Annotated in this window: 94 protein-coding genes; 28 read left to right on the top strand and 66 right to left on the bottom strand. The window is 52.3% G+C overall.

Annotated elements, in window-relative coordinates:
- Nucleotides 1-1,259 precede the first annotated feature (1,259 nt).
- Nucleotides 1,260-2,231, top strand: coding sequence for an integron integrase (locus ACFO3I_RS15960; protein WP_377335652.1), 972 nt, complete (start codon nt 1,260-1,262; stop codon nt 2,229-2,231).
- An 88-nt stretch (nt 2,232-2,319) separates the two neighbouring features.
- Here the strand turns inward: ACFO3I_RS15960 and sucD are convergent, their stop codons facing one another.
- The 8 genes from sucD to sdhC all read right to left on the bottom strand — a co-directional run bounded on the left by sucD (nt 2,320) and on the right by sdhC (nt 11,978).
- On the bottom strand, nt 2,320-3,192 hold the full coding sequence (sucD, locus tag ACFO3I_RS15955; RefSeq protein WP_377335651.1) for a succinate--CoA ligase subunit alpha: 873 nt from the start codon (nt 3,190-3,192) through the stop codon (nt 2,320-2,322).
- A 10-nt stretch (nt 3,193-3,202) separates the two neighbouring features.
- Entirely contained in the window at nt 3,203-4,369 is a 1,167-nt protein-coding gene (gene sucC, locus ACFO3I_RS15950) for an ADP-forming succinate--CoA ligase subunit beta (protein WP_377335650.1), read from the bottom strand.
- Between the two features lie 145 nt (nt 4,370-4,514).
- Complete coding sequence (odhB, locus tag ACFO3I_RS15945) at nt 4,515-5,708, bottom strand: 2-oxoglutarate dehydrogenase complex dihydrolipoyllysine-residue succinyltransferase (protein WP_377335648.1); 1,194 nt, start codon at nt 5,706-5,708, stop codon at nt 4,515-4,517.
- Nucleotides 5,709-5,846: 138 nt separating this feature from the next.
- Nucleotides 5,847-8,654, bottom strand: a complete 2,808-nt coding sequence (locus ACFO3I_RS15940; RefSeq protein WP_377335646.1) for a 2-oxoglutarate dehydrogenase E1 component — start codon at nt 8,652-8,654, stop codon at nt 5,847-5,849.
- A 103-nt stretch (nt 8,655-8,757) separates the two neighbouring features.
- Nucleotides 8,758-9,477, bottom strand: a complete 720-nt coding sequence (locus ACFO3I_RS15935; RefSeq protein WP_377335644.1) for a succinate dehydrogenase iron-sulfur subunit — start codon at nt 9,475-9,477, stop codon at nt 8,758-8,760.
- A gap of 12 nt (nt 9,478-9,489) precedes the next feature.
- The gene (sdhA, locus tag ACFO3I_RS15930; RefSeq protein ID WP_377335642.1) at nt 9,490-11,262 is read right to left on the bottom strand and encodes a succinate dehydrogenase flavoprotein subunit; all 1,773 of its coding nucleotides are present in this window, start codon (nt 11,260-11,262) and stop codon (nt 9,490-9,492) included.
- The gene (gene sdhD, locus ACFO3I_RS15925) at nt 11,263-11,610 is read right to left on the bottom strand and encodes a succinate dehydrogenase, hydrophobic membrane anchor protein (protein WP_377335640.1); all 348 of its coding nucleotides are present in this window, start codon (nt 11,608-11,610) and stop codon (nt 11,263-11,265) included.
- A complete protein-coding gene (sdhC, locus tag ACFO3I_RS15920; RefSeq protein ID WP_337880576.1) occupies nt 11,601-11,978 on the bottom strand; it encodes a succinate dehydrogenase, cytochrome b556 subunit in 378 nt (125 codons plus the stop codon). The genes sdhD and sdhC overlap by 10 nt, the downstream gene beginning before the upstream one ends.
- A gap of 433 nt (nt 11,979-12,411) precedes the next feature.
- Between sdhC and gltA the strand changes: the two genes are divergently transcribed.
- The 3 genes from gltA (at nt 12,412) to ACFO3I_RS15905 (ending at nt 15,419) form a co-directional block, all read left to right on the top strand.
- On the top strand, nt 12,412-13,692 hold the full coding sequence (gene gltA, locus ACFO3I_RS15915; protein WP_377335635.1) for a citrate synthase: 1,281 nt from the start codon (nt 12,412-12,414) through the stop codon (nt 13,690-13,692).
- A gap of 71 nt (nt 13,693-13,763) precedes the next feature.
- On the top strand, nt 13,764-14,972 hold the full coding sequence (locus ACFO3I_RS15910; protein ID WP_377335633.1) for an aminotransferase class V-fold PLP-dependent enzyme: 1,209 nt from the start codon (nt 13,764-13,766) through the stop codon (nt 14,970-14,972).
- Complete coding sequence (locus tag ACFO3I_RS15905; RefSeq protein WP_377335631.1) at nt 14,973-15,419, top strand: SufE family protein; 447 nt, start codon at nt 14,973-14,975, stop codon at nt 15,417-15,419.
- A 33-nt stretch (nt 15,420-15,452) separates the two neighbouring features.
- Here the strand turns inward: ACFO3I_RS15905 and ACFO3I_RS15900 are convergent, their stop codons facing one another.
- On the bottom strand, nt 15,453-16,457 hold the full coding sequence (locus tag ACFO3I_RS15900; protein ID WP_377335629.1) for an NAD(P)H-quinone oxidoreductase: 1,005 nt from the start codon (nt 16,455-16,457) through the stop codon (nt 15,453-15,455).
- Nucleotides 16,458-16,557: 100 nt separating this feature from the next.
- On the opposite strand from ACFO3I_RS15900, the gene ACFO3I_RS15895 reads away from it, so the two are divergent.
- Nucleotides 16,558-17,748 (top strand): class I SAM-dependent rRNA methyltransferase, encoded by a 1,191-nt coding sequence (locus tag ACFO3I_RS15895; RefSeq protein WP_377335627.1) that lies wholly within the window; start codon nt 16,558-16,560, stop codon nt 17,746-17,748.
- Between the two features lie 37 nt (nt 17,749-17,785).
- The gene (locus tag ACFO3I_RS15890; protein WP_377335625.1) at nt 17,786-18,355 is read left to right on the top strand and encodes a YceI family protein; all 570 of its coding nucleotides are present in this window, start codon (nt 17,786-17,788) and stop codon (nt 18,353-18,355) included.
- Between the two features lie 40 nt (nt 18,356-18,395).
- On the opposite strand, the gene ACFO3I_RS15885 is transcribed toward ACFO3I_RS15890, so the two are convergent.
- From ACFO3I_RS15885 to ACFO3I_RS15850, 8 genes are all read right to left on the bottom strand, one after another.
- Complete coding sequence (locus ACFO3I_RS15885; RefSeq protein WP_377335623.1) at nt 18,396-18,695, bottom strand: PilZ domain-containing protein; 300 nt, start codon at nt 18,693-18,695, stop codon at nt 18,396-18,398.
- A gap of 98 nt (nt 18,696-18,793) precedes the next feature.
- Nucleotides 18,794-19,183 (bottom strand): response regulator, encoded by a 390-nt coding sequence (locus ACFO3I_RS15880; RefSeq protein ID WP_377335621.1) that lies wholly within the window; start codon nt 19,181-19,183, stop codon nt 18,794-18,796.
- Between the two features lie 67 nt (nt 19,184-19,250).
- Entirely contained in the window at nt 19,251-23,132 is a 3,882-nt protein-coding gene (gene hrpA / locus ACFO3I_RS15875; protein WP_377335619.1) for an ATP-dependent RNA helicase HrpA, read from the bottom strand.
- A gap of 106 nt (nt 23,133-23,238) precedes the next feature.
- Nucleotides 23,239-23,658 (bottom strand): CBS domain-containing protein, encoded by a 420-nt coding sequence (locus tag ACFO3I_RS15870; RefSeq protein WP_377335617.1) that lies wholly within the window; start codon nt 23,656-23,658, stop codon nt 23,239-23,241.
- A gap of 44 nt (nt 23,659-23,702) precedes the next feature.
- Nucleotides 23,703-24,722: an isoaspartyl peptidase/L-asparaginase family protein gene (locus ACFO3I_RS15865; protein WP_377335615.1), complete on the bottom strand. Its 1,020-nt coding sequence runs from the start codon at nt 24,720-24,722 to the stop codon at nt 23,703-23,705.
- 114 nt (nt 24,723-24,836) lie between these two features.
- The gene (locus ACFO3I_RS15860; protein ID WP_377335613.1) at nt 24,837-25,781 is read right to left on the bottom strand and encodes an endonuclease; all 945 of its coding nucleotides are present in this window, start codon (nt 25,779-25,781) and stop codon (nt 24,837-24,839) included.
- Nucleotides 25,782-26,138: 357 nt separating this feature from the next.
- A complete protein-coding gene (locus ACFO3I_RS15855; RefSeq protein WP_377335611.1) occupies nt 26,139-26,633 on the bottom strand; it encodes a DUF1543 domain-containing protein in 495 nt (164 codons plus the stop codon).
- The gene (locus ACFO3I_RS15850) at nt 26,633-27,229 is read right to left on the bottom strand and encodes a nucleoside deaminase (protein WP_377335609.1); all 597 of its coding nucleotides are present in this window, start codon (nt 27,227-27,229) and stop codon (nt 26,633-26,635) included. The genes ACFO3I_RS15855 and ACFO3I_RS15850 overlap by 1 nt, the downstream gene beginning before the upstream one ends.
- A 124-nt stretch (nt 27,230-27,353) precedes the next feature.
- Between ACFO3I_RS15850 and sbcB the strand changes: the two genes are divergently transcribed.
- Both sbcB and ACFO3I_RS15840 read left to right on the top strand, forming a co-directional pair.
- Complete coding sequence (gene sbcB / locus ACFO3I_RS15845; protein WP_377335607.1) at nt 27,354-28,823, top strand: exodeoxyribonuclease I; 1,470 nt, start codon at nt 27,354-27,356, stop codon at nt 28,821-28,823.
- 122 nt (nt 28,824-28,945) lie between these two features.
- Nucleotides 28,946-29,962 carry a hypothetical protein gene (locus tag ACFO3I_RS15840; RefSeq protein WP_377335605.1) on the top strand — a complete coding sequence of 339 codons (1,017 nt, stop codon included), beginning with the start codon at nt 28,946-28,948 and terminating at the stop codon, nt 29,960-29,962.
- A 42-nt stretch (nt 29,963-30,004) separates the two neighbouring features.
- On the opposite strand, the gene ACFO3I_RS15835 is transcribed toward ACFO3I_RS15840, so the two are convergent.
- Together ACFO3I_RS15835 and ACFO3I_RS15830 are read right to left on the bottom strand one after the other, a co-directional pair.
- Nucleotides 30,005-30,841, bottom strand: a complete 837-nt coding sequence (locus ACFO3I_RS15835; protein ID WP_377335603.1) for a hypothetical protein — start codon at nt 30,839-30,841, stop codon at nt 30,005-30,007.
- 332 nt (nt 30,842-31,173) lie between these two features.
- Entirely contained in the window at nt 31,174-31,812 is a 639-nt protein-coding gene (locus ACFO3I_RS15830) for an NAD(P)-dependent oxidoreductase (protein WP_377335601.1), read from the bottom strand.
- A gap of 108 nt (nt 31,813-31,920) precedes the next feature.
- On the opposite strand from ACFO3I_RS15830, the gene ACFO3I_RS15825 reads away from it, so the two are divergent.
- Nucleotides 31,921-32,817 carry a LysR family transcriptional regulator gene (locus ACFO3I_RS15825; protein WP_377335599.1) on the top strand — a complete coding sequence of 299 codons (897 nt, stop codon included), beginning with the start codon at nt 31,921-31,923 and terminating at the stop codon, nt 32,815-32,817.
- Nucleotides 32,818-32,902: 85 nt separating this feature from the next.
- On the opposite strand, the gene ACFO3I_RS15820 is transcribed toward ACFO3I_RS15825, so the two are convergent.
- Nucleotides 32,903-33,055 (bottom strand): hypothetical protein, encoded by a 153-nt coding sequence (locus ACFO3I_RS15820; RefSeq protein ID WP_377335597.1) that lies wholly within the window; start codon nt 33,053-33,055, stop codon nt 32,903-32,905.
- 349 nt (nt 33,056-33,404) lie between these two features.
- Entirely contained in the window at nt 33,405-33,737 is a 333-nt protein-coding gene (locus tag ACFO3I_RS15815; protein WP_377335595.1) for a YebG family protein, read from the bottom strand.
- A gap of 136 nt (nt 33,738-33,873) precedes the next feature.
- Here ACFO3I_RS15815 and ACFO3I_RS15810 point away from each other — a divergent pair, with 136 nt between their 5' ends.
- Nucleotides 33,874-35,148, top strand: a complete 1,275-nt coding sequence (locus ACFO3I_RS15810; RefSeq protein ID WP_377335593.1) for an anti-phage deoxyguanosine triphosphatase — start codon at nt 33,874-33,876, stop codon at nt 35,146-35,148.
- Nucleotides 35,149-35,187: 39 nt separating this feature from the next.
- Nucleotides 35,188-36,225 carry a patatin-like phospholipase family protein gene (locus ACFO3I_RS15805; protein ID WP_377335591.1) on the top strand — a complete coding sequence of 346 codons (1,038 nt, stop codon included), beginning with the start codon at nt 35,188-35,190 and terminating at the stop codon, nt 36,223-36,225.
- A gap of 16 nt (nt 36,226-36,241) precedes the next feature.
- Here the strand turns inward: ACFO3I_RS15805 and ACFO3I_RS15800 are convergent, their stop codons facing one another.
- Nucleotides 36,242-37,012 carry a DeoR/GlpR family DNA-binding transcription regulator gene (locus tag ACFO3I_RS15800; protein WP_377335589.1) on the bottom strand — a complete coding sequence of 257 codons (771 nt, stop codon included), beginning with the start codon at nt 37,010-37,012 and terminating at the stop codon, nt 36,242-36,244.
- Between the two features lie 91 nt (nt 37,013-37,103).
- Here ACFO3I_RS15800 and hisN point away from each other — a divergent pair, with 91 nt between their 5' ends.
- Both hisN and ACFO3I_RS15790 read left to right on the top strand, forming a co-directional pair.
- The gene (hisN, locus tag ACFO3I_RS15795; protein ID WP_377335587.1) at nt 37,104-37,907 is read left to right on the top strand and encodes a histidinol-phosphatase; all 804 of its coding nucleotides are present in this window, start codon (nt 37,104-37,106) and stop codon (nt 37,905-37,907) included.
- Between the two features lie 53 nt (nt 37,908-37,960).
- Nucleotides 37,961-39,109 (top strand): MFS transporter, encoded by a 1,149-nt coding sequence (locus tag ACFO3I_RS15790; RefSeq protein WP_377335585.1) that lies wholly within the window; start codon nt 37,961-37,963, stop codon nt 39,107-39,109.
- Between the two features lie 23 nt (nt 39,110-39,132).
- Here the strand turns inward: ACFO3I_RS15790 and ACFO3I_RS15785 are convergent, their stop codons facing one another.
- The 28 genes from ACFO3I_RS15785 to yceD all read right to left on the bottom strand — a co-directional run bounded on the left by ACFO3I_RS15785 (nt 39,133) and on the right by yceD (nt 68,540).
- Nucleotides 39,133-40,194, bottom strand: a complete 1,062-nt coding sequence (locus ACFO3I_RS15785) for an alpha/beta hydrolase (protein ID WP_377335583.1) — start codon at nt 40,192-40,194, stop codon at nt 39,133-39,135.
- 66 nt (nt 40,195-40,260) lie between these two features.
- Nucleotides 40,261-40,701 (bottom strand): hypothetical protein, encoded by a 441-nt coding sequence (locus tag ACFO3I_RS15780; protein WP_377335581.1) that lies wholly within the window; start codon nt 40,699-40,701, stop codon nt 40,261-40,263.
- A 92-nt stretch (nt 40,702-40,793) separates the two neighbouring features.
- On the bottom strand, nt 40,794-41,081 hold the full coding sequence (locus ACFO3I_RS15775) for a Rho-binding antiterminator (RefSeq protein ID WP_377335579.1): 288 nt from the start codon (nt 41,079-41,081) through the stop codon (nt 40,794-40,796).
- A gap of 55 nt (nt 41,082-41,136) precedes the next feature.
- Nucleotides 41,137-43,140 (bottom strand): metallophosphoesterase, encoded by a 2,004-nt coding sequence (locus ACFO3I_RS15770; RefSeq protein ID WP_377335577.1) that lies wholly within the window; start codon nt 43,138-43,140, stop codon nt 41,137-41,139.
- Nucleotides 43,141-43,220: 80 nt separating this feature from the next.
- Entirely contained in the window at nt 43,221-46,001 is a 2,781-nt protein-coding gene (locus ACFO3I_RS15765; RefSeq protein WP_377335575.1) for a TonB-dependent receptor, read from the bottom strand.
- 341 nt (nt 46,002-46,342) lie between these two features.
- Nucleotides 46,343-46,843 (bottom strand): GNAT family N-acetyltransferase, encoded by a 501-nt coding sequence (locus ACFO3I_RS15760; protein ID WP_377335573.1) that lies wholly within the window; start codon nt 46,841-46,843, stop codon nt 46,343-46,345.
- Between the two features lie 59 nt (nt 46,844-46,902).
- Nucleotides 46,903-47,283 (bottom strand): hypothetical protein, encoded by a 381-nt coding sequence (locus ACFO3I_RS15755; RefSeq protein ID WP_377335571.1) that lies wholly within the window; start codon nt 47,281-47,283, stop codon nt 46,903-46,905.
- 108 nt (nt 47,284-47,391) lie between these two features.
- Complete coding sequence (gene prpF, locus ACFO3I_RS15750) at nt 47,392-48,579, bottom strand: 2-methylaconitate cis-trans isomerase PrpF (RefSeq protein ID WP_377335569.1); 1,188 nt, start codon at nt 48,577-48,579, stop codon at nt 47,392-47,394.
- Between the two features lie 191 nt (nt 48,580-48,770).
- Nucleotides 48,771-51,356 carry a Fe/S-dependent 2-methylisocitrate dehydratase AcnD gene (gene acnD / locus ACFO3I_RS15745; RefSeq protein ID WP_377335567.1) on the bottom strand — a complete coding sequence of 862 codons (2,586 nt, stop codon included), beginning with the start codon at nt 51,354-51,356 and terminating at the stop codon, nt 48,771-48,773.
- Nucleotides 51,357-51,420: 64 nt separating this feature from the next.
- Entirely contained in the window at nt 51,421-52,551 is a 1,131-nt protein-coding gene (gene prpC, locus ACFO3I_RS15740; protein ID WP_377335565.1) for a bifunctional 2-methylcitrate synthase/citrate synthase, read from the bottom strand.
- A gap of 37 nt (nt 52,552-52,588) precedes the next feature.
- Nucleotides 52,589-53,479: a methylisocitrate lyase gene (gene prpB / locus ACFO3I_RS15735; protein ID WP_377335563.1), complete on the bottom strand. Its 891-nt coding sequence runs from the start codon at nt 53,477-53,479 to the stop codon at nt 52,589-52,591.
- Nucleotides 53,472-54,158, bottom strand: coding sequence for a GntR family transcriptional regulator (locus tag ACFO3I_RS15730; protein ID WP_377335561.1), 687 nt, complete (start codon nt 54,156-54,158; stop codon nt 53,472-53,474). The genes prpB and ACFO3I_RS15730 overlap by 8 nt, the downstream gene beginning before the upstream one ends.
- Before the next feature lie 543 nt (nt 54,159-54,701).
- Nucleotides 54,702-55,484 (bottom strand): TatD family hydrolase, encoded by a 783-nt coding sequence (locus ACFO3I_RS15725; RefSeq protein WP_377335559.1) that lies wholly within the window; start codon nt 55,482-55,484, stop codon nt 54,702-54,704.
- Between the two features lie 15 nt (nt 55,485-55,499).
- Entirely contained in the window at nt 55,500-55,826 is a 327-nt protein-coding gene (locus tag ACFO3I_RS15720) for a PilZ domain-containing protein (protein WP_377335557.1), read from the bottom strand.
- Between the two features lie 10 nt (nt 55,827-55,836).
- A complete protein-coding gene (gene holB, locus ACFO3I_RS15715) occupies nt 55,837-56,736 on the bottom strand; it encodes a DNA polymerase III subunit delta' (RefSeq protein ID WP_377335555.1) in 900 nt (299 codons plus the stop codon).
- Nucleotides 56,737-56,739: 3 nt separating this feature from the next.
- Nucleotides 56,740-57,372, bottom strand: a complete 633-nt coding sequence (gene tmk / locus ACFO3I_RS15710; protein ID WP_377335553.1) for a dTMP kinase — start codon at nt 57,370-57,372, stop codon at nt 56,740-56,742.
- The gene (gene mltG, locus ACFO3I_RS15705; protein ID WP_377335551.1) at nt 57,372-58,382 is read right to left on the bottom strand and encodes an endolytic transglycosylase MltG; all 1,011 of its coding nucleotides are present in this window, start codon (nt 58,380-58,382) and stop codon (nt 57,372-57,374) included. The genes tmk and mltG overlap by 1 nt, the downstream gene beginning before the upstream one ends.
- The gene (gene pabC, locus ACFO3I_RS15700; RefSeq protein WP_377335549.1) at nt 58,379-59,143 is read right to left on the bottom strand and encodes an aminodeoxychorismate lyase; all 765 of its coding nucleotides are present in this window, start codon (nt 59,141-59,143) and stop codon (nt 58,379-58,381) included. The genes mltG and pabC overlap by 4 nt, the downstream gene beginning before the upstream one ends.
- A gap of 109 nt (nt 59,144-59,252) precedes the next feature.
- Entirely contained in the window at nt 59,253-59,771 is a 519-nt protein-coding gene (locus ACFO3I_RS15695; protein WP_377335547.1) for a DUF6702 family protein, read from the bottom strand.
- On the bottom strand, nt 59,771-62,182 hold the full coding sequence (locus tag ACFO3I_RS15690) for a M1 family metallopeptidase (RefSeq protein WP_377335545.1): 2,412 nt from the start codon (nt 62,180-62,182) through the stop codon (nt 59,771-59,773). Before ACFO3I_RS15690 ends, ACFO3I_RS15695 begins: the two co-directional genes overlap by 1 nt.
- Nucleotides 62,183-62,322: 140 nt before the next feature.
- On the bottom strand, nt 62,323-63,558 hold the full coding sequence (fabF, locus tag ACFO3I_RS15685) for a beta-ketoacyl-ACP synthase II (protein WP_377335543.1): 1,236 nt from the start codon (nt 63,556-63,558) through the stop codon (nt 62,323-62,325).
- Nucleotides 63,559-63,748: 190 nt separating this feature from the next.
- Nucleotides 63,749-63,985, bottom strand: coding sequence for an acyl carrier protein (gene acpP, locus ACFO3I_RS15680; protein ID WP_008898948.1), 237 nt, complete (start codon nt 63,983-63,985; stop codon nt 63,749-63,751).
- Between the two features lie 127 nt (nt 63,986-64,112).
- Nucleotides 64,113-64,859 carry a 3-oxoacyl-ACP reductase FabG gene (fabG, locus tag ACFO3I_RS15675; protein WP_377335540.1) on the bottom strand — a complete coding sequence of 249 codons (747 nt, stop codon included), beginning with the start codon at nt 64,857-64,859 and terminating at the stop codon, nt 64,113-64,115.
- 8 nt (nt 64,860-64,867) lie between these two features.
- Entirely contained in the window at nt 64,868-65,803 is a 936-nt protein-coding gene (gene fabD, locus ACFO3I_RS15670; RefSeq protein WP_377335538.1) for an ACP S-malonyltransferase, read from the bottom strand.
- A gap of 15 nt (nt 65,804-65,818) precedes the next feature.
- A complete protein-coding gene (locus ACFO3I_RS15665) occupies nt 65,819-66,778 on the bottom strand; it encodes a beta-ketoacyl-ACP synthase III (protein WP_377335536.1) in 960 nt (319 codons plus the stop codon).
- A gap of 6 nt (nt 66,779-66,784) precedes the next feature.
- On the bottom strand, nt 66,785-67,825 hold the full coding sequence (plsX, locus tag ACFO3I_RS15660; RefSeq protein WP_377335534.1) for a phosphate acyltransferase PlsX: 1,041 nt from the start codon (nt 67,823-67,825) through the stop codon (nt 66,785-66,787).
- 6 nt (nt 67,826-67,831) lie between these two features.
- Nucleotides 67,832-67,996 carry a 50S ribosomal protein L32 gene (gene rpmF, locus ACFO3I_RS15655; RefSeq protein ID WP_337842121.1) on the bottom strand — a complete coding sequence of 55 codons (165 nt, stop codon included), beginning with the start codon at nt 67,994-67,996 and terminating at the stop codon, nt 67,832-67,834.
- Nucleotides 67,997-68,012: 16 nt separating this feature from the next.
- Nucleotides 68,013-68,540 carry a 23S rRNA accumulation protein YceD gene (gene yceD, locus ACFO3I_RS15650; RefSeq protein ID WP_377335531.1) on the bottom strand — a complete coding sequence of 176 codons (528 nt, stop codon included), beginning with the start codon at nt 68,538-68,540 and terminating at the stop codon, nt 68,013-68,015.
- Nucleotides 68,541-68,668: 128 nt separating this feature from the next.
- Here yceD and ACFO3I_RS15645 point away from each other — a divergent pair, with 128 nt between their 5' ends.
- Nucleotides 68,669-69,262, top strand: a complete 594-nt coding sequence (locus tag ACFO3I_RS15645; protein ID WP_377335529.1) for a Maf family protein — start codon at nt 68,669-68,671, stop codon at nt 69,260-69,262.
- Here the strand turns inward: ACFO3I_RS15645 and ACFO3I_RS15640 are convergent.
- Both ACFO3I_RS15640 and rluC read right to left on the bottom strand, forming a co-directional pair.
- Entirely contained in the window at nt 69,259-69,912 is a 654-nt protein-coding gene (locus ACFO3I_RS15640) for an HAD-IA family hydrolase (protein ID WP_377335527.1), read from the bottom strand. The two genes, ACFO3I_RS15645 and ACFO3I_RS15640, sit on opposite strands and share 4 nt — an antisense overlap.
- Nucleotide 69,913: 1 nt before the next feature.
- Nucleotides 69,914-70,873, bottom strand: a complete 960-nt coding sequence (gene rluC / locus ACFO3I_RS15635; protein WP_377335525.1) for a 23S rRNA pseudouridine(955/2504/2580) synthase RluC — start codon at nt 70,871-70,873, stop codon at nt 69,914-69,916.
- Nucleotides 70,874-71,369: 496 nt separating this feature from the next.
- Here rluC and rne point away from each other — a divergent pair, with 496 nt between their 5' ends.
- Nucleotides 71,370-74,459, top strand: a complete 3,090-nt coding sequence (gene rne / locus ACFO3I_RS15630) for a ribonuclease E (RefSeq protein ID WP_377335523.1) — start codon at nt 71,370-71,372, stop codon at nt 74,457-74,459.
- A gap of 90 nt (nt 74,460-74,549) precedes the next feature.
- Here rne and ACFO3I_RS15625 read toward each other — a convergent pair whose 3' ends face one another.
- Nucleotides 74,550-75,593, bottom strand: coding sequence for an alpha/beta fold hydrolase (locus tag ACFO3I_RS15625; RefSeq protein ID WP_377335521.1), 1,044 nt, complete (start codon nt 75,591-75,593; stop codon nt 74,550-74,552).
- Between the two features lie 129 nt (nt 75,594-75,722).
- Between ACFO3I_RS15625 and ACFO3I_RS15620 the strand changes: the two genes are divergently transcribed.
- Nucleotides 75,723-77,267: a hypothetical protein gene (locus tag ACFO3I_RS15620; protein WP_377335519.1), complete on the top strand. Its 1,545-nt coding sequence runs from the start codon at nt 75,723-75,725 to the stop codon at nt 77,265-77,267.
- A 73-nt stretch (nt 77,268-77,340) separates the two neighbouring features.
- On the opposite strand, the gene ACFO3I_RS15615 is transcribed toward ACFO3I_RS15620, so the two are convergent.
- Nucleotides 77,341-78,363, bottom strand: coding sequence for a phospholipase A (locus ACFO3I_RS15615; protein ID WP_377335517.1), 1,023 nt, complete (start codon nt 78,361-78,363; stop codon nt 77,341-77,343).
- 107 nt (nt 78,364-78,470) lie between these two features.
- Here ACFO3I_RS15615 and ACFO3I_RS15610 point away from each other — a divergent pair, with 107 nt between their 5' ends.
- Nucleotides 78,471-78,809 carry a zinc ribbon domain-containing protein YjdM gene (locus tag ACFO3I_RS15610; RefSeq protein WP_377335515.1) on the top strand — a complete coding sequence of 113 codons (339 nt, stop codon included), beginning with the start codon at nt 78,471-78,473 and terminating at the stop codon, nt 78,807-78,809.
- A gap of 29 nt (nt 78,810-78,838) precedes the next feature.
- Here ACFO3I_RS15610 and ACFO3I_RS15605 read toward each other — a convergent pair whose 3' ends face one another.
- The 9 genes from ACFO3I_RS15605 to ACFO3I_RS15565 all read right to left on the bottom strand — a co-directional run bounded on the left by ACFO3I_RS15605 (nt 78,839) and on the right by ACFO3I_RS15565 (nt 87,459).
- Nucleotides 78,839-79,183, bottom strand: coding sequence for a GFA family protein (locus ACFO3I_RS15605; RefSeq protein WP_377335513.1), 345 nt, complete (start codon nt 79,181-79,183; stop codon nt 78,839-78,841).
- A 54-nt stretch (nt 79,184-79,237) separates the two neighbouring features.
- Nucleotides 79,238-79,642 (bottom strand): hypothetical protein, encoded by a 405-nt coding sequence (locus tag ACFO3I_RS15600; protein ID WP_377335511.1) that lies wholly within the window; start codon nt 79,640-79,642, stop codon nt 79,238-79,240.
- Between the two features lie 53 nt (nt 79,643-79,695).
- The gene (locus ACFO3I_RS15595; RefSeq protein ID WP_377335509.1) at nt 79,696-80,454 is read right to left on the bottom strand and encodes an SDR family oxidoreductase; all 759 of its coding nucleotides are present in this window, start codon (nt 80,452-80,454) and stop codon (nt 79,696-79,698) included.
- Nucleotides 80,455-80,478: 24 nt separating this feature from the next.
- Nucleotides 80,479-81,369: a 3-hydroxyisobutyrate dehydrogenase gene (gene mmsB / locus ACFO3I_RS15590; RefSeq protein WP_377335507.1), complete on the bottom strand. Its 891-nt coding sequence runs from the start codon at nt 81,367-81,369 to the stop codon at nt 80,479-80,481.
- A 1-nt stretch (nt 81,370) separates the two neighbouring features.
- Nucleotides 81,371-82,510, bottom strand: a complete 1,140-nt coding sequence (locus tag ACFO3I_RS15585; protein ID WP_377335505.1) for an enoyl-CoA hydratase/isomerase family protein — start codon at nt 82,508-82,510, stop codon at nt 81,371-81,373.
- 9 nt (nt 82,511-82,519) lie between these two features.
- Nucleotides 82,520-83,293: an enoyl-CoA hydratase gene (locus ACFO3I_RS15580; protein ID WP_377335503.1), complete on the bottom strand. Its 774-nt coding sequence runs from the start codon at nt 83,291-83,293 to the stop codon at nt 82,520-82,522.
- Between the two features lie 10 nt (nt 83,294-83,303).
- Nucleotides 83,304-84,461, bottom strand: a complete 1,158-nt coding sequence (locus tag ACFO3I_RS15575) for an acyl-CoA dehydrogenase family protein (RefSeq protein WP_377335501.1) — start codon at nt 84,459-84,461, stop codon at nt 83,304-83,306.
- Nucleotides 84,462-84,672: 211 nt separating this feature from the next.
- Entirely contained in the window at nt 84,673-86,169 is a 1,497-nt protein-coding gene (locus ACFO3I_RS15570; RefSeq protein ID WP_377335499.1) for a CoA-acylating methylmalonate-semialdehyde dehydrogenase, read from the bottom strand.
- Nucleotides 86,170-86,274: 105 nt separating this feature from the next.
- Nucleotides 86,275-87,459 carry a thiolase family protein gene (locus tag ACFO3I_RS15565; RefSeq protein ID WP_377335497.1) on the bottom strand — a complete coding sequence of 395 codons (1,185 nt, stop codon included), beginning with the start codon at nt 87,457-87,459 and terminating at the stop codon, nt 86,275-86,277.
- Nucleotides 87,460-87,727: 268 nt separating this feature from the next.
- Between ACFO3I_RS15565 and ACFO3I_RS15560 the strand changes: the two genes are divergently transcribed.
- The 8 genes from ACFO3I_RS15560 to ACFO3I_RS15525 all read left to right on the top strand — a co-directional run bounded on the left by ACFO3I_RS15560 (nt 87,728) and on the right by ACFO3I_RS15525 (nt 96,463).
- Nucleotides 87,728-88,132 carry a MerR family transcriptional regulator gene (locus ACFO3I_RS15560; protein ID WP_337843657.1) on the top strand — a complete coding sequence of 135 codons (405 nt, stop codon included), beginning with the start codon at nt 87,728-87,730 and terminating at the stop codon, nt 88,130-88,132.
- Nucleotides 88,133-88,307: 175 nt separating this feature from the next.
- A complete protein-coding gene (locus tag ACFO3I_RS15555; RefSeq protein WP_377335495.1) occupies nt 88,308-89,477 on the top strand; it encodes an isovaleryl-CoA dehydrogenase in 1,170 nt (389 codons plus the stop codon).
- 223 nt (nt 89,478-89,700) lie between these two features.
- Entirely contained in the window at nt 89,701-91,308 is a 1,608-nt protein-coding gene (locus tag ACFO3I_RS15550) for a carboxyl transferase domain-containing protein (protein WP_377335493.1), read from the top strand.
- Nucleotides 91,309-91,318: 10 nt separating this feature from the next.
- Nucleotides 91,319-92,122 (top strand): enoyl-CoA hydratase/isomerase family protein, encoded by an 804-nt coding sequence (locus ACFO3I_RS15545; RefSeq protein ID WP_377335491.1) that lies wholly within the window; start codon nt 91,319-91,321, stop codon nt 92,120-92,122.
- A gap of 1 nt (nt 92,123) precedes the next feature.
- Complete coding sequence (locus ACFO3I_RS15540) at nt 92,124-94,103, top strand: acetyl-CoA carboxylase biotin carboxylase subunit (protein ID WP_377335489.1); 1,980 nt, start codon at nt 92,124-92,126, stop codon at nt 94,101-94,103.
- A 3-nt stretch (nt 94,104-94,106) separates the two neighbouring features.
- The gene (locus tag ACFO3I_RS15535; RefSeq protein WP_377335487.1) at nt 94,107-95,057 is read left to right on the top strand and encodes a hydroxymethylglutaryl-CoA lyase; all 951 of its coding nucleotides are present in this window, start codon (nt 94,107-94,109) and stop codon (nt 95,055-95,057) included.
- Nucleotides 95,058-95,094: 37 nt separating this feature from the next.
- Nucleotides 95,095-95,796: a CoA transferase subunit A gene (locus tag ACFO3I_RS15530; protein WP_377335485.1), complete on the top strand. Its 702-nt coding sequence runs from the start codon at nt 95,095-95,097 to the stop codon at nt 95,794-95,796.
- Nucleotides 95,797-95,806: 10 nt separating this feature from the next.
- Nucleotides 95,807-96,463 carry a CoA transferase subunit B gene (locus ACFO3I_RS15525; protein ID WP_377335483.1) on the top strand — a complete coding sequence of 219 codons (657 nt, stop codon included), beginning with the start codon at nt 95,807-95,809 and terminating at the stop codon, nt 96,461-96,463.
- Nucleotides 96,464-96,505: 42 nt separating this feature from the next.
- Here the strand turns inward: ACFO3I_RS15525 and ACFO3I_RS15520 are convergent, their stop codons facing one another.
- Nucleotides 96,506-97,024 (bottom strand): hypothetical protein, encoded by a 519-nt coding sequence (locus ACFO3I_RS15520; RefSeq protein WP_377335481.1) that lies wholly within the window; start codon nt 97,022-97,024, stop codon nt 96,506-96,508.
- 104 nt (nt 97,025-97,128) lie between these two features.
- The gene (locus tag ACFO3I_RS15515) at nt 97,129-98,130 is read right to left on the bottom strand and encodes a GlxA family transcriptional regulator (protein ID WP_377335479.1); all 1,002 of its coding nucleotides are present in this window, start codon (nt 98,128-98,130) and stop codon (nt 97,129-97,131) included.
- 91 nt (nt 98,131-98,221) lie between these two features.
- On the opposite strand from ACFO3I_RS15515, the gene ACFO3I_RS15510 reads away from it, so the two are divergent.
- Nucleotides 98,222-98,389, top strand: coding sequence for a hypothetical protein (locus ACFO3I_RS15510; RefSeq protein ID WP_377335477.1), 168 nt, complete (start codon nt 98,222-98,224; stop codon nt 98,387-98,389).
- A 6-nt stretch (nt 98,390-98,395) separates the two neighbouring features.
- Here the strand turns inward: ACFO3I_RS15510 and ACFO3I_RS15505 are convergent, their stop codons facing one another.
- Nucleotides 98,396-99,295, bottom strand: a complete 900-nt coding sequence (locus ACFO3I_RS15505) for an NAD(P)-dependent oxidoreductase (protein ID WP_377335475.1) — start codon at nt 99,293-99,295, stop codon at nt 98,396-98,398.
- Between the two features lie 95 nt (nt 99,296-99,390).
- Between ACFO3I_RS15505 and ACFO3I_RS15500 the strand changes: the two genes are divergently transcribed.
- Together ACFO3I_RS15500 and ACFO3I_RS15495 are read left to right on the top strand one after the other, a co-directional pair.
- The gene (locus tag ACFO3I_RS15500; protein WP_377335473.1) at nt 99,391-99,876 is read left to right on the top strand and encodes a glutathione peroxidase; all 486 of its coding nucleotides are present in this window, start codon (nt 99,391-99,393) and stop codon (nt 99,874-99,876) included.
- 64 nt (nt 99,877-99,940) lie between these two features.
- On the top strand, nt 99,941-100,924 hold the full coding sequence (locus tag ACFO3I_RS15495) for a 2-hydroxyacid dehydrogenase (RefSeq protein ID WP_377335471.1): 984 nt from the start codon (nt 99,941-99,943) through the stop codon (nt 100,922-100,924).
- Nucleotides 100,925-101,057: the final 133 nt, after the last annotated feature.

Raw genomic sequence — 101,057 nt, 5'->3', positions numbered from 1 at the left:
CGGCCAAACAAAGCCTTGGGTGGCATACCACCGAAGTACAAAGACAATTTAATAACACAGGCTTCTACTTCAAGCGTCCATTAAAAATGGGATGATTACCGGAGCAAGTCAAACTCTTTGCTTATATGTTGTATTTTATAGCCCACATAAAAATCATTGTAAATGTTGACAAATGACAACAGAGATAACATCTCGCTTATCAATACTTTTATATCACCCAACTCTGCATCATCAATATCTATTTCATAGTGCTCTCTGAATGACTTGTACTCATCAGGAGCTAATGACTCATGAGCCTGAGAAAGAGATAATAAGTTAATACTTTTCATAAAATTTAATAAATTTCCAACACCGAATATAGATATTTGAACTCTCAGAACCCTGTGAGCTAGTGAGATAGCTTGCCTTAGCAACTAACGATATAGCTCAACGGCGCGTTTAGCGTCCGTTGCAGCGTCTTGTTCTGTCTTTGGTTTGCGGTGGACCACCATTCCCTTGGCTCCTTATGACTCAAGCAGTAAAACAATTCCCGACGCAAAACCTCGCCGGTGCTGGGGTTTGTGGCTTTACTCGAAGCTTGTGCGCGCCATCCGTCTGCATGCTCGCATCAGCGGTGACGCGAACGCTTCGAGCGTTGCAGAAAAACACAAACTTTTCAAGATTAGTTTGTTCTCTAAATCTGGACATTATGCCCCACCGATCTAAAGCCCTTAATCCGGCGAGACAGAACGATATAGCTCAACGGCGCGTTTAGCGTCCGTTGCAGCGTCTTGTTCTGTCTTTGGTTTGCGGTGGACCACCATTCCCTTGGCTCCTTATGACTCAAGCAGTAAAACAATTCCCGACGCAAAACCTCGCCGGTGCTGGGGTTTGTGGCTTTACTCGAAGCTTGTGCGCGCCATCCGTCTGCATGCTCGCATCAGCGGTGACGCGAACGCTTCGAGCGTTGCAGAAAAACACAAACTTTTCAAGATTAGTTTGTTCTCTAAATCTGGACATTATGCCCCACCGATCTAAAGCCCTTAATCCGGCGAGACAGAACATATTAATCAAATGCACAGCCCACGCTTTTAACTTGGCCCGGTGCAAGTTGATTTTTTTAGATTCATTCCACACTACCGAAAAAATCTATCTTTCTCAAGCCTTTACCAGCATTACACGCTTTGCAAAATACGAAAGAGTGCGTAGCCCACCCTAGAAAATATGAAACATTATTTTTACATTCTATAGTTAAATTTTGCTCTGCAGAGGGAACTGCCATGGCATCACAATTTTTGCAACAAGTAGCTGACTTTATGCGCACCCGGCGGTATGCCAAACGCACCATTGAAACTTACCTGCATTGGATCCGCTTCTTTATTTTGTATCACAATAAACAACACCCATCTGAGCTTGGTAATGCGCAGGTAGAGCAGTTTTTAACCTGGCTGGCGGTGGAGCGGCATGTTGCGTTTAAAACCCAAAGTTCGGCGCTGAACGCGTTGGTGTTTTTGTACCGCGAGTTTTTGCAGCAGCCATTGTCGTTACAACTGAACTTTAACACTGCCAACACGCCACCAAAGCTGCCGGTGGTACTGACGCGCGCTGAAGTTGCAGCCTTACTGCGCTGGATAGACCCCAAATATAAGCTGGTGGCTCAACTTTTATATGGCAGTGGCTTACGGCTGATGGAAGCGGTTCGTCTGCGGGTCAAGGACATTGATTTCGATTATTTGTCGGTGATGGTGTGGCAAGGCAAAGGCAATAAAAACCGGCGTGTCACTTTAGCCGCTGAGTTAATCCCGCCCCTGCAACAGCAAATAGCCATGGCTGAACGCTGGTTTGATGCTGACTTGCTCAACCCGGTTTACAGCGGCGTCTGGCTACCTTATGCGCTGGCACTGAAATACCCTGCGGCACCACGCCAACTAGGCTGGCACTATTTGTTTCCTTCAGCTCAATTGAGTCAGGATCCAGAGTCAAAACAAATCCGCCGCCATCATATCGATGAAACCTGTGTGCGCAGAGCCATTAAAGCAGCAGCCTTTCAGGCAAAGATCCAAAAGAATGTCACCTGCCATGCGCTCAGGCATAGTTTCGCAACCCATCTCTTAGAATCGGGGGCCGATATTCGCACGGTACAAGAACAGCTTGGCCACAGCGATGTAAAAACCACACAAATTTACACCCATGTACTAAGCCGGGGTGGCAATGCTGTGAAAAGCCCGTTGTCATTACTGCTGAATCAATAACAAGTTCTAATGCTTAAACAAAAAATAAGGGCGGGTTAAACCCCGCCCTTATGGCAATTTACCGGATGAGCCTTAGCTCAATGGCAACTTACCAGCCAGTGATTTCTTTCAGAGCTTTACCGATGTCGGCCAGGCTCTTCACTGTTTTCACGCCTGCGTCTTCCAGGGCTGCGAACTTCTCGTCTGCAGTACCTTTACCACCAGAGATGATGGCGCCAGCGTGGCCCATACGCTTACCAGCTGGTGCAGTTACACCGGCAATGTAAGACACAACAGGCTTAGTTACGTTTGCTTTGATATAAGCAGCAGCTTCTTCTTCAGCAGAACCACCGATTTCACCAATCATTACGATGGCTTCAGTTTGTGGATCTTCCTGGAATAATTTCAGGATGTCGATGAAGTTAGAACCTGGGATTGGGTCACCACCGATACCAACGCAAGTAGACTGACCGAAACCGAAATCTGTGGTTTGTTTCACAGCTTCATAGGTCAGAGTACCAGAACGTGACACGATACCTACTTTACCTGGCTTGTGGATGTGGCCTGGCATGATACCGATTTTACATTCGCCCGGAGTGATTACGCCTGGGCAGTTAGGGCCGATTAAACGTACGCCTAACTCGTCACATTTTACTTTGGCATCCAGCATGTCCAGCGTTGGGATACCTTCAGTGATACAAACGATCAGTTTGATACCGCCGTTGGCCGCTTCCAGGATTGAATCCTTACAGAAAGCTGCTGGAACGTAGATCACAGAAGCTTCAGCGCCAGTGGCGTCTACGGCTTCTTTTACTGTGTTGAACACTGGCAGGCCCAGGTGAGTCTGACCGCCTTTGCCCGGAGTTACACCACCAACCATTTTGGTGCCGTAAGCAATGGCTTGTTCAGAGTGGAAAGTACCCTGAGCACCAGTGAAACCCTGGCAAATTACTTTAGTGTCTTTGTTAATTAAAACGCTCATTCTTTACCCCTTATACGCCAGCAGCTGCAGCGACGACTTTCTTGGCAGCGCCAGTCAGGTCTGTATCAGCGATGATGTTCAGGCCGCTTTCACCCAGCACTTTAGCACCCAGTTCAGCGTTGTTACCTTGCAGACGAACGACTACAGGAACTTTAACGCCAACTTCTTTCACTGCACCGATTACACCTTCAGCGATCATGTCACAACGCACGATACCGCCGAAGATGTTGATGAATACGGCTTTCACAGCGTCATCAGACAGGATAATTTTGAATGCTTCAACAACGCGCTCTTTGGTCGCGCCGCCGCCAACGTCCAGGAAGTTAGCTGGTTGGCCACCGTGTAATTTCACGATGTCCATAGTACCCATAGCTAAGCCAGCACCGTTGACCATACAGCCGATGTCGCCACCTAAAGCGACATAGTTCAGTTCCCATGAAGCAGCGTGTGCTTCACGTGGATCTTCCTGTGAAGGATCCTGCATCGCTTTCAGTTCTGGGTGACGGTACAGAGCGTTGCCGTCAATCACCAGCTTGGCATCCAGACAGTGCAGGTTGCCTTCTGGCGTGATTACCAGTGGGTTTACTTCTAACAGCGCCAGGTCTTTTTCCTGGAACAGTTTGGCTAAGCCTAAGAAGATGTTGACGAACTGGTTCACTTGCTTGCCTTCCAGGCCCAGTTTGAACGCCAGCTCACGGCCCTGGAATGGCTGAGCGCCTACCAGTGGATCGACCGTAGCTTTTAAAATTTTCTCTGGAGTTTCGTGGGCAACTTTTTCAATTTCCACGCCACCTTCAGTAGATGCCATAAACACGATGCGACGTGAAGAGCGGTCTACTACTGCACCCAGGTACAGTTCTTTCGCGATATCAGTACAGGTTTCCACCAGAATGCGGCTAACCGGCTGACCTTTTTCGTCTGTCTGGTAAGTTACCAGGTTTTGGCCCAGCCATTTTTCTGCGAAAGCGCGGATTTCGTCTTTGCTCTTAACCAGTTTCACACCGCCCGCTTTACCGCGACCACCAGCGTGAACCTGAGCTTTAACAACAAACATGTCGCCGCCGATCTGATCAGCTGCTGCAACTGCTTCTTCCACAGTGGCAGCGGCGATGCCTTTCGATACAGGCAAACCATATTGGGCAAACAGTTGCTTCCCCTGATACTCGTGCAAATTCATGGCTATTTTCCGTTCATTTTGACATTAAGGCTGCACCGGGGGATGCAGCCAGACTTTAAACCGGCGCAGATTATAGTGCCGATCGGTTCGATAAAAAATGCCGGGGGTACAAATAAACCGGCATTTTTTTACCTGTTCGCTGAAATTAGATATCCAGCAGAATACGGGTTGGGTCTTCCAGCAACTCTTTTACAGTCACCAGGAAGCCGACAGACTCTTTACCATCGATGATACGGTGGTCGTATGACAGAGCCAGGTACATCATTGGCAGAATTTCCATTTTGCCGTCCACGACCATCACGCGGTCCTGGATTTTGTGCATACCCAGAATAGCGGATTGTGGTGGGTTGATGATTGGCGTTGACATCAGAGAACCAAACACACCACCGTTGGTGATGGTGAAGTTACCGCCAGTCAGGTCGTCCATTGCCAGCTTGCCGTCACGGCCTTTGATGGCTAAGTCTTTGATACCTTTTTCCATTTCAGCCAGGTTCAGCTTGTCACAGTCACGCAGTACTGGGGTAACCAGGCCACGAGGTGTAGACACTGCAATGCTGACGTCGAAGTAGTTGTGGTAAACAATGTCATCGCCATCAATAGCCGCATTCACTTCTGGGAAGCGTTTCAGCGCTTCAGTCACAGCTTTTACATAGAACGACATGAAACCTAAACGGATGCCGTGTTTCTTCTCGAACACGTCCTGGTACTGCTTACGCAGGTCCATGATTGGTTTCATATTCACTTCGTTGAAGGTCGTCAGCATGGCTGTGCTGTTTTTCGCTTCCAGCAGACGGTTGGCAATGGTCTTACGCAGACGCGTCATAGGAACACGTTTTTGTGAACGGTCACCAGTGACTGGTGCAACGACTGCGGCAGCAGCTGGAGCGGCTTTGGCCGGAGCAGCGGCAGCTGGTGCGCCGGCCAGGAATTTTTCCACGTCTTCTTTAGTGACGCGGCCATTTTTACCTGAGCCTTTGATTTTGCTGGCGTCTAAGCCTTTTTCTGCGATCAGTCGGCGAACAGACGGCGTTAACACGTCATCGCTGTCTGCAGATTCAGCAGCCGGAGCGGCAGCTGGAGCAGCGGCGGCTGGCGCAGCAGCTGTTGCACCGGCGTTCAGGTGACCAATCACTTGTTCAGCCAGCACGGTTGCGCCTTCTTCGTGCACGATTTCGCCCATCACGCCGTCGGCCTGAGCAACCACTTCTAACACGACTTTGTCAGTTTCGATATCGACCAGCACCTGGTCACGGCTTACTGCTTCACCTGTTTTTACATGCCAGGTGGCGATTGTTGCATCAGCAACTGATTCTGGAAGTACCGGGACTTTAATTTCCACTTTGTCACCTATTCTATTGGTCAGAGTTCAGTTTCATCTGCCAGGTTTCTCCTGACAGCTAAAAGCCAAAGTCAGAGGTCCGAAAACCGGCCCCTGACTGGGATACAGCAAAGCGCGGCCACAGACCGCGCTTTTTAGTTACACAAGAGTCAGAGCTGCGTTCACTAAAGCCTGTTGTTGCTTGTTGTGAACCGACAGATAACCTACTGCCGGAGACGACGACGCCTCGCGACCAGCGTATGTCAGTTTTGCACCGGCCGGGACTGAAGCCCAGAAGTGGTGCTGACTGCAGTACCAGGCGCCCTGGTTCTGCGGTTCTTCCTGACACCAGACGAAATCTTTCACGTGCTGATAATCTTTCAGTGCTTCGGCCATTTCTGCAGCCGGGAACGGATACAGCTGTTCGATACGCACAATGGCGATATCTGTGATGTTGCGTTTACGACGCTCGTCCAGCAGATCGTAATAGACTTTACCGCTACACATCACCACGCGTTTCACATCGCTTGGCTTCAGTGTATCGATTTCACCAATCACGTTCTGGAACACACCGCTAGACAGCTCTTCCAGCGTGGAAGTTGCTAATGGGTGGCGCAGTAACGATTTAGGCGACATCACAATTAATGGGCGACGCAGTGGGCGCACCATTTGACGGCGGATCATCGCAAACACCTGAGCTGGTGTAGACGGCACCACCACTTGCATATTGTGGTCAGCACATAATTGCAGGAAACGCTCCAGACGGGCTGAGGAGTGTTCCGGACCCTGACCTTCATAACCATGTGGCAGTAACAGGGTTAAACCGCAGAGACGGCCCCACTTCTGCTCGCCAGAGCTTAAGAATTGGTCGATCACCACCTGAGCGCCGTTGGCGAAGTCGCCAAACTGGCCTTCCCAAATGACCAGAGCTGAAGGTTCAGCTGTGGCATAGCCGTATTCGAATGCTAAAACAGCTTCTTCAGACAGCGCTGAGTCATACACCTGGAACGGGCCCTGGTCAGCACTGATGTGCTCCAGCGGAGTATAGACAGAAGCGTCAGCCTGGCTGTGCAGTACGGCATGACGGTGGAAGAACGTACCACGACCAGAATCCTGACCGACGATACGGATACGGTTACCAGCGCCAACTATTGAGGCGTATGCCAGAATTTCAGCAAAGCCCCAGTCGATTTTCTTCTCGCCTTTGAGCATCAGTGCGCGGTCTTCGTACACTTTGCCGACCTGACGTTGCAGGGTATGAGACTCTGGGAACTGAATGGCTTTGTTGCCTAAATCCACCAGTTTTTCGACTGGCAGTGCAGCGTCGTACGCCACATCCCAATCTTTACCGATGTAGGGTGTCCAGTCGGCCATAGACTCGGTCATTGGACGCCACTCGTCTACCACACAGTCGCCTTTGTCCAACGCGTCACGGTAGCCGTCAATCAGCTTTTGTACGTCGTCTGCAGCAATCACACCTTCCAGTGCCAGTTTCTGTGCATACAGTTCACGTGGCGTCGGGTGTTTTTTGATTTTTTGGTACATCAGCGGCTGCGTGGCATTTGGCTCGTCCGCTTCGTTGTGACCGTTACGACGGTAACACACCAGGTCAATCACCACGTCACGTTTAAAGGTGTTGCGGTAATCCACAGCTAACTGAGCCACGAAGACCACAGCTTCAGGGTCGTCACCGTTGACGTGGAAAATTGGCGCCTGCACCATCTTGGCGATGTCAGTACAGTAAGGTGTAGAACGGGTATCTTCCGGGTTCGACGTGGTGAAACCTACCTGGTTGTTCACCACGATACGGATAGACCCCCCCACTTTGAAGGCGCGGGTCTGAGAAATGTTGAAGGTCTCAGCGACCACGCCCTGGCCTGCAAAGGCAGAGTCACCGTGAATGGTAATTGGCAGTGCCATTGAGCCGTCAACACAACCGCGGCGGTCTAAACGGGCACGCACAGAACCCATCACCACTGGGTTCACGATTTCCAGGTGAGACGGGTTAAAGGCCAGTGCTAAATGCACATTGCCGCCTTTGGTTTCGAAATCTGACGAGAAACCCATATGGTATTTCACGTCACCGGCACCTACTACTTCGTATTTACCGGCGAATTCGTCGAACAGTTTGCTTGGGTTTTTACCCAGCACGTTGATCAGGGTGTTCAGACGACCACGGTGGGCCATACCGATCACACAGTCTTTGGCGCCCTGCTCACCGGCACGGTGGATCATCGCTTTGAGCATTGGCACTAAGGCGTCACCACCTTCCAGACCAAAGCGCTTGGCGCCAGGGAACTTGGAGGCCAGGTATTTCTCCAGGCCGTCAGCTGCCACCAGGTTTTTCAGGATCTGCAGCTTCTGTTCTTTGCTGTAATTGGCCTGCGACTGCACAGACTCCAGACGTTGCTGGATCCAGCGCTTTTCGTCAGTCGATACAATGTGCATGTACTCAGCACCAATGGTGCCGCAGTAGGTACGCTCCAGGGCTTTGTACAGATCGCCCAGCTTCATGCTGGTTTCACCACCGGCGAAGGAGCCTACGTTAAATTCACTGTCAAAGTCGGCTTCAGTGAGATCGTGATGGGATAATTCCAAATCACGTACCCGTGGTTGTTTCCACAGGTTTAAAGGGTCGAGATTGGCGTGCTGATGACCACGGAAACGGTAAGCGTTAATCAGCTGCAGGACTTTGACCTGACGCTGATCGGCTCCGCCGCCGGCAACCGTAATGACTTCACGGTGTTTGTTTTTGGCTAACTCTAAAAACTGAGCGCGGACATCGCTGTGGCGGGTTTCAAGATCAACACCGTCAATCTTCGGAAGGCTGGCAAAAAACTGACGCCATTCTTCGTCAACACTAGCCGGGTCGGCTAAGTAGGATTCATAGAGTTCGTCCACATAGGCCATGTTGCCACCGCCTAAGTGAGAAGACTCTAACCACGCCTTCATTACACCTTCGTGCATTTGGTTTCCCTTTATTCGAAGCACCTGGAAAAACTAGCAATGCTATTGCTTGATGATTTTCACCAAGGCTTATTTTTTCGACTTTGAACTAACGAAGGGCGCTTTACAGCGCCCGGTTTAATAACATGGATTTGATTTGACCAATGGCCTTGGTCGGGTTCAATCCTTTTGGACACACGTTCACACAGTTCATGATGCCGTGGCAACGGAACACGCTGAACGCGTCATCCAGATCATTTAAGCGCTGCTCTGTGGCTGTATCACGGCTGTCCGCCAGGAAGCGGTAGGCGTGTAACAGACCTGCAGGGCCGATAAACTTGTCCGGGTTCCACCAGAATGACGGGCATGAGGTTGAACAACAGGCACACAGAATACACTCGTACAGGCCATCTAACTTTTCACGTTGTTCTGGCGACTGCAGGTATTCACCGGCAGGAGGCAGACCGTCGTTGATCAGGTACGGCTTCACTTTTTCGTACTGTGTGTAGAACTGGGTCATGTCGACCACTAAGTCACGCACCACAGGTAAACCTGGCAGCGGACGGATCACCAACTTGCCACCTTTGCCCTTGCCTAAAGCAGACAATGGGGTGATACAGGCCAGACCGTTTTTACCATTCATGTTCAGACCGTCTGAACCACAGACGCCTTCACGGCAGCTGCGACGGAAAGATAAGGTTGGGTCTTGCTCTTTTAATTTCAACAGTGCGTCCAACACCATCATGTCGCGGCCTTCCGGGTTGTCCAGGACATAGTCCTGCATCCGAGGCGCTGTATCGACGTCCGGGTTGTAACGGTAGATAGAGAATACTAACTTGTTCATTCTGTATCCCTCTTAGTAAGTACGGGCTTTAGGAGGGAAAGCCGGACGGAATTTAGTTTCCATATTCACTTTCCGCTTAAACATAGACTCAGTGTCCGGAGAGTAAACGCTGTGGCATAACCAGTTTTCATCGTCACGATCCGGGAAGTCAAAGCGCGCGTGAGCACCACGACTCTCTGTTCTGTAGTTGGCAGCAACTGCAGTAGAGAATGCGGTTTCCATCAGGTTGTCCAGTTCCAGACATTCGATACGCTGAGTGTTGAACTCGGCGCTCTTGTCGTCCAGACGGGCATACTTCAGACGTTCACGGATCACTTTTAACTGTTCTAAGCCTTCAGCCATAGCCGCACCTTCACGGAATACCGAGAAGTTCAGTTGCATACATTGCTGTAAGTCTTTCTTGATTTGTGCCGGGTCTTCACCCTGGCCTGGCTTGCTGTCTTCCCAACGTTGAGTACGGGCCAGCGAAGCTTCCAGATCAGATTCAGAAGCAGCACGGTATTCAGAGGTTGCCGCCAGTGCTTCACCCAGGTGTAAACCTGTAGCACGACCGAATACAACCAGGTCAAGTAACGAGTTACCACCCAGACGGTTTGCACCGTGGACAGACACACAAGCAATTTCACCACAGGCGAATAAGCCTGGGATCACTTCTTCACGGCCATCAGCCGTTGGACGCAGCGCCTGACCATGCACGTTAGTCGGTACACCACCCATCATGTAGTGACAGGTTGGGATCACTGGAATTGGTTCTTTCACTGGGTCCACGTGCGCGAAGGTACGAGACAGTTCACAGATCCCTGGCAGACGGCTTTCCAGCACTTCTTCACCCAGGTGATCCAGCTTCAGCTTGATGTGTGGGCCCCATGGACCATCACAGCCGCGGCCTTCACGGATTTCTGTCATCATAGAACGGGCCACCACGTCACGACCGGCAAGGTCTTTGGCATTTGGCGCATAACGTTCCATGAAACGTTCACCGTCTTTGTTCAGCAGGTAACCACCTTCACCGCGACAGCCTTCTGTCACCAGTACGCCGGCACCGGCAATACCTGTTGGGTGGAACTGCCACATTTCCATATCCTGCATTGGCACGCCTGCACGCAGTGCCATACCGACGCCGTCACCAGTGTTGATGTGCGCGTTGGTCGTTGAAGCAAAGATACGGCCCGCACCACCAGTGGCCAGAACCACTGCACGGGATTTGAAGTAAACGATTTCACCGGATTCGATGTCGATAGCGGTACAACCAACCACAGCGCCATCCTGGTTTTTAACCAGGTCCAGTGCGTACCACTCAGAAAACACCTGAGTTTTGTTCTTTACGTTTTGTTGGTACAGCAAGTGCAATAAGGCGTGGCCGGTACGGTCCGCTGCAGCTGCTGTACGGGCAGCCTGTTCGCCACCGAAGTTCTTAGACTGACCACCAAATGGACGCTGATACACACGGCCGTTCTCAAAACGAGAGAAAGGTAAACCCATGTTTTCCAGTTCAGTAATGGCTTCAGGGCCAGTTTTACACATGTATTCAATCGCGTCCTGGTCACCGATGTAGTCAGAACCTTTCACGGTATCAAACATGTGCCATTCCCAGTTATCCGGGTGCGAGTTACCTAAAGCAACTGTAATACCACCTTGGGCAGACACCGTGTGAGAACGGGTTGGGAAGACTTTAGATAATAAGGCACAAGTCAGGCCTGATTGAGTGATTTGCAATGCGGCGCGCATACCTGCGCCACCTGCGCCGATCACCACGGCATCAAATTCGCGTACTGGAATAGCCACTTAAACACCCCACAATACAAAAATACCCACAGCCACATAGCCAAAAGCCAGCGTGTACAGCAGGAACTGCAGTACAGCGCGCAGACGGGCGCTCTTGACATAGTCAGTCAGCACCTGCCACAAGCCAATTTTGGTATGAACTGCGATACAAACTAAGGCTAATAAAGTAAAGGCTTTAACTAATACGTTGGAGAACAGCCCTTTCCAGCTGTCAAAGGTTACTTCTGGTGTACAGATGAAATAACCCAGGATAAACAAGGTGTACAGCACCAGAATGATGGCTGTTGCACGCAGCGAGACATAATCCTGAACACCGTCACGCTTTAAACTGGCTTGATTCAGAACCATAACCACACTCCTGCTACTACTGCTAACACAATCCACAATGCGATCGTTACTTTGGCGCTGGTGTTACCAGACTCCAGCTCTTCCCAGTGGCCCATGTCCATCACCAGGTGACGCAAACCACCTAAGATGTGATAGGTCAGCACTGTGATAGTGCCCCAAGCAATGAACTTGGCAATAAAGGATTGCATTACAGATTTGACCGTCTCAAAACCTTCCGGAGAAGACAGAGACACTGCCCAGGCCCAAATTACAAACACCAGTGCAAAGAACATGGCAACGCCCGTTACACGGTGAAGAATGGAGGCACTGGCAGACGCAGGAAAAGAGATAGTTGTAAGGTCTAGATTTACAGGTCTTTGCTTTTTCACAGTTTCTTGCCCATCGACGCCCTTTTACGAGCTTTGTTGTCATTATTTGTTGCTGATTACTCAGTCAACGCCCAATGGATATACAGGCTTTCGCTTTGAGAGGTTCAGCCAGGGTCTTATCTATCAAGCACTGAACAGGTTTTAAAACCCGCGACAGTATATATTTCGCTAATTCGGATTACAATTTACATTTGAATCCAAATCTTAAATTCTTCCTACAAAAGCGACATTGATCTTTTTTTACTTAAACCCGCTGCATCAAGTTATAGAAAAGATCAATGCATTTAGCCTAACGGATGTAGAAAATCAGGCAATACGACCAGAGTCGAATACTTATTATGCATTCACGCATTAAAATTGACTTTTACTCTGCGGTTGACGTTAGAATAGCCGCGATAAAGGTTCAACCCAATTAAAAAACAGGAGAAATCCAATGACAGGCAAAAAAGCTGTCTTGCAGATCGAAGGCCAGGGCCCTATCGAGCTCCCTATCTACTCTGGCTCAGCTGGCACCGACGTAATTGACATCCGCACTTTAGGTCAACACGGTTACTTCACCTTCGATCCAGGCTTTATGGCCACCGGCTCCTGTGAATCAAAAATCACCTACATTGACGGTGATAATGGCGTATTACTGCACCGCGGTTTCCCTATTGAGCAATTGGCTGAAAAATCAGACTATTTAGAACTTTGCTACCTGTTGCTGGAAGGCGAAGTTCCAAGCAAAGCTGAATATGAGCAGTTTGTTCACACCATCACCCGCCACACCATGGTGCATGAAAAATTATTAGCTTTCTTCCAGGGCTTCCGTGTAGACGCGCACCCAATGGCTATGCTGTGTGGTGTAGTTGGCGCTATGTCGTCGTTCTACCACTCGGATCTGGACATCAACGACCCAGAGCAGCGTAAACGCTCTGCTCACCGCTTAATTGCCAAGCTGCCAACTATTGCAGCTATGTGTTACAAGTACACTGTTGGCCAGCCGTTCGTGTACCCACGCAACGACCTGAGCTATGCAGAAAACTTCCTGCACATGATGTTCTCTGTACCGGCTGAAGACTACAAAGTCAGCCCGACTCTGGCCAAAGCCATGGACCGCATTTTCATGCTGCACGCGGACCACGAGCAGAACGCCTCAACCTCTACCGTACGTTTAGCCGGTTCTTCTGGTGCTAACCCTTATGCCTGTATCGCTGCTGGCGTCGCTTCACTGTGGGGCCCTGCACATGGCGGTGCTAACGAAGCTTGTCTGAAAATGTTGCAGGAAATCGGTTCAGTGGACCGCATTCCAGAGTTTGTGGCTCGTGCCAAAGACAAAAACGATAGCTTCCGTCTGATGGGCTTCGGTCACCGCGTTTACAAAAACTTCGACCCACGTGCCAAAGTGATGCGCGAAACCTGCCATGACGTGCTGAAAGAACTGAACATTAAAGATCCTCTGCTGGATGTAGCAATGGAACTGGAGCGTATTGCGCTGTCAGACCCGTACTTCATCGAGAAGAAACTGTACCCGAACGTCGATTTCTACTCAGGTATCATCCTGAAAGCCATTGGCATTCCAACCAGCATGTTCACCGTGATTTTCGCCATGTCCCGTACTGTTGGCTGGATCTCTCACTGGGACGAAATGCTGTCTGACAAAGGCCACAAAATTGGTCGCCCACGTCAACTGTACACAGGTTACACGCAGCGTGACTTCGTGAAAAAAGACTAAGTCAGAAAGCACTTAGCATTACAAAGGCCGGATGTTAAAATCCGGCCTTTGTGTTTTCAGGGGTCTGACACGTGACTTTTTCCGCTGAGTTATTCCGGGCAGAATTTGGCTATTTCCGCCAGCATCCAGACTGGATTTACCTGGACAATGCCGCCACCATGCAAAAACCTGCCGTGGTGCTTGAAGCCATCCAGCAGTTTTATCTGACCCAGAACAGCAACGTGCACCGCTCTGCCCATTATTTAAGCCAACTCGCCACTCAGGCGTTTGAACAGTCGCGCCGCACCATAGCGCAATTTTTAAATGCAGGGAGCAGCCATCAGGTTATTTTCCAAAGTGGTGCCACTGCGGCCTTTAATCAGCTGGTGTTCGGCCTGACAGGCACTGTGCTGAACGCAGGCGACCGGGTGCTACTGACGGTGCTTGAACACCATGCCAACCTGGTACCCTGGCAACTGCATGCCAAATCGGCCGGTATTGAGCTGGATTTTGTGCCCTTAGATCAGCAAAACCGGCTGGATTTAGACGCCTATCAGCGGTTGCTGCAGCGTAAACCCAAGGTAGTGAGCTTTGCGCAGGTGTCGAACGCACTCGGCCATATTCAGCCAATGGAGCCGATGATCAAGCTGGCCAAAGCGGCGGGCGCTCTGGTGGTGGTCGACGGCGCTCAGGGCGTGGTCTGGCAACAGCCCGACCTGCAAGCACTCGACATAGACGCCTATATTTTTTCAGGGCATAAACTTTATGGTCCGACTGGGATAGGTGTGCTTTGCGCCAAAACAGCGCTTTTGGAACAACTGAAGCCTTTATTCGGTGGCGGTGAGATGATCCAGCATGTCAGCCTGGAAACAGTCAGTTTCGCAGCGCTGCCTTATCGGCTGGAAGCCGGCACGCCAAACATGGCCGGTGCCATTGGCCTGGCCGCTGCGGTCAATTGGCTGCAACAGCAGGACCTCGACGGGCTGAAACTGCATAAAACCCAGTTACTCACTGAGCTTTATGCAGCCTGTATGCAAATACCCCAGATTGAGCTGCTGTCACAGTCAAATCTCAACGCAGGTATCCTGCTGTTTAACCTGAAAAATGAGCATCCTGCGGACGTCGCTGAATTGCTGAATCAATTTAAGCTGGCAGCCAGGGCCGGTAGTCACTGCGCCATGCCGCTGTTTCAGCACTTAAATTGCAATGGCGCCGTGCGATTGTCGCTGGCAGGTTACACAACCAACGCTGAAATTGCGCAAGTTATCGCCATACTGAAGAAATTACCGGAGTTTTTTTAAGTGGTCCGACAAGATATCTTTACAGAATACGCCACCGGGCTGGAGACGATTTTGCAGCAACAGCTGCCTCAGCTACTGCAAAGCACCGACTGGCAGCAAAAATACCGCAGCCTGATGCAGCTGGGCAAACTGCTGCCCGCCTTTGCGGACGAATTAAAACGCGATGAATTGAAAGTTCAGGGCTGTGAAAGCCAATTCTGGCTGCTGCATCAGAAAGACCCACTAACAGGCCTGCACTATTGGGCTTTTGACAGCGATGCCCGCATTATCAAAGGACTGGCCAGCCTGTTACTTTGTCAGCTCAATGGAAGAAGCGCAGCAGAGCTGCAATTTGACACTGCTAAGCAGTTATTAGCACGGCTGCAGCTGGCACAAAACCTGAGCCCATCGCGCAATAATGGTCTTTATGCCGTGTTAGAACGCGTGCGCAGTCAGGCCGGACTCTGAAACCGGCCTTTTCAGTCCGGTCAAAAAAAAAGATTATTCCCAGCAAAGCATCAGTTTGCCGACCACCGCGTTACTTTGCAGCAGGCGGTGCGCCTGCTCAGCTTCGGTGAAGCGAAAGCTCTGTGCGACCACAGGCTGCAGTTTTTCTCCCAGATTGTCGCCACAACGCTCGATAAAACGCTGCACCAGCTGCGCCTTATAAGCGTCAGTTCTGTTGCGTAGTGTTGAGCAGAGCAACTGGCCGCGTTTTTTCAGCATCAGCGCCATATCAAGCTCTTTCGCATACCGGCCACCTAACATCGACAACACCACGATCTGGCCGTCGAGCGCCAGCAGCTGCAAATCTTTATTCAGATAATCTGCCGCAACCGGGTCGATGATCAGGTTAAAGCCCGCGCCAAGCTGTTGCTTCAGCTCAGCGACAAAATCCTGCTCGCGGTAATTAATTGCGAAATCGGCGCCTAACGCCAGACAGGCCCTGGCTTTCTCTGCCGAGCCGACTGTCACCGCCACTGTGGCCCCAAATAACTTGCCCAGCTGGATGGCTGCAGTCCCTACTCCGCTTGCGCCGGCATGCACCAACAAACGCCCTTGTGCTGGTAAATCCCCTACTTGCGTCATGGCCTGAAAGGCAGTTAAAAACACTTCAGCGCAGGCTGCCGCTTCACTAAAACTCCACTGCGCCGGCTTTTTCATCAAATGTTCGGCAGGCAACGCCACGTATTCGGCATAACCACCGCCCGGGACCAGACCAAACACCTGCTGCCCGAGCCAGTGTTGCTGCTCCGTATCGGCCACAGCGACCACAGTGCCAGCCACTTCCAGCCCTAAAATATCCGACTCACCCGGTGGTGGTGGGTATAAGCCCTGGCGCTGCAATAAATCGGCCCTGTTGACCCCTGCAGCCGCCACTTTGACCAGCACCTGGCCTGCCTGCAATGCAGGCACTGCTCTTTCGCTTAGCTGTAATGTGCTGGACTGGCCTGGGTCTTTTACCTCAATGCAGCGCATTTGCGCCGGGATGCTAAGGTTTTCCATGGGTAATTCCTTGTATTTAACTGCTGTGCTTATGGTTTTACTTTAGCTTTGCCCATTGCTTCACTAAAATGACGGCCTTTTAACTTACCGGACCAGATCTATGAGCCACAGCATCATTTTACAAGCCGACCGCGAAAAATCGCTGAAACGTCGTCATCCCTGGGTATTTTCCAAAGCGGTGAAAACCGTGCAAGGCAAACCTAAATCAGGCGAAACGGTTGATGTGCTGTCGAATGATGGTCAGTGGCTGGGCCGTGGTGCCTATTCTCCGGATTCACAAATCCGCGTTCGGATCTGGAGCTTTGACCAGCAGGAACACATCGACGCCGCCTTTTTTAAGCGCCGGATTGAGCGCGCCTGGTCGGTGCGAAAAGACCTGTTCGATTTAAGCCAGACCAATGGTCTGCGCGTGGTGGCGGCGGAATCCGACGGCCTGCCAGGCGTCACTATCGACTTATACAACGACGTGCTGGTCTGTCAGCTGTTGTCTGCCGGCGCCGACAAGTTCCGCAGCGACCTGGTCACAGCCCTAACTGAGTTATTCCCGGGCTACAGCATTTACGAACGTTCAGACGTTGATGTGCGCAAAAAAGAAGGCCTGGAGCCTGTCACCGGCTGGTTACACCTGCCACGTGAAAGCGGCGAAGTGGTGATGCTGGAACATGGTCAGCAAATTATCGTCGATGTAATCAATGGCCATAAAACCGGCTTTTATCTGGATCAGCGCGACTCCCGTGCTGCCGCCGCCCGCTATGCCAAAGACAAAGATGTGCTGAACTGCTTCAGCTACACCGGCACCTTCGCTGCAGCTTGCCTGAAAGCAGGCGCCCATCATGTCACCAACGTCGATATGTCGGAGCTGGCACTGAAAACAGCAGAACGAAATATTGAGCTCAATACACTGAACCTTAGCCAGCTGACCAATGTCCGACAGGACGTATTCAAGCTGCTGCGCCAGTACAAAGAGCAAGGCAAGCAGTTTGATATGGTGATCCTGGACCCACCGAAATTCGCCGACAGCAAAGCGCAACTGATGAGTGCCGCCCGTGGCTATAAAGACATTAACCGGGTCGCGATGCAAATTGTGAAACCAGGCGGCTTGTTGCTGACCTTCAGCTGTTCAGGCCTGATGGACGAGATGTTGTTCCAGAAAATTGTCGCCGATGCGGCACTGGATGCACACCGTGACTGTCTGTTTATCGAAAAGCTCAGTCAGGCCAGCGATCACCCTATTGCCAGTTTCTACCCTGAAGGTCATTATCTGAAGGGATTGGTCTGTAAAATTTATTAATGGTGTCAGCCGGTTGCTGACAAAAAAGGAGATTTGTATGAAGAAGATGGTATCTGTGTTGGCTTGTGCCCTGAGTTTTTCTGCACTGGCTGACTGGTCAGTCGACAGCCAGAATTCAAGCTTGTCTTTTGTCTCTGTAAAAAATGAGCTGGTGGCCGAAACCCATCATTTTAAGCAGCTGCAAGGTTCTTTATCTGACGCTGGCGAGCTGAAGGTCTCTATTCCGGTCAGCGGCATTGAAACCAATATTCCACTTCGCAACGAGCGTATTCTGCAGTACACCCTGCTAAGCAAAGATTTTGCTGCCATCACGGCCACAGCCAAAGTGGATATGGCCAAAGTATCGGCGTTGAAAGTGGGTCAGACGCTGACGGTGCAGCAACCGCTGGATCTGACGTTATTGGCACAAAGCCAGACCCTCAGCACATCGCTGCAAGTGGTGAAATTGTCGGATAAACAATTGCTGGTCTATAACACAGCCCCTGTCATGCTGGACCTGACCAAATTTAAGTTGGATGCTGGCATTGAAAAGCTACGTGAACTGGCGGGTCTGAAAGTGATCAGCCCACTGGTACCAGTCAGCTTCAGTGTGAACTTAACACAGTGATCTGAACCACCTGAACATGGCGCAGTATACTGCGCCTTTTTTAATTCATTTCTACGATTTGTACGCCCAGCTGATAACAATCTTCGTGCTCCTGCGCACAACGCACCACCCGGGCATGTGCTGACAGCGGCGGAATACTGGGGTTGTTGGTTTCCATCTTAATAAACAGCAGAATGCCCATTTCCAGTGGTTCATCCACTTCCAGCGACATACCTGTCGAGCTTAAGTCGCGGCAGATGCCATCAATCATCCGGCCCGTCTCCGGATCCGTGACCATAATTTGCACCTGGGAATTTACCATCATACGGAAGTAATTACGCTTATCGTTCTGTCCGAGCATAGTCTCCACCTGAGAGCGAGTTGGATTGCGGGAGATTAAAAAGTGTTCGCTCTACTAACTAGCCCTGTTATAGACAAGTGCAGGATGGCTGTAAAGCCTTATTTATGTACGTAGCTGAACAGCAAATCGTCAATTAAGGAGTGAACCTGTTGAACATGCAGAGGTTTACTGACAAAAGCATCGGCACCGGCGTCCAGTGCGTGCACTTCATCTTGCATTCTGTCCATGCCGGACATCATCAGCACGGGAATGTGGCAGGTCTCGGGGGCATTTTTTAATAAGCGGCAGGTATCCAGTCCATCCAGCCCTGGCATGCAGATATCCATCAACACCAGGTCTGGTTTGGTTTCCAGCACCAGTTGCAGAGCTTCAGTGCCGCTTTTGGCGTAGTACAGCTGGTAATAAGGTGACAAACTACTGTCGAGATAACGCAGCATAAAATCTTCGTCATCCACCACCATTACTTGTTTACGTCTGATTTGATCCATAGCATTCCTCGCCACTACAACTCCATGATGTTTCAGTGTAAAAGCTGTTTCTGTTTTTGCCAAGCCGTTACTTCAACTCATTAACCGCTAATAGAATACGTTTGACCGAAACCGGATATGGAGTGCCTAAAGTTTGAGCAAATAAAGACACTTTAAGTTCCTCCAGCATCCAGCGCAGTTCAAGTACAGGTTCTGGAACCACCCGGCCTGCGTATTTCCCCAACAGGTTCTTGTAGGCTTCATCGGCTTTGGCGAATTCCAGCGACATTAACCGATCCCTATGCGGGTCTATCGGCAGTTTCTCCTGCCGCTTTTGCAAAGCCTGCAAATACCTGTGCACATGGTCCAGTCGTTCAGCGCCGTGGCTGCTGACAAAGCCTTTAAACACCAGCGCGTCCAGCTGCTGTTTAATTTCGCCCTGCCCCTGCACATGCTTTAAATCTACTTTGCCTTTCAGCTTCTTTTGAATATCGTGCGACAGCGTCAGTATTTGCTCCACTTTGAGCGCTATTTTGACCACAGCGTCACCCAGGTCCGCCCGAACTTTTTCCTTCAGCGCCAGAAATTGCGCTTCATCTTCAGGCCAGGGCTGCTGAGCCACTAACTGGTCAACCGCCGCAGCAATGCAGTCGTCAATCAACTCCAGCACCTTACCAAAGGGGTTGAAGTAGAGCCCAAGTTTGGCTTTGTTGGGTAAGGACTCCTGCAGGTACTTGACCGGCGAGGGCACGTTCAGCAGCAACAAACGACGCAAGCCAAACCTGGACTGGCTCTTCGCCTGTTCCGGGTTATCCAGCAGTTTGATGGACACCGAATGTTTATCGTCCACCAGAGCCGGATAGGCTTTGATTTCATAACCGGCCTGCAGTTTGACGTATTCACGCGGCAGATGACCAAAGGTCCATTGGGTGAGTTCCTCCTGCTCTATACCCTGCTCGGCCACTTCGCTGAGGTTTTGCTGCACTTTGCCTTGCAATTCTTGCTTTAACAGCAACAAAGAGCGGCTTTGTTTAATGGTCTGGCCTTTATCGTCCACCACCTTGAAATTGAACTTCAGGTGAGTGTCGAGTTCCGCCAACTGCCAGGCGTCGTCCGGAATGGTCACCCCGGACATCCGTTTTAACCGCTGGGTCATTACCTCGAGCAAAGCACCGTCTTCTGGCTGAATACTTTGTAGCAACGCATCCGCGTAATTGGGCGCAGGTACAAAATTGCGCCGGTACTGCTTAGGCAGGCATTTGATCAGCGCGACCAATAAATCGTGACGTAAACCTGGGATCAACCAGTCAAAGCCGCGGTCTTCCAACTGGTTCAGCAGCGATAACGGCACCAGTAAACTGACACCATCATCTGGCGCGCCCGGCGAAAAATGGTAATCCAGCGGTAAGGTCAGATTGCCCTGGCGCCAGAACTCCGGAAATCTGTCATTGGTGACATCGGCCGCATCATGACGACGCAGCTGTTCCGGGTCAAAATGCAGTAACTTCGGCGTTTTGGCTTTGGCCTCTTTCCACCACTTGGCAAAATCGATGCGGTTATTCGCCCACACTGGAATTTTGTCTGCATAAAAGGCCGCCAACGTGTCTTCATCGACCAGAATGTCACGACGGCGTGACTTCTCTTCCAGCTCGGTGACTTCGTCAATTAGCCGCTGATTGTGCTGCAAAAAGCCTTCATTCAGGCCCAACTCCTGATTGACCAGCGCTTCACGCACAAAAATCTGGTGACAGACAGCGGGGTCAATCCGGCTGTACAACACAGGTCGGCGGCCCACAATGATCAGGCCATACAAGGACACCTGCTCAAAGGCCACCACCGCGCCTTTTTTCTTTTCCCAGTGGGGTTCGCTGTAATTGCGGTTCACCAGATGCTGGGCCAGAGGCTCAATCCACTCAGGTTCTATTTTGGCCACGGAACGCGCATAGAGTCTGGAGGTTTCCACCAGTTCAGCCGTCATCACCCATTTAGGCTTGCGTTTAAATAAGCCAGAGCCCGGGAACACATAAAAACGGCTTTGCCGCGGGCCCAGGTAATCGGCTTCCGCATCACGACTGCCGACCTGGCCCAATAAACCACTTAACAACGCACTATGGGTTTGCTGATAACTGGCCGGCTCCTGGTTAAAGCCCCATTGCTGTTCGTTGCAAATCTGACTGAGCTGGCCGTACAGATCCTGCCATTCGCGTACCCGCAGGTAATTCAGCAATTCCTGTTTGCATAGCCGGCGGAACTGGTTGTTCGACAACAACTCCTGCTGTTCCTGCAAATAGGCCCAGAGGTTCAGCCAGGCATTAAAATCAGAGTCATTGTCGGCAAAGCGGCCGTGCAGCTCGGTGGCTTTTTGTTGTTTATCCAACGGACGTTCGCGTGGGTCCTGAATAGACAAGGCCGACACAATCACCAGCACTTCCTGCAAACAGCCGGTTTTCGCCGCCGTCAGCACCATACGCGCCAGACGAGGGTCTACCGGCAACCGCGACAACTGTTTACCGGTTTCGGTCAGCTGCAGCGCTTTGACACCCCCGCCGGTTTTCAGCGCACCGAGCTCTTCCAGCAGTTTGACGCCGTCATTAATAAAGCGGCTGTCCGGCTTCTCGATAAAAGGAAACGCATGGATATCCCCCAGGCCTAAAGCCAGCATTTGCAGGATGACCGATGCCAAGTTGGTGCGCAGAATTTCCGGGTCGGTAAATTCCGGCCTGCTGATAAAATCGTCTTCGCTGTACAAACGAATACAGATACCGGCAGCCACACGGCCACAACGGCCTTTCCGTTGGTTTGCACTGGCCTGACTGACCGCTTCAATCGGCAATTGCTGCACTTTGGAGCGGTAGCTGTAGCGTGATAAACGGGCGGTCCCCGGGTCTATCACATAACGAATACCCGGCACTGTCAGCGAGGTTTCCGCCACGTTGGTCGACAGCACAATACGCCGGCCAGCATGACTTTGGAAAATACGGTTTTGCTCTGCCGCACTTAAGCGCGCGTACAGCGGTAATACTTCAGTGTGAGGCAGCTTGAGTTTGTCGAGCGCATCGGCGGTGTCGCGAATTTCGCGTTCACCATTTAAGAAAATCAGAATATCGCCGGGAGGTTCCTGATAAAGCTCCTGCACCGCGTCGAAAATGGATTGCAGCTGATCGGCGTCTTTGTCGTCATTTTCAGCCACAGGCCGGTACCGCACCTCTACCGGGTAGGTGCGGCCAGACACTTCAATAATGGGCGCGTCATAAAAATGTTTGGAGAACCGCTCAGGGTCAATGGTGGCGGAGGTAATAATGACTTTCAGATCAGGCCGTTTGGGCAGTAACTGGCGTAAATAACCCAACAAGAAATCGATATTCAGACTGCGCTCGTGCGCTTCGTCGATAATCAGAGTGTCGTATTGATTGAGGAACCTGTCCTGCTGGATCTCCGCCAGCAGCACACCGTCTGTCATCAGTTTGACCAAGGTGTTTGGCGCTGTGTGGTCACCAAAGCGGATCTTAAAACCAACTTGTTGCCCCAGTTCCACCGACAACTCTTCCGCTAGCCGTGCTGACACTGAACGGGCCGCCAGCCTTCGGGGCTGGGTGTGGCCAATCAAACCAGCGACACCACGGCCAAGCTCCAGACAAATTTTCGGAATTTGAGTGGTTTTGCCTGAGCCTGTCTCACCGGCAATAATCACCACCTGATGCTTCGCGATGGCCTGTTTAATTTCGTCCTTTTTGCCAACCACAGGAAGCTCGGCCGGATACTGAATACGCGGTACAGCGGCTTGCCGCAAGGCGCGGCTTTGCACTGATTTTTCAATACGTTCAGCCAGTTGATTTAACTGCTGCTGTTGCTGCTCCGGCGACGCATCAGCTGGAATGCGTTTCAGTGCCTGACGAAATTTAAACTGATCTTTCAGTAAAGATTGGGGAATGGTCTGAGCAAGCGCGGAAATAGAAACAGTCAACAGCATGGTCCTCTTTAAATACGGCCGTCATGCTATCAAGTTCAGAGGGGGAAGATCCAGTCAGAACAAGGCGCAGCGTACCTCTGCTGCGCCAATTTTTTCGAAAGCGCGCCTAACTGACGGCTTTGTAATGTGCGTGCAGTTCCAGATCGATGGCTCTAAGCACGTCAGAGCGGCTGATCACGCCCAGCAGCAGGCCGTTATCATCCACCACAGGGTAAATTTTAGGTTTGGCCTGCAACATGGTTTGCGCTAAGTCGACAATGCCGTCGTAAGACTTCACGGTCAGCACGTCGGCCCGCATCACATCACCCACTGTTGCACTTTGCGCCAGGTGGTAGGTGTCGGACAACATACGCGCCAGACAATCCTGCTCCGAAATAAAACCTATCACTTTCTTTTGGGCGTCCACCACTGGTCCACCCAACTGCTCTGCAATAATCAGCTTGTTTACCGCTTCTTCGACCGACATTTCCCGGTTGAACGTGGCGGGATGACGGTTCATATGATCAGCTACTTTCAGTAAGTCCATAACTCCCTCAACATGTTGACTGGCAACATATTAAGCGTAGCCGACTAAAAGGAACTGTCCTTAAAAATTTCGGTAACGGCCTCGGTTCCCTGCACCTTGCGGGCTCTGTACATGCCTTCGGTATTAAAACTCCAGCTGACGTTGCCTTTGCGGTCAATCAGGATCACACCACCTGTCCCCCCCACTTTTGCCAGCTCCTGCTGGATCACCTGATCCGCAGCTTTAGCGGCGCTAATTCCCTGGTATTTCACCCGGGCACAAATGTCGGAAGCTACCCGGTAACGGATAAAAAACTCACCATGTCCAGTGGCTGACACTGCACAGCTTTGGTTATCTGCATAGTTACCCGCACCTATGATTGGAGCATCACCAATGCGGCCATAACGTTTGGCCGTCATACCGCCGGTTGAGGTGGCGGCAGCCAGATTGCCGCTTTTATCAATAGCGACAGCACCGACGGTGCCCATATTCCAAGCCGGTTGCCAGGGAGCTTCCAAACGGAAATTTCGTGCTTGCTGTGGTAACTTTTGCATACTGGCTTTGGCTTTTTTCAGCGCTTCATAGCGAAATTCAGTATCAAAATAGCTGTTGGGTACCAGCTCCAGTTTTTGCTCGGCGGCGAATTGCTCTGCACCTTTGCCCGAGAGCATCACATGCTCAGATTTTTCCATCACTGCACGGGCCAGTAACACGGGGTTTTTCACTGTAGTTACACCTGCAACAGCCCCAGCTTCCTGCGTATCACCACGCATAATAGAGGCATCCAGTTCATGGGTTTCATCATAGGTATAGACAGCCCCTTTCCCGGCATTGAACAGCGGCGAATCTTCCAGCACCAGCACCGCCTGGGTGACGGCGTCCAGGCTGCTGCCACCTTGTTCAAGCACCGCATAGCCCTGCTCTACCGCGTGTTTCAGCGTGGCATGATAGGCCTGCTCCTGGGCCGCTGACATTTGCTCTTTTTGGATGGTACCAGCGCCGCCATGGATCACAATGGCAATAGGTGGCTGCGCTGCCAGACTGGCGAAAGGCAACAAGGCAGCAGCGAGCAGTAAAGGTTTCATAGGGTATCTCGTTGATTTAATTCAGGCATGCTGATGTTGTACCTGAGTGATTCGCCAACGACAAGCCGATCACGGTAAATTCACAACCGGCGCCGCTAAAGCCAGCTGGCTTTTTTAATCCCCTGCTGACTGGCCAGCGATGGCTTTGCAGTTGCCCGCCAGGCTGAAACCGGCATCACGGGCCTGCTGTTCAGACGCAAATATCACCTGATTGCGCTCCGCAATCCGGCCATAACCACTGCAATGGCTAAGATGGTACAACTTGCTGTTTTTATTCCCTTTAACAAAAGCTGATGCCGAGGAAGCCGGGCTGACACCTACCGAACGCATGGCCGTGCCAACAAGGCCAAACCGGCTGACCTGGTAGTTCAGCACCCAGTGTTTTTTACCCGTGACAAATTCATTGGCATGCCCCATTTGCTGCGCAATACGTTGTTGTAACTGCAGCTCTGCAGCATCAACCGGGTCTTGTTGGTGCCAGGCCATAAACAGCTGTTGTTGGGCTTTGGCCAGCACAATGCCGTATTTATCGGCCATGTAAAAATGGATGCGGGCAATATCACCGCGAATTTGCGCCCTGGGCTCCACCAACCGCGCCTGAAAATCAATTTTCACCGGGCACTGGCCATAAGCGGCCTTCGCATTTGGCAACATGCCGAAGCGGTAATGCGCCCTGTCGCCGTTCACTTCGCCAATGGCAGGTTTGAGGTTAAACAGGTCGGCTTCCATCTGCTGAAACAAAGGATCTTTGGCCGCGCATTGCTTGCGGCCGCCTTGTTGCCAGCAACTCAGTGGCGAGCCAAATTGTTGCGCCGGCATCACATGTTCCCATTCAATCCGGCTGGCACGTGGGCCGTTCTTCCGCACCTGGTAACCACAGCTGGTTAAGTCCGGTGTGCCTTTGCCCGCTTGCCAGCGAATGGCACAGCCACAATAAAACTCTTGTTTTTCAGCCGAATAAACCCGGCTTGCCACTTTTTTTGCACTTTCAAAACTGGCAGGCGCTGCCGACAAACCACAGGCGCTGAACCCTAGAACCACTACAAACCAAAAATACACCTGACAACCCTTTACTTGCTATTTCAATCATTTCACTGCAAAAACAGCTGAAGCTAGCTATTTTACATAAACAACCCTGACGCTCCAGTCGATTTTTAGTTGGATAACAGAATTATTTGCGAACGACTAAATTTATCCGACCGTTTACACAAAAGTATAATAAATTGATTTTATTAAATATTTAATCAATTTAATTTTGTAAAACGTTAATCTGAGGCTGTGCAATGAGGGTTACCAGTTATTCTGGCTTCTAAAGGAACATCAGCTACTACCGCTATGCAGCTTCGTGGTCAGATACGCGCAAAATCAATGCCAGATTGTGCGCGGTTTATTTGAGTTGCTGAGCATCGTCTGATGCTACGCCAATACCAGATAATCCGACTGCTGCACCAGCTCAGCATGGGCGCCAACCACTAAATGCAGGTACTTGCCATCCACCTGTTCAATCGCCAGGCAGTCATCAATGTCGATCACCGCATCGGTATGGGGCTTGTCCCACAGTGGTGGGTAGCGCTTTTTGCCAAGCGCTTTGGCTTCGGCTTTGTCATGCGCCAGCTGCAACACAAACTGGTGTTCTTCACCAAAATTGCCCGGCAGATAGCCGCCGTAGTTCAGCAAAAACAGTTTCAGTGCCCCTGCTTCCGGTGGATTATCTTCCAAACGCAGCTGATAGCCCTCTATGCCATCCACAGCCAGCCAGCTGTCAATATGCATACCAGCCAGACTGCCAAACCAGAGCTCGCGCAAGCGTGGGTAACAACTTTCCAGACTGTCGCCTGCCACCACTACCACATCGTGCACTTCAATATTGGCTTTGGGGTGTTTGCCGCCCAACATCACCACATACAGCATCAGCTCTCCTTGCCGTTATAAATACGGCCACCTGAATCTTTGTAGTGATCCAGCACAGCTTTTGCGTCAGCACGCATAAACTGGCGCACCACCTCGATACCGGCATTTTTTAAATAGTCATACGACTGTTCAAATACCGGACCTTCGTCAAAGCCTATGGCGCGAGCATCTTCGGCTGCACCGGCACAGACCAGCCGGTTAACACCACTCCACAGCACGGCGCCCATGCACATGGCGCAAGGCTCGCAAGAAGTAAAGAGCTCACGGCCAGTATCCACCGCCAGAGTAAAAGCCCCCAACGCTTTTTCCGCCAACATAATGGCTACGGTTTCACCATGTAACGTACTGTTGGTCAGCGGCACCACACGGTTAACGCCAACACCAACCAATAAGCCGGATGCGCGGTCAAAAATGGCGGTACCAAAAGGACCACCAGTGCCACGCAGCACGTTTTGTTTCGACAGCTCAATGGCCAACGCCATTTTTTCTTCATCCGAGCGGTACACTTTGTCCCAGTCAATGATCTCAGCCACCCACTCCGGCAGTTCAACCGTGACGGCCTGGCCTGGTGTTGCAACAAAGGGAATTTTATTCATTGATTTAGCCTCCAATTAGCCGGACCTTTTACCGCAAGGCGTACGCGGGTACAAGTGAATTTTCTGCCGGGCGTGGCCACAGCAAACATGACGCCCTTGGCTGTTACTGTTAGACTGAGCGGCAATGGACCAAGCCGATAACGATAAGCTACGCAGAGTGAACCAGCCAGCCTCCCTTTATTTTTACGATTATGAAACCTGGGGTGCAGACCCGAAAAAAGACCGTCCGGCTCAGTTTGGCGGTATCCGTACCGACCTGGACCTGAACCCAATTGGCGAACCTGACATGTGGTATTGCCAATTAGCGCCGGACTACCTGCCACACCCGCAGGCGGCGCTGATCACCGGGCTGACGCCACAATTATGCAACCAACGTGGATTAACCGAGCTGGAGTTTTGCCGCCGTATTGCCACCCGTTTCAGTGAGCCCGGCAGTTGTGTGCTTGGTTATAACAGCCTGCGTTTTGATGATGAAGTGACGCGGTACAGCTTTTACCGCAACTTTATCGACCCTTATGCCCGCGAATGGCAAAACGGCAACAGCCGTTGGGATTTAATTGACATAGTCCGCGCCTGTTATGCACTGCGCCCTGAAGGCATTGTCTGGCCAGAGCGGGCGGACGGCAGCCCGAGTTTTAAACTCGAAGAGCTGACCAAAGCCAATGGTCTTGGCCATCAACGGGCGCACGATGCGCTGTCTGACGTCTACGCCACCATTGAGATGGCGAAGCTGATTAAACAGCACCAACCAAAACTTTTCGCTTATTTGTTTTCACTGCGCAAAAAAGCCGAGCTGGTCGCGCTGCTCGACACCGTCAACCTGATGCCTTTGGTGCATGTGTCTGGCCGGTTGCCGGCTCTGCAGGGCTGCGCCAGCTGGATAGTGCCTTTGGCCTGGCACCCAACCAATAAAAACGCAGTGATCGTCTGGAACCTGCAAGCAGACCCCAGCCCATTGTTGGAACTGGACCTCGCGTCAGTCCAGCAGCTGTTGTTTACCAAAACGGAAGATTTGGCACCCGACCAACAGCGGCTTGGCCTGAAACTGATCCATCTGAATAAATGCCCGGTGCTCGCTCCGGCGAAAACACTGTCCGAGCAACGGGCAGATGAATTGGGCATTGACCGCGGCGCCTGTCGCCGCCATCTGGATTTTTTACGTCAGCACCAGACCAACATACAAAACAAAGTGGTTGAACTGTACCAGTTGCCGAATGACTACAAAGATGAAACCAACCCGGATTATCAGTTGTACAACGGTTTTGTCAGCGACAGCGACCGCAAACTGAGGCTGCAATTGCACCAGATGAGCGCCGAGCAATTGGCGGCATCGCCGGTTTTATTCAGCGAAGACCGGTTAAACCAGCTGCTGTTTTTATTCCGCGCCCGCAACTACCCCAGCACCCTGACCTATCAGGAACAGCAGCGCTGGCAACGTTACCGTGCCGATAAACTGCAGCATGGCCTGGATAAACCCAACCTGACCTTTGAAGACTTTGGGTTACAGCTGGAAAACCTGGCGCATGAGGTGGGTGACGACAGCAAGAAAATGGCCATTCTAAAAGCGCTTTATCAATACGCGCAAAGTCTGTAAGACGAAGTCTTCCCTCCCTGTGAGCCAGGTTAATAAACACACAAATTCCGGGCTCAGCCACTATCCAGTTTCATGCTGTTCTGCTAGCCTGCGCAGCAATTCCACAGCTCAGGTAATTCGCGATGAAATGGCTGCGTCAACTGAAAGTATTTTGTGCCGCTCTTCTGTTAACCGGTTGTTTTGCGCCGGCTTTATTAATGACCAGCCAGGCGCAACTGATGGGCGAACTGTTGCGACCTTTGGTGGGTTTTAACCCGCTGGACGTGAAGCTGTTTGACAACCCACTGATTAAAGACCGCATGGTCGCATTGATGGGTGAAGACAATTACCGTACCGCAACCACCTTGTTGTACACCGCCACAGCGCTACAGGTACAAGGGCCTTTGTACTTCGTCACCTCCGAACATTCCCCCTTACCTCATCTGGCAGAAAAAGCCGGTTTTGTCTGGAACTCGGAGCACAACCAAATGGCAATACTGCTGGTGTCTGGCGGCAAAACGGAGATTTTTGCCGAAGCGGTTAACAGCGCAGCCGGTGCCGTGGTTCCCAGCTGGCCAAAGGATTTAGTCGACTACACCAGTCCGGATAAGCTGAAACAAAAAGCCATAGGTGGTGCCATCAGCTATTTAGGGCTGGAAGGCGATCAGGCCGCCTTGGCAGAAGCGGCATTATCCGGCGGCTCTGTCGAAAATGTGCTGGAACAACAAATTAAAGACCAGGTGCCAGACCCGATTGAGGAAATTAAGCAAAAAGTCGAAGCTGGCCAGGAAGAGCTACTGGCTGCACCTAAGCAGCGCTTTAACCAAATGGTACAGGAAGCAGTTCCTACCGACGATGATGTGGTCAAACAATTTACCGGCAAAACCACCGCAGAACTGGAACAAGCCAAAGCACTGAAAAAGCAACTGGACGAGGCCAAAGCCCGCGCTGCTGCCAATGTCAAAGCCGCACAACAACAGCCGGTGAAAGACAAAGCTACTTTGCAAAAAGAAGCGCAGGAGTGGGCAAAAAAACAAGCGGCAGAAAAAGCCAAACAGCAAGTCAAACCCGTCACTCAGCCGGTCGATGATTTACTGGAAGAACTGAAAGAAGAAACGGGCAACAAAACCAGCACAGAAAAGAAAAAAACAGGTGGTTGACATGGCCCTGTTGGCACAAAAAGCCAAAGCCGGCGCCGCAATTCAGCGGGCGCCGGCTGAGCCTAAACTTATCAGCAGTTTCTCCTGCGCGGCCGCCCCAACAGCGATCACTTCCCCATCAACCGGATCCAGGCGGATTTCTAACGCACTGGACTGCAATGGCCAGTAGCGCTCAACCATGAAGCGCATAAATACCTTGTAATCCGGAGTGAGTACCACAAGCAATGAACGCTTCCCGGTTGCGCGGCCATCGATCAGCATGACAAGTCCCGGCTCGACAAAACCAGCCAGCTTAATTCGCGCCGCCTGGTACTGAGTAACATAGTCTAACTCTTGCACAGAGACGGTTGCCTGCAGATTAGAGGCACTGTCGCGCAGTTCAACATCCGCATTGTGGACTGACAACAGCGTCTGATTCTCGCCCCATTGGATGGGTTCTGCTTGCTGATCACGTCCATACACCGGGGTGGAGGTTCTGACCAAAGCAAGCTTACTGGATTGATACTGAGGCACCAGCTCACCGTTATAGGTCACGAGGTTGGGCTTTGCGGCTTCTTCATAAGTTTGCACTGAATACCAGGCCATTAACGCACTGCAAAGCATAATGCCCCCCAGCATGACAGCAAGCACTTTGCCATGCCAAGGCTGAACAGCAGGCTCCGTAAACTGAGTCCGCCAGACAAAACGAATGACGTATCCCAGCAGATAAGCAATAACAGCAGCTATACATGACCACAGTGGAATGAAAATCATACCAAGCGCCGACGTGGAGCTGGGGCGCATGTCCAGATTCATTCCGGTGAAACCATAGACGAGTATGGCGGCCGCAGCTGACAGCGCAAAAAACAGGGGTAGATCTTTAGGGATCTGCGTTAACATTGGTCACACTCTCCTTGTTTTCTTGATAGTCCGCCAGCACTTGCATCCACTGCCTGGCCGTTGCTCACACATCAAACACTACACTGGTACTACCAGCGCTGTCTAGTCCCTATTTAAGCACTAACCAGTAAAGGGACAGGTCTGGCCGCTCCGGTGCCATTGACAGCTGTACTGGCAAATCAACCCTTACAACTGGCAAAGACGGGCATGCAAACGAAAGGGAAGTGCAGGCATAGAACACAAAGACAACACAGACAAAGGCTCTGACTGCAATGGCAGCACAGAGCCTGATCTAATCGCATCGACCAATGAAGCGGTCTGCGGGGGACCACTTAATACGCCAGAGTGAAACGTTGGTTCAGGTGAGCGCTCTGCTCTGCCTCATCCAGCATGGCCACCGCGTAATCACCGTTGGAAATACGGCTGTGCCCTGCGGCGTCCATCACTAACTGGTCTTTGCCTAAACGGAACTGACCGGTTTTTTCGCCTGGGAAAATTTCAGCCGCAGGCGACAGGAAACTCCAGCTCAGTGCTGTTTCGGCCTTCAGCTGCTGCAACGCGTAAATAGCCCCTTCTGCACTGCCACGGTATTCCGCCGGGAAATTCGGGCTGTCGATCAGGGTGCTGCCATCCGGCAATTGCAGCGAAGCGGCGCCGCCGACCACCAATAAACGCGCAACGTCAGCAGCTTTTAGCGCGGTAAGAATACTGTCGAACCCACGACGGTAGTAGCCTGCCACATCTGCATCTTTGTGACCGCTAAAGGCACTGATCACCAAGTCAACTCCAGCCAGTGCCGCCGTCAGCGCCTGGGTATCAAACACATCAACCGCCTGAACCGTCAGACCTGGCTCGGCAGTCAATTTGGCAGGGTTACTGACCAGCGCCAGCACCTGATGGCCACGTGCCAGCGCTTCTGAACGAATCGCTGAACCAATAAAACCTGAGGCGCCAATTAATGCAATTTTCATCGTTACTCTCCACTGATGGTTGAATTGCAGTCATTGTCCGGATTTTTATTGATTTAAAAAATAGCCAAACACATAATTCACTGTTATCAAATTTAAAACAATTACATCATGGAACAGCTGGATCTCAACGCCCTGCCGGTATTTTTTGCACTCGCCAGCAACCGCAGCTTTACAGCGACCGCGGAGCAGCTGGGTCTGACTAAAACCAAAGTCAGCCTGAAAATTAAGGCACTGGAGCAGCAACTCGGTGTGCAATTGTTTCGTCGCACCACCAGGCAAGTCAGCCTGACGGCTGCAGGTGAGCAGCTGTACCAGCAAACGGCGCCGCTGATCAGCAATTTGCAGCAACAATTATGGTCAGTACAACAAGGCGAGCAGCAGCTGGCTGGCAGCCTCTGCATCAGCGCCCCTGAGGACTATTGCCGTGAAGTGCTGATCCCGCTGCTGGCCGAATTTTCCGCTTTACACCCGGCGCTGCATATCGAATTAAAAAGCAGTGATCAGGTAAAAGATTTAATCAAAGAAGGCATAGATTTAACCGTTCGGGTGGGTTGGTTAAAAGACTCCAGCCAAAAAGCCCAGCGTATTGGCCAGTTCGAACAGTGGCTGGTGGCAAGCCCGGCCTATTTGCAGCGCCAGCCGCCACCGAAACAACCGGGCGATTTAGCTGACCATGCCTTTGTCAGCTTCAGTTTGTTGCCATCCCCCTTGCTCTGGACTTTCCAAAAAGGTGCGCAAGTGCTGCAACAACTGATGAAATCACGTTTTAGCGTCAGCAGCTCAGCAGCCGTCAGTGCGCTGGTCCTGCAGGGAGTTGGCTTGGGTGTGCTGACCCATTACAGCGCCATGCCTTTGGTGGAACAAGGCAAGCTGGTGCGACTGTTAGGCGACTGGCAACTGCAAAGTGGCGGCATTTATCTGGTGTATCCGCCTGGTGACCACAGGCCAGCGAAAGTACGGCTTTTTGTCGAGTTTTTACGCCAGCACCTGGGCAACCAGGCCTGAAAAATTGAATAAAAAAAAGCCGGGCATCAGAGCCCGGCAAAAAACAGGTTTTCAGCAACAAGTTGCGCTTGCGCGCAAAAGGGGATTATTTCAGATAAACCGCACCACTCAGGTTCAGAGCCTGGCCCATTTTAGCCAGCAAAGCATTGAGACGACGAACCAGCAGCAGAGCAGTAACGCGACGCTCTGAAGCGTGAGTAGCATTGCTTGTTTCAACTGTGGTATTCAAAGTGTTCATAGCCAACCTCGTTTAGTCTGAGTAAGGAGTTTCATCCGGAAACGTGGCTATTGTGCTGAAAATTCAGCCAGCTGACCAACGAATTAAATTGCAACTTCGCATTAGTTTATTTAATGAAATGCCAAGAGAAAAAATCAGCCACCGTTCAGGTAAAAGCACCATTCATAAAATCCGCCAGCTAAAAACCAGCAACTAAACTAGCTAGAATGAGTAACTTATGCACAAGCCCTGCATAAAAACGAGATTATCAGCGGTTTTAGCTCTTTTTTATGCAGCGCATTAAATAACCACTTTAATTAGCTGAGATAACTCAAAGCAGCAGGCAGTACATGCTCAGCTGCTACCTGGTTCAGGCGGCCTGCGCTTCGTCGGCATCCGCCGCCACTACCGCCAGTTTGTCTTTCGCTTTATCGGCATCCGCTGCTTTGCTGGCTGGTTTTTCTTTGGCCGCTTTGGTTTTCTGATTCAGGCAGGCTAATAAGCCATCTTTGTTTTTTGCCAGATAAAGCGCCAAATCATCTTGTTGACGTTCATCGTTAAACAACTGGCTTTGACCCAACACGACAAACAGCTCATCAGCCAGGTCCAGCATACGGTCATATGCATCGGCCTCTGTTTTGCTGCTAAAGGTCATCTTTTCTACTCCGTTTCGTTCAACAATGTATTTCGTAATGACTGGCATCGCACACCCCCTGGTTAATTGACTGTAATTTTATACAGTTAACACTGGTTATTTGTCCAGTATTTTTCCGCAAATATTTCATTCCAGCCACAGCGCTTTTGCCTTAGCATAAGAAAAAACGCTTCAGGGGAAGAGTATGTCGACTCTGGTATCAGAGCAGTGGGCAGAGCGCAGGTTGGCAGAAGGCAGTCAAAGGCCCAATGATCACCGCACGCCATGGCAACGGGACAGAGCCCGAATTTTGCATTCGGCCGCCTTTCGTCGCCTGCAGGCCAAAACGCAAATCATGAGTGTGGGTCAGAACGACTTCTATCGCACCCGCTTAACTCATAGCCTTGAAGCGGCCCAAATAGGCACAGCACTGGTGGCTCAGCTCAGAGTGCAGCAAGAGGAAGCGGAGCTTCGCAGCCTGATCAGTGACGACAGCCTGATGGAAGCGCTCTGTCTGGCACACGATTTAGGTCACCCTCCCTACGGCCATGGCGGCGAAAAAGCATTGAATGCCTGCATGCTGCCCTTCGGTGGTTTTGAAGGCAATGGCCAGACACTGCGCATCGTCGGCAAACTGGAACCCTATACCGCCAGCGGTGGCATGAATTTAAGCCGCCGCACCTTATTGGGCTTGCTGAAATACCCTATTGTGCAGCCGCCACTGCAAAACGATAACGCGCTGGCAGTCAAACCGGTCAAAGCCATTTATCAGGATGACGCCGATTTACTCGACTGGATCCTGGCGCCTTTGTCCGCAGCCGACAAAGCCCTGTTTCAGCACACCGAAAGCCTGAGCAAAGCGCCCTATGTAAAGTCTGTACACAAATCACTGGATGCGTCCGTGATGGAACTGGCCGATGATATCGCTTATGGCGTGCATGATTTAGAAGATGCAGTGGTTACAGGCACTGTCACCCGTCAGCACTGGCAGCAATTGGTTGAACCTCAACTCGGCCAGCTCACTGAGCAAATGGCCAGTGGACTGGTGGCGATTGGTGAAAAATTATTTATGCCAGAACATCATATCCGCAAAGATGCGATTGGCGCTTTAGTGAATCAGCTGATCACCAGTGTCGAGCTTTACATCAGCTTGCCTAAAGCCAGCGAACCGCTGATCCGCTACAACGCGCGCCTGCCGCAAGCACAGCAGCAACTGCTTAATTTGCTAAAAAGTTTTGTTTATGACGCCGTGATCTGCGCCCCCGAAGTGCAGCGGGCCGAATACAAAGGCCAACGTATAGTGCGGGATTTATTCGACGCCTTTGCCAGTGAAAGCGAGCGGCTCTTACCAGCCAACACCAAAAAACGCTGGCAACAAGCCGACAACGCACAGGCCAAAGCCCGGGTGATTTGTGATTATGTGTCCGGCATGACCGACGAGTACGCGCTGCGCATGCACCAACAGCTATTTAGCAGTTAAGGCCATAAGGCTAGGCAAAAAACAACTTAAGGATCTCAAGTGCGACCTTCTTCATTACGGGTGCAGGCTGGACAACAGGCCTTCACCCGCATCAGCCAGCATGGTCTTCAACCCGACGATATTTCGCTGATGCTGGGGGCCAGTGGCGGCCCAAAATGGTTTGTGTTGTATGGGCTGGACCGTTACTTAGCCGGCGAGTTTTTTCAGGGCCGCACACAACCTCTGCAGCTGCTTGGCAGTTCAGCCGGAGCCTGGCGCTTTGGCTGCTTAAGCCAACAGGACCCGGTCGGCGCGATAGACCGCTTCGCCAAAGCGTATAGCACCTTGTGTTACCCAAAAGACGCCGGCATTGACCTGATCACGTCCATCTCTGCCACCGTGATGGACGCCATTTACCCGACTGACGCCGAAGTGGACCAAGTGCTGCACAACCCGCTGGTCAAGCTGAACCTGATTGTAGCGCGTCAGCAGCAACCACACAGACCCGAGCCCAGACAGCAACTGAAACAGCTGCTGCTGGCTGCGGGCGCCAATCTGTTGAGCCCGAAATTGCTGCACAGGTTTTATCAGCGTGTGGTATTCAGCACGCCAGATCAGCCGTCGTTATTTGCCCAGGTGCCGCACGAATTGCAGACACTGACCCGGCAAACACTACGACCGGCCCTGATGGCGTCTGGATCCATTCCGTTGGTGATGCATCCGGTGTTGGACCCGGCCGGGTTGCCACAAGGTGCTTATCTGGATGGCGGCATTCTGGATTACCATATCAGCCTGCCACTGGACACCGACGGCCTGATCCTGTACCCGCATTTTTACCCTTACCTGGTGCCAGGCTGGTTTGATAAAAGCCTGAAATGGCGCCGCAGCCGCGGCCCGCTATTAAGCAAAACCGTGCTGCTCAGCCCCAGCACCAGTTGGGTCCAATCGCTGTCACTGCAAAAAATTCCGGACCGCAAAGATTTCAGCAAGCTGACTGACACACAGCGGTTAAGTTATTGGGCTGAAGTGCTGGAAAAATCGCACCAGCTGGCAGAGGATTTAAAGCAAGGCAATTACCAGCTGGAGTTGCTGCGCTGACACGCCAGCACAGCCGCTACACCCGATAGAGCTGAATATTTTTATCCAGCAGTGCCTGCAGTTTGCTGTCTGGCACCTCGCCTTCCAGCACCAACTGGTGAATGGCGTCTGCCGCAATCACCTGATGGCGGGCCATGGTGCCCACTTTGTCACTGGTCAGCGCCACCAGCACTTCACTGCTTTGCTGCACTATGGCCTGCTTAAATTCAGCATCATCGAGCGTGTTGGTGCAAAGCCCAGCTTGCACGTCCAATGAACAGGCCCCCAGCAGGCACTGATCAAAGTACATGCTCTGCAACTGACGCAAGGTACCAATACCAAAAGCAGCCCCTATCGCGGTATTTAACGTACCACCCAGCAGTATCACTTTGGCCAGTGGCAACTTCATCAACTCCAGCGCAATAGCAGGCGCATGCGTCACCAGCGTCAGGGGTTTATCTTTACTGATGGCTTTGGCCACTGCCAGATTGGTACTACCCACGTCAATAAACACGCAGGCATCGTCGCGCAATAGAGCAGCACAAGCGGCGCCCAGCTTTTGTTTCTGCTCCTTTTGCTGCTCCACCCGATCAGCAAAATAACCTGTGGCTAAGGCCAGACTGACAGCACCGCCATACACCTTTTTGCAGATGCCGCGGCTGGCCAGTTCCTGCAAATCCCGCCGGATGGTATGTTCGGAAACCTGTAGCTCCTGCGCCAGTTGCACGCAGACCACCCGCCCTTGTTGTTGGATCCGTTGTTGGATCAGCGCTTGCCGCTGGTCCGGAAATGAAGCATAATCTATCATAATCGAGCACAAAGCATCTTAATCGTGCAAAGAAGCATAACAGCCAGTGTGATGTGCAGCAACTTATCTGACCAACGAGGAGCATCCAGTGATGACATCATCCCCAGTGGCCCCCCATTTCCTGCATCAGCTAGCCGACTGCGCCGAACACCAAACCATGAGCCGCTTTCGTCAAAAGGCTAACCTACAGATTGCAAGCAAACCCAAAGATGGTTTTCGCTTTGACCCGGTAACAGAGGCTGACAGGCAAGCAGAACTGAGCATGAGGCAACTGATTGCAGAGCAGTTCCCCGAGCATCAGATCCACGGTGAAGAGTTTGGTATTACAGGCACAGGCCCCTGGCAATGGGTACTGGACCCGGTCGACGGCACCAGACCATTTTTATGTGGCCTGCCGGTGTGGGGCACATTGATTGGACTCTATTATCAAGGCCGTGCCCAGCTGGGTTTGATGGCGCAGCCACTGACCGGAGAACGGTTCTGGTCTGATGGTGAACGTTCCTTTTATCAAGGACCGCAAGGAGACAAAACCCTGCAAAGCAGCAAGGTGACAGAACTGGCCAACGCCATTTTACACACCACCTCGCCAGAACCCATCAAGCGCCACCCGCAGGTCCAGTTTGACCAGTTGAATGAACAGGTATTGATGACACGCTACGGCGGTGAATGTTATGCCATGGCCATGCTGGCCGCAGGGCATATTGACATTTGCCTTGAATATGCGTTGCAACCTTATGATATAGCTGCCTTTATTCCCATTATTAAAAACGCCGGTGGTGTTGTCACCTGCCTGGATGGCAGCAGACCTGAGTCTGGTGGCTGCATTGTTGCATCGGCAAATGCCACACTTCATGCCAAAGTGCTGGCGGTGCTCAACCAGGGTCATGCTCAGTAACGTCTCGTTATGCAGCTTTGTGCTCGATTTACATTGATTAAACAGGACCTTTTATGCAGATAGTTCCAACTCCAGCTCACGACCAGCAACAGCGCACTGTACTGGCCACCCGTATTTTGTTCTTCTGCTCAGGCTTTGCCACCGCCGCCTGGGCCGCCATTATTCCGTTAGTCAAAGCCAATACCGCGGTCAGCGAAGGCACCTTAGGCCTGTTGCTGTTGTGCCTCGGGATTGGCGCGCTGGCGTCTATGCCTGGCGCTGGTGCACTGAGCAGCCGTTATGGCTGTAAAACTCTGCTTTTAGCCAGCACCGCCCTGTTTGCGCTGCTGCTGCCGTTGATCCCGTTAGTCAGCTCAGTCTGGCTGCTAGCCGTGCTGCTGATAGGTTTTGGTATCGGCATTGGCGCCACAGATTGTGTGATGAACGTGCAGGCTATTTTGGTGGAAAAACAAGCCGACAAGGCGCTGATGTCTGGCTTTCATGGTTTTTATAGTCTGGGCGGTATTGCAGGCGCAGGCTTAATGGCACTGCAATTATCGCTGGGACTGAATGCCTTTATCGCCTGCGTCAATTTCACCGTGCTGATCATTCTGTTACTGCTGGCCAACCATCGGGGCCTGCTGCCCTATGCCAACCCAAAAGAAGGCCGCTCTTTTGCCTGGCCTAAAGGCACTGTGCTGCTGATTGGTCTGATTTGCTTCTCGTTGTTCCTGGCCGAAGGCACAGTGCTGGACTGGAGCGGCGTTTACCTCACCGAATACCGCGGTCTGGCGCAAAGCAGTGCGGCGCTTGGTTTGTTCTGCTTCTCTGTTACCATGACCTTTGGCCGCTTAACCGGTGACTGGCTGATTTCTCATTTGGGTGCGCGCCTGGTGATGACTGTGGGTGGGCTGGTCGCAAGTGCAGGTCTGGTGCTGGCAATCAGCACCAGCTCAATACCTGTGGCGCTGCTGGGCTATGCCCTGGTTGGTCTTGGCTGTGCCAATATTGTGCCGGTGATGTTCTCTGCTACGGGTAAACAAACCGTGATGCCGCAAGCCATTGCTGTACCGGCAGTCACCACCCTGGGCTATATCGGCGTATTGGCCGGGCCTGCCAGTGTTGGCGCGCTGGCTCAGTACTTTACCCTGCCTGTGGCTTTATACTGCATTGCCGCCTTGATAGCACTGGCGACGCTATTATCAACCAAAGTGCGGGTCTGAGCGACCCGCCCACCGTCGTCGCGCTACTGAGGTTTAACGGCCAATTCACGTTGCAAAAAGGCAATCATGTCGTTCAGAACCACAGGCGCATCGCGGTCAAAACAATGGCCAAGGAACTCGTTACAACCATTGTCGAGGTACGCATGATTGTAACCCGGGTAAATCTTCAGCTCAGCTTGCTGGCCGGCAGCGTGCAGTTTGTCGACATAACTGCTGGCAAGCTCAGGCGTGGTCAGCTGGTCTTTGCTGCCGACATGGACAAACTGCGCAGGCAGCTGGCGTACTTTGGCGTCTGGGATCAGGCTGACGGGTGACAAAGCGGCGTAGTACTCCGGGTTTTTCGCCCGGCTGATGGCAGGACCAAAAATGCCACGAGGTTCCGCGTTGCCCCATTTCCAAAAGCAATTTTCGGCGGTTTCAAAGTTGGCAAAACCTGGCGAGCTTAAATCCAGCGCTCCGTAGCTAATCACCGCAGCCTGCACTGTTACATCCAGCTGCTCCGCCGTTTTTCCATCAGGAATGTAGCTTGGTTTATAGCCGGTAGGACCTTTGCTGAAGCCCTGCTGCGACAACTTGTCGGCAGAAAGCACCACCATCGCCGCCAGATGACCACCTGCACTATCACCTGTCACTGCAATACGGGACGGGTCGCCGCCGTACTCAGCAATATGCTGCTTCACCCAGGCCACAGCCCCTAAGGCATCTTCGACAGTCTGATTCATGGTGGTGCTGTTGCCATCGGCGCTCAGCAAACGGTAATCGGTGTTCACCACCAGTAATCCGCTGTGACCAGCCAGGTACTGGGCGGTGGAATCCATAATGCTTTTGGTGTTCACCAGCCAGCCACCGCCGTGGTAAATAATCAGCACTGGTGCTTTGTCTTGGGTACTGACCGCTTTATAAATATCCAGTTTCAGCTCGGTCTGACCGGCCTTGGTCCAGACTTTGTCTTTGGCCAGGGTGACAACTTCTTGTGCCAGCGCGGTGCCGCTCAGGCTTAGCAACGCCAGCATAGCGGGCAGCACCAACCAGTGGCGTAAAATCTGAGCGGCGCTACGTTGATTCTTCACAAAAAAATGCTGCATAGGATCCCCTTGTCGAAATGAAGTGGTCGATGTGAAATTATCGATATGCCGTTATGGCAGACTGCTCTACGGCAGGTACTGACTAATCTGCCACTGCTTGCTGGCCGGGTCCAGCTGTAACTGGTATCGGGCCACTTTTTTCAGCCGTTCGCCATAGCGGGTTTCGCCAATTTCTATGCTGAACTGCTGCATTTGCGCCAGCTGCTGCTGGCCTTGCGCGGCATTTTTTAGCGACTCATCCAGTTTAAAACGGCTGGTTAAATCCTGTTCCAGCCCCTGCTGATCCAGCAACTGCTCCACCAGATAACTGACTTCCACTTCTTTAGTTTGCTCATCCAGGTCCGTTACCTTCAGCACCTGTACCTGGCTGACCGCAATCCACTCTTTGGGCACTGGCCCGAAAAAACGCTGCTCAAGCAGTTGCTGCATCTGTTGATCATCCGGCGTTTTGCCACAGCCTTGCAGTAACACCACCGCAAGCAGTAGCGCCCATAGGGTTAATTTCATTGATAGTTTCCTGAGAAGTCACATGAGTCGCCACTGTAGCAAAGGGCAATGTGGACCGGTAGCTGCCTTAGTGTGCTTTGTGGCCACAGGCGCTACAAAGCGCAGCTGCCGCCCTGCTGCAACCAGATATCCTGTAATGGAGCCTGGTTATCAAGTATGTGGATGCGTTCAATCTGCAGCAGTGGGATTTGTTGTAGCTGCCCCTGCGATTCCAGCTGAAGGAACTCTTGCCCGCCGCTGCTGCGGGTGTCGGCTGCAATGCCGGTCAGCACAGTGCCGTCCAGCAGATGCAGCTCTACCGGGTAGCGGCGCATACAGATAATTTCAATATGGTCGTGCAGATCGCAGGCGAGAATAGCTGGGTTGATGTTTTGGCTCACGGCGGCCTCCTTTGGTCAGTTGCTGTGGGCAGGGAGCACCCCCTGCCCTTGCAGTCTAGTCCTTCAGCAAAGCGCCGCTTTGCAAATCTACGCTGAAGTGGCGATTGGGCAAGCCGTGCTGAAAGCCATTTAAAATGGCAAACAACAAGGCAAAATGCTGCTGACTGTAGTGTTGCAGGCTAAGCTGTTGCCAGTCGCGGCTGACCACCGTCGGGGCAGCCCCCAATTGTTCAGCCAGCCAGCGGTACCGCGCCAGACGACGCTCACCAATATCGGCAATCGCCAGATCGCCGGCATTTTGCAGCCGGTAAAAATCTACCGCCACCTCAAAACCGGAGATCTGGCTGAGTTCGGCCCAGTCTTGCCCTGCTGCACTGGCTTGTTGCTGCAACAGCCTGGCCCGTGCCTGATACGCCGGTTGTTGCAATAACGCGGTTAAGGTCGCAGGATTGTTCAGGTAGTCTGCCAGACTGAGCTCGCCGGGCTCTGACGCCAACAGCAGCATTTGGCCAGCATTCAGTTGCAGCAATAAGGTTCTGAGTTGCTCTGGCCAGTCCTGTGGCAAAAAGCGCAGCCGGGTTAATTCCTGCAAATGGCCTTTGGTAAAGTCACGGTAGTTCTTGGCCTGTAACAGTCCGATATCCCACAGCGGTTCGCCATGCTGCTTCAGTTGCTGCCATTCGCGCTGATAAAAACCAAACAACGCCGAAAAGTCTGGCACCTGCTGCAGCACTATAGTATCCACCTGCGCTTTACCTGCGCCTGCCAGTGTCAGCAGTTTATAGGCCGGCACATAAGCCGCTAATGACGGCGCCTGAATATTCACCAGCTGGCCACCGTCTTTGGCGGGCACCGCCGCCGTGTTGTTTAAATGCATATGACCAGCCACATGCAGTCGTAACCCGGTGTCGGCCAACAAGGCACTGGTTGGCGCCAGCGGCACCCGGCTTAACTGGCCTTTGGCCTCACCGAACAACTGTTCGATAGCCGCACTTTGGCCCTGATAAAACTCTGCCATCGGGAAATGACTGAAGCTCAGCAGCGTTTTGCCTTGCGCTTTGGCGCGACTGACCACGGAGCGGATCCACGGCACTAACTGCGGCTTATAGCTGAGCAACTCGTTGTACCCGGCATTGCCTGAGCCCGCATACACCAAGGTGCCGTCTTTCAGACTGGGGGTGTAGATATTGGCGTCAATTGCCAGTAGCCAAAGGCCAGGCACAGGCTCCACCAGGTAACTGGCATCCGGCACAAGCTCACAGACTGATGCATCACTGCGTTGATTAGCACTACTTTGGTTGGCACAAACCTGGTACTGACGGTGTTGCAATGCACTCTGGGTTTTGGCGGTGCTGTATTGATAAGGCTGCTGGTCACCCTGGCTGTAAGGGCTCTCCCAATACAGATCCGAGCTGGACGGGTAAAACCCATAGTTGCCCAGCAGCTCCAGCACACCGCTGTAGCCCAGATGACCCAGTTCCGCCGAACAGATCAGTCGTGCCGGTTTACTGGCAGACTGACACTCTGCAGAATCCGGGCTGTAAATCGGCTGCGGCCTGGCGTCACTGCCGAGAAAATCATCTTTACCTCCAGCACTGGCAAAAGGCCGCACTGGATCATGATTGCCCAGTGTCAGGAAAAACTTCATGCCATGCTGCTGTTCGTACTGCTGCAACAGTTGCTTCAGGCCACGCAAATGCACCGGCTGACCGTCATCACTAAAGTCTCCCGGCAACACCACCAGCTTGACCTGACGTCGGGCGGCATCATCAAGTGCCGCTTTCAGCGCAAAGTAGTTTTCGTTAAATAGCCGGGTCGAATGCAGCTGCGCAGCCATGGTGCGGATAGTGGCGAACTGGCCGCTCTGCTCATCCTGGATCCCGCGAAAGCTGTGGTCGGTGAATTTGGCGTACACATCGTGAAAATGCGCATCTGGCATAAAGGCAACCTGCAGTGGCTGCTGCGTAGATACAGTATTGGCGGCACTGCTGAAGCTGGTCAGGCTGGCGGTCAGCATCAGCGCCAGAGCACTTAAACGAAAAGAACCAGAGAACGTCATTGGATCCTGTCCCTCAAATAAAAAGGCCACAGCAGTGCTGTGGCCCAGAGCACTGATAGGTGCTCTAGTGCATAACGAGCTTAAAAATCGGCTCTTAAACCCAGGCTGTAACGACGGCCTGAGAACTCGTACATCACCGGGAAAGCCGGCGTCAGCGTGTAACCTGAAGTTTCTTCATCGGTAATATTGATGCCCTTCAGACTGACACGGACATTGTCCGTCAGCTGGTAGCTGATGGATAAATCCGTCTGGCCATAAGCATCACGGTACACCGGATACATGTTCAGGTGAATATATTCGACGTATTTATCCTTGTAGTTGTAGGACAAACGCGCGTCAAAGCTGTCGTTTTCGTAGTACAGCGTAAAGTTATAGGTCTTGTCTGCCAGGCCTTCCGGTGGTGTTGGAATGCCTAGGGTCGACGAACCTGTCAGTGAGTTGTCCAGCATGGTGTAGTTGCTGTTAATACCAAAACCTTCCAGCGCCGGGCTCAGCGCATCCAGTGGCAATTGAGCAATCAGCTCCAGACCTGTCACTTTGTAAGAGCCATCGGCATTAACCGGCTGGTAGACATCAAAATCGTAGTAACCGTCCAGCGAACCGTCGGCATTGCGCTTTTCGACATTTTCAACCACGCCGGTCAGCGCTTCACGCACTACACCTTCAATGTTTTTCCAGAAATAGGACGCGGCCAGAATACCGCCGTTTTCCATATACCATTCAACGCCGGTTTCCCATTGTTTGGCCTGGGTCGGCTGCAGGTCCGGGTTACCGTCTTTAAAGCGGAATTCGTTCCAGCTGACACTGCGTTTGTAGGCGATGTCGGTTAAGGCTGGACGCATCAAAGTTTCTGAGGCCGCAGTGCGCCAAATCACGCCGTCTGCCAGCTCAACGGTCAGGTTGAAGCTTGGCAACAGATCTTTGTAATTGCCGTCTTTGGACACCGGATCTTTGGTGTAGCCTGTGCTGCCATCTTCATTTTGAATTGGGTGGTAACCAAAAGACGTGACGTCCGTATCCACGGCGCGCACCCCGGTATTCAGCTTGGCAGGTAAAGACGCCAGTTCGAAATCGAAGTTTGCCATGGCGTACAGTGCAGTCACGGTTTCATCGACGCGGTAGAACTGGTCGACCTGGAACGGTGTGTAAAAGCCATCGTAACGGAAGGTACGGCGGGCATAGTCATTTGACACCTGCATCCAGTTCAAATCTTTAGGACGGTAAGCACCACCAGGCACGATGTCGGTGATATAGCCCAGCTCGCTGTCCTGCAATGTGCGTTTATTCACCCAGGAGGTATCACCAGCGGATGGCCCCTGAATTTTAATGGCACCAAACTGACGCTCTTTTGACTTATCGGTGTAACGGGCCCCAAACTCTACTGAGCTCAGCGCGCTGAAAGCCGACCAGTCAATATCCCGCTTGAAATCCAGCTGCGCGGCGTATTTATCATCCGACACCTGCTCCAACTCCGTCTCATAGGCTTCAAACAGGTACTTGTCTGGCGCATTGTACATATCGATGGTGGCCGGGTTCGCACTCTGAATGGTCTCGCCACCCGTTGCAGTCCAGCGGGTACGCGAAGGTGCGTAAGCGACGTGTTTCAGGTTGCTGTAGTCGGCCGTTTTATCGGCGCCCGAATAACCCAGCAGGCCTTTGATGTCCCAGCCATTGAGCTGCCAGTCCAGCGTTGCGCTGTACTGGTTGTATTCGGTTTCGTTAATACGTTCTTTGCTCAGAAACTCATGCTGAGTTGCGGTGTAAGACACGTCCGTTAACACCACCACGCCGTATTCAGCCAGGGTGGTGTCGTCATAAGAGTGAATGGTCTCCAGCGTACTTTTGCTGGACGCTGAATAGGCCGCCGCATCGTATTCATCTTCGGTGCTGTCATAGCGGCCCAGCATGGCATCCAGCGTCAGGCTGAATTCAGAGCTTGGCTTGTACTGCACAGACGCGGTGGCGCCCCATTTATCCTGTTCATTTAAGTAAGCGCGATCGCCAACTTTGTCCTGGAAAATAATACGGCTGGTTTCGTCTTTATCCATGCGATCCTGCACGATAATGCCTGCATCACGCGCCAGTACGGCGGCCGCTTGTGCAGAACGCGTACCTGAGGCTTCCAGGAAGCGGCCCATAGGACGGAAATTAATGCCCGAGTTGGAGTCAGTTCTATTGGTACGTTCGGCTTTAGAAAACGACACCAGTGCGCCCCAGTCGCCAAAGGTTTCACTGGCCATCAACGAGAACTTAGGGTCCACTTCTTCAGAAATAGAGTTGTGAGCGCCTTCAGCCGACAGCACCAGCTGGCCTTCGCTGAAGTCAAAAGGTTTGGCGGTACCAATTAACACAGACCCAGCAATGCCACCTTCTTCATCGGCGGCCGTCGGTGATTTTTGCACTGTGACGCTTTGAATAATTTCAGAGGCGAAAATATCAAACTCAACGTCACGGCCACCACTGCCGGACGCCGTCGCCAGGTTGTTGATGGACACATGAGTAAATTCAGAAGGTAAAGAGCGGACATTCACTTTACTGCCCAGGCCCTTGCTGCGTTCAATGGTCACACCCGGCATACGCTGCAGCGCTTCCGCCAGGTTTTGCTCCGGGAAATCAGCAATATCGGTCGCCACAATCGAATCAGAGAAGCCAATATTCTGCTGCTTCATATCCACAGCACGTTCCAGACTCTTGCTGTATGAGCCTTTCACAGCAATCACTTCGACTTTTTGTTCTGCTGCAGGTGCAGATTGAGCCAGCACCGGACTGCTCAGCAAACCAAGCAGGATCTGGCCAACCGCCAGGCTAATCACAGTCCGCTTTGGAAATTGTTGCCGGTTTTGGTGTAAATGCGCGTTCATCAAGGTTCCCTTCACATCAGACATCGTTGGAGCTCTATCGCAAGACCGGATGGGGCCCTGCTTTTGATGACGGGCGAGGTTACAGCGCTAATATGATGGTTTTATTGCATTTGTTAACCAGAAACTCTGGCTGCGGCCGATAGAAAAGCGGCCAGCCGGCTGGTTTTGTCTGAATGGTTGGCGTCTTTAATACAAATAAACGCAAATACTTTCATAACCTTACACAACAAAACCAAACAAGCAGCAGACAAATTTGATCTGGCGTTGGTGAGCGAACAAAGGAGCAGTCGTTCTGTTGCACAGGCGTTTAACCGCCGGTTTTTTACGATGGACGGCCGGAACTATTGAATTGCCTTGTGCATATAAAACGCAGTTTCAGGTAAATAGCTGGCCAGTTGCCGCTGCTGCGTTGCGGTCAGCGACGCAGCAGCAACAAACCCCTGTTTCTGCCAGTAGCCTTCAGCCCCTTGCACTGCAACCAGCGTCAAATAGCTCAATTGGTGGTGCCGGGCGTACAGCTCAGCCTGCAGCAACAGCTTTGCCGCCAGACCTGCACCACGGCTTGCAGACGACACCGCCATATCATGCAGATACAAGGCATCGGGCTTAACGCAACTGCTGAAATCTGCTCCCAACGCACTGATCTTGCCAAGCAGGGATGGATAGGTCAGCAAATAAGCCTGCATGTGCTGACCACTAAAAGCCCCCCAGCAGGTGGACGCAAAGCCTTCAAGGCGCTTGCCCATCACTGCAGCACTTTCATTCAGTGCAGCCGGATAACATTGGCCTTGTAAGTCTAATAAAGCGGTTAAATCAGCGGGGGTTAACGCACGCAGTTCCATGACGACTACCGAAAGAAAAACAGGGCGGCATGTTAAAACAATACCGCCTTCAAAAGAACTCAGTTCAGAATTTGCAGCAGGGTTTTATCCAGACCGTCGCCAGATAATAACTTCACTACAGCACGGCAATGATCAGCGGAAAACTCACCTTCAGCAATTTGCTGATTCAGCGCTTCACGCCGGCTTTGCACCACTGCAGCCACAGTTGCTTTGTTGTCACCCAATTTTTGTTCCAGTTTTTCCAGCCATGGGTACAGCTGGGCTTCAGCCAGATAAGCCTCTTGACGCACGACAGGGTGATAGTCCTGACAAGCGTTGATATTCAGCAAATAAAAATTCAGGTAACCGGCAACCGTCAATAACTGGTAATCCTGGGTCTCCGCACTGACAGGAGCTGTCGCCACAACAGAAGCAAACAGCGTAACAAGCAACTTTTTCACATTCCACTCCAACTGATAAATCCGATACGCATCCTAATCTACAAGCAGAGCTGTTGATTTGCAATCTACCGATTTTATCAAACAGCTTTTGGTGCCATACCAGCCGACTCAGCAGGTTTCGGCTGGCACCCTCACCCATCCTTCCATCAACACTCTGGCACTGCGGCTCATGATGGCTTTGGTCACAGTCCAGCTGCCGTCGTGCAACTGTGCTTGCGCGCCGACGCGTAAGGTGCCGGATGGATGGCCAAAGCGCACTGCAGTACGCGCACCGCCACCGGCCGCCAGATTAACCAGCGTACCGGGAATAGCCGCTGCGGTACCAATAGCCACTGCACAGGTACCCATCATGGCGTGGTGCAGTTTACCCATAGACAAAGCCCGCACCAGTAAATCCACGTCGGCGCTGTCGACCGCTTTGCCACTGGAAGCCGTGTAACTTTGCGCTGGGGCCACAAAAGCAATTTTTGGTGTGTGCTGGCGGCTTTGCGCTTCGCTCAGGTCGTTGATCAGGCCCATTTGCAAAGCGCCATAAGCACGGATTTTTTCAAAGCGCGCTAACGCGGCCGCATCACTATTGATGTCATCCTGCAGTTCAGTGCCTGTGTAGCCAATATCCGCCGCATTCACGAAAATGGTCGGAATACCAGCGTTAATAAAGGTTGCCGGGAAAGTGCCAAGGTCCGGCACGGCTAGCATATCGACCAGATTCCCGGTTGGAAACATGGAACCGCCGCCTTCGCAGTCATCGTCTGCCGGGTCGACAAACTCCAGCTGGACTTCAGCGGCCGGGAAGGTGACGCCATCCAGCTCAAAATCGCCCATTTCCTGCACCTGACCATCCCGCATTGGAATATGAGCCACTATGGTCTTTTGAATATTAACCTGCCAAATATGCACAGTCGCCAACCCATTGGCGGGCAAAGTGGTGACATCAATCAGACCAGACTGAATGGCAAAGGAGCCAACGGCGGCCGACAAATTGCCACAGTTGCCGGACCAATCAACAAAGGCTTTATCAATAGAGACCTGACCAAACAGATAATCCACCTGATGGCCGGGCTGAGTGCTTTTGCTGACAATCACCGTTTTGCTGGTGCTGGAGGTGGCGCCGCCCATACCGTCAATTTGTTTGGCGTAAGGGTCAGGGCTACCAATCACCCGCAATAACAACTGGTCACGCGCCTGACCGGGCTGCTGTGCCGCTTCAGGTAAATCCTGCAGCCGAAAAAACACCCCTTTCGAGGTTCCGCCACGCATATAGGTGGCAGGGATTTTAAGTTGTGGTTTAAACATAGAACCTCCCAAAAGAACAAAGCGGAACCTCTGCGTTAGTTCAAACTAACGCCAGGCATGAAAATGCCTGCGAGCAAGAAAAAATCACATTTTTTCGCCGCGAATTCATGATGCAGACGCGGGCGCAGCAAGCAGCGCCCCTACCATCAATACAACGGGGCAAGATCAAGCCTGCCCCCTTCATTTCCCTGTCAGGCTTCGCCTAAAAAGTCTTTGGCAAAACGCTGTAACACACCACCGGCGGCGTAAATCGACACTTCTTCGGCCGTGTCTAAACGGCAGGTCACCGGCACTTCAAGCTGTTCACCATTGGCACGGTTGATCACCAGTGTCAGGGTGCAGCGTGGCAGTGGCTCGCCTTTGACATCAAAGGTTTCAGTGCCATCAATGCCGAGAGTCAGACGGTTGACGCCAGCTTTAAACTCCAGCGGCATCACCCCCATACCAATCAGGTTAGTGCGGTGAATACGCTCAAAACCTTCAGCCACAATCACTTCCACGCCGGCCAGGCGCACACCTTTGGCGGCCCAGTCGCGGCTAGAGCCCTGGCCATAGTCGGCACCAGCAATGATGATTAGCGGCTGTTTGCGTTCCATGTAGGTTTCAATGGCTTCCCACATCCGCGTGACTTTGCCTTCCGGCTCTACCCGGGCTAACGAGCCCTGTTGTACTTTGCCGTCGACCACCACCATTTCGTTCAGCAGCTTCGGGTTAGCGAAGGTTGCGCGCTGCGCTGTTAAGTGGTCACCGCGATGCGTGGCGTAAGAGTTAAAGTCTTCTTCTGGTAAACCCATTTTCGCCAGGTATTCACCCGCCGCGCTGTCGAGCAAAATGGCGTTGGAAGGCGATAAGTGGTCGGTAGTAATGTTGTCACCCAGCACCGCCAATGGCCGCAGACCGCTTAAACTGCGCTCACCCGCCAATGCACCTTCCCAATAAGGAGGGCGGCGAATATAGGTACTTTGTGGCCGCCAGTCGTACAGTGGGTCGACATTGGTGCCGTAATCCACATTCAGGCTGAACATCGGCTCGTACACTTTGCGGAACTGTTCAGGTTTCACACTTTGCGCCACCACGGCGTCAATTTCAGCGTCCGTTGGCCAGATATCTTTTAACGTGACCGGCGCACCATTGTGGTAACCCAGCACGTCTTTTTCGATATCAAAACGTACTGTGCCGGCAATGGCATAAGCCACCACCAACGCAGGGGACGCTAAAAACGCCTGCTTGGCATAAGGGTGAATACGGCCGTCAAAGTTACGGTTACCCGACAGAACAGCCGTAGCATACAAATCACGGTCGATAATTTCCTGCTGAATAACTGGGTCGAGCGCACCGCTCATGCCATTACAGGTGGTACAGGCAAAAGCCACAATACCAAAACCAAGTTGCTCCAGTTCGCTCAGCAGTGCCGCTTCTTCCAGATACAATTGAACGGCTTTGGAGCCAGGGGCTAACGAGGTTTTCACCCATGGCTTGCGGTTTAAACCCAGCTTGTTGGCGTTTCGTGCCAATAAGCCAGCCGCAATCACATTGCGCGGGTTACTGGTGTTGGTGCAGCTGGTAATGGCAGCAATAATTACAGCGCCATCCGGCATCTGACCATCTGCAGGTGCGGTAAAACCAGTGGCAATACCAGCTTTATTCAAGTCAGCTGTCGCCACGCGTTTGTGCGGGTTCGACGGGCCCGCCATATTACGTACCACAGTCGACAGGTCAAACTTCAGTACCCGCTCGTACTCTGCAGTGGCTAAATCGTCCGCCCATAACCCCAGCGTTTTGGCGTAGGTTTCCACCAGCTTCACTTGCCTGGCGTCGCGGCCGGTCAGCGTCAGGTAGTCCAGTGTTTGCTGGTCAATCGAGAACATCGCAGCGGTGGCGCCGTATTCTGGCGTCATATTGGAGATGGTAGCGCGATCGCCCAAAGATAAGTGAGCGACCCCAGAGCCGAAGAACTCCAGATAAGCCGACACCACTTTCTCTTTACGTAAAAATTCGGTCAGCGCCAGCACTAAATCGGTGGCCATAATGCCCGGCTGCAGTTTACCGGTCAGCTCCACACCAATAATATCCGGCAGACGCATCCAGCTGGCGCGGCCCAGCATGACGTTTTCTGCTTCCAGGCCACCAACACCAATAGCAATGACCCCCAGTGCATCGACATGCGGGGTGTGGCTGTCGGTGCCGACCAGGGTGTCCGGATAAGCGACTCCGTCGATGGCATGGATCACAGGTGACATCCGCTCGAGGTTGATCTGGTGCATAATGCCGTTGCCCGGCGGGATCACATCGACGTTTTTAAACGCGGTTTTGGTCCAGTTAATAAAGTGAAAGCGGTCATCGTTGCGTCTGTCTTCAATGGCGCGGTTTTTCTCAAAGGCATCTTTTTCAAAACCGGCGTGCTCTACAGCTAACGAGTGGTCAACAATCAGCTGAGTCGGCACCACTGGGTTCACCAACGCCGGGTCGCCACCTTTGCTGGCAATGGCGTCACGTAAACCAGCTAAATCCACCAAAGCGGTCTGGCCTAAAATATCGTGGCAAACCACCCGAGCCGGAAACCAGGGAAAATCCAGCTCTTGCTTGCGGTCAATCAGCTGCCATAAGTAATCATTCAGCTGGGCTGGGTCGGCGCGGCGCACCAGGTTTTCCGCATGTACGCGTGAGGTGTACGGTAAAGTCGCCCAAGCACCGGCTTTGAGTTGGTTCACCGCTTGGGCGGCATCAAAATACTCCAGGCCAGTGTCGGCCAGAGTTTTACGAAAATTAGTGTTCATCTTGTCCATCCAAAAACAGCGGCCGGGGCCGCTGCTGCTTTAATAGTCTTTAGGGTGCAGCCACTCAGCCACGTTCAGCCAGAGGTTTGACTGTTCTTGGTTCTACCCCAACATAATCTGCACTTGGCCGGATAATGCGGTTGTCGGCACGCTGCTCCATCACATGGGCGGCCCAGCCGGTTAAACGTGAACAGACAAAAATTGGTGTAAACAACTTCGTTGGGATCCCCATGTAGTTGTACGCCGATGCGTGGAAGAAATCGGCGTTACAGAACAGCTTTTTCTCACGCCACATCACAGCTTCACAGCGCACCGAGATGTCATACAAATTGGTATCGCCATTGGCCTGCGCCAGTTTTTCTGACCAGGCTTTAATCACGGCGTTACGTGGGTCTGATTCTGAATAGATGGCATGACCAAAACCCATAATTTTTTCTTTGCGCTCCAGCATGCCCAATAAGGTCGCTTCGGCATGGTCCGGGTTGTCCATCTTTTCAATCAGCTCCATCGCCGCTTCGTTGGCACCACCGTGCAGTGGACCACGCAACGAGCCAATGGCACCTGTGATGCAGGAATGCATATCCGACAACGTCGATGCGCAGACCCGGGCGGTAAAGGTGGAAGCGTTAAATTCATGCTCTGCGTACAGAATTAACGAGGCTTGCATCACTTCTACATGCAGCGCTTCTGGTTTTTTGTCGTGTAAGGTCCAGAGAAACTGCTCGGCAATAGAATCTGCTGCAGTTTCCACCTCAATGCGTTTGCCATGGTGGCTGTAGTTGTACCAGTAGTTAATCAGGCCTGGGAAAATCGCCAGCAAGCGGTCTGTGGCATCTTGCTGCTGGGCAAAACTCTGCTCAGTTTCCAGGTTGCCCAACATAGAGCAGCCAGTGCGCATCACGTCCATCGGGTGCGCGGTCGCAGGAATACGCTCCAGCACTTCTTTTAATGCAGTCGGTAAGCTGCGCATCGCTTTTAAGCGCGCTTTATAGGCCGTTAATTCTGCATCGGTTGGTAATTCACCTTTTAAAATCAGGTGTGCCACTTCTTCAAAACTGCAATTAGCCGCTAAGTCTTTCACATCGTAACCACGATACGTCAGGCCTGAACCCGTTTTGCCTACTGTGGATAACGCGGTTTTACCCGCGATTTGGCCCCGCAGGCCTGCGCCTGTTAATTCTTTTGCTGCTGCCATTTGTCTTCTCCATCCAGTTGATTTGAAATTGGTTTTATTATTTGTTTTTGCCCTGAGCGAACAATGAATCCAGCTTCTGCTCATAGCTGTGGTAATTGAGGAAATCGTAAAGCTCAACGCGGGTTTGCATGCTGTCGACCACAGCTTTTTGGTCGCCATTGGCCAGAATTGACTCGTACACATTCAGGGCGGCTTTGTTCATGGCACGGAAGGCGGACAGCGGGTACAGCACCATCTTCACACCCACTGCGGCCAGCTCATCTTTGTTGTACAAAGGGGTCTGGCCAAATTCGGTGATATTGGCCAGCACAGGTACCGACAGGGCTTTGGTAAAGGCCTGGTACTGTTCCAGCGTATGCACAGCTTCGGCGAAAATGGCGTCAGCACCAGCTGTCACACAGGCTTGAGCACGTTCAATGGCGGCCTCTAAACCTTGCTGTTGCAGCGCATCGGTGCGCGCCATAATAAAAAACTGCTCGTCGGTACGGGCGTCCACCGCTGCTTTGACGCGGTCCACCATTTCGTCCTGCGACACAATTTCTTTGTTCGGTCTGTGGCCGCAGCGTTTTTGCATTACCTGATCTTCAATATGAAAACCAGCGGCACCAGCACGGGTCATTTCTTTGACAGTACGGGCAATGTTAAAAGCCCCGCCCCAGCCGGTGTCGGCGTCGACCAATAACGGCAAGTCGGTGGCCCCAGTAATGCGGCGAATGTCTTCACAGACGTCATTTAACGAGGTCATGCCTAAATCCGGTAAACCGAAGGAAGCGTTCGCCACGCCAGCACCTGACAAATACAAGGCTTTGTGGCCAACACGTTCGGCCATCATGGCAGTGTAAGCGTTAATAGTGCCGACCAGTTGCAGTGGCGCATGCTGCGCTATCGCCTGGCGCAGCTTGGCGCCTGGGCTGGTTAAATTAGCCATTTGTGTTTCCCCGTTGAAGTAAGTGATGTTCTATATTTCGTCTTGACGCCGCGATATGGCGCCGCATCAGTAAGTCCGCCAGCTCGCCGTCACGGCAGGCAATGGCATTGAGAATAGCCTTGTGTTCGTCAAAAGCCCGCGATACCCGCGGCCCGTTCATCCCCATCTGCACCCGGTACATCCGCACCAGGTAATACAGCTCGTCACACAGAATATTGATCAGGTAGGAATTTTTACTGCCGAGGATGACACGGTAATGAAAGTCGACATCACCAGCTTCCTGATAATAGCTTTCGCCTTCACGCACCCGTTGTGTCGACAAATGCTGATCCAGCAGCTCACGTACCTGCTGAATTTCCAGTTCTGTCATATGCTCAGCCGCCAGACGACAAGCCAGCCCTTCCAGCTCTTCACGCAGTTGGTACAAGGAGCGCAATCCGTCGACAGATAGCTTGACCACCCGGGCACCAGCGTTAGGCGTGCGCTCGATTAAATGACAGCGCTCTAAGCGGGCCAGGGCCTCACGCAGCGGCGCCCGGCTTAAATCAAAGCGTTTCGCCAGTTCAGGTTCACTGATTTTGGCGCCAGCCGGAATTTCACCTTCGACAATGGCCCGCTGGATCTCCAGCAGCACCCGGTCGGCGGCAGTCACGGCATCTTTCAGATAAGGGTTTAACATCAGATTGTCGACATAATATTTATATTGAATGCATTTTTCGCCAATTAAATGGCTTAGTCAAGCCTGATTTAGATCGTTATGTCGACATAAATCAATTTATACATTGTCCAGTTTGCAGTACAGAACAAGGTGTTTTAGTGAAGAAAGAATGGGATGAGTTAAGGTTTTACAGTTTTTATTAGATTATTTTTATCTAAAACAATAGATTCGTTAAAACTGATACGTCTATCAAACTGTTGTCACTGAAGCAGAAAAACTCCGTACAACTCAGGCAGGCTCTGCGCTTGGGTGTGGATAAGCTGGGGGTAACACAGGGATAAATTATGCATAAAGAGTGCTATTGCAATGAAAACAACGAAATGGCGCTTTTGGCCCTGACAGGAAAATTTAATATTCGTTGGCTACACTGAAAATCAAGTGAGCGTTACGAAGTTCCACCTCATTGTTGTCCCCTATAGCGCACGGCTCATTTAGATGAGCCATTCCCCTAAGCCCAGAATGAATCCCTTGATTCTGGGCTCCTTTTCCTCAAATTTCAGCGAGTTAAGCCTGAGCTTTCACCTGAGAGAAAAGCCGGTAGAAGTTTTCAGAGGTCTGAGCAGCCAGAGTTTCTATGTTGACGCCACGCTGCTCAGCAATACAGGCCGCCACCGCACTGACATAAGCAGGCTGGTTGGTTTTACCACGATAAGGCACAGGTGCTAAATAAGGCGAATCAGTTTCTATCAGTAAGCGATCGGCCGGTACTTTTTTCGCCACGTCACGCAGTGGGTCGGCATTACGGAAGGTGACAATGCCGGACAACGAAATATAAAAACCTAAATCCAACGCCGCTTTTGCGGTGTCCCAGTCTTCTGTAAAGCAATGCAGCACACCGCCGCATTGCTCGGCATGGTGACTGCGCAGCAAGTTCAGGGTATCGGCTCTGGCATCGCGGGTGTGCACAATCAGAGGCTTAGCCAGCTGACGGGCAACATCGATATGACTGACGAAGGCTTGTTGTTGCGCCAGTTTGGAATCCGGATTGTAGAAGTAATCCAGCCCCGTCTCCCCCACAGCCACCACTGCGGGGTCCTGGCATAACCGCAGCAATAACGCCGGGTCGACCGCATCAGTCTGATGCAGCGGATGCTCACCACAGGACACCGATACATTGGGGTACTTCGCGACCAGTTGTTTCATGGCCGGGAATTCAGCCAACGACACCGAAACGCACAGCATATGTTCCACTTTTGCCGCTGTTGCCTGGGCCACGACGTCATCTAAACTAAGCGCCAGTTTATCCCATTCCAGACGGTCTAAATGGCAATGTGAATCTACAAACAAACAGTCTCTCCACTCTTAAAGGCTGTATGTGGACTCATGTGACTCCAGCATACCGCTTAACAACTTCTCAATTTTATCCTGCAGCTGGTATTTATCGTCAATAAACACAACTCCTATGCCTGCAGGTTGCGCACTGTGTGCATTTTGCGGTGTGATCCACACCACCTTGCCACTGACAGGCAACGCATCCAGCGCATCAGGCAAAGTCACCCGCAATGCCAGCGAATGCCCCATTTTGTAAGGCCGGGCTGTACGGACAAACAAAGCCCCATTTTTCATCGCCGGCATATAACAGCGGTACAGCTCTTTTAAATCGGCAAAATCAAGATGCAGCTCTTCCATAGGTCCTCCGCTAGACCAGGGCAGCCCGGATCGACAACAGTAACGCGGCCAGATTAAGCTGGCTGTTCTGGCCCGCCACCAGCGCCCTGTCTTTCTGCCATTGCTGTAATTTACTGACCAGTTGCAACTGTTTCGCCTGTAATGACGAAGCTCGCTGCCAAAGTTGCTGTTTGATAAACCAGTTCAGCGTCATCGGTAACTGCTCATCATCAGGCAACGCCTGCAACAGATGGTAGAGATCGAGCTTCTGCGCCACGTACTGTTCCAGCATCAGCAACTGAGCAGAAATAGCCGCGGCTTTATCGGTTTCCAACAGCTCCAGCGCTAATAACGGCGCTCCTCCAGTGTAGTCCAGTAAAAAATCCGGTACCGGGCGGCTACTATGCCGTTCCAGCCACAACCGGACTTCATCACCAAAGGCCGGTGCCACTGACCACTGCTGGCAGCGGCTGCGGATAGTCGGTAACAACTGCGCCGGATGCGCACAGAGCAGCAGCAAAAAACTATTCTGAGGTGGCTCTTCCAGCGTTTTCAATAACGCATTGGCCGCCGCTTCCGACATCAGTTCCACGTCACGCAAAATGGCAATCTTTTGACCGCCCTGCTGCGCCGCGCCTTGCATAAATTGGGTGAGCTGTCGTATCGCATCGACCCCAGTGTGTTGCTCGGCAGGTGAGGTCCAGAGATCCGGGTGATGGCCGGCTTTAAACAACAAGCAACTTTTGCATTGACCACAGGCCTGATCAGCAGCCGGCTGACGGCAAAGCAAATAACCAGCCAGCTCCGACGCCAATGGCTGTTTGCCTGTACCCCGAGCACCGCTGAGCAACAAGGCATGCGGCAACTGCTGCTGAGCGGCCAGCAGACGAAGTTGTGAAGACAGAGGGTTCAGCCAGGGTTGGTCGTTCACCCGTTACTCCTGTAATCCGGCAAACCATTGGTCCAGTGCGCCGACAATATGTTGCTGCACTGCTGCCATTGGCTGGCTGGCGTCTAGTTGCACTATGCCCGTTTCTTCATTGGCAATTTGCTGATATTTAGCGCGGGTGCGCTGAAAAAAAGCCAGTTGCTCTTGCTCAATCCGATCCAGTTCGCCACGCGCCCTGGCACGGGCCAGGCCAATGGCCGGATCAATATCCAGATACAAGGTTAAATCAGGCCGCAACGAGCCAAGCACTGCAGTGCGAATTTGGTTAATCAGCGATTCGGACAATTGCCTGCCACCGCCTTGGTAAGCGCGGGACGACAGATCATGGCGGTCACCCAGCACCCACTGGCCTTGTGCCAACGCAGGTTCAATCCGGCTTTTCACCAGTTGCATCCGGGCCGCATACATCAGCAACAGCTCTGTTTCAGGCGCGACCTGTTCATCCTGTACCTGCTTGACCAAGGTACGGATTTGTTCGGCCAACGGCGTGCCGCCCGGTTCTCGGGTGCTGATAAAGTCAATCTGGTGCTGTTCCAGCCAGTGCTGCACCGTCTGGATAGCGCTGGTTTTTCCAGCACCTTCCAGACCTTCCACCACAATAAAACGGCCTTTTTGCATTAGTTTTTCCCAAAAATATATTTCTGTACGGCCGCATTATGTTCGGCCAGCGTCCGTGAAAACTGGTGTGTGCCATCGCCTTTGGCAACAAAATACAACCAATCAGAAGCAGCGGGTCTGGCAGCCGCCAACATCGAGCTATAGCTCGGCAACGCGATAGGCCCAGGCGGCAGGCCAAAATGCTGATAGGTGTTGTAAGGGTGCGGGTTCTTTAAATCGGCCCGGGTAATATCGCCATTAAAGCTGTCGCCCAAGCCATAGATCACGGTCGGGTCTGTCTGCAGTTTCATCTTTAACTTCAGCCGGTTCACAAACACCGAGCTGACCAGCGGTTTCTCCGGTTCATGGCCACTTTCTTTTTCCACAATGGACGCCATGATCAGCAACTGATAGGGCGTCTGGTACGGCAAATCAGTCAGGCGTTGCTCCCAGGCTAACTTCAGCCTTTCCAGCAGTAACTGGTGCGCCCGTTTCAGCAAATCGCTGGCTTTACTGTTGGCGGTGTAATGGTAGGTTTCGGCAAATACCATGGCTTCCGCCAATTCCGGCGCAGGGCCCCAATCGTCCGGCCAGCTTAACAAGGTCGACAGATCCGGTTGCTCAGCCAGGTCGTAGTTCAGATAAGGGCTTTGCGCCAGCCGTTGCAGGTTTTGTTTCAGCGTTTCCCCTTCTTTGAGCGCCACACTGAACTGCGCCACCTTGCCACTGGCAAACAATTGCAATACCGACAGCACCGACTGGCGTGGCTGCACTTTGTACACGCCCTGATGCAATTTACTCAGCTCAGGGTGAAACCGCAGGTAAATACTGAGCCAGCGGCAGCTGCTGCCAGCCAACTGCCCGGCAGTCAGCCAATTCCGGCATAATTTCAGTGCGGTATCCCCGGCTTTCACTTCGACGTAAGGGTCATTGAACTGAACCTGAGTTTTTAACGCAGCCTGCCAGCTGTTCCAGGCGCCGAAGGCACTGACCAGGCCCACTAACAGGGCAACTACTACTGCACGTATCAATCCATCACTCCAGTCTGCACGGCCCGGACGGGCCCGAGGTCAAACACTTTGCCTGCCAATTGCCGCACCGGCACGACCTGCATTAACGCATTACAGAGAAACAGCGCTTCGGCATCCTGCAGCTGCGCCAACGAATAGTAGCCTTGCTCTGGCTGCAACTGCGCCAGCAAGTGTTCACGCATCACCCCGGCAACCCCTGCCTGATCCAGTTGAGGGGTATGCCAGACGCCGTTGGCATAAAAAAACAGGTTGGCCGCAGTAGCTTCAGTCACCCTGCCCTGACTGTCGAGCACCAGCAGGTCGTCCCAATCGGTGGTCGCCAGCTCGGCTTTCAACATCACCTGCTCCAGCCGGTTATTGTGTTTCAGCCCGGCAAGCACAGGCTGGCAGCCTAGCTTCAGCTCTGCAACGCCAACCCGGATCCCCTGCTGTTGCCAGCCTTGGTAATCCGGCATGGCTGCGACAGACAGATGCAGATGGCTTTCGGAAATACCGCCAGCTGCATATCCACGGCCGCCAGCGCCACGGCTCAGCAGCAGTTTCAGTACTTGTTCCGGCGCTGTAATGGCCTGCTCAGCGGCGGCGGTCAATTGCTGTTCATCAATGGCAGGCATCCGCAGCCGTTCGACGCCCTGGCGCAATCGGTTTAAATGCAAGGGCCAGAGCTGCAGCTGACCACGGCTGACCCGTACCGTACTGAACAGGCCGTCACCATAGTTAAAGCTGCGATCTGAGGTAGTGAGCTCTGGATTGATCTGCATAACGCGATGAAGAACTTATTGAAATGCCGCAAGTATGCCTGAATTTGGCCGTTTTGAATATCAAAGGGGGCAGCACGCCCCCTTTTCCTGTGTTGGAGTCAGAGACCGCTCAGAACAATAGCTGCTGCCAGCTTTGGCCTTTACGGAACTGCAGGCTGCGCACCTGTCCATCCCGTTCAATATTGACCAGATTCACCTGCTTGGCCCAAAACTGCTGCAGGCTATTTTGCCGTACCTTCAGGCCAATAGCCGTGTTGTCCGGGCTGGCTTCCTGATACACCCAAAGGTTATTGCCATCCACCTCAGCCCCAACCAGTGTCAGGCTGACGGCTTTGCTGCCGTCCGCGTACAGCCACTGCAGCTCAAACTCGGTCGCCACATAGTCGGCAAATTCAGCCCGGTTCTGCTCATTTTGCAGCAAATCGACAGACCCATGCTGCTGCGCAGCGCCGGCTTCTTTGTGCAGGTGACGCAGCGCATGCTCGGCGTCATGCACAAAAAACTTGTGCATGATTTCAAGCTGACCCGAACGCGGATTAAACAGCACAGTGGTGACCGCAGCATTCAATTGGTGGGCCTGGCTTGACAGCGACAACAGGCTAAAAGCTAAGGCAACAAACCAACGCATCAGTCTTCTTTCCCTTTCAGTTTGGTTTTGCTGTCCTGCATCAGGTCCATATCCACCCGGCTTTTGCCTTTTTCACGTTTAAAGGCTTCCACCCGTGACGGGATAATGCGGCGCGGATAGTGGTTATTTTCCACATTGACATCGGCCGTCAGCCATTTCGGATCCAGCACGGCTTCGACCAGCTCCTTGTCGGTGACAATCAGCTTGCTGACCTGTTGTGGCGATTTACGCCAGATCTCGGCCGGAAGTTGTAAATCCTGTACTGAGCCGTCGGCAAATTTCAGTTGCAGCAGAATAGGCATCACCAGACCGCCCTGATTACTGAAATTCAGCACATAGTAGTTCTTGCCTTCATCCAGGGCACGGTCCAGCGCAACACGCTCCCAATATTCCAGTTCTTTGTACCATTCCTGGTATTTGTTGCGGTCTTTATTGGTGACGGTGAACTGATCATTGCTGTCGTAGAAATCGCGCACATCTGGGTTCTTCTCCACCCAGGTGTCACGGCCTTCGGCTTTGTTCAGTTCGACAAAACGCGATACCGGTTTGTTCTGCTCTTCCTTTCGGCGTTTCTTCAGGTCAATGTCCGGATTTTTGCTGTCTAAACTCAGCTGGTAAATCTGATCCAGCGAAATATCGACATGGTCGGTGCTATAGAACCAGCCCCGCCAGAACCAGTCCAAATCTACCCCACTGGCTTCTTCCATGCTACGGAAGAAATCAGATGGCGTCGGTCGTTTAAACTTCCAGCGATTGGCGTACTCTTTAAAAGCGAAATCAAACAACTCACGGCCTAGAATCACGTCACGCAGAATATTCAGCGCTACCGCAGGTTTGGTGTACGCATTTGGACCGAGGCGGCTAACGCTGTCGGACTGCGTCATCACAGGTTCCTGCAAGTCCGACTTCATAAAGTCGACCACGTCACGGGCTTCAACCCCCCATGGAATTTGTGGGTCCCACTCCCGACCGGCAATACCATCCAGGAAGCTGTTTAAGCCTTCATCCATCCAGGTCCATTGCCGCTCGTCAGAGTTCACAATCATCGGGAAGTAGTTATGACCAATTTCATGGATCACCACGCCGACCAGAAAACGTTTTTCAGACAAGGAATAGGTACGGCTGCCGTCTTTTTGCAGCTCAGTGCGCGGGCCGTTGAAGGTGATCATCGGGTATTCCATGCCACCAACAGGACCATTGACCGATTGCGCCGTTGGGTACGGATAATCAAAGGAGAAACGTGAATACACTTCTAAAGTGTGCACCACAGATTCAGTGGAATACTTTTTCCACAGCTCACCGCCCTCTTTCGGGTAAAACGACATCGCCATCACCAATGGCTGGTCATCACCGCCTTGGGCATAGCCTTTGGCGTCCCAGATAAATTTACGCGATGAACCCCAGGCGAAATCCCGCACGTTTTTCGCGCTGAAGTGCCAGGTTTTCAGTTCAGTGGTTGCTGCTTTTTCGTTTTCCAGCGCTTCGGCTTCGGTGACCACAAATACCGGGCGTTTCGCCGTGCGGGCTTGTTCCAACCGTTGCTGCTGAGTTTTGCTCAGCACTTCAGTCGGGTTCTGCAATGACCCCGTGGCAGAGACAATGTGATCCGCAGGTACCGTCAGTTCAACGTCATAATCGCCAAATTCCAGCGTGAATTCGCCCTGACCTAAGAATTCTTTGTTGGTCCAGGCTTCGTAATCTGTGTAGGCATGCAAGCGTGGGAACCACTGTGCCAGCAGGAAAATATCGTTGCCGCCTTTACGGGCGTCTTTCGGAAAATGCTCATAACCGGAGCGCGCATTGACTGCATCTTCTTCAACGATGTTAAAGGCGAAATCCATCGTCAGCTCAACCTGCTCACCAGGTTTTAGCGGCTTGGCTAAATCTACCCTCATATTGGTGCCGACCACTGTGGCTTTCAGCATCTGCCCGTCCAGGGTTTTAATGTCGCCCAGCTGATAGCCCAATAGGTTGTCGGCCATAAATTGCTGGCGACGCAGCTCATTGAAACTCAGTTTGCCGGCTTCGTCCTGGTTTGGGTTAACGCCCTCAAAAGTGCGGCTCAGCTCGGCCATGGAGTCGGCTTGGAAAATGTTCTGGTCCAGTTGAAACCAGAGGTATTTCAGGCTGTCTGGTGAATTGTTCTGGTAACGAATGTGCTGACTGGCTGTTAAACGACGTTTGGCTTCATCCAGTTTGGCTTTAATTTTGTAGTCGACCTGTTGTTGCCAGTAGCCGGTGGCCGGCTCACCCGCCGCATTGCGGTAGCTATTTGGTGTTGGCAACGCTTCATCCAACTGACGGAATTTATCAACAAAATGGCCTTTGGTTTGCTGAATCGTATCGGCCTGCACCACCAGACCACAACTCAGCACGGCGCTGAGTAAAATTGTTTTCTTATAGTTATTCATCACTGCATCCGCTTCGAGAAACCAACAGAGTAAGATGCTTTGCGTTCAGACTCAATCAGCATTGGCCTAAAACTTCTGTCGCTTTGGCGCACAAAAACAACAAAGGCAGCCGAAGCTGCCTTTAGGGTGCAAAATATAACTCAGATTTTCTTGAACAGGATGGAACCGTTGGTGCCACCAAAGCCAAAGGAGTTACACAAGGCGTATTCCATTTTGGCATCACGGGCCGTGTGCGGCACATAGTCCAGATCACAACCTTCATCCGGGTTATCCAGGTTAATGGTTGGCGTGACTTTTTGCTGTTGCAATGACAGCACAGTGATAATGGACTCGACAGCACCGGCAGCACCTAATAAGTGGCCCATCATCGACTTGCTGGAACTGACCATCACTTTGGTTTTATCACCGAAGATCGACTTAATAGCCATAGTTTCGGCAATATCACCGGCTGGTGTTGAGGTGCCATGTGCATTGATGTATTGCACTTGCTCCGCATTAATGCCCGCGTCTTTCAGCGCGTTTTTCATCGCCAATGCGGCACCACGGCCATTTTCCGGTGGTGACGTCATATGGTAAGCGTCTCCGCTCATACCAAAACCAACCAATTCGGCGTAAATTTTCGCTCCACGGGCTTTGGCATGTTCGTACTCTTCCAGTACCACCACACCAGCACCGTCACCCAACACAAAGCCATCACGGTCTTTGTCCCAGGGACGACTGGCCTGCTGCGGCGCGTCATTGCGGGTCGATAAAGCGCGGGCTGCGCCAAAGCCGCCCATGCCCAGGCAAGTCGACGCTTTTTCTGCGCCGCCGGCAATCATCGCATCAGCATCACCGTAAGCAATCATCCGTGCAGCCTGACCAATGTTATGCACACCTGTGGTACAGGCCGTCACAATACTGATATTTGGTCCTTGCAGACCCAACATAATGGACAGGTGACCGGAGATCATATTAATGATGGTTGAAGGCACAAAAAACGGTGACAGACGACGTGGGCCTGAGCCGATTAACTTGCTGTGGTTTTCTTCAATCAGGCCTAAACCACCGATCCCCGACCCCACAGCCACACCGATACGTTCGGCGTTTTGCTCATTAATTTCCAGCCCGGAGTCTTTGACTGCCTGTAAACCCGCAGCCACACCGTACTGAATAAACAAGTCCATCTTCTTTGCTTCTTTGGCCGGGAAGAACTGTTCGACATCAAAGTTCCGCACCAGACCAGCGAATTTAGTGCTGTAGGCTTCCGTATCAAAATGATCAATCAGACTGATACCACTTTGTCCTGACAACAACTGTTGCCAGCTGGATTGAACATCGTTCCCCATTGGGGTCAACATGCCCATACCTGTCACTACTACACGACGTTTTGCCACAGAATCCTCCGCAGTCCGTAAAGAATGTTTCAGGGTTTCCCCATTTGCTCAGTCATTGAGCATCTAACCGGCACAGCTTAAAAGCAGTTGCCAGAAAACTCCGATCTGCATCGCAATCAGAGAAAATTCAGCCCTATTGGCGCGCAAATAAAAACGGGTAGCATAGCTACCCGTTTCTATATCAAAAATCTTACTCAGCGTGAGCTTTGATGTAGTCGATAGCTGACTGTACTGTGGTGATTTTTTCAGCTTCTTCGTCTGGAATTTCAGTGTCGAATTCTTCTTCCAGAGCCATCACCAGTTCTACTGTGTCCAGAGAATCTGCACCCAGGTCGTCAACGAAAGAAGATTCGTGTTTCACTTCTTCTTCTTTAACGCCTAATTGTTCAATGATGATTTTTTTAACGCGTTCTTCGATGTTGCTCATCTTTTCTTCCTTTTTCTCATATAAATCGCAACAAATAGTGCAATTTTGTGTGGCGGCTAGTGTATGCGTAAGGCCGGTCTGATGCAAGCAAAGGCAAATGCTTTTACTGCTGGTCAAACCTGATGCCTTACACCATATACATACCACCGTTAACGTGAATAGTTTCACCGGTAATATAAGCCGCCTGGCGGGACGCTAAAAACGCCACAGTGGCCGCAATTTCTTCTGGCTGGCCCAGACGATTCGCCGGAACCTGACCGAAAATAGCTTCTTTTTGCTCGTCGTTCAGCTCTTTGGTCATATCGGTGTCGATAAAACCTGGCGCAACGGCATTGACCGTAATACCACGGGATGCCACTTCGCGTGCCAGTGATTTGGTGAAACCCAACACACCGGCTTTGGCCGCCGCGTAGTTAGTTTGACCGGCGTTGCCCATAGAGCCAACCACTGAACCAATGCTGATGATACGACCGAAACGCTTTTTCATCATACTGCGCATCACAGCTTTACTTAAACGGTATACCGATGTCAAATTGGTTTGCATGATGTCAAACCATTCATCATCTTTCATCCGCATCAACAGGTTGTCGCGGGTAATGCCGGCATTATTCACCAGAATATCGATATCGCCAAACTGAGTTTTAATCTGTTCCAGGCACTGTTCAATGGAGTCGGTGTCGGCAACATTCAACACCAGGCCCTGGCCACGCTCACCTAAATAAGCAGAAATAGCAGCAGCACCTGATTCAGACGTTGCAGTACCAATGACTTTGGCGCCTAAATCGGCCAGCTGTTCAGCAATAGCACGGCCAATACCACGGCTGGCACCAGTGACCAGTGCAACCTGACCTTCTAAAGAAATAAATGGCTTCATGGTTATCCTTATTCTGCAGCCAGCGCTGCTTTTAATGCGACCAAATCAGGCACAGAGGCTGTATTCAGATCTTTATTAATACGTTTAATCAGGCCACTCAGCACTTTGCCTGCACCCAGCTCAATCACCGTATCGACGCCTTGGGCGGCCAACCACTCAATGCTCTCTGTCCAGCGTACCGGACTATGCAGCTGACGCACTAAGGCATCTTTCATCGCGGCCGGGTCTGCAGCGACCGAAACGTCGACATTATTCAGTACCGGTATGACAGCTGTATGAAATTCTAAGTTCGACAGATCCGCCGCCAGTTTTTCCGCAGCTGGCAGCATTAAAGCGCAGTGTGAAGGCACGGAAACAGGCAGAGGCAAAGCACGTTTGGCGCCAGCAGCTTTACAGAGTTCATTGGCCCGTTCAACCGCAGCTTTGTTGCCTGCGATTACCACCTGACCCGGGCTGTTGAAATTGACCGGCGATACCACTTCGCCTTGTGCCGCTTCTTCGCAAGCTTTGGCAATAGCGGCATCATCCAGACCAATAATTGCTGACATAGCGCCAGTGCCTGCCGGTACGGCTTGTTGCATATACTGACCGCGTTTTTCAACCAGCTTCACCGCATCACTCAGGCTCAGTACACCGGCGCACACCAGCGCAGAGTATTCCCCTAAAGAGTGACCTGCCAGATAGTCTGGCTTGGCACCGCCCTGCTCCAGCCATACCCGGTATACAGCCACAGAGGCTGTTAATAAGGCGGGTTGGGTACGGTGGGTTTCGTTCAGATCGGTATCTGGTCCATTGGAGACCAGTTGCCATAAGTCATAACCCAAGGCATCGCTGGCTTCAGTAAAGGTTTGACGTACTGTGGCAAATTCAGCATATAAATCGCTCAGCATGCCCACGCTCTGTGAGCCCTGTCCTGGAAAAACAAGTGCAAGTTTAGTTGTCATAAGAAGGTCTGCCAGTTAATAACGGACTAATGCAGAGGCCCAGGCGAAACCACCACCAAAGGCTTCCAATAATAAGGTTTGCCCCCGCTGAATACGGCCATCCCGAATGGCTTCATCCAGCGCAGTTGGCACTGTGGCCGCAGAAGTGTTGCCGTATTTGTCCAGGTTGATCACCACCTGATCCATCGACATATCCAACTTACGGGCAACCGCAGAAATAATACGTAAGTTCGCCTGGTGAGGAACCAGCCAGTCAATCTGCGACTTGTCCAGATTGTTGGCGGCCAGGGTTTGTTCAACCACTTCCGATAAACGGGTGACGGCCACTTTAAAGACTTCATTGCCTTTCATCACACCCCAGCTGTTGTGGACAGAGCTTTCTTCGCCACGGATTGGGTTGTCGACATACAGCAGTTCTGAATACTTGCCGTCTGCATGAATATGGGTCGATAAAATGCCTGGTTGTTCGGACGCTTCCAGAATCACAGCGCCGGCGGCATCACCAAACAGGATCACCATGCTGCGGTCTTCCGGGCTAATCAGCCGCGACAGGCAGTCTGAACCAATCACCAGCACCCGTTTCGCCAGACCACCTTTTATATACTGGTCGGCGATGCTTAATGCATAACAAAATCCGGCACAAGCCGCGGCAATGTCAAAAGCAGGAATGCCAGGGATGTCCAGCTCGCGCTGCACTTCACAGGCGGCGCTGGGTAAAGCGCGGGATGCACTGGTCGTTGCCAGTACAATCATATCAATAGAGTTTTTATCAATGCCGGCCGCTTCAATGGCTTTTAACGCCGCCTGAGTGCCCATTGAGGAGACAGTTTCGTTGTCGCCAATAATGCGACGTTCTTTGATACCTGTCCGTTCTATAATCCATTCGTCCGTGGTTTCTACCATGGTTTCGAGATCAGCGTTGGTTCTGATCTGTGACGGGAAATAACTGCCCGTGCCAATAATGCGTGAATACATTGGGTCCTACGCTTTGTCTATGAGTACGTGTTCCAGCCTGTCCTTTATTTTAACCGGCACCTGGCGTTCAACCTCGCGCACGGCTTGTCGGATGGCGCTCAGAAATGCCTCTTTCGTTGCATTTCCATGACTTTTCACAACAATTCCGCGCAATCCTATCAGACTTGCCCCGTTATACTGGTCGGGGTTCACGCCTAAGGCCATACTTTTTAGAAAAGGTTTAATCAACCAGCCGAAAAGTTGCGCAGACATCGAGTTTTTCAGCGCAGTTTCCAGTCGTCTCAAGATAAGTTTCGCTACACCTTCGCAGGTTTTCAGTGCAACATTGCCGACGAAGCCGTCACAAACAATGACGTCCGCTTTGCCTGAAAAAATATCGTTGCCTTCGATGTAACCAATGTAATTAATGTCACTGCATTCGGACAGCAGCAACGAAGTGCGTTTAATTTGATCCGAGCCTTTGATTTCTTCTTCGCCCATATTGAGCAAAGCGACTTTAGGCCGGTGAATTCCTTCGACTTCTTCCACCATCACCGCGCCCATTACTGCAAACTGGAATAAGGTATCCGAGTCGCAATTCACCGTTGCGCCCAAATCCAGCATGTAAACAGGTTTGTCTGTGGTCGAAGGTAAAGAGCCTATCAGGGCCGGACGTTCGACGCCGTTGAGCATTTTCAGCACAAAATGCGCCATTGCCATCAGAGCGCCGGTATTACCAGCACTGACACAAGCACCCACTTTGCCCTGCTCTACCAAATCCAATGCGATGCGCATGGATGACTGGCGTTTGCTGCGAAGGGCAACCGAAGGTTTATCGGTCATTAATACTTGCTGGGGTGCATGTTGAACCGCTAACTGCGGATGCTCGGAAATGCCGTGTTCAGCCAGTTGCTGCTGCAGAGTTTCTGCGTCGCCGACCAGCGTAAGATCAAGATGCGGGAATTCAGAAATGGCAGCCAGAGCTGCAGGAATAGTTGAAAGGGGGCCATGATCGCCCCCCATCATATCTAAAGCAATTTTAAGCCGAATTGGTTGCACTGAGTGCACCGGGGCTTATTTTACTTTACGACCTTTGTAGTAACCGTCTTCAGTGATGTGGTGACGGCGGTGAGTTTCACCTGAAGTCGCGTCTACAGACAGGGTAGGCCCAGTCAGAGCATCGTGAGAACGACGCATGTCACGTCTTGCACGAGATTTTTTGTTTTGCTGTACAGCCATTGCCTTTCTCCTAAAACTATTTCTTCTTCAATTCTTGCAATATTGCAAATGGATTCGGTTTTTCTGGTTCCGGTTCTATCTCGCCCCAACTCATTTGCACTTTGGCCGGGTCGCATTGCCCTTCATCGTGCGTTGGGAACAAAGGTAAAGCCAGAATTAATTCGTCCTCAACCAATTGCCTCAAGTTCACCTCGCCGTGCTCGTTTTTCTCGATCACGTCGTAGCGCTCAGGAATATCATCGTGAGCCGAATCAATGTCACTCCGGATTGGAGTGTATGCAAAACTGGCGTCCAGCTCCATCGGCATTGCATCGCCACAGCGTTCGCAACGCACCTGGATCTGGCAACGGGCTTCACCTTCAATGTAGGTCAGACCCTGTTCATCAGTTCCGCAATGAACTGTTACTTCGACATCACCATTCGGATCCAGTAAGGATTCGGATAACCGGTCAAGGTTAGCCAGTGGAACTATGCCGTCGAAACTCGAACGTTTCTGCGCGGCCCGCACCGGATCTATAACAATGGGAATTTTTACCTTTTGCATAAGGCGCGCATCATATAGATCAGGTCTGGCACTGTCAAAGGGTTCTGCACTGTTTTTGTTAATTTTTCTCGCGTCAAACCGACGGCTGGCGCTATAGTGCGGCGCATTATCCTCAATGGAGCCTTATGATGTCAAAACCTTCGCTAATTCTGGCCTCAACATCGGTCTACCGTAAAGCCTTACTGGAGAAACTCACCCCTCACTTTCAAACCGCAAAACCAGATGTAGATGAAACCCCGTTGGCCGGTGAGACGCCACAACAATTAGTCGAGCGTTTGGCTGTGCTAAAAGCAAAGGCCATAGCCGCACAACAGCCGAATGCGGTGGTGATTGGCTCTGACCAGGTTGCGGTGTTTCAGAACGATATTCTGGGTAAACCCCATACGGTTGATAAAGCCATTGCTCAGCTCAGCCGTTTCAGCGGCCATACCGTGACCTTTCTGACCGGTCTGGCAGTGGTGAATAGCAGCACAGGACAAACTCAGGTGCTGACCGATGCTTTTCACGTCAGCTTTCGCGAACTGACGCTGCAAGAAATCCAGCGTTATGTCGAACGTGAAATGCCACTGAACTGCGCTGGCAGCTTTAAGAGTGAAGGGTTGGGCATTACCTTATTCAGCAAACTGGACGGCGAAGACCCAAACAGCCTGATTGGCCTGCCTCTGATTAAACTGCATCAGTTGCTGAAAAACACAGGTCTTGATCTATTGCTGGAGCCTTAACGCCCCAGCACAGTCAGTAATTCAGGTAAGGAATCTATCACGGCTTTAGGTTGATAGGCGCTCAGTTCAGCCACGCCATGCACGCCATGCGTCACGCCTACTCGCGGCATGGCAATAGCCTGCGCCATCTTCATATCATGAATGGTATCGCCCACCATCACGGCACGTTCAGTGTCGATGCCAAGTTCGGCAATAATCTGCTGAAGCATATCCGGGCTTGGCTTCGACTGGGCTTCATCAGCACAGCGGCTGGTATGAAAATACGACCTTAAGCCGGTTTCATCAAACATCCGCTCCAGCCCTTTGCGGGCCTTGCCGGTTGCGACCGCCAATAACACCCCATCACGGTGCAGTTGCTGAATCACCTGCTCTGCGCCGCTAAATAAGGGTGTAGGCGTATGGTCATGCAACACATACTGGTCACGGTAATGTTCGAACACGCTTTGACGCTGAGCAGTTGTGATGCCCGGAAATAAAATATCAAACACCGGGTCCAGGCTAAGGCCAATAATTTGTTTCACTTGATGTTCAGTCGGGACCATCAGTCCAGCTAACTGCGCAGCACTGCGCATCGCAGACACAATACGGCCGACAGAATCCATCAACGTGCCGTCCCAGTCAAAGATCACCAGATCTACAGCTTGACTCATATTATTTTCTCGTCAGTTTTTCCAGCACCGCACTGAGTGGCTTGTCCAAAGGGGCGTCACAGCGGATCTCTTTGCCGGTGCCTGGATGGGTAAAACTTAAGGTTTTAGCGTGCAGATACAAGCGGTTTAAACCAAGACTTTGCATCTGACTGGTAAATTCGTTGTCACCATATTTATCATCACAGGCAATGGCATGACCTTTACAGGCGGTATGCACGCGGATTTGGTGGGTCCGGCCTGTGACAGGGAAAGCTTCTACTAAGGTGCCTTCCACATAACGTTGTAAAATTTTAAAGCGGGTTTCGCTCGGCTTGCCCTGCACTTCGTCCACTTTCACCACCCGCTCACCGCTTTGCAGGGTGTTTTTACGCAGTGGTTCTGTCACCTTTTTGATTTTGCTGTCCCACTGGCCTGCGACCAATGCCCAGTATTTTTTCTCTACGGTTTTATTGCGCAACTGTTCATGCAAATGGGTCAGCACTGAACGCTTTTTAGCAATCAGCAGACAACCCGAGGTATCGCGGTCCAGACGATGCACCAGCTCCAGGTGACGGGCTGTCGGACGCAAGGCCCGCAATGCTTCAATGACCCCAAAAGACAAACCGCTGCCACCATGCACAGCCATGCCGCTTGGCTTGTTCAACACAATCAGTTCATTGTCTTCGTACAGAATATGCTGTTCGAGGTTTTTCACGATTGACAGCGAAGTCGATACCGGCTCTTTTTCCGGTTCCGGGCTCAGAGTAAAAGGAGGCACCCGCACCTGATCGCCAGGCTGCAGTTTGTACTCAGGTTTAATTCGTTTTTTATTGACCCGCACCTCTCCTTTGCGCAAAACCCGATAAATCACACTTTTCGGAATGCCTTTAAGCCGGGCCAGCAGAAAGTTATCGATGCGCTGACCTGAAAAATCTTCTTCTACATCAATAAATTGGACTGGAGTTTTGATTTCATCTGTCATGCGCTTTACTTACTCTGTTCAAACTTAAATTCAGTTGCTATTTACACTTATTCAGTGGGATAATCGGCCCGCTAATTTTGCCTTTTTTGGCGATTAGGGCGCTCCATGTGACGTAAGAGATATTGTGAGGCACCATTCGGGATGGCAGATCATACCGGATTCCTTGTGAAAACCAAGGCTTTCCTAAAGCCCCGAATGCGATGAATGCTGTTTGTCTGAGGTAATGCTGCGTAATTTGTTACCAACAGAGACAAAACACAAAGTCCGGTTAGTGGAGCAAAAAACAATTGCGACAACGCAAGACGTTAGCGCGATCTGTGTCAGATCACAGCCAAATACATTTCAGTGCGGCCAGTCTTGGCGGCACGAATTAAAATGAGTTAGCCCAAACCGTCCAGTCGTGAGACTGCGCCACAGTGATGTTTGAGTTACGTTTGACATCTGAAACGCGGACGCAGGATGTCGTTGCGTTGTGGCCTTTACTGAGTCACAAACAATGAAAAGAATGTTGATCAATGCTACGCAGGAAGAAGAAATCCGCGTAGCGCTAGTGGATGGACAAAAATTATACGACTTGGATATTGAAAGCCCAGGTCACGAACAGAAAAAAGCCAATATTTACAAAGGCAAAATTACCCGCGTTGAACCAAGCTTAGAAGCAGCTTTTGTCGACTACGGTGCTGAACGCCACGGCTTTTTACCTTTAAAAGAAATTTCCCGCGAATACTTCCCTTCTGGTTACACCTTCGACGGTCGTCCGAATATCAAAGAAGTTGTCAAAGAAGGCCAGGAAGTCATTATCCAGATTGATAAAGAAGAACGTGGCCAAAAAGGCGCCGCGCTGACCACCTTTATCTCGCTGGCTGGTTCTTACCTGGTACTGATGCCAAACAACCCACGTGCTGGTGGTATTTCCCGCCGTATCGAAGGTGACGAGCGTCAGGAATTAAAAGACTCGCTGGACCAGTTGCAACTGCCAGATGGCATGGGCCTGATTGTTCGTACCGCCGGTGTGGGTAAATCACACGAAGAGCTGGAATACGACTTAAAAGCCCTGCTCAAGCACTGGGCTGCTATTACGCATGAATCAGAAAACCGCCCTGCTCCATTCCTGATCCACCAGGAAAGCAACGTGGTGTTCCGTGCTATTCGTGATTACCTTCGTCGTGATGTCGGTGAAATTCTGATCGACAACCCACGCATTTTCGAAGAAGCCAAAGTTTATATTCAACAGTTCCGCCCGGATTTTGCCCATCGCGTCAAAATGTACCAGGGCGAAGTGCCGCTGTTTATGCACTTCCAGATTGAAAGCCAGATTGAATCGGCGTTCCGTCGTGAAGTTCGCCTGCCATCAGGCGGCTCTATTGTGATCGACAGCACCGAAGCGTTAACGGCGATTGATATCAACTCGTCCAAAGCGACCAAAGGCGGTGACATCGAAGAGACGGCCTTTAACACCAACTTAGAAGCAGCCGACGAAATTGCCCGTCAATTACGTCTGCGAGATCTGGGTGGTCTGATTGTGATCGACTTTATCGATATGACGCCAGTACGCCACCAGCGCGAAGTGGAAAACCGCTTAAAAGAAGCGGTGAAACAAGACCGTGCCCGCGTGCAGATTGGCCGCATCTCCCGTTTTGGTCTGCTGGAAATGTCCCGTCAGCGTCTGCGTCCGTCGTTAGGCGAATCAGCCACGCACGTCTGCCCTCGCTGTCATGGCCGCGGCACTATCCGCAGCACTGAGTCCTCAGCATTGTCTATTCTGCGTCTGATCGAAGAAGAAGCAATCAAAGACAACACCAGCCAAATTCATGCGCAGGTGCCTATTTCTGTTGCGACTTATCTGATGAACGAAAAACGTGATGCAGTGCGCCGTATTGAAAGCCGCCATGGCATTCAAATTTATGTCATTCCAAACGAGCATATGGAGACGCCACACTACGAAGTGACTCGTATCCGTATCGACGAGGAAATTGAAGAATCCAGCTACAACATGGTGAAAGCACCAGCGGTCAGCAGCAACGTGTACCACCCTGTTGCAGAAGCGGCTGTACGTGAAAAACCTGCCGTTTCCGCCATCAGCATGGCAGAAGCACCAGCACCTGTGGCAAAACCAGTGGTTGCAGAACCTGCAGTACAGGGCCCAAGCCTGATTGACGGTTTAATTGGCTGGTTTAAAGGCTTGTTTGCCGGCACACCAACTGAGCCAGAGAAAAATGACGAAAAACCAGCTCGTCGTGAACGCCGTGACAACAGACGCCGTGGTAACAAAAACCGCCGTCGTGACGATGAAAAGTCAGGCAAAGACGAAAACGCACCAGCCAAGGCTGAACGCTCTGAGCAAAAAAGTAACAGGGCTGAACGTGGTGAACGTCAGGAACGTACCGAACGCCAGGACCGTCCACGTCAGGACAAAGCCGAGCGTCCGGAGCGTGGGGAGCGTCAGGATCGTACAGAGCGCCAGGACCGAGCAGAACGTCAGGACAAAAAGCCTGCTGAGAAAGCCGTAGCACCAAAAGCGCACGAGCAGGATGACGATGCACCGACCAAAGTGGCTGAACGTCGTCAGCGTCGTCAGCAGCGCAAATCGGTGCGGGTTGAAAAAGAAGGTCAGGTTGCACAGGCAGAATTGGCCGAAGTCACCAGCCAGGTTGTCATTGCAGAAGCAGTTACTGTTGTTGTCGACTCCGCAACCACCAGCCCAGCCGAGCCTGTTCAGGTGCAAGAAACTGTGGCTGTAGCCGCTGAAACTGCCGAAGTTCCAGCTGAAGCAGAGGCCGTGGTGGTTGCTGACGCAGCTGAAACGACAGAAGAAGACAAAGATGCTTCTGAAAGCCGTAGCCGCAGCCGTCGTTCACCACGCCACTTACGTGCAGCTGGTCAGAAACGGAAAAAAGAGCAACAAGGTGAAGCAGCGGACGATGCGACTGCAGCTCGTTACCCGGAAGATGATGCTCAGCCGGTCGTCACGGAACAGCAACTGGACCTGCCTATCGCTGAAGAAACGGCAGCGCCAGTGCAAGCCAAAGTTGAACCTGTGGCGGCTGAAATAACAGCCCCTGTTGCAGTGACTGAAACTGCAGTACCAGCAGAAGCACCAATCGAAACTGCGACTGCGCAAGAGCCTGTCGTCACTGCACCTGCCCAACCAGAAGCTGTGCAGGCTGAGGTGGCGTTTGCCCCAGTTCAACCAGCGCACGAAGCTGTAGTTGAAGCGACAGTGGCTGAAGCTGTGACCGCTGAGGTCGAAGTTGCAAGCGCAGCAGTGACTGAGGAAGTGGTCATTGCAGCAGCTGAAGCTCCTGTGACGCAGGCCGAAGCCCCAGTGGTTGCTGCCGAGCCGGTGGTTGCCAAAGCAGTCAAAGCTACGCCGGCCAAAGCGCCACGTGCAAACCGTTATGCCGCGATGGTAGTGGCAGATATGAAGAAACCTGAGTCGGTCTCTGAATCCGCCCAGCAAGACGCACCTGTAGCGATGGAACTGAGTGAACGCCCTATCGTTGTCAGCTCAGAACGTCCAGGCGGTTCTGCGTCGGCACGTCAAATCAGTGTCGCGCCTATGACTAAACCTGGTTCAGCTGAATAAGCTGAGCCTTGACAAACCCGGAGCTGATCGCGCTGGGATACAAAAAACCACCGCTTGCGGTGGTTTTTTATTGCTGTGCATCACGCCTGATTAACGTGATATCGCCTGGCTAAACCACTGATCGATCGCCGTCAGACTTTGCTGACGAAGGGCGTCCTGCTCAAACAGTAATTCGTGTTTTGCCCCCTTAATCACCATTGGCGCACCGCCGACACAACCTGATTTGCTGTTGCTTTGCAGCGCCTGGCAAAATGCATTCTGGGCTTGATTCGAGACAATAGCTTCGTCGCCAGCCTGCAGCAGCAATATCGGAATTTGCAACGCGCTCACCTCTGTGCGGATTGGCTCAAATACAGCGCAGCTTTGCGCCAGCCAGCCCCAGGTGGGTCCGCCCAACTGAATTTGCGGGTACTGCGCGTTGAGCTTGTCCCACCACTTCAGACGTTGCTCTGAGCCGGTTAAATCATTGCCGTCAAAATCCCTTGTTTTATAAGGCGCATCGGCAAAACCAGCAAAGCCTTGCGTCGAAAACAGCGAGACCAAGTTGCTCAAGGCACAAGCGTCATTGTCACTGAACACTAATTTCCCCTGGATGCCATGCATGGGTGCAGACAACGCGGCCGCAGTAAAGACTTGAGGGTGCAGCTCCAGATAGCGGGTGGAAATGGCGCCGCCCATTGAATGACCTAACAGCAGCAATTTACCCTGCCGGGGTTCTGGTAATACCCGTTGTAACAACTGATGCATATCATCGACATAGGTCTGGAAACTGTCGATATGCCCTTTAAAGGGATTGTCGGTGTAGCGGGCGCTCAGGCCCTGTCCACGGTGATCAAACATCAGAACATTGTATCCCTGCGCCAGAAAATGCTGCGCCAGTTCCTGATAACGCAGCAGGCTTTCTGTGCGGCCATTGACCAATACCAGAGTGGCCTGCGCCTGCTGTTGTTGCAGCCACAAGTAGGGGATTTGGTGGCCATCCGCCAATGGCAGGTACTGCACACTTTCTGCCGGCCAGGGCAATTGAATTTCAGTGGGCACCGCACTATCGGCTTCTGCAGCACACAAAGCTGCAGAGAATGAGCAGGCCATGACACAAGCACTGAGCAAACTGGCTATCCGTAATTTCTTCATCGTGGTTCTCTGTGTTCTCGATAGAATAATCTGTTAATCCGTAAAATGGGCAGCTGGCGGAAATTCTGTCGCTGTTGTGCCCAAAGTATGGTAAATAGCGCACCAGTTCAACTGACCCGAGGTGATGTTATGTCCAACACCCCTGTTCCGCGCCGTTTTTCCTGGGGTTTGGCGCTGCTGTGGCTTAGCCCGCTGCTCTTTTTGTTGTGGTGGTTTTATATCACCAGCCCAGCCCCGCAAAGCCAGCAAAGCACCGAATTCAGCGCAAGCCTGCTGAGCAACGACCCCATTGACGCTCTGGCTGTCAGCAAGGGTCAGTTACTGATCGCACACCAGGGGCAACTTGAACGCCGCCTGCCTGACCAGACTCTGTTGCTGCAAACCGGCACTGACGTGACAGCGCTGACGCAGGACCTTGTCAGTCAGCAAATCGCCTGGGCCAGTCCGACCACCTTATACTGGCAGCCGCTTAATTCATCAGCGCAGCACTCCGCCCCACTGCCATGCCCAACCGACCGGCTGCAGTTTGCCACAACCAGGTTACTGCTACGTTGCACCTCTGGTGCACTGATGCAGTTTGAGCTGGCTGAGCAGCGCTTTTCAGCTCTGCTGCCAACAATCAAGGTCATCGATCTGCAACTGGATGCTGACAAGCTCTGGCTGCTCAGCTCAAGCCAACTGCAGCAATACCAATGGCCAGAATTAATCTTGCTTCAGCAGATCCCTACGCCAGCCTCAGCGACGTTGTTGGCTCTGTGGCAGCACCAGCCCGTGCTGGCGCAAAAGGATATGATCCTCCAGCTGGAACAGAAGCAATGGCAACCGCTGTGGCAAAGCGAAGGACGGATCCAACGTCTGCTCGCCAGCGACAGCGCGTTGTTTTATCAGGACCAGCTGGCTCAGGCAGATATCTGGCTTTGGCCAGCCACCGCTGACAAACCGCAGTTAAAACTGGGCACTGCGCGCGCTGAGCTGCTTCCAGTGCAAAATAGCCAAGGCACCCTGGCCTATCTGAGCCGTGGCAGTGGTGCCGATGAAATCTGGTTGCGACCTAAAGAACAAAACCCCTACCGTCTGACTGCCTTACCAGCCACTGTGCAACCGGCACAACTGGCCTGGTCCTCCGACCATCAATGGCTTTGGTTAGTACACGACAACACGCTGTACCGTCTTTCTGTGCAAACCCAGCAATTGCAGGCGGTCTGGTCGGGCCATCAGGCCATCCAGCAATTTGCCTTGCTCGGCGACGACAAGGTATTGCTACTGTCTGAACAGCAACTCAGCCAACTGCAGTGGCAACAGGGGCAGCTGACAGCGCTCAACACCCCTGGCGTACAACGCATACAGGCTGAAGACAACTCGGTGCTGCTGCAACTCAGCGAGCAGGCTGGCTTATGGCGCTGGTCTGAGGCTGCCGGGCTACGACTGGCGTTCGCTGACTTACCAGTGCAGGCATCAGCATGGCAACTGCAACAGGGGCAGCTGTGGTTTGATCAGGATGGGATCATGCACCGGCAGGCTTTGGATCAGCAAAATGCGCTCTGGTCGTCAGCCTTACCCCAAGGTTTCAGTGGCCCCTGGTCTGTCGGCCAGGACGGACTTTGGTACAGTAAAACCAATGCACCGGCGACTGGTCTTTACCAGTTGCAGCCAACAACAGCCAGCGCTGATTAACTCGCGACGCGCTGCGGGCCTTGACACAACCGCAGCGCTCTCGAAAACAAACAAGTGACGTATAACCGCAACGTCAGAAATTAAACAACATCACGCCAAGGCCGATACTATTTTGTCTGTGGTTGTAATCCAACAAAGTTTCGCCATAACCAGAGAACAACTGCAAGTGCCAACGCAAACCATCCAGCTTGGTTTTATCGACCGGGTAGGTTAAATCCAACATCCAGGAACCACGAGTCAGGTAACCCAAATCATTACGCCAGGTCAGCTGTGCTGTCGCATGACCAGGCAACCAGGTCGCGCTGACCTCATGGCTACCAATATGGTCGATCAGATCCGGGTTATCGTCATCTTTCAGCTTTTCCGACAGTCGCTGATGGTAACGCCAGCGCAAGCCGAACTCACCATGGTCTACCGCCAGCCCAGCGTAAATACGGTTCCAGCTGCGCGACAATGGGTCGCTCTGGCCATTGGACTGGTGGGCAATACCAAACTGCAGCATCTGCAGCTCCCAGTCGCCCGGTAAATCACCCCATTCATCTTTCACTGGCAGCACATAAATCAGCTCCGGCTGGTAATCGGTATTACGAAATGGCGCGGAGTCTTGCTGATTCCACAGCTGCCACATCGAGACCTGGGTATAGGCAAACCACAAGTCTGCGTTTTCTAGTAACAGATTGGTCATCAGTTTGGCCCGCAGCGACAACTGCAATTTACTTTCGACCGGTTTGTAATTGCTGTTATTCGGCGCCATGCCCTTCGTTGGGCTGTAAGGGGTGCGGTTAATACTGGAGGTGTAATGCACTGGCAAAAAGAAATTAGGCAGATAAGTGCGGAATACAAAACGGTCACGCTTCTCGTCTTCCGTCAGCTCCCAGTATTTTTCCAGCACTGTTGCAACTTTGACCGGCTTACCGGGTTTCACGATCAGCTGGTCTTCTGCTGCGTTGTCCAGACCGCTCTTCAGGCCAAAAATGCGGTCATAGCAGGCCAGGCGTTCCGTATTGTCGGCCGTATTCTGGCAGGCGGATACATCCTGCGCCTGAGCGGCCGCAGTAAAGGCCAAACCCGCAATTCCCAAAAAGACGTGTTTCATCGACTACTCCATCAGCGTGACTGATTACCCTTGTCATCGTTTGTTCCTGCTCCCGCGCAGCGGCCATTTTAGGGTACACTAACCGCTTTTAAATGACGGAGCTTGTTATGTCATCCTTACCCGCCTGCCCCAGCTGTCAATCCGACTACACCTATGCCGATCAGGGCTTATTTATTTGCCCTTCCTGCGGCCATGAATGGAGCGCAGAAGCCGCTGCCAACTCAGACGACAGCCGTCAAATCAAAGACAGTGCAGGCACTCTGTTACAGGACGGCGATACCGTGACCGTGATTAAGGACTTAAAAGTCAAAGGCTCTTCACTGGTTGTCAAAATTGGCACCAAAGTGAAAAACATCCGTCTGGTCGACGGCGATCACGACATCGACTGCAAAATTGACGGCTTTGGCGCCATGAAACTTAAATCAGAGTTTGTCCGCAAAGTCTGAGCCGGCACAGCGCACGCCTGAGTTCAGACTCAGGCGTCTTTACCGTTGTAATGATGCACCTGCAGCGCCGAGACATCGACATCAGTCAGGCAACGCACATTCACCGCTACGGTTTGATTCCCTTGTGGATCTGCTCCTAAGCCAAAAGGCGCACAACCACAGACCGGACAAAACTGGTGTTTAATTTTGTGGCTGTTAAAGGTGTAACTGGACAGCGCACCCTGCTTGGTAAAGGTCAGCGCACTGGCCGGCACAAACCACAATAAATAGCCTTTGCGGCTGCAGATGGAACAGTTGCAACTGACCACTGCATCCAGTTGACCTTCCAGTTGATACTCGACGGCTCCGCAATGACAACTACCATGATACTGCATAGCTTCTCTCCTGTTGTGTCTTAATCATTTCCAGCTTGCGCCCGAAGCGCTAGCTCACTTGTTCCCCAAGGGTAGCGTCTGGATTGGCAAGTATGGCGCCTGCTGCAACCATTGCCCCTGTTCTTCCACCAGCACATGGCCTTTGCGATTGGTCACCTGCAACAAGCCGTTGCGGTGCAGCAGATAATACAAACGACCATTGTAAAACCGGTAGCCCCACCACAAAGGGGCCGTTTTATTACCTACCCACCAGCTACGTCCCTGCAAAGCGAGGGTGGCTCCGGTGGTTTTGGAGTGCCCCTGATACTGAATGTCATCACAGCCCTGTATTGTTGCGCATTGTGCGTCCAACCGGATCCAATAAGACTCAGTTTCCAGCCATTGCTGAGCGCAAAGGGGCAGGCTCAGCAGCATAGACAGCAACAATAAACGCATGAGACAAAAAGAAAAGGTTGGCATGCGCCAACCTTATCACAGTTTATTTACAGTCGCAGTGTAGATTTATCAGCAGCTTACATGCTGATCCCACCGTCCACTTCCACCACCCGACCAGTGAAAAAGTCGTTCTCAAAAATGTAGCGTGCAGTATGGGCAATTTCGCTGGCTTCACCCAAACGGCCAACAGGTTTCATGGCCACCAGGCGGTCCCGCGCTTCCGGTTTCATCGCGTCGGTCATGGCGGTGCGGATCACCCCTGGCGCAATAGCGCCTACCCGAATGCCGTACCGACCCAGTTCACGCGCCCAGGTGACTGTCATCGCCACCACACCGGCTTTAGAAGCGGCATAGTTGGTTTGCCCCATATTGCCGGCTCGGGCCACACTCGACATATTGATAATCACGCCCTTACGGCCGGTTTTTACCATCAGGGCCGCCGCTTCACGGCCACAGAGGAACACACCAGTCAGGTTGACGTCTATCACCGACTGGAATTGCTGCAGTGACATTTTTGCGGTAATTTCACCGTCTTTAAACTTCAGCAACAGGCCATCTCGCAAAATACCGGCGTTGTTGATCAGACCATCAATACCGCCAAAATCGGCCTCTAAGGCGGCGAAGGTGGTTTCGACACTCGCTTCATCGGCGACATTGGTGACATAAGTACGCACCGTGGTTTGGCCCGACAATTCGTGTTTTGCCGCAGCCAATTGCTCTGCGTTCATATCTAGCAGCGCTAATTGCGCCCCTTGCTGCGCCAGCATACGGGCCATTTCCAGCCCCAGGCCCTGAGCCCCACCAGTCACCACTATGACTTTATCTTTTAATTGCATAACATCTGTTCTCTTTGGAGGCTGTTAATTCTTTTTGGCAAACGCCTGAAAAATGCCGGAAAAATCTTCTTTGCCATGGCCCTGACGCTGATGCTGCACATAGAGACTACGCGCAAGCGATCCCATCGGCGTACTGGAACCGCTGCCAAGCGCCGTTTCCGTCGCCAGACTTAAATCCTTCGCCATTAAGTCGACCATAAAGCCGCCTTGATAGCCATTACTGGACGGCACATTGTCCATCACACCAGGGCACGGATTATACAGCTCCAGCGTCCAGTTGCGGCCCGAACTTTTCAGCATAATTTCGGATAAAACTTTCGGATCCAGGCCATTATCAATACCCAGCTGCAAGGCCTCACTGGTGCCCGCCATCAAAATGGACAGCAGCATATTGTTGCAAATCTTGGCAACCTGACCCGCACCAATGTCGCCGGCATGGAACAGGTTTTTGCCCATCGCCGACAGCACCAGCCTGGCTCGCTCAAAATGCGCCTCATCGCCGCCCACAATAAAGGTCAGGGTGCCTGCTTTGGCCCCAGCCACCCCACCAGACACTGGCGCATCAATAAAAGCGATGCCCTGGGCGGCCAGCTCAGCACCCACTTTACGGGCTGTTGCCGCATCAATGGTGGAACAGTCAATCACCAGTGCGTCCGGCGAAATCACCGAAGCGATGCCCTGCTCACCCAGATAAGTGGCCGCCACATGCTTGCCCGCTGGCAGCATGGAAACGACAAAGTCGGCGCCTTGCGCCGCCTCACGGGCCGTAGACATCACGGTACCACCGACCTCAGCCAGCTGTGCCAGTGCCGCCTGCGATAAATCGAAGGCTTGCACGCTGAAGCCAGCTTTCACCAGGTTGGCCGCCATTGGGCCGCCCATATTGCCTAAACCAATAAAGGCTACTGTGGTCATGTTAATTCTCCACTTTTCCGAGTTCACTCAACGGATGTGTGTCGGCACACCAGGGCGAACTGAATAATTCATTGATAAGGTCTGCCGGCACATCGCTGACCGTCTGATAACGCCACTTCGGTTGCTGGTCTTTATCTATCAACAAAGCCCTCACCCCTTCGGTGAATTCGCCAAGTTTGCCGCACTGCACACTTAAACCAAGCTCCAGCCGGAAGCTGTCTGCCAGTATTTTGCTCTGCCCCAACTGCAGCAAACGGAACACAATATGCGCCGTGATCGGGCTACCGTACTGCAACGAGGCTTTGGCTTTGCTCAGCCAGCTGTCCTCTCCCGGCATCGCCTGAATTTGCTCGACGGCTTGCTGTAACGTGCTGACGCGGCCCAGTGCCGCTATCTCGTCCTGATGCGGCCGGATCAGGCTGGCCGGCATCAAATGCCGGTTGCGTTCTTCCAAATCCAGCAGAATGTCAGTCAGTTTCTGGTGATTCAGCGCTACCGTGTTGCCCCATTTCACCGCCAGCAATTTATCCAGCAACTCAGCTTTTTTCTCGTGTGGCAGAAAATGATCCGCCAGGTCGATAAACTTGGCGTCAGCGGAATTTATCGAAGCACCGGTCAAGCCTAAAAACAGGCCGCAACCTTGTGGCATGCGGTTCAGGAACCAGCTGCCGCCGACGTCCGGATACAGGCCAATCGCCATTTCCGGCATCGCAATGCGGCTGGTCACGGTGACGATTCGGTGTGAAGCTCCGGCCATTAAGCCAAGGCCGCCGCCCATCACAATGCCGTTACCCCAAACCAGTACGGGTTTGTCAAAAGTATGGATCAGGTAATCCAGGCTGTATTCTTTGGTGAAGAACTCACTGACATAAGGCTGGAATTGCCCAGGCTCTGCTTTCATCGCCTGATACAGATCGCGAATATCACCGCCGGCGCAAAAGGCTTTGTCACCAGCGCCCTGCAGCCACACCATGGCAATCGCCGGATCTGCTTTCCATTGCTGCATTTTCGGCAGCAACAGTTCCACCATTGATAAGCTCAGAGCATTCAGTGATTTTTCTGAATTCAGTGTCGCCACCGCTATTTTCTTACCACTGGCTGTCTCCAGCTCCTGAAACAGCACCACGTCCTGTTCAGACATCCTTACTCCTTAGCCGTTGGCCCAGTGGGCCTGGCGTTTTTCTAAAAAGGCATTCACGCCTTCTTTTTGATCCTGAGTGTCAAATAAGGCAACAAACAACTCCCGCTCCAGCGGCAGTGCTTTGGCCATGCTGCCGTAACGGCCTTGCTGGATCAGATGTTTGCAGGCAGTGACAGAGGTCGGGCTTTGTTCAGCCACTTTTGCTGCCAACGCCAGTGCTTTTTCCAGCGCTTCGCCCTTGCCAACCACTTCTTCAACCAAGCCAATTTGCAGCGCTTTTTGCGCGTCGACCCGCTCACCGCAGAGGATCATGCGTTTGGCCCAACCTTCACCCACCAGCCAGGCCAGATTCTGGGTGCCGCCGGCACAAGGCAACAAACCAACTTTGGCTTCCGGCAACGCCAGCACCGCCTGAGATTCCGCAATACGGATATCACAGGCCAGCGCGACTTCCAGGCCGCCACCCATCGCGTAGCCGTTAATGGCCGCAATAGACACACCGCGGAAATTGGACAGGGTCTCAAAGGTCTGACCAAAGACCCGCGCCATATCGGATGCAACCGCCTTATCACCGGCAGCAAACAGGTTTAAATCGGCACCAGCCGAGAAAAACTTTTCGCCTTCGCCGATCAGCACCAACGCATAGACATCTTTGTCAGCATTCAGCTGCAACACCAGGTCGCGCAGTGCGATCAGCGTTTGTGCCGTCCAGGTGTTCGCGGGTGGATTTCTGATAGTAATAAGCGCGGTATGACCGCGTTTTTCCAGTTTCAGTTCAGCCATAGTCGCCTCCTTACAGAATGTCGCCAGCCGCTTCATCGAGCAAACGACGGCCAATGATCAGCCGCATGATTTCGTTGGTGCCTTCCAGAATCTGATGCACCCGCACGTCACGGAAATGGCGTTCCAGCGGGTATTCTTTGATATAGCCATAACCACCGTGCAGCTGCAGCGCCTGATCGCAGACGGCAAAACCGACATCAGTGGCGAAACGTTTCGCCATGGCACAATAGGCCGTGGCTTCCGGATCTTTCTGGTCCAGTTTAAAGGCCGCTAACCGCACCATCTGACGGGCTGCCACCAGTTCGGTGGCCATATCGGCCAGTTTAAACTGCAGCGCCTGAAAGGCCGCCAATGGTTTGCCAAACTGCTGACGCTCCAGCATGTAATTGCGCGCTGTATTCAGCGCCTGCTGGGCAGTGCCAATGGAACAGGTGGCAATGTTGATGCGGCCACCGTCCAATCCTTTCATCGCAAAGGCAAAACCTTCGCCTTCCTGCCCCAGCAGGTAGTGGGCAGGAATACGCACATTGTCAAAGGTGACCAGTCGGGTCGGTTGGGCGTTCCAACCCATCTTCTCTTCGGCTTTGCCATAGATCACACCAGCGGCATCGGCCGGCACAATAAAGGCCGAAATACCTTTAGGCCCGGCTTCCCCAGTGCGCGCCATCACCACCAGCACTTCGGTGGAGCCCGCGCCGGAGATAAACATTTTTGAGCCGTTCAGCACATAACTGTCGCCGTCTTTTTTGGCGCTGGTGCGCAGTGACGCTGCATCTGAACCTGAACCCGGTTCGGTTAAACAATAAGACGCCAGTTTCTGGCCTGTGGTTAACACTTCACACCACTCGGCTTTGGCCTGTTCTGTGGCCCAACTGGCAATCATCCAGGTGGCCATATTATGGATAGTCAGCATGGCCGTGGTGGCGGTACAACCCATCGACAGCTGTTCGAATATCAGGCTGGAATCCAGACGGGATAAGCCAAGACCACCGGCATCTTCCGGTGTATAGAGTGAACAGAAACCCAGCTCACCAGCCCGTTGGATCACCTCTTTTGGGAAATGATGCTCGCGGTCCCACTGGGCAGCAAAAGGCGCCAGCTCCTGCTCAGCAAATTGTTTTGCGGTTTCAATAAAAGCTTTTTGGTCGTCGTTCAGAGAAAAATCCATCACAGCACCTGTTGATTTAAAGGCGGTGTCTTGGCACCGCTTGGTTTATACCCGTCGTACTTGAAGCTGCGGCTTTGTTGACTGCGCCATTTCGCCCCAGTCACATAGGTTGACTATGCTCCTGGGGTCTCACTGGCTTGTCGCCTCCCCGCAACTTCAAGTGACTTGGGTATACGTGGTATGAAGTCTGGGTTTATTTATGATTATCCTCTTAACGCAGGTTAATCGACATATTCGGCCCTGACACCTGAATATCGTCGTCAAACCAGCGGGCGGTAATGGTTTTGGTCTCAGTGTAGAAACGTACCGCTTGTTTACCATAGGCATGTTGGTCGCCGTAGAACGAGCCCTTCCAGCCAGTGAAGGAGAAAAACGGCAGTGGCACCGGGATTGGAATATTAATGCCTACCTGACCCACTTCAATTTCATGCTGGTATTTGCGGGCTGCCGCGCCGCTGGCCGTAAAAATGGAGGTGCCATTGCCATACGGACTGGCGTTGACCAGCTCAATGGCTTGTTCTAATGAATCCACCGCCATAGTCGCCAGCACCGGGCCAAAGATTTCATCTTTGTATACCGTCATGTCGCGGGTCACATTGCTAAATACGGTTGGGCCAACCCAGTTACCGTTCGGGTAACCCTCCACTTCAATACCAGAGCCGTCCACCAGACAAGTGGCACCTTCTTTTTTGCCTTGCTCAATCAAGGACAAAATACGTGCCTTGGCCTGCGGGCTGATTTGTGGGCCGTAGGCAGCTTGTGGGTCTGTGTAGACACCAGGACGAACCTTGCTGATGGCTTCGGCCACTTCCGGGATCCAGTTCTGTGCTTCACCAACAAAGACCGCCACCGAAATGGCCATACAACGCTGGCCAGCCGCGCCGACAGAGGCGCCGACTAAGGCGTTGATCACTTGTTGTTTATTGGCATCCGGCATCACCACCATATGGTTTTTCGCACCGGCAAAGGCTTGTACCCGCTTTAAATGCTCGGTGCCGGTTTTGTAAATGTATTGACCGACATTAACCGAACCGACAAAAGAAACGGCTTTGATGTCCGGGTGACGTAATAACACGTCCACCTGTGCTTTGCCGCCGTGCACCACCTGCAGCACGCCTTTTGGCGCGCCGGCCTGCACAAACAGCTCAGCAATTTTATTGACCGTCATCGGGTCTTGCTCTGAAGGCTTCAGCACAAAAGTGTTACCACAGGCAATGGCCATCGGGAACATCCACAGTGGGATCATCGCCGGGAAGTTAAATGGCGTAATACCGGCACAGACGCCCAGAGGCTGAATGTAGCTGTAGGTGTCGATGCTGCGGGCCACGTTTTCGACCGTTTCGCCCATCATCAGTGACGGAATATTGGCCGCCTGCTCCACCACTTCAATACCACGCCAGACATCACCTTTAGCGTCTTCGACAGTTTTACCGAGTTCCTGACAGATAATCTCAGCAATGTCGGCCTGATGGTCTTTCAGCAACTGAGCAAACCGCATCATTAAACGGGCACGCTCCGATACGGGCGTTTCTTTCCAGCTTTTAAACGCCAGCTTGGCGGAGGCAATGGCCTGCTCCATTTCGTCCATCGTCGCGCAAGGTGCCTGGGCGATCACGTCCTGGGTGGCCGGATTGGTGACCGGGATCCACTGCTCGGTGCGTGAATTGACAAATTCACCGCCAATAAAAAGTTGTACCTGGGTGCTCATTCTACTTCTCCCCTTGGTTGGGCGGCTTGCGTCACCCGGTTCGTTATCATTGTCTGTTGATTCGACTGGCCTGTGGCCTGTAGTTTTAATGCGTGTTTTTCGCCGTTAAGGCAGTTCGACCGCCAACGCCACGGCTTCGCCGCCACCAATACATAAGGTGGCAATGCCGCGCTTCAGGCCGCGGGCTTGTAAGGCATGAATTAAGGTCACCAGAATACGGGCCCCTGAAGCACCAATAGGATGGCCCAGCGCACAAGCGCCGCCATTGACGTTGACTTTGTTGACGTCCAGCTTCAGCTCTTTGATTGCCAGCATGGTCACCATGGCAAAGGCTTCGTTGATTTCCCATAAATCCACATCAGCCGTGCTCCAGCCTAATTGGCCCAGCAGTTTCTGCACCGCGCCCACCGGGGCAACAGTAAAGAGTTCAGGTTCCTGCGAATGGGTAGCATGCCCGACTACATGGGCTAATACGGTTTTGCCCTGCGCTTGCGCCGCTTCAGCGCTCATCAGCACCAGCGCGGCGGCACCGTCCGAAATGGAACTGGAGTTGGCTGCGGTAATAGTGCCGTCTTTGGCAAAGGCGGGCCGCAGCGAAGGAATTTTGTCGATTTTGGCGTTGCCTGGTTGCTCATCGATGGCAAATTCGACATCGCCTTTGCGGCTTTTTACCAGTACAGGGCAAATTTCTTTAACAAAAGCACCAGCCTGAATGGCTTGCTGGGCGCGGGTCAATGACATCACCGCGTATTCATCCATTTGCTCACGGCTGAAGCTGTGTTCATCGGCCGTTTTTTGTGCAAAGCAGCCCATAGCTTTACCGTCATAGGCGTTTTCCAGGCCATCCAGCATCATATGGTCTTTCACGTCGCCGTGGCCCATCCGCATACCGGCGCGCGCTTTGGGCAGCAAATAAGGCGAATTGGTCATGGATTCCATACCACCGGCCACCACCACTTGTGCAGAACCGGCTTTAATCAGGTCGCTGGCCAGCATCACTGCTTTTAAGCCAGAACCACAGACTTTATTAATAGTGGTGGCCCCTGCCGATAAAGGTAAACCTGCTTTTAAGGTGGCCTGACGCGCAGGCGCCTGGCCTAGACCTGCGGGCAGTACACAGCCCATAATGACTTCACTGACCTCTGCGCCAGCAAGACCGGACTGTTGCAGTGCAGCCTGGATCACCGAAGCGCCAAGCTCAGTCGCGGCCACATCTGATAAGCCACCCAAAAACCCACCCATGGCCGTACGTTTGGCCGCTACAATGGCAATCTTCTGCTGCTGTGTCATGTTGAAATGCTCCGCTTTATCGCGCTAGTGAATAAAATTGGCCCTGAGCCTACACCAAATTTACGTTTACGCCAACGTCAACCTTGTAACACTATGGTCCTAGTCTGCTGCAAAGGTTCAGCGCTGTATCGGTTGCCCCACAGCCCGATGGCACCTTTGCTTTACAGCGCCAATGCATTGCCGGTGAACTGACTTATTTTATCGGCCAACTGCTTTACCTTTACGTAAACTTCACTTATAGTGGCAACCAGTTTGCAGGAAGGCCCATATGCTAGATAAAGAAGAAAAAACATACAGTATCAGTGAGTTGGCCAAAGAGTTTGATATCACTACCCGCAGTATTCGTTTTTACGAAGATCAGGGCTTGTTAACACCTGAGCGTCAGGGACAAACCCGTATCTACAGTAAAAGAGACAGAGTGCGGCTCAAACTTATCCTGCGCGGCAAACGTTTAGGTTTCAGCCTGTCTGAAACCGGTCAGTTGTTTGAACTCTATGACGCTGATAAAAGCAGCGCCAAACAGCTGATGACCATGCTGAAACTGATTGAGCAGAAAAAAGCCGAGCTGCACCAGCAGATGGATGACATCAAGGTGGTGCTGATGGAACTGGTCACAGTGGAAAAACGCTGTCGCGAAACGCTCGACGAATTAAAGCAAAAGACTCAAGCCTGAAAAGGCTACAACAGGGGAACGGCGCTTGCGCCGCAATAAGAACGCACCGGCAAAGCCGGGCATCTCTACCCCGTCATCCTTGCTGTCTAAAGGATGATGGGGCTACACAAAAGACTCGGCATACCGGGCAAATAACCAAGTCCACGTAAAAACGTTATAGCAAACGGGGAAACTGATGTTCAGTAGCTATAAGACCTTAAATTTCGGCTTGGGTGAAACGGTCGATATGATCCGTGAACAAGTCAACAGCTTCGCCCGCGAAGTCATAGCACCACGCGCCGCCGAAATTGACCACAACAACACCTTTCCTAACGAATTATGGCGCCAGTTTGGCGACTTAGGCCTGTTAGGCATGACCGTCAGCGAAGAGTATGGCGGTTCAGGCTTAGGTTACCTGGAGCATGTAGTGGCGATGGAAGAAATCAGCCGGGCCTCTGCCTCTGTTGGTTTGTCCTATGGTGCCCACTCGAATCTGTGCGTCAACCAGATTTTCCGTAACGGTAACGAAGCACAAAAACAAAAGTATCTGCCCAAACTCTGCTCAGGCGAGCATATTGGCGCTTTGGCGATGTCGGAGCCCAATGCCGGTTCTGACGTGGTGTCGATGAAGCTGCGTGCCGAAAAGAAAGGCGACCGTTACATTTTAAACGGCAACAAAATGTGGATCACCAATGGTCCGGATGCCCACACTTATGTGATCTACGCCAAAACAGATATCAACGCCGGCAGCAAAGGCATTACAGCCTTTATTGTCGAACGTGGCTTCAAAGGCTTTAGTCAGGCGCAAAAACTCGACAAACTGGGCATGCGCGGCTCCAACACCTGTGAACTGGTGTTTGAAGACTGTGAAGTACCAGAAGAAAACGTATTAGGTGATATTGGTGCCGGCGTCAAAGTGTTGATGTCAGGCCTCGATTACGAACGTGTGGTGTTATCCGGCGGGCCGCTGGGCATTATGCAAGCCTGCATGGATGTCGTAGTGCCTTACTTGCACGACCGTAAACAATTCGGCCAGTCCATTGGTGAATTCCAGCTGGTGCAAGGCAAAGTGGCCGACATGTACACCCGGATGAACGCGGCGCGTGCTTATGTCTACACCGTAGCGAAATCCTGCGACCGCAGAGAAACCACTCGTAAAGACGCGGCTGGCGCCATTTTATACAGCGCAGAGCTGGCCACCCAATTAGCACTGGATGCCATTCAGTTGCTGGGCGGTAACGGTTACATCAATGAATACCCGACAGGCCGGTTATTACGTGACGCCAAGCTTTATGAAATTGGCGCCGGCACCTCCGAAATTCGCCGGATGCTAATTGGCCGCGAGTTATTTAACGAGTCCAATTAATTTTTGCGGCGTTCGCATGCCGCCAGCTCCGAATCAGGACTGGACAATGCGAAGCAGATAAGCCGACCGTTGAGCGCCAGGGATGGCGCGAAAACACGGGGATAAATCCCCTGCCCCCCTAAGGATGGGTTCACGGGCGTGTTGGCGTTCTGCTTCGACATTGTCCCCGTATCCGAACCTGTGCGGCCGTCGCCCCAACTCTGTCAGCCAAAGGTGAACAACAGTGGCCAAACTCAGCAGCAAAATAAACTCTCGTCAAGACGACTTCCTGCGTAATCAGACTGCGATGCAGCAGCTGGTCGACGACCTGAATGCCAAAGTACAGCAAATAAAACTGGGCGGTGGCGAAAGCCTGATTGCCCGCCATACCAGCCGCGGCAAACTCTTTGTGCGTGACCGCATCATGAAATTGCTGGACCCGGGTTCACCTTTTCTGGAAGTTGGCCAGTTTGCCGGCTGGGACTGCTATGACGACTATGTGCCGGCCGCCGGTGTTGTGGCCGGTATTGGTCGCGTCAATGGGGTTGAATGCATGATTGTCGCCAACGACGCCACAGTCAAAGGTGGCACTTACTACCCATTGACGGTGAAAAAACATCTGCGCGCCCAGGAAATTGCCGAGAACTGCCAACTACCTTGTATTTATCTGGTTGATTCAGGGGGCGCCAACCTGCCCCGCCAGGATGAAGTCTTTCCGGACAAATTGCATTTTGGCCGCATTTTCTTTAATCAGGCGCGCATGTCAGCCAAAGGCATTCCACAAATTGCCGTTGTGATGGGCCTTTGTACTGCAGGTGGCGCTTATGTGCCGGCGATGGCGGATGAGTCCATTATTGTTAAAGATCAGGGCACCATCTTTTTAGCGGGCCCACCACTGGTCAAAGCTGCCACTGGCGAAGAAGTGTCCGCTGAAGAGCTGGGCGGTGCCGATGTGCACTGTAAAATCTCTGGCGTGGCCGACCATTACGCCGTCAATGACGAACATGCGCTGCAACTGGCCCGCAATGCCGTGTCGCGTTTTAATCACCAAAAACCAGTGCAAGGCGATGTGAAACCGGTCGAAGCACCTTTATTTGACGCCAAAGAGCTGTATGGCATTGTCGGCACGGATCTGAAGAAGCCGTTTGAAGTACGTGAAGTCATTGCCCGTATTGTTGACGGTTCTGACTTTGACGAATTTAAACAGTTCTATGGCCCGACACTGGTCTGTGGTTTTGCCCGTATTTTTGGCAACCCTATTGGCATCGTTGCTAACAACGGCATTCTGTTCTCAGAAAGCGCGCAAAAAGGTGCTCACTTTATTGAGCTCTGTGCCCAGCGCAAAATCCCGCTGCTGTTTTTGCAGAACATCACCGGTTTTATGGTCGGTAAAAAATACGAGGCGGAAGGCATTGCCAAACACGGCGCAAAAATGGTGATGGCCGTGTCCTGCGCCAATGTACCGAAATTCACCGTGTTGATTGGCGGCTCTTATGGCGCCGGTAACTACGGTATGTGCGGCCGGGCTTACGACCCGACCATGATGTGGATGTGGCCAAATGCCCGCATTTCAGTGATGGGTGGCGAGCAGGCCGCAGGCGTGATGGCCACAGTCACCAAAGATGCTCTGGCCCGCAAAGGCGAGCAACTGTCGGCTGACGCCGAACAAGCTATTCGAGAGCCGATCGTCAAACAGTATGAACAGCAGGGGCACCCCTACTACGCGTCAGCCCGGTTATGGGATGACGGTATTATCGACCCGGCGCAAACCCGGATGGTGGTGGGTCTGGCGTTGTCTGCCGCCCTGAATGCGCCTATTGCCGAATCAAAATTCGGCGTGTTCCGAATGTAAGGAAAAGCCGATGACTTATCAGACTATTCAGACGTCTCTAAGCACCAAGGGCGTCGCCGAACTGGTGTTAAACCGCCCAGAGGTTCACAACGCCTTTGGCGATGTCACTATTGCTGAAATGCAGCAGGCACTGCGTGACTTTGCCGCCAACCCGGCCGTACGGGTATTGGTGCTTAAATCCAACGGCAAAAACTTCAGTGCCGGGGCTGACCTCAACTGGATGCGGTCGATGGCGCAGAAAAACTACCAGCAAAACCTGGATGATGCCGGCGAACTGGCCGAGCTGATGCGTCTGCTGGACAACTTTCCGGCGCCTACCCTGGCGTTGGTACAAGGGGCCGCTTTTGGTGGTGCTTTGGGTTTGGTCGCCTGTTGCGACATCGCCCTGGCCGAACAAAGCGCCAGCTTTTGTTTAAGTGAAGTAAAAATCGGTTTGATCCCAGCGGTGATTAGCCCCTATGTGATGCGTGCCATTGGCGAACGCGCCTGCCGCCGCTACTTCCTGACTGCTGAGCGTTTTGATGCCAGCGCTGCGTCGCAGCTAGGTCTGGTACACCAGCTGGTCGATGCAGGTCAGCTGCAAAGCGCGGCCGATGCCATGCTGCAGCAGTTACTGCAAAACAGCCCGGCAGCGCTGCGCTGCGCCAAGGAGTTGATGGCAGCGGTTTACCAGCAGCCCATAGATCCCAGTCTGATCGACAGCACCTCAGCACGCATTGCCGCTATTCGTGTGTCGGCCGAAGGACAGGAAGGCTTAACTGCATTTTTGGAAAAACGCCCACCAGCCTGGTTAGCCAGCACGGAGAACCTCTAAGATGTTCCGCAAAATACTGATTGCCAACCGCGGCGAAATTGCGTGCCGGGTGATTCAAACGGCGCACCAGATGGGTATTCGCTGTGTGGCTGTGTACTCGGAAGCTGACGCCAACGCCCGCCATGTGCAGCTGGCTGACGAAGCCTATTTATTGGGCCCAGCTCCGAGCAAAGACAGCTACTTACGCGCCGATAAAATTCTGGCGATTGCCAAACAAAGTGGCGCTCAAGCCATTCACCCTGGCTACGGCTTTTTGTCCGAAAACGAAGAATTTGCCAAAGCCTGCGCTGAGGTCGGCGTCGTTTTTATCGGCCCTCCGGTCGACGCCATTGCCGCTATGGGCAGTAAAAGTGCAGCCAAAGCCATTATGACCGATGCCGGTGTGCCGCTGGTGCCGGGTTATCATGGCGACAATCAGGACCCGGCCTTTTTGCAACAACAAGCGGACGCTATTGGCTACCCGCTGTTACTGAAAGCCGCTTACGGCGGTGGTGGCAAAGGCATGAAGGTGGTCTGGCAATCCAGCGAATTCAGCGAACAACTGCAAAGCGCCAAACGCGAAGCGCAAAATGGCTTTGGCAACGACAAGATCCTGATGGAACGCTACCTGACCAAGCCCCGTCATGTTGAAATTCAGGTGTTTGCCGACGGCCATGGCAATGCGGTGTATCTGGCCGAACGTGACTGCTCTATTCAGCGCCGTCACCAGAAAGTGATTGAAGAAGCACCAGCCCCTCATTTCAGCCCAGCCCAGCGTCAGGCCATGGGTGAAGCGGCAGTCAAGGCTGCTCAGGCCATCGCCTACCAGGGCGCTGGCACCGTGGAATTCCTGTTCGATGAAGATGGTTCCTTCTACTTTATGGAGATGAACACCCGTCTGCAGGTAGAACACCCGGTCACCGAGATGATCACAGGACAAGACTTGGTGAAATGGCAGTTGCTGGTCGCCGCAGGTTTGCCGTTACCACTGAGTCAGGATGAAATCACTATTGATGGCCACGCCATTGAAGTGCGGGTTTATGCCGAAGATCCGGACCATGATTTCCTGCCTGCCACCGGCAAACTGACATATTTACGCCAGCCAGAGCAGAGCCGTCACGTGCGGGTCGACACCGGCGTGGTGCAAAACGATGAGGTGTCACCTTTTTATGACCCGATGATTGCCAAGCTGATTGTCTGGGATGAAAACCGCGACCGTGCCATCAGCCGCATGCTGCGCGCGCTGGATGATTACCGTATTGCCGGCGTCAAAACCAACCTGAGCTTTTTAACCCGTTTGCTGGAACAACCGGCCTTTGCCAAGGCTGAGCTGGATACCCATTTTATCGAGCGCCATAAAGAAGCGTTATTTGCGCCGCATCAGCAGGAAACCCATCAGGCCGCCCTGCTGGCCGCCCTGTATTTACAGCTGCAGCAAGGCGATAAGCAGCCAGGGTTAGACCCATGGCAGCAGGTCTCTGGCTGGCGTTTAAATGAAGCCGCCACTGTGCAGTTTGCGCTGAAGTCTGGCGAAGAGACACACCTGGTCAGCCTGACCACAGACCAAAGCCCGATGCTGGCGCATTATGACGGTGAACAGACGGAGGTTTCAGCCCGCCTGAACGGAGATGAGCTGCAAGCCAACCTGGCGGGTCATCGCCTGAAAGTACGGATAAGTCAAAGTAACGAGCAGTTGTCGGTGTTCTTTAAGCAACAACGTTATGACTTTGTCTACCAGACCGAACGCCAAAGCCGGCTGGACGACGACCAGGCCGGCCACGGCCTGACCGCGCCGATGAATGGGACTGTGGTCGCGGTGATGGTCGAAGCCGGTGCACAAGTCAGTGCCGGTCAGACCTTATTGGTGATGGAAGCGATGAAAATGGAATACGCCATTAAAGCGCCTGCGGCCGGAACCGTCAGCCAGCTCTATTATAGCGCCGGTGATTTGGTCAAAGATGGCGCTGAACTGGTGGCCTTTGACGCAGATCAAGCGGAGTAAAGCATGGCCCTGACCTTACAGATGAAAACCAACGCAGCTTTGCCAGATCAGGTCCGTATTGTCGAAGTGGGCCCTCGGGACGGACTGCAAAATGAACAAGCGGTGTCGCTTGAAGCCAAAATCGCTTTGGTCAATGCGCTGTCAGCGTCAGGTTTGCAAGTGATTGAAACCGGCGCTTTTGTCTCGCCCAAATGGGTACCACAGATGGCCGACTCCGCCGCCGTTTTTGCCGGTATCAGCCGTAACCCGCAGCTGACCTATTCAGCACTGACGCCGAATTTGCAGGGCTATCAGGCAGCGCTGGCCGCTGGTGCCAGCGAGGTCGCGGTGTTTGGTGCAGCATCCGAAGCCTTTACGCAAAAGAACATCAATTGCAGCATTGCAGAGAGCCTTGAGCGTTTCGCGCCTGTGCTGGCGCAAGCACATGCTGATGGCATCCGGGTCCGCGGTTATGTCTCTTGTGTGGTCGGCTGCCCTTATCAGGGCGAGGTCGACCCGGCAGACGTAGCCCGGGTGGCCAAAGCCTTGTATCAAATGGGCTGCTATGAAATCTCCCTGGGCGACACCATTGGGGTGGGCACACCGGAAAAAGTCCGGCGCATGCTGGACGCTGTGCTGGAGGTGGTGCCTAAAGCCAAACTGGCTGTGCATTTTCATGATACCTACGGTCAGGCCCTGGCCAATATTTACCAGGCACTGCACATGGGCATCAACGTCATCGACAGCTCAGTTGCAGGGCTGGGCGGTTGCCCTTATGCTGCTGGCGCGTCCGGCAATGTCGCCACCGAAGAAGTGGTGTATTTGCTGAACGGCCTGGGTATAGAGTCTGGCGTGGATCTGCAGAAAATAGCTCAGGCCGGCTGGGCCATCAGCGACGTACTGGGCAAAACATCTAGTTCTAAAGTAGGACTGGCGCTGCGTGCACGCTGCAACGACAATAACGGCAAGGCTTAATAACAGTACTATTCGCACTCGAACTAAAGGATAAGTAATGGCAGGGTTTAATAAAGTCGTGACCAGCTACGAACAAGCGCTGGCGGGCCTGACCAACGGCATGACAGTGATCGCCGGCGGTTTTGGTTTATGTGGTATTCCGGAAGGCCTGATTGCCCAGATTAAAAAAATGGGCACACGGGATTTAACCGTAGTCTCCAATAATTGCGGTGTTGATGGCTTTGGTTTAGGCATTCTGCTGGAAGACAAACAAATCAGAAAAATGATCGCTTCTTATGTGGGTGAAAATGCGCTGTTTGAAAAACAGCTGTTGTCGGGGGAGCTGGAAGTGGAACTGACACCTCAAGGCACACTGGCGGAAAAAATGCGCTCTGGCGGCGCGGGCATTCCAGCCTTTTTTACCGCGACAGGTTATGGTACGCCTGTGGCTGATGGCAAAGAAACCCGTGAAATCAATGGCCGCAATTATGTGCTGGAGCACAGCATCACCGGCGATTTCGCTATTGTGCGCGCCTGGAAAGCCGACCGTTATGGCAATCTGGTGTTCCGCCATACCTCGATGAACTTCAATCCTATGGCCGCCACTGCCGGCAAAATTACTGTCGCTGAAGTGGAAGAAATTGTCGAACCGGGTGAACTGGAACCAAGCCAAATCCATACCCCAGGCATTTACGTGCACCGGGTGATCAAGGGCAATTTCGAAAAACGTATTGAACGCCGTATGGTCCGTCAGGGTTAAGGAGACAAGCATGGCTTTATCACGCGAACAGGTAGCGATGCGGGTCGCACAAGAATTACAGGACGGCTTCTATGTCAATCTGGGCATTGGCATTCCAACCTTAGTGGCGAACTATGTGCCAGCGGGCATTGAAGTAATGCTGCAGTCAGAAAACGGTTTATTGGGTATGGGCCCTTACCCGACTGAAGCGGAAATTGACGCCGATATGATCAACGCCGGTAAAGAAACGGTGACTGCCATTAAAGGCGCAGCCATATTCAGCTCGGCCGAGAGTTTTGCCATGATCCGTGGCGGTCATGTGGATTTAACCGTATTGGGTGCTTTTGAAGTGGACCAAAACGGCAATATCGCAAGCTGGATGATCCCAGGCAAACTGGTCAAAGGCATGGGTGGCGCAATGGATTTAGTCGCTGGTGCACAAAACATTATTGTCACCATGACCCATGCCGATAAATACGGCGAATCAAAACTGCTGACCAGTTGCACCCTGCCATTGACCGGTGTGGGCTGTGTGAAAAAGATTGTGACGGATCTCGCGGTACTGGAAGTGAAAGACGGCGCTTTCCACTTATTAGAACGGGCACCTGGCGTCAGTGTGGAAGAAATTCAGCAAAAGACGGCTGGTAAGCTGGTGGTGAATGGCGATATTGCAGAAATGCAGTTTTAACAGCAGCTTCAGCACAACAAGCCGGCCTTAGTGCCGGCTTTTTTACAGTAAAAAAGCACGAATTTGTGCCCTGGCGTTTATTCCCTGCTGATTAATATCACCGCCAATTAAGGCAATCTCGGCATCGGTGCGTACCACAGAGACCCTGTCTATCTCCCCTATCAGCATCACGAACGCCTGCTGCTGATTGGCCAGCTTGTACCAGCCCACTTTGTATCCGGGCAAATTCAGTCCTGACACCAATTCCACAGGTTCAAACTCGGCCAGTTCATCACAAAAACGCAGGTCAATTTTGCTGTTGGCGGCGTGAATATGTTCAACACGGGTTTGAAACAAGCCTGCGGTAATTTCCAGCGCATCCACCGACATCGCCACTCTGTTGTCATTCAGCTTCAGACAAAGGCCTAAGAACAGCAGACAGCAAAGTGCCATGCCCCATAAACAGGCCCTTAAGCTTTGTGGAAACACCCAATAGAGTAAAAACAAGACTAATGCCGGCACCAGCAGTAACGCAGAGATCAAACAAAGATACAGCTGCCACCCCAAGTCAAAAATATACATACAATTCACATTAACCAGCTAATTGGCTACATGATAATAGCAGTGTCGGCATCAGTGGACGCTATATTGTTAAAAATAATTAAACATTGTAACTGAACGGCTATTTAATCATCACCAGAGCAACAAAGTAGCGCAGGTTCAACCATAAATTTGTGCCGGTAGGCCTTGGGCGTCAGGCTGGTGTAGTGTATGAACAACTTCCGAAACGACGACAAATCCTCATACCCCACCTCCGTCATCACCTGCTCCACCGCCATAGTGGTGTTTTCCAACAGCGCTTTGGCGCGCTCAATCCGCAAACGCTGTAAATACGCCATTGGCGTTTCGTCCAGATGCTGTTTAAAACGACGGATGAGGGTGCGGCTGGTCATCGCAAAGGTCTCGGCGATCGAATCCAGTGACAAGGGCGAACGCAGGTGTTGCTGCATATAGTGCTGAATTTCGGCCAGTTTCGGGTCGGCATGCACTAAAGGCAACTGCAAGGATAAATACGGCAACTGCGAATTTCGGTTCGGATCGGTCAGCATGATTTTTGCCATCTGCTGGGCAAAGGCGGTATCCATCATCAGCTCCAGCAGGCGTAAACATAAATTCAGATACGAGGTGGTGGCGCCTGCCGTCAGAATGTTCTGCTGCTGCACCACCAGCTGTTGCAGATTCAGCTGCACCTTTGGAAACATCTGCCGGAAGTAATCTTTAAAAAACCAGACGGACGTCGCTTGTTTGTGGTCCAGCAAGCCGATGCCAGCCAACGCAAAAGCGCCACTACAAAAAGCCGTCAGCCATTTGTCCCGCTGGTAAAAATCAGTGATCTGACTTTGATAAGGACTGAGTACCTGGCTGGCCTGCAGCAGGTCCGCAGGCTTGGTGTCGTGAAAGCCGGGAATGATCAGTGCATCTACTGCGTTCAAATCCACAGGTTCAACTTCCACAAGCACAGCACCGGAGCGAACTAAAGGCGAAGGCCCCATTAGTCTGACCTGAAACAGCGGTTCCTGACGCTTCAGGAAATACCAATACTGATTACAAAAGGTAAAAAAGTCCTGAATGGATGCCACAGCCCCTAAGGCCACCTGATCCGATACCCAAACGGCGATGGTTTTCATTTGTCATTTTTAACACCTAAATGGTCAATAATGACACTTTAGCCGAAATACCCCGGCAGATAAAGTAAGCACAGTTACCAAGGAGCTCATCATGGCACTGATTACAAAACGCACGTTCGTCTGGATATTGTTGGTGTTGACCTGGGGTTTGTTGTTGTCGTTAAGCTGGCAGACCCAACCCGGGTTCTGGTTGCATCTGGTACAGATCCCACTGTTGCTGGTGCTGACCTTAGGTTTGGCCAGCACCAGCCTGGATTAACAGACCTCAGCCTTTGTTGGCTGGGTGACGCTGCAGCACGGTGAGCAGACTGGAGGTATCCCAGCGGCCGCCCCCCTGCGCCTGAACCTGCGCGTAGAATTGGTCAACCAAGCCGGTTATAGGCAAGGTCGCACCATTGCGGCGGGCTTCGTTCAGGGTAATCGACAAGTCCTTGCGCATCCAATCGACCGCAAAGCCAAAGTTATACTGACCGTCCAGCATAGTGTGACCGCGGTTTTCCATCTGCCAGGACTGTGCGGCACCTTTGCTGATCACATCCAGTACAGCATGACCATCCAGACCTGCTTGCTGAGCAAAATGCATGGCTTCCGCCAGGCCCTGGACCACACCGGCAATACAAATCTGGTTCACCATTTTTGCCAGCTGACCTGAGCCAGCGGGTCCCAGCAGCTTGGCGGAACGTGCATAAGACTGTAAACAAGGCTCGGCTTTGGCAAAATGCTCTGGCTCACCACCGAGCATAATGGTTAAAGCGCCATTTTGCGCCCCCGCCTGACCGCCTGAGACCGGCGCATCCAGAAAGCCAAACTGTTTGGCTGCGCAGGCCGCATTAAGCTCCCGCGCCAGCTCCGCTGACGCCGTGGTATGATCAATCAGCACGGCGCCGGCTGCCATGGACGCCAACACCCCCTGCTCACCGTAAACCACCGATCGCACGTCGTCGTCATTGCCAACACAGAGCATCACCAGCGCAGCGTCTTGCGCTGCCAAGGCCGGGCTTGCCGCCCAGTTGCCACCAAATTCGCTGGCCCATTGTTCAGCTTTTGCCTGAGTGCGGTTAAACACGGTGACCTGATACCCGTTGCGCTGCAAATGCCCGGCCATAGGGTAGCCCATAACACCGAGCCCTATAAACGCAACCTTTTGTTGAGATAAAACTGACATATTTTTGACTTATTTCTGTGACAGACTGAGGCCAAGCTTACTGAGTCGCTGCAATGATTGCAAAAACAGGCGACCAATTGCCAAAAAGGACTGTTATGCCGAAAGTTCACCATTTTAAAGTCAATGATCATCAGGGCCAGACGGTCGACCTGGCCAGTTACCGCGACAAGGTTTTACTTATCGTCAACACAGCCAGTCAATGCGGTTTTACCCCTCAGTATCAGGAATTAGAGCAGCTGTATCAAAAATACAAAGCCGACGGTTTTGTCGTGCTGGCCTTTCCATGCAACCAGTTTGGTACTCAGGAGCCTGGCACAGATCAGGAAATCCAGCAGTTTTGTCAGCTTAATTATGGCGTTAACTTCCCGGTTTTTGGCAAGGTGCAGGTGAACGGCCTTGATGCCGACCCTCTGTTCGAATACTTAAAAGACCAGGCCAGAGGCCTGATGAAAACCCGCGCCATTAAATGGAACTTCACCAAGTTTCTGGTCAACCGCCAGGGTGATGTGGTCAAACGCTATGCGCCAAGAACCAAGCCGATGAGTTTGTGCCAATCGGTGGAAGAAGTGCTGAAATCTTGATCTGACATCGGGATTTTGTGGCTGTTTTCCGGTAGGCTGGTGTTTTATGCAAAGGAGCCGCAGAATGAAAGTTGCCTTGTTCAGTGCTAAAAAATACGATCAGCAAAGCTTCCAGCAATGGGCTTCTGCCCGGCTGGAATTCAGTTATTTTGACACTAAGCTCGATGCCAACAGCGTCGGTTTAGCTCAGGGTTTTGACGCCGTCTGCTGTTTTGTTAACGATGATTTATCGGCCCCAGTGCTGGATGCGCTCTACCAACAAGGCATCCGCATGGTCGCGCTGCGCTGCGCCGGTTTTAATAATGTTGACCTGGACAAAGCCAAAACACTTGGCATACGGGTCGCCCGGGTACCAGCCTACTCTCCAGAGGCGGTTGCTGAACACACAGTCGCCATGATCCTCTGCCTGAACCGTAAACTGCATAAAGCCTACAACCGAGTGCGGGATGATAATTTTGCACTGGACGGCTTGCTTGGTTTTAATCTGCACGGCAAAACCATTGGCCTGGTGGGCACCGGCAAAATAGGCAAAGCGACAGCCCGCATTCTGCTCGGCTTTGGCTGCCGTCTGGTCTGTCACGATCTGAGCCAAGACCCGGAGTTAGTTCAACTGGGTGCCAGTTATATGAATTTAGAAGATTTGTTTGTGCAAGCCGATGTGATCAGCCTGCACTGCCCGCTCACGCCCCAAACAGCTCACCTGGTGAATGAATCCAGTTTGCTGTTGATGAAAGATGGTGTGATGTTAATTAACACCAGCCGCGGTGGATTGGTGGATACCAAGGCGGTGATTAAAGGCCTGAAGAGTCGGAAAATTGGCTACCTGGGGCTGGACGTGTATGAGCAGGAAGCTGATTTATTCTTCCGGGATTTGTCTGAGCAGTTGATTGATGATGAGGTCTTCAAACGTTTGCTGACCTTCCCGAATGTGCTCATTACTGGCCATCAGGCATTTTTTACCCAGGAAGCACTGCAACAAATTTGCCAGACCACCAGTGACAATTTGCTGGCCTTCAGCGAAAACCGCTTAGCTGGCACCGAACTCTGACAGTTTTAGACCAAAAAAAGCGGCTCTTTAGCCGTAATGCCAGTCAGTTAAGCTGACTGGCATTATTTTTTGTGCGCATATTTGCTTGGTTTCCGTTTGACTTGCCTTGGGTAGGAACGATGCTCCCGCCTAA

This window comes from Rheinheimera marina, assembly GCF_042654345.1.
Taxonomy (GTDB): domain Bacteria; phylum Pseudomonadota; class Gammaproteobacteria; order Enterobacterales; family Alteromonadaceae; genus Pararheinheimera; species Pararheinheimera marina.
This window is presented reverse-complemented; position numbering and strand designations above follow the sequence as displayed.

Bases quoted from the DNA above. Each gene is read 5' to 3' on its own strand.
- ACFO3I_RS15960 (WP_377335652.1), top strand. From the start codon at position 1,260: ATGGCATCACAATTTTTGCAACAAGTAGCTGACTTTATGCGCACCCGG.
- sucD (WP_377335651.1), bottom strand. From the start codon at position 3,192: ATGAGCGTTTTAATTAACAAAGACACTAAAGTAATTTGCCAGGGTTTC.
- sucC (WP_377335650.1), bottom strand. From the start codon at position 4,369: ATGAATTTGCACGAGTATCAGGGGAAGCAACTGTTTGCCCAATATGGT.
- ACFO3I_RS15940 (WP_377335646.1), bottom strand. From the start codon at position 8,654: ATGCACGAAGGTGTAATGAAGGCGTGGTTAGAGTCTTCTCACTTAGGC.
- ACFO3I_RS15935 (WP_377335644.1), bottom strand. From the start codon at position 9,477: ATGAACAAGTTAGTATTCTCTATCTACCGTTACAACCCGGACGTCGAT.
- sdhD (WP_377335640.1), bottom strand. From the start codon at position 11,610: ATGGTTCTGAATCAAGCCAGTTTAAAGCGTGACGGTGTTCAGGATTAT.
- gltA (WP_377335635.1), top strand. From the start codon at position 12,412: ATGACAGGCAAAAAAGCTGTCTTGCAGATCGAAGGCCAGGGCCCTATC.
- ACFO3I_RS15900 (WP_377335629.1), bottom strand. From the start codon at position 16,457: ATGGAAAACCTTAGCATCCCGGCGCAAATGCGCTGCATTGAGGTAAAA.
- ACFO3I_RS15895 (WP_377335627.1), top strand. From the start codon at position 16,558: ATGAGCCACAGCATCATTTTACAAGCCGACCGCGAAAAATCGCTGAAA.
- ACFO3I_RS15890 (WP_377335625.1), top strand. From the start codon at position 17,786: ATGAAGAAGATGGTATCTGTGTTGGCTTGTGCCCTGAGTTTTTCTGCA.
- ACFO3I_RS15885 (WP_377335623.1), bottom strand. From the start codon at position 18,695: ATGCTCGGACAGAACGATAAGCGTAATTACTTCCGTATGATGGTAAAT.
- ACFO3I_RS15880 (WP_377335621.1), bottom strand. From the start codon at position 19,183: ATGGATCAAATCAGACGTAAACAAGTAATGGTGGTGGATGACGAAGAT.
- hrpA (WP_377335619.1), bottom strand. From the start codon at position 23,132: ATGCTGTTGACTGTTTCTATTTCCGCGCTTGCTCAGACCATTCCCCAA.
- ACFO3I_RS15870 (WP_377335617.1), bottom strand. From the start codon at position 23,658: ATGGACTTACTGAAAGTAGCTGATCATATGAACCGTCATCCCGCCACG.
- ACFO3I_RS15865 (WP_377335615.1), bottom strand. From the start codon at position 24,722: ATGAAACCTTTACTGCTCGCTGCTGCCTTGTTGCCTTTCGCCAGTCTG.
- ACFO3I_RS15855 (WP_377335611.1), bottom strand. From the start codon at position 26,633: ATGCTGTATGTGGTGATGTTGGGCGGCAAACACCCCAAAGCCAATATT.
- ACFO3I_RS15850 (WP_377335609.1), bottom strand. From the start codon at position 27,229: ATGAATAAAATTCCCTTTGTTGCAACACCAGGCCAGGCCGTCACGGTT.
- sbcB (WP_377335607.1), top strand. From the start codon at position 27,354: ATGGACCAAGCCGATAACGATAAGCTACGCAGAGTGAACCAGCCAGCC.
- ACFO3I_RS15840 (WP_377335605.1), top strand. From the start codon at position 28,946: ATGAAATGGCTGCGTCAACTGAAAGTATTTTGTGCCGCTCTTCTGTTA.
- ACFO3I_RS15835 (WP_377335603.1), bottom strand. From the start codon at position 30,841: ATGTTAACGCAGATCCCTAAAGATCTACCCCTGTTTTTTGCGCTGTCA.
- ACFO3I_RS15830 (WP_377335601.1), bottom strand. From the start codon at position 31,812: ATGAAAATTGCATTAATTGGCGCCTCAGGTTTTATTGGTTCAGCGATT.
- ACFO3I_RS15825 (WP_377335599.1), top strand. From the start codon at position 31,921: ATGGAACAGCTGGATCTCAACGCCCTGCCGGTATTTTTTGCACTCGCC.
- ACFO3I_RS15820 (WP_377335597.1), bottom strand. From the start codon at position 33,055: ATGAACACTTTGAATACCACAGTTGAAACAAGCAATGCTACTCACGCT.
- ACFO3I_RS15815 (WP_377335595.1), bottom strand. From the start codon at position 33,737: ATGCCAGTCATTACGAAATACATTGTTGAACGAAACGGAGTAGAAAAG.
- ACFO3I_RS15810 (WP_377335593.1), top strand. From the start codon at position 33,874: ATGTCGACTCTGGTATCAGAGCAGTGGGCAGAGCGCAGGTTGGCAGAA.
- ACFO3I_RS15800 (WP_377335589.1), bottom strand. From the start codon at position 37,012: ATGATAGATTATGCTTCATTTCCGGACCAGCGGCAAGCGCTGATCCAA.
- hisN (WP_377335587.1), top strand. From the start codon at position 37,104: ATGACATCATCCCCAGTGGCCCCCCATTTCCTGCATCAGCTAGCCGAC.
- ACFO3I_RS15790 (WP_377335585.1), top strand. From the start codon at position 37,961: ATGCAGATAGTTCCAACTCCAGCTCACGACCAGCAACAGCGCACTGTA.
- ACFO3I_RS15785 (WP_377335583.1), bottom strand. From the start codon at position 40,194: ATGCAGCATTTTTTTGTGAAGAATCAACGTAGCGCCGCTCAGATTTTA.
- ACFO3I_RS15780 (WP_377335581.1), bottom strand. From the start codon at position 40,701: ATGAAATTAACCCTATGGGCGCTACTGCTTGCGGTGGTGTTACTGCAA.
- ACFO3I_RS15770 (WP_377335577.1), bottom strand. From the start codon at position 43,140: ATGACGTTCTCTGGTTCTTTTCGTTTAAGTGCTCTGGCGCTGATGCTG.
- ACFO3I_RS15765 (WP_377335575.1), bottom strand. From the start codon at position 46,001: ATGAACGCGCATTTACACCAAAACCGGCAACAATTTCCAAAGCGGACT.
- ACFO3I_RS15760 (WP_377335573.1), bottom strand. From the start codon at position 46,843: ATGGAACTGCGTGCGTTAACCCCCGCTGATTTAACCGCTTTATTAGAC.
- prpF (WP_377335569.1), bottom strand. From the start codon at position 48,579: ATGTTTAAACCACAACTTAAAATCCCTGCCACCTATATGCGTGGCGGA.
- acnD (WP_377335567.1), bottom strand. From the start codon at position 51,356: ATGAACACTAATTTTCGTAAAACTCTGGCCGACACTGGCCTGGAGTAT.
- prpC (WP_377335565.1), bottom strand. From the start codon at position 52,551: ATGGCAGCAGCAAAAGAATTAACAGGCGCAGGCCTGCGGGGCCAAATC.
- prpB (WP_377335563.1), bottom strand. From the start codon at position 53,479: ATGGCTAATTTAACCAGCCCAGGCGCCAAGCTGCGCCAGGCGATAGCG.
- ACFO3I_RS15730 (WP_377335561.1), bottom strand. From the start codon at position 54,158: ATGTTAAACCCTTATCTGAAAGATGCCGTGACTGCCGCCGACCGGGTG.
- ACFO3I_RS15720 (WP_377335557.1), bottom strand. From the start codon at position 55,826: ATGGAAGAGCTGCATCTTGATTTTGCCGATTTAAAAGAGCTGTACCGC.
- tmk (WP_377335553.1), bottom strand. From the start codon at position 57,372: ATGCAAAAAGGCCGTTTTATTGTGGTGGAAGGTCTGGAAGGTGCTGGA.
- pabC (WP_377335549.1), bottom strand. From the start codon at position 59,143: ATGCAGATCAATCCAGAGCTCACTACCTCAGATCGCAGCTTTAACTAT.
- ACFO3I_RS15695 (WP_377335547.1), bottom strand. From the start codon at position 59,771: ATGCGTTGGTTTGTTGCCTTAGCTTTTAGCCTGTTGTCGCTGTCAAGC.
- ACFO3I_RS15690 (WP_377335545.1), bottom strand. From the start codon at position 62,182: ATGAATAACTATAAGAAAACAATTTTACTCAGCGCCGTGCTGAGTTGT.
- acpP (WP_008898948.1), bottom strand. From the start codon at position 63,985: ATGAGCAACATCGAAGAACGCGTTAAAAAAATCATCATTGAACAATTA.
- fabG (WP_377335540.1), bottom strand. From the start codon at position 64,859: ATGAAGCCATTTATTTCTTTAGAAGGTCAGGTTGCACTGGTCACTGGT.
- fabD (WP_377335538.1), bottom strand. From the start codon at position 65,803: ATGACAACTAAACTTGCACTTGTTTTTCCAGGACAGGGCTCACAGAGC.
- ACFO3I_RS15665 (WP_377335536.1), bottom strand. From the start codon at position 66,778: ATGTATTCACGCATTATTGGCACGGGCAGTTATTTCCCGTCACAGATC.
- rpmF (WP_337842121.1), bottom strand. From the start codon at position 67,996: ATGGCTGTACAGCAAAACAAAAAATCTCGTGCAAGACGTGACATGCGT.
- yceD (WP_377335531.1), bottom strand. From the start codon at position 68,540: ATGCAAAAGGTAAAAATTCCCATTGTTATAGATCCGGTGCGGGCCGCG.
- ACFO3I_RS15645 (WP_377335529.1), top strand. From the start codon at position 68,669: ATGTCAAAACCTTCGCTAATTCTGGCCTCAACATCGGTCTACCGTAAA.
- ACFO3I_RS15640 (WP_377335527.1), bottom strand. From the start codon at position 69,912: ATGAGTCAAGCTGTAGATCTGGTGATCTTTGACTGGGACGGCACGTTG.
- rluC (WP_377335525.1), bottom strand. From the start codon at position 70,873: ATGACAGATGAAATCAAAACTCCAGTCCAATTTATTGATGTAGAAGAA.
- rne (WP_377335523.1), top strand. From the start codon at position 71,370: ATGAAAAGAATGTTGATCAATGCTACGCAGGAAGAAGAAATCCGCGTA.
- ACFO3I_RS15625 (WP_377335521.1), bottom strand. From the start codon at position 75,593: ATGAAGAAATTACGGATAGCCAGTTTGCTCAGTGCTTGTGTCATGGCC.
- ACFO3I_RS15620 (WP_377335519.1), top strand. From the start codon at position 75,723: ATGTCCAACACCCCTGTTCCGCGCCGTTTTTCCTGGGGTTTGGCGCTG.
- ACFO3I_RS15615 (WP_377335517.1), bottom strand. From the start codon at position 78,363: ATGAAACACGTCTTTTTGGGAATTGCGGGTTTGGCCTTTACTGCGGCC.
- ACFO3I_RS15610 (WP_377335515.1), top strand. From the start codon at position 78,471: ATGTCATCCTTACCCGCCTGCCCCAGCTGTCAATCCGACTACACCTAT.
- ACFO3I_RS15605 (WP_377335513.1), bottom strand. From the start codon at position 79,183: ATGCAGTATCATGGTAGTTGTCATTGCGGAGCCGTCGAGTATCAACTG.
- ACFO3I_RS15600 (WP_377335511.1), bottom strand. From the start codon at position 79,642: ATGCCAACCTTTTCTTTTTGTCTCATGCGTTTATTGTTGCTGTCTATG.
- ACFO3I_RS15595 (WP_377335509.1), bottom strand. From the start codon at position 80,454: ATGCAATTAAAAGATAAAGTCATAGTGGTGACTGGTGGGGCTCAGGGC.
- mmsB (WP_377335507.1), bottom strand. From the start codon at position 81,369: ATGACCACAGTAGCCTTTATTGGTTTAGGCAATATGGGCGGCCCAATG.
- ACFO3I_RS15585 (WP_377335505.1), bottom strand. From the start codon at position 82,510: ATGTCTGAACAGGACGTGGTGCTGTTTCAGGAGCTGGAGACAGCCAGT.
- ACFO3I_RS15580 (WP_377335503.1), bottom strand. From the start codon at position 83,293: ATGGCTGAACTGAAACTGGAAAAACGCGGTCATACCGCGCTTATTACT.
- ACFO3I_RS15575 (WP_377335501.1), bottom strand. From the start codon at position 84,461: ATGGATTTTTCTCTGAACGACGACCAAAAAGCTTTTATTGAAACCGCA.
- ACFO3I_RS15570 (WP_377335499.1), bottom strand. From the start codon at position 86,169: ATGAGCACCCAGGTACAACTTTTTATTGGCGGTGAATTTGTCAATTCA.
- ACFO3I_RS15565 (WP_377335497.1), bottom strand. From the start codon at position 87,459: ATGACACAGCAGCAGAAGATTGCCATTGTAGCGGCCAAACGTACGGCC.
- ACFO3I_RS15560 (WP_337843657.1), top strand. From the start codon at position 87,728: ATGCTAGATAAAGAAGAAAAAACATACAGTATCAGTGAGTTGGCCAAA.
- ACFO3I_RS15555 (WP_377335495.1), top strand. From the start codon at position 88,308: ATGTTCAGTAGCTATAAGACCTTAAATTTCGGCTTGGGTGAAACGGTC.
- ACFO3I_RS15545 (WP_377335491.1), top strand. From the start codon at position 91,319: ATGACTTATCAGACTATTCAGACGTCTCTAAGCACCAAGGGCGTCGCC.
- ACFO3I_RS15540 (WP_377335489.1), top strand. From the start codon at position 92,124: ATGTTCCGCAAAATACTGATTGCCAACCGCGGCGAAATTGCGTGCCGG.
- ACFO3I_RS15535 (WP_377335487.1), top strand. From the start codon at position 94,107: ATGGCCCTGACCTTACAGATGAAAACCAACGCAGCTTTGCCAGATCAG.
- ACFO3I_RS15530 (WP_377335485.1), top strand. From the start codon at position 95,095: ATGGCAGGGTTTAATAAAGTCGTGACCAGCTACGAACAAGCGCTGGCG.
- ACFO3I_RS15525 (WP_377335483.1), top strand. From the start codon at position 95,807: ATGGCTTTATCACGCGAACAGGTAGCGATGCGGGTCGCACAAGAATTA.
- ACFO3I_RS15520 (WP_377335481.1), bottom strand. From the start codon at position 97,024: ATGTATATTTTTGACTTGGGGTGGCAGCTGTATCTTTGTTTGATCTCT.
- ACFO3I_RS15515 (WP_377335479.1), bottom strand. From the start codon at position 98,130: ATGAAAACCATCGCCGTTTGGGTATCGGATCAGGTGGCCTTAGGGGCT.
- ACFO3I_RS15510 (WP_377335477.1), top strand. From the start codon at position 98,222: ATGGCACTGATTACAAAACGCACGTTCGTCTGGATATTGTTGGTGTTG.
- ACFO3I_RS15505 (WP_377335475.1), bottom strand. From the start codon at position 99,295: ATGTCAGTTTTATCTCAACAAAAGGTTGCGTTTATAGGGCTCGGTGTT.
- ACFO3I_RS15500 (WP_377335473.1), top strand. From the start codon at position 99,391: ATGCCGAAAGTTCACCATTTTAAAGTCAATGATCATCAGGGCCAGACG.
- ACFO3I_RS15495 (WP_377335471.1), top strand. From the start codon at position 99,941: ATGAAAGTTGCCTTGTTCAGTGCTAAAAAATACGATCAGCAAAGCTTC.